We start from the raw sequence: 85,809 nt of genomic DNA on the forward strand, positions 1-85,809 counted from the left end.
AATGCGTTCAAGCTGCCGCTGGCGACGCGCGCGCTCGCCGCGGTGCTCGCCCAGGCGGGCACGCCGGCGCAGAAGAAGGGTTGAGGCCATGAAGTTCGACACCCCCGCAGGCACCAACCCGATCGACCGCGAGACGGTGATCGGCAAGCCCCACGCTAGAATCGAGGGACCGCTCAAGACCACCGGGACGGCGGTCTACTCATACGAGAACCACCAGGCTGCGCCGAATGCAGCCTATGGCTACATTGTGGGATCCGCCATCGCCAGGGGGCGCATCTCCGCGATGGACGTGAGCGAGGCGAAGGCCGCGCCCGGCGTCCTAGCGATCATCACGGCCGACAACGCCGGGCCGATCAAGACGCAGGGCTTCTACGTCGCCAAGCCACTCGCCGGGCCCGAGATCGAGCACTACCACCAGGCCGTCGCGCTGGTCGTGGCGGAGACCTTCGAGCAGGCACGCGCGGCCGCGGCTCGGATCCGCATCGACTATGTGCGCACGCGGGGCGCCTTTGATCTGGCTGCCACCCGCGAGGGTGCGAAGCCTCACCGTCGCCAGCCCGACGTTCACACCGGCGACTTCGAAAAGGCATTCGCCTCCGCCCCGGTGAAGGTGGACGCGACGTTCACGACGCCGGACCAAAGCCACATGATGTCGGAGCCGCACGCCACGATCGCGCGGTGGGACGGAGACCAGCTCACGATCTGGTCGGCGCAGCAGATCGTGGGGTGGGCGCGGCGTGACCTCGGCAACAAGCTCAGCATCCCGCAGGACAAGATCCGCGTCGTCGCCACGTACATCGGGGGCGGCTTCGGCGGGAAGGGCAGCATCTGCTCGGACGCGATCCTTGCCGCGCTTGGCGCCCGCGCGGTCGGCCGCGCGGTAAAGGTCGCGCTCCCACGTCCGCTCATGCCCAACAACACGACCCATCGGCCCGCGACGATCCAGCGCGTGCGCCTGGCGGCGGGTCGCGACGGCAGACTGGTCGCGGTCGGGCACGAGACGCTCTCGGGCAACCTCCCGGGGGGCGGCCCTGAGATCGCCGCGGCTCAGACGCAGCTGCTCTACGCCGGCGCCAACCGGCTCAACCTGACCCGACTCTCGACGCTCGATCTGCCGGAGGGCAACGCGATGCGGGCGCCCGGCGAGGCGTCGGGCCTTATGGCGCTCGAGGTCGCCATGGACGAGCTCGCCGAGAAGCTCGGGATGGATCCCGTCGAGCTGCGGATCCTCAACGACACGCAGACGGTGCCCGATGATCCCGGCCGCGGATCGCCTACCGACCCGCAGTCGGCGAGCCCCAACCAGGGCCCTCAGGACGTGCCGGGACGCCCGTTCTCCATCCGGCAGTTCGTCACATGCCTGCGCACCGGCGCCGAACGCTTCGGGTGGAAGGAGCGAAGCGCTGCGCCGGGCGCGCGGCGGGATGGTCGCTGGCTGAGTGGCGTGGGCATGGCCTCGGCTATCCGCGGCGCGCCAATTATCCCGGCCGGCGGCCGCGTCACGCTCGCTCGTGACGGGGGCGTCACCGTCGAGAGCAACATGACTGACATGGGCACCGGCAGCTACACCATCATCGGCCAGACCGTCGCCGAGATGATGGGTCTGCCGCTCGACCGCGTGGTGGTGAAGCTCGCCGACTCGAACTACCCCGAGGCGTTCGGTGGCGGCGGACAGGGTGGCGCGGCCTCCGCGACCGCTGGCGCCTACGCCGCGTGCGTGAAGCTGCGCGAGGCGGTCGCGGCCAAGCTCGGCTTCAACTCGGCCGACGCGGAGTTCGTCGACGGCGAAGTGCGCGCGGGTAACCGGCGCGTGCGGCTTGCTGAGGCGGCCAAGGACGGGCCGATCACCGCCGAGGACAAGATCGAGTACGGCGACCTGTCACGGCGCTTCGAGCAGCAGACCTTCGGCGCGCACTTCTGCGAGGTCGCGGTCGATGCGTACACGGGCGAGATCCGCATCCGCCGCATGCTCGCGGTCTGCGCGGCGGGGCGCATCCTCAACCCTGTGACCGCGCGCAGCCAGGTGATCGGAGGCATGGTCGGCGGCGCTGGTGCCGCGTTGATGGAGGAGCTCGCCGTCGACAAGCGCTTCGGCTTCTTCGTCAATCACGATCTCGCCGGATACGAGGTGCCGGTGCATGCCGACATACCGCACCAGGACGTCATCTTTCTGGACGAGGTCGACCCGACCATGTCGCCGCTCAAGGCGAAGGGAGTTGGCGAGCTCGGTATCTCCGGTGTCGCCCCCGCGATCGCCAATGCGGTCTACAACGCGACCGGAGTACGCGTCCGCGACTATCCGATCACACTCGACAAGCACTTGCGAGATTTGCCGCAGATCACGTGACGTTGCCTCACACACGGCTTAATATTTTTTAAAACCAAGACGCGGGCGCTGATCAGCGAAGGCAGCGATAAGGCGAGCTATTCGGGATTGACGATCCAGCAGCGTGGGTCGAGATCAACGAATGAACGGAATTGGGTGGCGGCTATGTTGCCCTCAATGACCGCTATTGGGTCAGCTTAAGTCCGGTCCCGGTTCAGCTGATCCGCGAGCGGTGAAGCGCTTCATCGCGGCTATAGTCGGATCGCCGACGTGATGCTCCATTCCTTCCGAGTCGATCGCCACGGTGTCTGCATCAATCCCCAAAGCTGACAACAATCCGCCACTGCTTGGTGCCGTTCGCGCGATCGAGCGGCGAGCGATCGCCCGTCTTCGGTCAGGGAGAGGGCCCGGTAGGGTCGGTTCTCAACCAAACTCAAGGTTTTTAGGCGCTGTACGATCTTGGCCGCGGTTGGTTGGGACACGCCCATGTGCGCCGCGAGATCAATCAGCCGCGCTTACGGAGCCCGAGGTGCATCGTGTAGAGACGAGTTCGCGTTAGACTGACAGCACCGTTCTGGGTCGTCGGCACGAGACGGAAGGGGCTTGGGAGCGTCTGATCGCGGACACTCACGGTCATCTTGGTTCATGATGCACCGGCCTTATGGCGGCCTTTAGCTCGCCGCCTCAACCCTTGGCGGCGACGGCTCCTAATTCCTCGAGGTCGAGGTCGTGCTCGAGATCGTGGAGCGTCTCGTCGTCGATCTGGCCCGCGCGATGCAGCCGGACCAGCTCGGCCCGGCCCGCTTCTACCGCTGCAATGATGACGTCGAAATGACTCGCGATTGCCTGGTTGCGCTCTTCCGCGGTGCCATCGAATGCCTCGCCCGCGGTGGCGCGCGTGCGATAGCGACGGAGAAGCTGAGGATGGATGACCTCTCCGCCAGCGTCATGCGCTTCGCGTTCGACCGCCGAGAGTTGCGCTCGGAACATAGCGTGCTCGGCGGCCTGAAGGTCGAGCGGCGGCGGCGCCGTCCGGTCTTCCTTCGGACCCGCGCGCTTGATGACCCAGCCCAGCGAGGTGCCCTGGACCAAGACCGTAACCAGGATCACGGAGAACGCCGTGACCAGCATCAGGTCGCGCTCCGGCATCGCCTCCGGCAACGACAAGGCGACAGCCAGCGTCACCACGCCGCGCATACCCGCCCAGCTCATGACGAGCGCAGCGCGTCCACCCAATGGGCGCGCCGGAGCCCAACCCATGCGACGCAGGAGTGCCACGACCGCGTCGGCTGCGAAGATCCACAGAAAGCGGGCGACGATCACCGCTGCGACAATGGCCGCGACCGGCATCGCCATTGTGTCGATGATGCGCGTGGGATCACCTATGCGGTCCAGGATCCCGCGCAGCGAGAGCCCGATCAGTGTAAACACCGCCGCCTCGAGAAGGAAGACGAGCACCTGCCAGAAGGCGAGCGCACGGATCCTCACGCTGGCGCTGAACACGACATGCTGGAACCAGCCACAGGTCAGGCCGGCGGTCACGACGGCGATCACCCCGGACACATGGAGCAGTTCGCCGGTTATGTAGGCGCTCCAGCACACCAGCATCGTCACGGCGATCATCAGCGTGTCGTCGCCGAGCCGGCGCAGCAATAGCACCCAGAGTGCTCCGATGCCTGCGCCGACCGCGATGCCGCCGACCACGAGCAGGAAGAAGGTGCCGGTTGCCGCGCCAAGGCTGAAGGTCCCGGCGAGCACCGCGGCCACTGCGAAGCGGAAGAGCACCAGCCCGGCGGCATCGTTGAGTAGGCTCTCGCCCTGCAGCAAGGTCGAAAGGCGGCGAGGCAAGCGCACCCGTTGGAGCACGGCTCGCGCCGAAACCGCATCGGGTGGCGACAGGATCGCGCCGAGCGCGACGCAAGCTGCCCAAGGCAGCGCCGGCAGCAGCATCTTGGTGACCACCGCGACGATCCCAGTGGTAAAGAACACTGCGCCGATCGCCAGCGACAGGATGCCGGCCATATGGCGGCGGAATGGCGCAATCGCGGTGAACCAAGCGCCGTCCATCAGCAGCGGCGGCAGGAACAGGACGAGCACCAGCTCGGGATCGATCGCGACCGCGGGCAGGCCGGGTATGAAGGCGACCGCCCCGCCGCCAACGATGAGCGCCGCCGCGGGCGGGAGCGACAGACGCCGCGCGATGTAATGGAGCCCGACGATCACCAGGAACATGGCGATGATCAGCTCGAACTGCGCCGCCGCGTGCATGTTCGCTCTCCCTTTCCCCGCTAGCGGGCGAAAGCGGAAAAAGCACGCCCGATCAACAAGAACGTACCGGCCATCTATGCGTGCGTCGCTGACCGGCAAGGACCAGCGACAAAGCGGCGCGGCATTTGGTTCAGGACAGCATCACGCTTGCTAGGAGGTTTGGTTAGCTGTTCACGGCGCTGAAACTCGATAGCCGCACCGTTGCCACCGTTTGGCCTCGGCCCTTGGTTGGCGCAATCTGAACGAGCGGCAGCTTCAGGGGAGCTTCCTTTCCGCTGCGGACGCCCGGTCATGGGTCCTCGGCACGAGGGGGGGACGGCCAGCGCCCAATGGCAGAGGCTTCTTGGTGCTCCGCCTTACAACGTCTGAGCCGTTGGCTTGCAGAGCTGCCCAAAGCTCGCGGGTGACTGCCATTCAGATCATCTAGGCGGAGCCAGCCTCCGCCGGTCACTGTGGAGCTAGCAATTGGGTGAGACGATCGGGATGGTCCGCCGCTCGTGCCAGTCGCGGGTACCGTAACGGCCCCCGATAGTGGAGGTGATACTCGGCGCGGCGGCCATCTTGCTCGGCCGTGAGCGTGATGGGCAGGGTATTCGACATGCGCACCGCGTCCAGGAGGCGCTCGGTCGTGAACGGCTCAGCGCCGACAGCCACAATCTTGACTTGCGGAGCAAGCCCAGCGGTAAAGGCGGCTCCTTGCCACGACACCGCGCCGACGCGCCCCTCAGCCGTCACCACCATCCCGAGCGAGTAGCTGAGATCCACTCCGCCCAGCTCCGTCTCATGCTGGCGAAACATTTCAGTTGGTGCATCGGCGTAGGCGAGATCCCAGCCTAGAGTCCTGAGGCCGACCAAGGTATCGAGATCGTCATGCGCCTCGAGCCACTTGGTCAGGAAGCCGGCCCATCCGGCCGGGACGACCGCCTCCAACGCGGCACACAGTGCTTCAAACGTGTAGGTCCGCGTCGGTGCACCTGGCGTCGCTCCCGCGAAGAAGGCGCGAGCGAAATCGTCGAGCCCGCTTCGGCCGCCGCTACGCTCGCGTAACCGCGCCTCGACCGCGAGCCAGAGCAGGACTCCCTCGTCGTAATAGTCTCGCCGACGCTGCCAGTCGCGCCAGGGCACGGGCTGGCGGAGCATGAAGGTGGGATAGGTGACGTCGTCGGCGAGTGGCCGCCAAGCACGTCCAGGCCGGTGTGATACCTCCGCGGCATCGAGCGCCAGCCGGTCCAACGTCTCCTGCGTGGTCCTCAGGCCAGCACGCGCGGCGAGCACGCGTCCCCAGAACTCGGTCTGTCCCTCATATACCCAAAGCAGGCTGCCGGACTGCGGGACGTTAGGCGTCGGCGCCCACAGATCGGCCGGCGTACGATACAGGCCGTTCCAAGCGTGCACGAACTCGTGCGGGAAGATGTCGTGATCGAGCAGCTGGTGCGACCAGTCGTCGAAATAGCCTGAGGGTAGCGTGATCTCGCTCGCGGTGCGATGTTCTGTGCCTCCGGTGGAAAGGTCATCGCCTAAACGCGCAATGAAGTCGTACCGGGCGAATGGCGCGGCGCCGAAGACCCACCGAGTCTGCGACACCATGCGCCGGAGCGCGGCGGTCCGCTCAGGTGGGACGAGCAGCGGCGAGGCGCCGGTGACGAGTGCAGTGAGCGTCACGGGCATGTCTCCCGTCGCGAGCGACACGCGCAACGCCGAACGCGCGGCGTAGACAGGTGAGTCGAGCAGTGTCTCCAGCGATCGCGCAGACAGAACGAGCCGCCCATCGGCCCCGCGTGCGAGGGGCGAGGGCGCGAGGTTCGTCAGATCGTCAGGCAGCGTTATCGTCGCGGCTACGGCGATGTTCCGCGCGTACCAACCGGCGGGGTAGAGGATGAGCTGCTGCCACGGTAGGAGGATCAGGTCGCGTGTGAGATCGCCCGGCGCGGCGACGATCTGATAGCGCGCGGTCACGCTCGCCGTGGTGGAGGGCACGTCGAGGTGGAAGGCGTGCGGATCGACCGGATCCCGGCGCCACGCCAGCCGGCGCTTGCCGGCAAAGACGGTTAGCCCCGTTAGCTTCGCAACGCTGAGACTGGGGCCATGGCTGGCGGCTTCCCAGCGCGGGTAAAGCAGCGTCATCGCGCCCGCCGCTTGGACCGGAATGACGACCTCCACCATATAGAGCTTGTGCGCGACGTCGGTGGCATCGACCGAGAGCGCGATCGTGCCCGCGAAGGTGCGATCGATAGGGCTCGGTACGCCTGCAGCCGGCAGGCGCTGAACCGGTCCTTCCGAGGCTTCCGCCGCAACGGGTTGCCAGAACAACGCCAACGAGATGAGACGCGCCCAGCTCGTGGCGGTCAATCCGCCCCGGCGCCAATACATCCGCCTCGTGACAGGGAGGCTCCGGTGCTCGGCATGCGGTTGAGCATTCATCCGCACGTTGGGAACGAAGGCGCCGTGTCGATAGGCGCTGGCGCTCAAGTCTGCCCGCAAGGATGTCACGCCAGGGCTCGCGGGAAGGAGAAGCCAGCGCTCGCTGCCGCTCCGTTTCGCAGGATCGGGAGGCTCGTGGTTGGCACGCCAGTGAGCGCGAACATCGCGTTGGCGATGGCTGGAGCGATTGTTGGGACACCGGGCTCCCCCATGCCCGTCGGCCGATTGGTCGATGGCAGGATGTACGTCTCCACCACGGGCATCTCATTCATGCGAATGACGGGATAGCTGTCGAAGTTGGTCTCCTGGACGATCCCGTTCTTCAGCGTCATCGCCCCATAGAGCGCGGCGGAGAGCCCGAAGCCGATACCGCCTTCCATCTGCGCCACGATCTGGTCTGGCGAGATCGCGATCCCGCAGTCGACGACCGCGACAACCCGCCGGACCACCGGCCTGCCCGCATCGACGCGAACCTCCGCGAGCTGCCCGACCACGGTGCCGAAACACTCGTGGACGGCCAGACCCCGAGCCCAGCCGTACTCGATCGCCGCGCCCCAGCCTCCTCTGCTGCAGAGCTCGTCGAGCACGGCGAGATGTCGCTTGGCGTGCGCGCGGCGGTAGAGGGCCCTGCGATATTCTGCCGGATCGCGGTCGAGCCGACGCGCGAGCTGGTCGACGATATGCTCCATCACCATGGCGTTGTGCGAGTGGCCGACAGAACGCCAGAAGGCGACCGGTACTGGGAAGGTAGGAGAGTAGACCTTCCCGTCGATGACCCTGGCGGCGGCGAGATACGGCGACTGCGCGAGGCCTTCGACTGCCTGGGCATTGGGTCCGAGCGGCAGCAGGCGTTGCGAGACGGTGCGGTGTCGCCAGCGTGCCGGGAAACCGTCCTCTCCGACGTCTACCAGCACACGGTGGTGGCTCATCGGCCGGAAGAAGCCGGACGATAGCTCGTCCTCTCGGGTCCAGATCAGCTTGATGGGCCGCCGCGGCATCCGCTTCGCGATCCGCACGCACTCGACGAGATAGTCGGCGCCCATGATCCCGCGCCGGCCGAAGGAACCGCCGGCGGGTACCACGTCGATGTCGACGCGACCGGGGATGGTAAGCGCGACGCGGGCGGCTTGCACCTGGTCGACGGTCGCGAGGTGGGAGCCGGAGATGATCTTCACGTCCCAACCATCGACCTGAGCGACGCAGTTGAGGCTCTCCATCGGTGCGTGCGCGAGATACGGAAAGTCGAAGCTGAACTCGACCGCCTGTGCGGAGAATAGCTCCTGCGGATCGTCGCCCTTGCTGTGAAAGTCGGCTGGATCGACGTCGGTGCGGCCCGCGGCGATGTCGTGGAAGTAGCGGACGAGGTCGGCCGTGGAGCGCTGCTCGGCCGCGCTGTCGTCCCACGCGAGGGTGAGAGCATCCCGCCCCTGACGCGCGGCAAAGGTGTTTGTCGCCACCACGGCGACACCCGTCTCGATCGCGAAGACGTCGACGACACCCTTCACCTTGCGTGCCGCCGTCGCATCGTATCGCGCGAGACGGCCACCGAAGCGCGGGCTGTGGGCGACCATCGCGACGAGCATGTCGGGCAGATGGACATCCTGCGTATAGACCTGCGCGCCGGTGCTTTTCGGCAGGCTGTCCTTGCGCCGTACGCGGTCCGTGCCGATCAGCCGGTAATCCTTGACCTCCTTTAGCGTCGGGCGTTGCGGCGCGATTTGGCGCGCGGCGTCCGCGAGAAGCTCCGGAAAGGTCGCCGAGCGTCCCGATGCGTCGTGAAAAACGACCCCGTTGCGCACGTCGATCAGTCGCCGGGGCACGCTCCAGCGCATCGCCGCTGCCGCGACGAACATGGCACGCGCCGCGGCGCCGGCGTTGCGCATCGGATCCCAGTTCGTCGCCACCGATCTCGAGCCTGCCGTTATCTGCGGACCGTAAGCACGGAAATTGGCATGGGCGCTGACGACCCGAACCCGGTCCCAGTCGGCATCCAGTTCCTCCGCGATCATCGCGGCCATGCCGGCATGAATGCCCTGGCCAAGTTCCTGCTGCTTGTTGACGATCGTCACCCAGCCATCGGGAGTGATCCGGATGAAGGATCCGAAGGCGCTTCCCTCGGGCGCGGGGCCACCGCCCGACAGGATCGCGCCTGCGGCCTGCATCGGATGGGTGGCCGTGTAGCCGAGGACGAGCGCCCCGCCCGCCAGTGTTCCCCCCAGGATCATCCTGCGGCGGGTCATAGGGAAACGGTGTCCGGATGCCGGGGCGTCGGTCACGAGCAATCTCCTGCTCGGCAAGGGGTCAGACGGGACATTTAGCTCCCGTTTCCAACCATGCCGTGATGAGGGCGCCGAACGCGGCCTGCGAGCCGGGAGCGGGCTCCCGGTTGCCGCCGGGGTGCCATGCCCAGCCAACCAGTTCGTCCTCGGCCATATGGTGCAGGAGTTCGGCCCGGTTCATGTGCGATCGAGCCGGGTCGAGGAGCTGTCGGCAGATCTCCCCCAACGTCTTGCCCTGCCAGGCCATCTCGATCGGCGCGAGCTTCCACTTGGGGTTGCCGGGAACGCCAGAGGCCTCGAAGTTGGTGGCGCGGTGGCAGGTCGCGCACCGCATGGTCGGCGCACCGGCATCGTCCGGTCCGCGCGTGACCCACGGCATGTGGGGCCGCATCGCCGCCGTCTGGGTCGGCCGATCGCCTCGCGGATGACAGTTCATGCAGCGCGGGTGCTCGATCACGCGTCCCGCCTCCTCGAACAGCGCGAGCGATCGCATGCTCGGGTCCGCGATCGACGCGAACGTCGACACCGGTCGCAGAGCCGAACCGGGCGATCGCGCCGGCGCAGCGACCAGCGGCTGCGATGACGGCAGCGCGTGCGGGCGGAAGGCGATGGCGACGCCGAGCACGAGGAGCGCGACGAGCGACGCCAGGATCGAGAGACAGCCGAAACGTCGGCGCCCACCGCTGGCACGTCGCCCTTTCATGATCCGCGATGCCTGAGCTGTCCTGCGGCGTCGTGGATGCCGGCGCGAACCCGGTTGTAGGTCGCGCAGCGGCAGATGTTGCCGCTCATCGCCACGTCGATGTCGGCGTCACTTGGCGCGGGGAGGGCGCGTAGGAGCGCCACCGCGCTCATGATCTGCCCCGACTGGCAGAAGCCGCACTGCGGCACGTCCCGCGCCACCCAGGCGTTCCGGATCGCCTCGACCTCGGCGCCCTCGCAGCCTTCGATGGTGACGATGTGCGATGCCGACGCTGCCTCGAGCGGAAACGAGCAGGAGCGGACCGGCTGGCCATCGACATGCACAGTGCACGCGCCGCACTGCGCGACGCCGCAGCCATATTTCGTACCGGTCAGCTTCAGCGTGTCGCGAAGCACCCACAGCAAGGGGGTCTGGCCGTCCTCGTCGACCTGATGCGTCGTGCCGTTGACCGAAAGGGAATATGGCATGACCTAGCCCGTCAAGATGTTGATCATGGCGCGATGCTAGGCCGTGCACCACGCGCCGCGAACACCCGATCCCACGGAAAACTTGCCCGATCCTCTGGCCCGATCCGGGTGCAGCCCGCAGCCCATGATCACGCCACGAAGCCCGTCCCGGCGGCGAAGGGCGGCGTACCCAAGAGGGCGATGAACGCGATACGCACCTGCGCGTAGCCACGCACGTCCCGACGCAGGAAGATCGCCCGGGCGAAGCGGAGGTCCTCGGCCAGCGTCATCGTCACACCCGCGACGACAGCGAAGATCGGCAGACACCACCATGGCGCTCCGGTCTGGCCGAGCCTGAACGGCAGAGCGCCGACGACGATCAGATGGCCGACGCACCGCATTATGACCTCCGGCGCCGTGCTATAACCGAACGCGCCGCAGACCGGTTCGTCGCTCATACTGTCATCCCCACCCGTTGCAGGCGGTAGACCGACGCAGGCGGAAGGTTGCGCAGCGTCGAACCCACTTTCCCGGCGACCAGGCCGAGCCGGTTCAGAACGTCATTCGGCACCGAGCAGCGGCCGCCGTAGGTGAACAGGAAGAAGGAGCCCGCCGGGCGCAGGACGGTGAAGCTGGCCCGAACAATGCCCTCGACCTCGCGCGACGTCATGTTGCGAAGTCCGAGCCCGCACACCACAGCACCGAACGGCTGCGCAGCCGCTCGCCTGCCCAGATGAAGGTCGGCGGCATCGATGTTGAGGACCGTCGACGATGGAAAACGGTCCTTCAGCAGCCCGGCGAAGGACGGGCTCCGTTCGACCAGAGTCAGATCGCGCTCGGCTACGCCCCGGCGGGTGAGAGCTCGGGTGAAGGCACCAGTGCCCGGGCCGAGCTCGAGCACCGGCCCCGAGGCGCCATCGATCTCGCAGGTGATCAACGAAGCCAGCACTCGTCCCGACGGGGCGATAGCGGCAATGTCATACGGGTGGCGCGACCACTCGACCAAGAACCGCGCCGCATCGGACCAGAAACCGGACGCCGGTTGGTCGCCGGATGCTGAGCCTTCCGGGCGGGAAGGCATGCCGGCGCGGCGATCCGCGCGGGCACGGGTGACTCCTGCGGTTGCCAGCAGTTCCAGGCGTGATGGTGTTCCGGCAGGGCATATCCGGCTCAGGGCCGACAGTAACGAGCTCCGGGCACGGTTCATGAGTGAGTTCCACAAACAAGGGAGATCGATGCGGCGCGCGCGGGGCCGCGCGTCGTCGCCGGCGGGCGCGGTCAGGCGGCCGCTGCCGGGGCGACTAGTTGGAAGAGGGAATGGCTCGGATCGAGCGAGGTCGAAGGAAAGCGCACGTCCGCCATCACTTCGGACATCTCCCACAGCCGAGCTGCGACGCGTTCGTCCAATGCCTGGGGTGGCACCTTGACCGCGGCCGGGGAACCCCGCAATTCACCCAGACCATCAGGTCCATAATAGCCGCCAGCCAGAGCGTTCGGTGAGGTCGCGGCGTACAGCGTCGGCAAGGCGCCTTGCGCCACCGGCTGGAAGAGGAACGGCAGGAAGGAGCGAGCCATGCCGTGCACACTCCAGCGCCCCGGGCCGTTGTGCAGCAGATCGGTCCGCGAGATCCCCGGGTGCGAGGCGATGCTGGTGATCCCCCACGCACCGGCGTCGCTGCGCCGCTGCAACTCGAAGGCGAAGATGAGACAGGCGAGCTTCGACTGACTGTAGACCGGCATCGGCCTGTAGCGCGTCACCGCGTTGAGATCGTCGAAGTTGATCGCGCCAGCCGGAGCCGCGACGCTCGACAAGGAGACGACGCGAGATTGTACACCGGCCCGCAGCAGCGGCAGCAGATGCGCGGTGAGGGCAAAATGTCCCAGATAATTGGTGCCGAACTGCAGCTCGACGCCGTCAGCCGTGGTCCGCCGCCGCGGCGGGACCATGATGCCCGCGTTGTTGATCAGGATGTCGAGGCTCTGCCGCTGTCTGCCCAGGCGATCAGCGAAGGCGGCGATCGACCCGAACTCGGCGAGGTCGAGCGGCTCGAATCGGATTTTGGCACCGGGGATGTCGCGCCGGATGCGGTCCACTGCGCTCGCCCCCTTCAAGGAATCGCGGCCGGCCAGGACGACCTCACAGCCGGCGCGCGCCAGCGCAAGCGCATCCTCAAAGCCGAGGCCACCGGTGCCGGTGACGACGGCGGAGCGACCGTTCTGCGGCGGGATGTCGGAGACTGTCCAGCGGGTCATGGAACTTGCCTTTCACGAAGCCGATGTCGGCGCCTGCTTCACAAGTTACGCTGATCCCGCTCCTCCTCCATGCCGGATGCCGCGAAAGACTTGCCCGATCCTGCGGACGCCTCCGCGTGCAGATTCGAAATGCGCCCCACAGGACCGCTGGGAGTCTACCTCGCCCCGTAGGCGACCAATGCCTTGTAGTTCATCACGTCCTGCTTCGGCGCGACACCGAAGTGGCGGGAATACTCGCGGCTGAACTGGGAGGCGCTTTCATAGCCGACCTGATAGGCAGCCTCGGACACATTGGCAGCGTCCGAGACCATCAGCCGTCGCGCTTCGAGTAGACGCAACTGCTTCTGATACTGCACGGGCGTCATCGATGTCATCGTCCGGAAGTGCTGGTGAAACGATGACAGGCTCATCCGAGCGACCTCCGCCAGCTGCTCCACCCGCAGTGTCTGGGCGAAATGATCGCGGAGGTAGTAGATGGCGTTGGCGACGCGATCGGTATGGGAATCCGGTAGCGTCAGCTTGGCGATCTCGGCGCCATAGGGCCCGGTCAGCAGCCAATAGCAGATCTCCCGCATGACCGACGGATAGAGGATGTGGGCGGCGTCAGGCGTCATCGCCATCCTGATGAGTCGCAGGACGCACTCGGTCAGCGGGGCGTCGACCTGACCGACGAACACACAGGGGCCTGACGCGGGAGCGGGGCGCGGCGGGTTCGCCAGCTGCTGCATGACCTCCTTCAGCATCGCCACGTCGAAGTCGATGCTCAACCCCAGATAGGGTGTCTCGCAACTTGCGCCGATCATGCGACCGCTCGCTGGCAGCTCGACACTGACGACGAGACATTCCATCTCTTTGTAGATCAACGTCGTTTCGCCGAACAGGATCTGCTTGGCCCCCTTCAGCACGACGCAGAGCGACGGCCGGTAGATCCTGCGCATCGGCGGGATCTCTTGAAAGGCGCGCATGACGTGCACGCCGGTCATCGGCGTCTGGAAATGCCCCTCGCCCCCGCCCCTCGATGTCAGGAATTCCCGCGCAGCATCGAGAAGCGCCGGCGGCGTGCGACCTTCTCCGCTGCTGTGCGGTCCTGGCGGGGCGGCGTTCATCGCCGCGTGGCTGCGCTCGTCCGCAGGAAAAGGCAAGATTTTCGCGGTATCGGGCATTCGGTTCACGGAACTGCTCCTGTAGCTTGATGGTGTCAGATCAAGATCAGGTGGCCCAGCTATGGCAGATAAACACAGGCGGTCAAGAGACCTAATTCGGTATTGGCTATAAAATACAAGCAAAGATCCAGATCCTGAAGTAAGCGGCGCATGCCCTTTCGGGGTGGGAGCGATGCCAGCTGCATGCTCATCTTGCGACATGTCCACTACGCGCATTTGGCTGGGTCGCCCAGCGTGCATCTTCGGTGCGCGTCACGGAACCGAACAAGGGATTATCCGATGCGCTTCATTCTTCCGTTCGTCGGCATTGGCATGACATGCCTGCCGTCGATCGTCGTCGCCCAGGGAGCGCCGCCCAGCGATGCACCTCATGGCCAGGTTGCTCTCGGCGCAGGCGTCGCGCCGGAATATGACGGCGCCAGCGACGTGCGCCTGATCCCCTTCGTGCTCGCCGACGTTCGCTGGCAGGGGATCAGTTTCGAGTTCCGCGGCCTACGCGGCCGGGCGGACCTCGCCTCTGATCCGCGCTTCGCGATCGGGCCCGTGATCGGCGCACGACTTATACGGAGCGACGCCGACGGCCCGGTTGGCCTCCTTCCCGAGATCGACACCGCGATCGAGGCGGGCGCCTTCATCGGCTATCGCTTCGGCGGCGATCGGTTTGGCCAGGGATCGCTCCAGCTCGATATTACCGCCGTCCACGACGTCTCGCGGACCCATAACGGGCTGCTCGCGACCGCCAGCGCCAGCTACGCTGCCGTCCGCAAGCCGGACACCTTCGTCACCGTGGATGTCCAGACGACCTGGGCGAACGCGGATTACTCGCGCACCTATTTCGGCATCTCGGCGGCCGACGCGGTCAGAAGCGGCCTCACGCCCTACCGGCCGGGCGCGGGCATGCGCGACGTGGGGGCAGGTCTCAGCGCCGGCCATTACTTCAATCGCCATCTCGGCGTGATCGCGCGGGCTGGTGCCACCTACCTCATCGGCGACGTCGCCGACAGCCCGGTCACCGATCAGGGCGGCCGGTGGCAACCGCTCGGTGGGGTCACGCTCTCCTATCGCTTCTGAGGTGAGATCATGCGCCGACCACCCGTCGTCCCTGCACCGCTCGCTCTACCGGTCGAGCGTTCAAAGGTCGCCTTCGCCGCGGGAGCGGGCTACCACCTGAGATCGCTGGTGGCAGCCGCCATCGCAATCGGCCGGATGCCGGGTGAACCTGCCGTCGTTCTGCGCGCCGGGCAGCGCCCTCTCCTGCTCGCCTTGCTCTTCGGCAGGAGGCGGCATGGCCCGCTCGCCGATCCGCGGCTCGAGGTCATCCGGGCGATCAGCGCAGCACTTTCAAGGGGAGTCGACACCATCCGCGCCGATCTCATCACGGATGCCGCCAGAGCAGGATGGAGCCGGAACGATCTCGTGTCGATGTTTCCGGCTTTGTCCGTGCGCTCTGCGTCATGATGGGCGGCGACCCGCTGGGCGAGGCCCTGTTGATCATCGCGCCACTCGGATTGGCTGGCATCTTCGTGGTGACGCTTCTGGAGCGGCTGGTTCCGCTCCTGCCGTCCCAAGGGATTTTCGCGGCGATCGGTGTTGCCGCAGCGAATGGCTTGTGGTGCCTGCCGACGGCCATGCTCGCCTCGGTCATCGGCGGCAGTGCCGGGGCATTCGCGACCTACAGCCTTGGCGTGAGCGTCGCCGCTCGTGACGGTGGGACCGGTCGCATCCAGCGCGTCCTTCATCGGCGCGATCCGGCGGGGCGGTATTTCAGGAAGATTCGTCGCAGCAGCACCTCGCTTCCTTTCACCGCCCAGCTCATCCCGGGTGCGCGGCTCCTCGCGCCCTTGATCGCGGGCACGATGGTCCATGATCGCCAGAGGCTCGCCGTCTCGGTTCTTGCTGGTCTCGCCGTCTGGAACATGACGTTCATGTCGCTCGGCTTCTTGATGGTGCGCCTGACAGGAGCTTCCAATACGACGCTGATCACGCTCGGCTCTGGACTTCTCCTCGGAGCCGCCCTGCTGTCGAGGCCGTTGGCGACACGCTCAATCGACGTGGTGCGGTCGGTCGCACGTCACGCCGCGACGTTCTCTCGCCAGTCTTTCAGATCGGCTGACCGGAGCCTCAAATGATGATAGAAGATGCCGTGATCGTGATAACCGGCGCCAGCAGCGGCATGGGCGAGGCCGCGGCGCGCTACCTTGCCGCGAGAGGCGCCAAGCTTGTTCTCGGCGCGCGGAACGACGGCAAGCTTCGCACCATCGTGAAGGAGATACGGGCAGCCGGCGGCGACGCCACCTGCCGCGCGACCGATGTCGTCAGCGTCCAGGACAATCAGGATCTGGCCGCCCATGCCGTCGACACCTTCGGCCGCCTCGATGTCTTCGTTGCAAATGCCGGATCGATGCCGATCGGCCCGATGGATGCGCTGAGCGTCGACGACTGGAACATGATGGTCGACGTCAACGTCAAGGGAGTGCTCTGGGGCATCGCTGCCGCCCTGCCGATCTTTCGCCGGCAGAAGGCGGGCCATTTCATCGCCGTCGCCTCCACCGCGGCGAGGAAGATCGTGCCCAACATGGCGGTGTACGCCGGCACCAAAGCGGCGGTCGTGGCGATCTGCGAGGGGCTTCGTCAGGAGACTGCCGGAGAGCTGCGGGTCACGACACTGCTGCCCGGATACACCGCGACGAATTTCGCCGACCATATCCGCGACGATCGTCTTCGCGAGCAGATCACCGCAGCAGGCGATTTTGCCATGTCTCCCGAAGCGATCGCCGCTGCGATCGCAAACGCGATCGAACAGCCGTCCGAGGTCAACATCGGGGAGCTGGTCGTCAGGCCCTCGGCTCAGGCTTGATCGTCACAGGTGAGATTGTCCGTGCTTCTCATGCGTCTGCGGCAGACCATCTTAGCTCAATATCGTATCGATCCCTTCCGCATGCTCCGCCAATCGGCCACATGATCCACTAAGGCGCGCAATTTGAGCGGCATGTGGCGGCGACCGGGATAGAACAGGAAAAAACCCGGAAGTGGTGGACAGAACGAGCCGAGCACCTCTTTGAGCTTCCCGCTGTGCAGCCACGGCGCAAAAGTCTCGGACATGCCGATGGTCAGGCCGCTTCCGGCGAGCGCCATCTTCACCATCAACGACATGTCATTGGTCGTCACTTCGGGTTCAACTGCAACGGCGAACTCGCGCCCCATGTCACTGAACTCCCAACGATAGGGTGCCGTCCCGTCGGACGAACGCCAGCCGATGCAGCGATGTCGTGTCAGCTCTCGCGGATGAAGCGGTATTCCGGCCGCTGCCAGATAGGCCGGGGAGGCAACGACGATCTGGCGCTGCTCCTCGCTGACCGGCACCGCGATCATGTCGCGCTCGATCACCTCGCCGAGCCGCACGCCGGCATCGAACCCGCCCGCCACGATATCGAACCTGGAATCGGTCACGAGGATATCGAGACGTACCTGCGGGTGGGCGGCTCGGAAGGACGCCAGCAGGTCTCCCGACAGGAAGGTCTCCGCGATGGAAGACACCGCGAGGCGCAGCAGGCCGGCAGGCTTGCCTTCATGGGCGGCCGCGGCCGCAGCGGCCGCGTCGATCTCGGCGAGCGCCGGCGCGACGCGATCCAGGAGGGCTTCGCCTGCCTCCGTCAGCGCTACACTGCGCGTTGTCCGACGCAGCACCGCCACGCCCAGCGCGTCCTCCACCTTGCGGACGGCTTGGCTGACCGCCGACCGCGTGACTCCGAGCTGATCCGCCGCGCCGCTGAAGCTGCGGGCGCGAGCGACCGCCGCGAGGGTCGTGAGGGCGTTCAGATCGAGCTTCATTGTCCAGCCATGCTTACCGGACCATGCACGATTGCGGCGATAGTCTCGACCTTTCTCGACACTTACGTTTCTGGCGGGTCAACCGAGGCAGTGCGGACCGGCCGCCCGACGAAGGAACGCCGCCCGGGGCCCCGTCGCCAAGCAGAAGTGCGCCTACGACCGGAAAGCTCAGCGACGAAGAAACTTCAAAGGAACAGGCACATGATGATCCGTCCCTTCAAGATCGCCATCTCAGATGACCGCCTGAGCCGGATTCGGCAGCAGGTCGAGGACTTCGACTGGCAGGATTTTCCCGACGCCGGCGGGTGGAGGTCGGGCGTCGGTCTCGGCGACCTTCGCCGCCTCGTCGACTATTGGCTCACGACTTTCGACTGGCGTTCTCAGGAATCGAAGCTCAATCGACGGCAGCATCACCTCGCCGACATCGATGGGCAGACGCTCCACTTCGTCAAGCAGAGCGGAGACGGCTCGCGGCCGCCGGTCCTGCTTCTTCATGGCTGGCCCGGGTCGTTTCTCGAGTTCGAGTCGCTGATCGATCCGCTGACGGGAGACGGGCACGACGTCATCGTCCCATCGCTGCCCGGCTGCGCTTTCTCGGGCCGTCCGGACGCGCCGATCGGGCCGCGACGCACGGCCGCGCTGATGGACGGGCTGATGCGCGAACTGTTCCCGGGTTCGCGCTATCTCGTCCAGGGCGGCGACTGGGGCAGCGCGATCGGCGCTTGGCTGGCTCACGACTATCCCGATCGAGTCGCCGCGCTCCACATCAACATGATGACGGCGCAGGCGGACGGCGTTGATCCCGAAACCACCGAAGAGAAGGCATGGGCGGGGCGCGTCAGCGCGCTTGCCGAGGAGGAGCGCGGCTACTTCCTCGAGCAAAGCACCCGCCCTCAGACGCTCGGGATCGCCATGTCGGACAGCCCGGTTGGGGTCGCTGCCTGGATCCTCGAGAAGTTCGGCGTCTGGGCGGACGTTCCTCGCGACGACGCCGGTCGTCCCGACCTCTGGGCTGCCTTTGACGAGGATCTACTCCTCACCAACATCATGCTCTACGTGGCGCCACGATCGTTCGTCACGTCCACCTGGCTGTATCGTGGGCGCGTCTTGGAAGGCTCTCACGTCTTCCCGGCCGGCTCGCGCGTCTCCGTTCCAACAGGGTTCGCGGTGTTCCCCGATCCGGTCTTCCCGATCCCGCCGCGCTCGCTCGCCGAACGCAGCTACAGGATCGAGTCCTGGACGCAAATGGAACGTGGCGGCCATTTCGCGGCGCTCGAACAGCCCGATCTGCTGCTGGCCGATCTTCGTGCCTTCGTGAAGAACATTCGGTAACACCGTTGCCGCCGCTCTATCATGCGACCCTGCCAAGACCTCACCAGGTGAACGGCTTTGCGGTGCGTCACGCGTGCGGCCGCGGAGATGAATGAGCGTCCGAAGTTGGGAGCCGGACTGAGCGCCGGGAACGTCCGCTCCTGGGTCGAATGCGTCACTTCTCGACATCGGTGCAGTCGCTCCTCTCAAAGGACCTTTCGGATCTTTATCGTGAACGCCCGTCCAAGCGGGTCGAGATAGCCGCGCTGGTAGGCCAGCGGCGTGGCGCCGAGCCGGTCGTGCACGTTGGCACGCCGGTCAAAAACGTTGTCAACGGCGACACTCACACGCGCCCCCGTCAGCCAATCCGGCAGTCCCCTGAGCCGCTCGGCCAGATCGATGAAGAAGCTCATATCGGCGGTGGCCAGGCTGGCGACACGCAGCGCGCCTGCGGTCGTCTGGCCCTGATCCAGCGTAAGTCCACTGCGCCAGGTCGCCTCGACGCGAGCGCCGAGGCCGCGCTGAAACGCGCCCGCCTGGACCTCGATCTGATGGCGCCGTCGCCCGCCGGCGACATCGACCGCGTCGCCCGACAGCAGGTCGAGCGTCGGCAGGCCGCGGCGCAGCAGGAGCGAGTCCTCGAGCGTCCATTCATGGTAGAGGCTAAGGAAGATACGGCTGGAGGCGCGGCTCATGTTGCGGGCCAGGTCGCTCCCTGGCATCGGCCGGAAGGTCACGGAGCCGTTCGGCTCCCGCGTCATCTGGCCCGCCTGGCCTGCCGGAATACGGATCATGCCCTCCGCCATGCCGGGCGGCGTCGGGCCGAGCGGGCGGGTCAGGTTGATCCCCCAGCGAAGCTGTCGCAGGCGCGACGCCGCAGCGTTGAGTGGTCTCACGTCGACCCCGGTCAGACGACCACTGCTGTCGCGGCGAAAGCGCTCGGGGAAGGCGGCCTCCACCTGCGGCGTTGCCAGCGGGAGGATGGTGACCGGATCGTCGGCCTGCGTGATGGTATAGTCGAGGCTCAGCGTCAGATCGGTATGCGCCAGCGGACGAAGGTTCACACCGAGCCGGGTGACATGGCGCTCGTCGGATCGTAGCAGTGGGTTGCCACCTGACAGCTGCGTCACGTCCACGACCTCGCCGCGCGCGCCGTCGAGCGTGCGTACGTTCGGGCTCAGCAGCGCCGCTCCGCCGACCGAAAGGAGGTCGGGCGCCGCTTGCTCGCTGGTGCCGGAGACGATGACGCCGAGCGCGCGCGTCGGCCACCAGCTCAGCGCAGCGCCATAGCTCCAGGTGGTGCCGGCGTCGGAGGGGCGCGCCACCCTGGCGTCGAGATTGGCCGAGAGCCGACCGACTGGGGACCCGCCTAGTGCCGCGACCCCAAGCAGCGGCACGTCCAGGTTCACTTGCAGTGCGGCGCTGTCACGGTGGAGCGAGCCCTGCGGCAAGCTGGAGCCTTGGCCGGGTGAGGTGGCGAGATCACGTGTCTCTGCTGAGCCGTGGAGGGTGGCGATGATCGCACCCGCCGGCGCAGTCGTGAGCGGGCCGGCGACGATCAGGTCGGCGCCGGCGGTCGTGTCGGCAGTCCGCACGGTGTCGCGTCGACCCACCACCTGATCGATCAGCGTTCGTCCCGACCGCCGATCGAGGTTGCCGAGCGCAGTCCAGCGCCACCCGCCCGCGCTGCCGCCGAGCGTCACGCCGACGTGCACGGCGTCCTGCCGATCGTCGCGACGCAGGACTCGGTCTGCCGACCGTCCCAGCAGGTCGCGTGAGTGGTTTCGCTCGACGCTGGCGCTGAGCGTCGCCGCGACCGCAGTCAGGACGGGCCCGCTCGCGACGCCCTCGACCCGCAGGCGCTCGGTCGCGGGCAGCAGCGTACGGTCACGGCCGAGCGCCGCTGCGCCGGATGGCTGTGTCAGCCCGCGATCGCGCTCAAGCAGGTTCGCCGCGCGCGCGTAGGTTGCGCCCAGGCCGAAGCGAGTGTCGCGGCGGATCATCAGTGCGTCGGCGTCGACGTCGCCGCGCTGCCGTCCGCCCGCGGTCGGCGCGGCGTAACCGGCCTGACCGACGACCGAGCGGAAGCGCTGAAACGTCACGACGTTCACTACCTTCTGGTCGGCGCGATAGCCGTATCGCCGCGCGACCTCCTCGGGGAAGATCTCCATGCGCTGGATCGCCTCGGCGGGGATGCGCGCGATCTCGGCGAGGCTGGAGACGCGTCGCCCGTTGAGGAGCGTCACCGGACCCTCGTCGCCGCGCCCGCCATTGCTGGCGGTCTGCGCGCCGATGGCGCCGAGCAGCGCCTCGACGTCGTCGGCTCCGAACGCCCTGATGTCGGCGGCGCGGAAGACGCGTTCGGGGCGAACGTCAGCGACGATCGACCCACGCGCCCGCCCACCCGCGACGACGATCTCGTCCTCGTTGCCGGCTGTATCCGCGGCAGAAGCTTCGAGCGCCGTGGAAGGCGCCTGCGCCATCGCGCCTCCCGCCGCGATCGTCGTCCATAGCCCGACCGCCAACCCGTTCTTCGCTCTCACCGTCACACCCCGCGTCCGCCTCGTCGGGGGTGGTTGAAGCGGCGCCGGGTAGCGCGGCGATGGCGGTGCGGTAGCGGGCGCCGATACGAGAATGCTACACGAGGCGGCTACCTACCCGGCATGGAGCAAGGGAATATCGTTCGCAGCACGATCCTCGTCATCGACGACGACGCGAGCATCCGCGACGCGATCGCTGAGTTCCTCGGCGGTCACGGCTATGAGGTGAACACCGCGGCGGACGCGGCCGCGGGCGAGCAGGCGTGGCGCAAGGCGCCCGCGGACCTGCTCGTCCTCGACGTGATGATGCCGGGCGAGGACGGCCTGTCACTGTGTCGGCGGCTCTCGCCCGGCGGCGTGCCGATCCTCATGCTCAGCGCGCTCGACGACGTCACCGACCGGATCGTCGGCCTCGAGGTGGGCGCGTGGGATTACCTCACCAAGCCATTCGAGCCGCGCGAGCTGCTCGCTCGCGTGCGCGCGCTGCTGCGTCGGCACGCGAAAGCCAGCAGTGGCGACACGGCCGGCGCGGGTGTCACGTTCGCAGGCTGGTGGCTCGACATGGATGGGCGTCGGCTGCACGACCCCGCCGGTCGCGCGGTCGCGCTGAGCGAGGGCGAACACGCCCTGCTGGCAGCCTTCGTCCGCCGTCCGGGCCGAATCCTCACACGTGACGTGCTGCTCGACCTCGCGCGCGGCCTCGACGCGGCGCCCTATGATCGAGCGATCGACATCGCGGTCAGCCGGCTGCGCCGCAAGCTGGCCGAGGCAGATCCGGCGACGATCATCGAGACCGTGAGAGGGGTAGGATATCGGCTCGTGCCGCCGGTGCGACCAGCATGAGGCGTGCGCCGAGCGCCCTGGTCTCGATCGGCGGCTTCGGCGTTGCCGTGGCGGCGCTCAGTGTCGCTACGACCGCGACGATCGTGCTGGTGTCGCCGGCGCCCCCGGCGGCGCGAATGAGCGCCGCGGAGGCGATCGGCGCCCTGCGCCACCCGACCCCGGCGCTGTCGCGCCAGCTCGCCGTCGAACCGCAGCCAGGGGCGAGAGCACCCGCGCTGGAGGCCCTGATCGCCTCTCACCTGCGTCGCCCGCCATCTACGGTCCGCGTGACGTGGCTGGACGCGGCGGGATCGCGGGAGGAACGCGAGCGCGCTCAGCCCGCGGCGCGGGCCGGCGCACGCCAGGGCGTGCCGATGATCTTCCGTGAGCGCGGTAACGGCCTCTTCGAGCGACTCGATGCGGCGCGGGACGCGGCGTCGTACCGCGCCATGCTACTCGGCGTGCCGCATGCGCCGTTTGCGCTGAGTGTGCGCGGAGGGGAGGGCCGCTGGTGGCGGGTTGCGCCGGTGCGGCCCTGGCTCACGGTCTGGCAGCGCAACGTCCTGGCGTCGCTCATCGTGACGTTACTGCTGCTCGCGCCTCTGGCTTGGCTCTTCGCGCGACGCCTGACCGACCCCTTTCGGGCGCTTGCCGGCGCGCTCGAAAGTGGTGCGGTAGCGATGCCGCAAGGTGGCCCGCGGGAACTTCGCGAGGCCGCCGCGGCGATCGCGGCGATGCGCGATCGGCTTGCCGCCGAGGCGGGCGAGCGCGCGCGCATGCTGACCGCGATCGCGCACGACCTGCGCACTCCACTTACTGGGCTGCGGCTGCGGATCGAGACAGCGCCTGAGCCACAGCGCGCGCGGATGATCGCCGACGTCGAGCGGATGCAGGCTATGATCGGTGAGGTGCTGAGCTTCGCGCGCGCCGCGGCGCAACCGCCGGAGCTGCTCGACGTTCGCCCGGTCCTCGCCGACATCGTCGCGGGGATGCCCTCGCACGACGGCGCGCTGCTGCTTCGCGACGGCGAGCCGGCGTGGATCTCGGCGCCGGCGCCCGCCTTCCGCCGCGCGGTCGAGAACCTGCTGCGCAACGCGCTCGATTACGCGGGCGGCGGCACGGTGTCGGTTGAGCGAACCGAGACTGTGGTCCGCATCAGCGTCGAGGATGGTGGGCCGGGGATCCCTGCCGTCGATCGTGACCGCCTACTGCGACCCTTCGAACGAGGCGAGAGCTCACGCAGCCGCAGTACAGGCGGCGCCGGGCTAGGGTTGAGCATCGTCCGCGATTTCGCGATCGGTCAGCGCGGTAGCTTTACGCTGACGGACGCCAGGGGAGGCGGCACGCGTGCGGTTCTCGAGCTGCCCGTCGCATGATGCGCCTTCGGCAACCGGCGAGAAGGTGAGGCCCTCACCGCGCTTGAGCACCCCTGACGGACTCGGCAGCCCTTCATGCGTGGCGGTCTCAGAGATGAACGAGCGGCGGAGTTTGGGTAGCGACTGCAACCTGCTGAGTGACTGCTTCTGGGTGCCCGCGTCTCCCGACTCAGCCCTGATCCGAGCGTGTCTTCGATCCTGTTGCGGCTGAGCCTCGCCCGGCATCAAGGATCCCGAGGCTCATCCTCATCATGCGGGACATTGAGAAAGCCCTCGTCGCTCATCCAGTCGGCAAGCCGATCCGGCCAATGCTGGATCGACAGCCTCTCGTCGTGCACGCCGACATTGAAGCCGTGGCCTACGCCGGAGAAGACGTGGAGCTCTGCCGCGCGCCCTGCCTCCTGTAGCTGTTGAAAGAGGGTCAGCGCAGGGCCGGCGCAACACGTGTCGAGCGCGCCCGCCGCGATGAATGCGGGCGGTGCGTGCGCCACGTCGGTCGCGGGGATGCCGAGCGGGCCCGGGTAGACGAGCACCTGGAAGTCCGGCCTCCCGCTGATCCGCGCCAGGCGGTCGCTCCTCACCTCATCGCCGGGCTCGGGATTGTCAGCGACCAAGGAGACGAGCTCGCCGCCCGCTGAGAAGCCCATCAGGCCGATCCGGCGAGGGCTCACGCCGAATTCAGCGGCATGCGCTCGCACCCAGCGCACTGCGCGCCGAGCGTCGCCCGCCGCGTCACGCTCGATCGTGTAGGTCGAGCCCGGCTCACGAGCGAGCCGATACCGAAGCACGAAGACGGTGATGCCATATCGGTTGAGGATCTTCGCCGGGGCCATGCCCTCGTTCTGGAACACCAACATGCGATGCCCCCCGCCCGGTGCGATGATGATCGCCGTGCCCTGCGCGTGCTCGCGCCGCGGCCGCAGGACAGTCAACGACGGGCGGTGGACGTTGTGGACGTACGCGCCGCGTTCGAGTTGCTCCGGCTCCGACGAACGCTGCTCGGAGCCGGGCGCCGACCCGCCCCAGAGGGCAATGACCTCGGCTGGCCGCGGCGCCGATGCCGCAAGCAGGGGGCCGACAAGCGCGAGAGCGGGCAGGAACAAGCGACGTATGACCAGGACTCCGCGGGCGAGCGCGACATCGCCCGGTACTCGCCTGCTCTGACACGCGTGCGGCCACCGTGTCGAGCACTGCCAGCAATTTAAAGATACATGATTGGTTATATTGACATTATAACCAAGCCCACCGATCAGATTACCAAATAACAAAATTAATCGTTTGCAGGGTGGGTTCATTCCAAACGGGGGATCTGGGCTTTGAAGACCACATTGCTGCTGCTCGCGCCCGCTTCGGCGCTACTCGCGCCGGGGGCCGCGTTCGCACAGGCTAGCAGCGTCGTCGTTCCTGCGCCTGCCAGGGAGCCGTCGGCCGCCGTGACTGATCCGGCGCCGGCTCAGGACGACGCCACCATCGCCGACATCACGGTGACCGGCTCGCGTCTCGCCTCACGCGGCTATTCGCAGCCCACGCCGACGACTACAGTGAATCGGGACGACATCGAGAAGCTGTCGCAGCCCAACCTGTTCCAAGCGATCCGCCTGTTGCCAGCGTTGCAGGGCAGTTCGGGTCGACAGACGCGCGGCAACAGCACCAGCAGCGGCCAACAGGGCCTGAGTTCCTTCGCGCTGCGCGGTCTCGGCGAGCTCCGCACGCTCACGCTGCTCGACGGTCAGCGAGTCACCCCCGCCAACTTCATCGGTGTCCCCGACATCAGCCAGTTCCCGCAGCTGCTGGTCGAGCGGGTCGACGTGGTCACCGGCGGAGCCTCGGCGTCCTACGGATCGGACGCGGTCGGCGGCGTGGTCAACTTCGTCACCAACAAGCGGTTCACCGGCGTGCGGGCGAACCTGCAGACCGGCATCACCACCTACGGCGATGATCCGAACCTGACCGCGCAGGTGGCCTGGGGCGGCTCCTCCAAGGACGGGCGGCTGCACGTTCAGGTGAGCGGCGAATATAGCTACGAGGGCGGCACGCCTGCGGGCGACTTCGGCGTCTCCGGCGGCGTCAACGGGCGCGACTGGTACAACGCGCCCGCCTTCCTCGGCCGCTCGAACGCAGCGACGGTGGACGGCCTGCCGCGCTACACGCTGATCAACCGCGCGCAGCCGTTCCAATACGCCAAATTCGGCCTGATCACGTCCGGTCCGCTGCAGGGGACCGCCTTCGGACCCGGCGGCGTGCCCTATCAGTTCGCCTATGGCTCGGGCGGTCGCCCACTCGGCAACGGTCAAGTGACCGGGTGCTTCAACCCCTTCTGCGTCGGCGGGGACCTCAGCGCGCAGATCGGCGAGTCGCCCAGCCTCGCCAGCAGGCTCGAGCGAGGGGTCGGCTACGGCCGCGTCGGCTTCGACGTCAGCGATGGCATGGAGGTGTTCGCCACCGCCACGCTGGCGCGCGTGCTGTCGCGCAACTTTCCCAATCGCGGCGCCGAGCGTATCGGGCTGACCGTCCAGTGCGACAACGCCTTCCTCCCCGCGGCCGTGCGTGACGGCTGCGCCGCCAACGGGATCACCAGCTTCCAGTTCGGCACGGTCACCGCTCAGTTCGCGGACCCGATCACCGTTCGCACACGCCGCGACCAGCAGCGCTACGTGCTCGGCGTCGACGGCAAGGTGGCGATCGCCGGCACCGAGTGGCGCGTCAACGCCTATGGCGCGCACGGCGTGAGCACGATCGCGGTCGACGTCAGCAACATCTCGCTGCAACCGCACTTCAACGCCGCGATCGACGCGGTGACCGCGTCCGACGGCAGCATCGTGTGCCGGAGCGCGGTCGCGCGCGCGGCGGGATGCGTGCCGTTCAACGCCTTCGGTGACGTCACCAACTCCACCGCGGCCTACGCCTATGTGATGCCCGAGAACGGCCCGCGGCAGCGCTCGCGCCAGGAGCAGAACGTTGCCAGCTTCAACCTGACCGGCGAGCCTTTCTCGTCCTGGGCGGGGCCGGTGGCGATCGCGTTCGGCGTCGAGGGCCGAGAGGAGATCTACCGCACCGTTGCCGACCCATATGGCAACGGTGCGAGCGCGGCGACGCCGAACTCCGCGCTGTATCCTGCCGACCCGCTGCTCAACACCGCGATCGGCAACAACTGGTACGCGGGCAACTACAAGGCCGGACGGGGCCGATACGGCGTGAAGGAGGCGTATGCTGAGATCAACGTCCCAATCCTCGACTCGGACGTCCTCGGCCAAGCCAACGTCAACGGGGCGATCCGCGTCACCGATTATACCACCTCGGGCACGGTCGAGGCGTGGAAGATCGGCGGCGTGTGGAAGACTCCGCTCGACGGCTTCCGCCTGCGCGCTGTGACCTCGCGCGACGTGCGCGCGCCCAACCTGAGCGAGCTGTTCGCGGCGCAGATCGTCACCAACTCGACCGTGCTGTACCGCGGCAACGTCATCAACATTCAGAACCGCGTCGCGGGCAACACCGGCCTGCGGCCGGAGATCGGCCGCAGCACCGAGATCGGGTTCGTCTATGCCGAGCCGAGCTGGCTGCCCGGCTTCGCGGTGTCGGTCGACTATTACGACATCAAGATCAGCGACGCGATCATCTCGCTCGGCGCGCAACAGATCGTCGACCTGTGCGAGCAGGGCGCGCAGGACCAGTGCGCCGCCACGTTGCTCGACAGCCCCACGCCGGGCGCGAACTACGTCCAGGTCACCGCTTTCAACGCCGCGAGCATCCGCACCAAGGGCTTCGACATCGAGGCGTCCTATCGTTTTCCGCTGTCGGGGATCGGCCTGCCCGGGCGCGTCACGTTGCGCGGCCTGGCGACCCACGTCATCGACCTGGTGACGACGTCGAACGTGGTCGGCTCGATCCCGATCGATACCGCCGGGGTCAACAGCGGCACCACACCAGACTGGAAGGGGCTGCTGACGCAGAGCTGGGACACCGACCGCTTCAGCCTGTCGCTGACTGAGCGCTTCATCAGCGACGGCGTCTATTCCAACGAGTGGATCGAATGCCGCAGCAGCTGCCCGGTCTCGACCAACAACAACCCGACCGTCGATGACAACAGCATGCCGGGGGCGTTCTACGTCGATCTCGGCGGCAGCTACAACCTGACCAGCGAGGTCAGCGCCTTCTTCCGCGTGGACAACCTTCTCGACAAAGACCCCGTCGCGGCGCCGTCCACCGGGGTGAGCCCCGGCGTCAACTCGCTGCTGTACGACGTGCTCGGCCGCACCTTCCGGCTGGGCGTGCGCGCCAACTTCTGAACGGGGCGTCCTAGAGCGACCCGACCACCCTTTCCTCGAAGCGGCGCGCCTACCACGCCGCCGAGGCATTCCGCGCGCTCGGCCTCGAGCCGTCGGCGTTCAAGATCGTGGTGCTCAAATGCGGCTATCTCAACCCGACCATGAAGCCGCTCGCCAATCCGCACCTGATGGCGTTGTCGCCGGGGGCGATCGACCAGGACATCCCGCACATCGCCAACCGGCACCGCGTGCCCACCTTCCCTTGGGTGGCGGACCTTCGTTATGCTCCGCGGCCGTACCGCTCGGCACGGATCGGTCGGTCGTGACTAGGACCAGCGAGGAGAAGAGAGCAGTGCGACGGGGCGACAGGACGATGCGCGCGATGCTGATTGGCGCGATGCTCTGCGCCCCGGCTGCGCGCGCGCAGGTCGCGGCGCCGTCGACGCAGGCCGCGGACGCCGCGATCGTGCACGCGTTGCGCGAGCGCGACGATTATCGCGCCGCCGTTCGGGCCTTGGAGCAAGAGCATGATCGATGGATCGAGACGATAGTGCAACTCACCGAGATACCGGCGCCGCCGTTCAAGGAGGCGGCACGCGCGCGCGCCTACGCCGCCATGTTCAAGGAGGCGGGCCTCAGCGACGTCCGGATCGACGAGGTAGGCAACGTCCTCGGGCTGCGCCGCGGTACCGGCGCGCCCGGCGGCAAGATGGTGATCATGGCGGCGCACCTCGACACCGTCTTCCCCTCCGGGACGCCCGTCACGGTGCGGCGCGACGGCACACGGCTCCATGCCGCCGGGGTCGGCGACGATTCGACCGGGCTGGCCACCCAGCTTAGCCTGATCCGCGCGATGGCATCGGCGAAGATCGCGACGCCGCTGGACATCCTATTCGTCGGCAACGTCGGCGAGGAGGGGCTGGGCGATCTGCGCGGGGTACGCCACCTCTTCTCGCAACCCGCCTATCGCGACCGTGCCGCCGCCTTCTTCTCGATCGACGGCGCCGCCGAGGACGGTTTCACCGTCGGCGGCGTGGGCTCCAAGCGCTACCGGCTCGTCTACAAGGGGCCGGGCGGGCACAGCTACGGCGCGTTCGGGCTGGTCAATCCGATGGCGGCCATGGCGGCTACCGTCACGGGCCTGTACGCGTTGCCCACGCCGACCGACCCGAAGACGACGTACAGCGCAAGCGTCGTGGGCGGGGGCACATCGGTGAATGCGATCCCGCGCGAGGTCACGCTGGAAGTCGACATGCGCTCGGAGAGTGCCGCCGCGCTCGCCCGGCTCGAGCGCGACTTCCTCGCGGTGGTCGATCGCTCGGTAGCGGCGGAAAACGCGGCGCGCTCGGTCAAGCAGGGCGCGGTGACGGTCGAGAAGGTGCCGGTCGGCGATCGGCCCGCGGGCGCCACGCCGGTGACCGATCCGCTCGTCCGGCTCGGCATCGCCGCTTACCGCGAAGAGAAGATCGCGCCGCGGCTGACCAGCAGCTCGACCGACGCGAACGTGCCGATGAGCCTTGGCATCCCAGCCGTGACGCTATCGCGCGCCGCAACCGGGGATCGCGGCCACTCGCCCGACGAGTGGATCGAGACGGCAAGGGACCCGTCCCAACGCGTCAAGCGTCTCAACCTGCTGCTGCTGCTCGCCGCCGCGGGGATGCGGTAAGGACAGACTGGTCTCGGCCAGGCGCGAGTAACCGCGCCTGATCATGCGTTCTCGATCGAGCGCGCGGGAAAAGCAGGTTCAATGATGCCCTTCCGCGATCGACGCTGATGATCCATTTCTGAACGTCGTTTGGCTGCCGAATTTCGTGTCAGGCGACCTGTGAGATCGTCCGCTCAGCGCGCCAGCCAGCCGCCATCCACGGCGAGCACATGTCCCTGCACGTAGGCGGCGGCGTCGGACGCGAGGAAGACGGCGGCGCCGCCGATGTCGCCTGGCTCACCCCAGCGCCCCGCAGGAATGCGATCGAGGATCCCGCGCTCGCGCTCCACGTCGGACCGCAGCGCGGCGGTGTTGTTGGTGGCGATGTAGCCGGGCGCGATCGCGTTGACGGTGATCCCCAGCGGTGCCCACTCGTTCGCCAGCGCCTTGGTGAGGCCGGCGAGGCCGCTCTTCGACGCAGTGTAGCTCGCCACTCGGATGCCTCCCTGGAAGCTGAGCATCGAGGCGACATTGATGATGCGGCCGCCGCACCCCGCCGCGATCATCTGGCGCGCGGCGGCCTGGGAGAGGAAGAAGGCCGTCCTGAGATTGGTGTCGACCACCGCGTCCCAGTCGTCTTCTGTCAGCTCCACCGCTGCGCCGCGGCGAATGGTGCCGGCGTTGTTGACGAGAATGTCGAGCTGGCCGAGCCGCTCGACCGTCTCGGCGACGATGCGCTCGGCCGGCGCGCTGCTCGACAGATCGGCGACGATCGCGGCGCCGCGCCGCCCGCGCGCGGCGACCTGCGCCACGATCTCCGCGGACTCGCCGCGACAGACACAGGCGATGTCGGCGCCGGCGGACGCCAAAGCGAGCGCGATCGCCTGGCCGATCCCGGTGTTCGCGCCCGTCACCGCCGCCACCTTGCCGGTGAGATCGAACGGGTGGCTCATCGCAGCTGGCATAGGTCGCACACGTCCATGTCGTTGTAATCCTGGTTCTCGCCCGCCATCGCCCAGATGAAGGTATAGTTGCTGGTGCCCGCGCCCATGTGCACCGACCAGGGCGGGCTGATCACCGCCTCGCCGTCGCCGACCACGATGTGACGCAGGTCGTCGGGCTTGCCCATGTAATGGAACACGCGCTGGTCCTCGGCCAGGTCGAAGTAAAGGTAGATCTCGCTGCGGCGCTCGTGGACGTGCGGCGGCATCGTATTCCACACCGACCCCGGCTTCAGCTGGGTGAGGCCGAGGCACAGGGAGGCGCTGGCGCACAGATGCGGCAGCACCAGTTGGTAGATCGTGCGGTCGTTCGAGCCTTCGAGGCTGCCGCGCTGCATCGGGTTGGCCTCGGCCAGCGTCACCTTGCGCAGCGGGAAGGGCGCGTGCGCGGGCACGCTGAGCAGGTAGAAGCGCGCGCCCTCGCCGGCGAAGCTGACCGCGCGCGTGCCCATGGGCACGTACAGCGCCTCATAGCGGTCGAGTTCGACGATCTCGCCGTCGACCGTGACCCAGCCCGGTCGTGGGCCGATATTGACGACGCCGAGCTCGCGCCGTTCGAGCAGCGGGTGGCCCGCCGCGCTGGCGGGCTCGGTCTGCACCGGCAGGTCGAGCGGCGTCTCGCCGGGCACGGCACCGCCGATGACGAAGCGCTCCCCGTGCGAGTAGGTGAGCACGATCTCGCCCGCGCGGAAGAGCCCGGGCACGAGGTAGCGGTCGCGCAGCTGCGCGTTGGTAGCGCCCTCCATCATGTCGGGGTGGGTGGCGTAATAGGTGCGTTCGAACATGGTCGGCCGTCCGATGAACGAGGGAAGAGAAGGCGAGCCGGGATCAGCGCGCGCGCAGGAACACCGGCTGCGTGTACGCGCCGTTCGCGGCGACGTCCCACACCTCCAGCCGCACCCAGCGACGACCGGCGACGTTCACCCGCCGCTCGATCGTGCGCTGCGCGAAGCCGCCCGCGTCGGTCAGGTCGACGCGCTCGCGGAAGACCTTCTCGCCGTCGCCGCTGACGATGAGCGCATAAGCGAGCGGGAAGGTGCCCTCCACCGTGGCGCGCAAGGTCGCGCGGCCACGTGAGGCGACCTCGTCGCCGCTGCGCGCGCCGTCGAGCGTGAAGTCGCTCACCAGCACCTCGCCCGTGGTCGTGAAGAAGTGGCCCGCGCGCAGCGCCTCGGTCACCGCGGACCAGCCGCCCGCGTGCGTCGGCAGCGCGCCGGGAAGGCGCAGGTAGTTGATGTTCATGTGGGCGTACAACTCGCTGTCGCGGGTCAGCTGGAACACGTCGACCTCGCCGGGGGCGAACTTGCGCTCGCTCGCATCGGCGGCCCAGTTGTTCATGTCATCCAGCAGACCCAGCACCCGCGCGCCGAGATAGGGCTGCGCATAGTCCGCCGGCATCGCCTTCCAGGCGCCGCCGAGGAACCGGTCGCTGCGAAAGAAGGGCTCGGCGCGATATTTGTCGGGGAAGCCGAGCGAGCCCTTGATCCGTGGATGTGCGGTCCACATCAGCCCGTTCTCGGCCTTCATCAGCGCGAGCACGTCGGCGGACGAGCCGACGTGATAGACCTTGCCGCGGACCGGATCGTCCTCGACGAAGGGCTGGCCGGGCTGACGGTCGAGCGTCCAGTTGACCGGTTTGGGGAAGAGGCTGAGCCAGTGCCCGCCGAGATGGACGTTGGGCTCCTCGCCCGGCAGCAGCAAGAGGCGATCGTCGGACAGCCGGGCGGTCTCGTCGTGGATTGTCTTCAGCAGCGTCAGGCGGTCGCCGGCGCGATCGAGGTCCTCGCGTGACAGATGCAACTCGGCGAGATGCACGATCTCGACGTTCATCTCCTTGAAGCGCGTGACGAACGCCGGCGTCTCGAGCCCGGCCGGCACGCCGCGGCTCTGCTGGAAGCGCGCCTGGTTGAGGAAATCGGCGGCGTGCTCGACGTGATAGTGGCTCGAGAAGGTGCGATGGCCGGGCAGCGACTTGAAACGGTCGCCGCGAGTCAGCGTCATCGCCGCAGCGGTGGTGCTGGCAGCGTCGCCGGGATCGGGCAGGTAGAAGATGCCCATGTCCTGCACGCTCTTCTCGGGCGCGTTGACCCAGGGCACCCAGCGGCGATCGCCCTCGAGCGTCTGGCGCACGCCCAGCCCGGTACGACCGGTGAGCACGCGATAGTCGCTGCCGTACCAGGCGGCATTGTCGTTGTTGGCATAATCGAGCGGGTAATAATATTGATGCGGCGGCGGGACGATGCCGATCGCGCCGCCGCCTGCCTGCTCGGCCACGATCATGCGCCCACGCACCTGCGGCGAGGTGGCGGCAGCACGCGCCGAGGCTCCCTGGTGGCGGACGATGCGATCCGACAGGTCGGTGTAGGCGACCGACTGCCACGGCGGGGCAGTGCCCGAGGCGACGCTCAACCCCGCGTCGAACGTATAGGCGGTGGCCGGGCGCTCGGTCGACATCACCATGGCGGCACGGATCAGCCGCGAGCCGGGATAGACGGTGAAGGTGAAGCTGCCGGCGAACGGCCCCGCGCGCGCGCCGTCGACGACGACGCGCGTGTGCGCGCCGTCGCGCTCCACCGCGACACCCTCGCGGCCGAGCGTGAGCGGGAACGCCTCGAACGGCTTCTTGCGCGGATTGTCGAAGAAGATCGTCCAGCCCTGTTTGAGGTCGCGCGTGCCGACCGTCACCACGCCGGCGGGATCCACGCCCGCCATCACCACCTTGCCGCCGACCGCGACGCTCTCGATCAGCGGGCGTGCGCGGTCGAGCGAGAGCGTCAGCGTGGTGCGCTCGCCGCGCGCGTCCGACGGCCAGTCGACGGTCACCGCCGCGGCGGTCCGCGCGACGCGGACGTCACCCGCCAGCGTCTTGCCGGACGAGCGGAAGCCGCTGGTCGCCTGCGCGGCGACCGCGGGCGGGAGCAGCGATGCCGCGGCCGCGACCAGCGCGAGCCCCATCCATCCTCGAGCGCGCCTGCTTGCCATCATCTTGCTCCCCATCTCAGAAGTTGAACCGTACGCCGAGCGGAGTAGGTCGTGTCGTCGTTGCGCACCTCGCGCACGAAGTCGGGGCGCGACTCGAACGAGCGCGTCCGCTGCCCCGTGACGTTCGTGCCCGCCACGTTGATCGTGATGTGGTCGGTCAGGTCATAGTTCAGGCCGAAGTCGAGCCGCCCGGCGGCACGGATGCCGTTGAGGCCCACGGGGATGTCGATCGGGCGCAGCGACAGGCCGTTGGTGATGTCCGCGTCGTAATATTGCGAGCGATAGGTGTAGATCACGCGGGCGGAGACGCCGTATTTCTCATAGACGAAGCCGGCGTTGTAATTGTATTTCGACACGCCCAGCAGCGACAGACCCTGGAGGCGGTCGCCGGGCGTCGTCACCTCGCTGTCGATGACGGTGAAATTGCCCAGCACGCCGATCCCGTCCAGCCCCTCGGGCAGGAAGTCGAGGAAGAGCTGGCCGCTGACCTCCACGCCCTTGATCGTGGCGGAGCCGAGGTTGCGCGGCGTGGAGATGACATATTGCAGCCCGTCGATCGTCCGCGCCTCGGTGCCGGTGACGACTCGGTCGGTGATGTCGCGGTAGAAGGTGACCGCCGACACATAGTTGCTGCGGCCGAAGTAATATTCGAGCGAGGCGTCGAAGCTGTCGGCCTTCTGCGGGCGCAGGTCGGGGTTGCCGCCCGAGCCCGAGTTCTGGATCGTGTTGACGTAGGAGACGACGTAGCTCAATCCCGGGTTGAGCTGAGAGAAGCTCGGGCGCGACAGCGTCTGCGAATAGTTGAAGCGGGACTGGAGCCCGCCGCCGAAGTCGACGCGCGCGCTGGCATTGGGCAGCAGGTCGGTGTCGCTGGTGGTGCGGTCGACCACGACCACGCGCGACGTACTGGTCGCGGGATCGATGACCCGACCCGCGCCGACGATGCGGCGGTCGGTCCGGGTCAGCCGCGCGCCGACCAGGCCGTCGATCGAGAGCGCGCCGAACAGCGACAGCGCGTAGCGCGCCTGGAGAAAGCCGGCATAGTTTCTCTCGCGCGCGTCATAGTCGCGCGTGGGATCGAAGCCGGGGCGATCGGGCGAGATCCGGTACAAGGTGCGCAGCTGGCGCTTGAAGCCCTCGTCGAGCAGATAGTCGGGATCGACCTGCAGATAGGTGGCGCCGTCGTTCATCTGCGGCACGCCCGGCGCCGAGATCAGCAGGTCGGACGGCAGGCCCGCACCGGCCACCGGCGTGGCGAACGAGCCCCCGGGCGCCGGCGGGCCACCGAGATATTGTTCGAACGAGGCGACCCGCTTGGCGACGCGGACGCCGGCCTGGACATAGTCGAGCACGCCGTCGAAGTCGTATTTGGCGTCGCTCATCACCGCCCACAGCGTCCCCTTGCTGCGGTTGATGTCCTCGGTCATGCCGTTGGTGAAGGCGAGGCCGGCAGGGTCGTTCATCGGGTTGCCCGGCGTGATGGCGCGCACCTCGTGATCGACGTCGCGCTCCTGGATCAGCTCGGCGATCCGCTTGCCGACGTCGACGCGGAAGCTGTCGTTGCGGTTCTTGGACAGCTCGTAGGAGATGTCGGTGTTCCACGTCAGTGCGCCGATCGTCTTGTTGAAGCCGGTCGCCGCAACGAAGATGTCGGTGCGCGCGCGGTTGGCCACCGTGGCGGTGTAATATTCCACGCCGCGCACGGTATAGCCCGTCGCGTTGCAGAGGTTCTGGACCGTGCCGGTGCCGCGCGGGTTCTCGGGCGTGCGCAGGTTGCCGGCATAATAGCCGTCCGGCCCGACCCCGAAGTCCTCGCACCGGTCGCCCGCCGTCGCCGTGAAGGACGTGCCGGTGAAGGCGCGGAAGGTGGGGCGGGCCTGGAGGACGTTGCCGCGATAGCCCGCGAATAGTCCCTCGACATACAACGTCGTGTCGGTGTCGGGCGCCCATTCGAGCGAGACGTTCGCCTGCGGCCGCTCATAATGGCCGAACTCGGTGCCCGCGGCGAAGCCGGTGGGAGCTTGCAGATTGGGCGTGGTCGAGGTGGGGGCAGCGTTGGTGCTGCGCGTCCAGTCGTTCCATGCGATCGGCCGCGCATATTCGTTGCGCTGGTACGACAGGCCGAGCATCGCGGCGACGTCGCCGATCCCGGTCGTCCAGCGGTCCGCGATCAGCGCGCTGACCGCCGGGTTGATCGTGTCGTCGGAGCCGGCCTCCTTCGCATAGGTGGCGCGCGCGCTGCCGGCGAGCGTGAGCTCCTTGAAGTCCAGCGCGCGACGTAGCCGCATGTTGACGCCGCCGGCGACGCCGCCCTCGATCCGGTCGGCCGAGTTGGACTTGTAGACGTCGACCCCGGCCAAGGCCTCGGCGGGAAGGTCCTGGAACGAGAAGCCGCGCCCGACGCCGGTGAAGATCTCGCGGCCGTTGAGCGTGGTGACGATGTCTTCCAGGCCGCGGATGCGCGCGCCGACGATCTCGTTGTTGCCGCCGACCACGACCTGCACGCCAGGCACGCGCTGGAGCGCCGAGGCGGTGGTCAGGTCGGGCAGCTTGCCGATGTCCTCGGCGACGATCGAGTCGACCACGTTGACCGACTGGCGCTTGATTTCGGCGGCGCGCGCGAGGCTCTGGCGGATACCGGTGACGACGATGTCGGCGACCGCGTCCTCCTGCGCGCCCGCGGCCGGCGCGGCGTCGGGGGCGACGGGAGCGGTATCGGGCACGCTGCCCGCCGGCACCTCGGGCGGAGCGACCGGCGCGCCGGTCTGCGCGCGCGCGCCGTCGCTCATCACCAACGCGATCAGGGCGGCGGAGCCGTAGCGATAGCCCTTCTTCATTTCCCTCTCCCATATGACATAGTATGACTATGCTTCCCGCGCGCGAGCGCCGGCGTCGATTCCGGTCGTCGTCGCTTATTTCTTGGCCAGGCGCTTGATCTCGCGGTGCCGCTTGAGGCTCTCGCTCATGTGCGTCCGCGCCGCGGCGTGCGCGCGCTCGGCGTCGCGCGCGGCGATGGCGTCGAGAATGGCCTCGTGCTCCTGCCCGATCACCGCGCGATAGGCATCGTCCATATAGGCGTCGCTCTGGCGCAGGTAGACCGAGCGGGGCGGCACCAGCCGCACGCCGAGGAACTCGATCAGCTTGCCGTAATAGATGTTGCCGCTCGCCTTGGCGATCGCGCGATGGAAGGTGACGTCGGCGGTGACGGAGCGATCCATGCCGACATCGGACTGGCCGAGGATGCGGAGCTGACGGCGCATGTCCATCAGATCCACCTCGCTGCGCCGTTCCGCCGCCAGCCCCGCCATCTCGGTCTCAACGCCGAGGCGCAGTTCGAGCAGCTGGATCACGTCATCGAGGTTCTCGAGCTCCTCACGGGTCACCTGGAAGGCCTGGTAGCGCGCCGTCTCGCTGACGAAGACGCCCTTGCCCTGACGCGCCTCGACGAGCCCCTCCGCCGCCAGCCGCGCGACCGCCTCGCGCACCACCGTGCGGCTCACGCCGAGCGACTCGACGTACACCGCCTCGGTCGGCAGCTGCGACCCGGGCCAATGTTCCCCGTCCCTGATGCTCGCGCGGATATGCTCGCACGCCGCGTCCACGAGCGAGGGGCGGCGTCGTGCGCGGGGCGGATCGCTGGGCGTCATATCGTTCATAAGCGGTCGCCATGCCCTGCCGGCCGGCGCGCTGGAGCGCCGACGCCGGTGATCGGTCGTCCTCCGGTACAAAGCTTCGGTGCGTCCGGCAAGATGGGTCATCATATGACCATCCCAAACGAGCGGGCCGACTGAAGCCGCGGGCTGATCACGTGGATCGCCAGCAGCGCGAGCAGATAGGCCGAACCCGCCACCGCGAAGATCGGCGCGTAGCTATCCGACAGGTCGAGCACATAGCCGACGAACTTGGCGATGAGCATGCCGCCGATCGCGCCCGCGGTGCCGCCGATGCCGACCACCGATCCGATCGCGTGGCGCGGGAACAGGTCGGAGGGCAGGGTCAGCAGGTTGGCGGAGAAGGCCTGGTGCGCGGCGGTGGCGAGCCCGATCAGCAGCACGGCGAGCCAGAGCCGGTCGACATATTGAACGGTGACGATCGGCACGGCGGCGAGCGCGCACGCCAGCATCGTCGCCTTGCGCGCGGCGTTGACCGACCAGCCGCGCTGGAGCAGCCGTGACGAGGCCCAGCCGCCCGCCACGCTGCCCGCGTCGGAGAGCAGGTAGATCACCACCAGCGGGATGCCGAAGGACGTGAGATCGAGGCCGTAGCGCTTGCCGAGGAAGTCCGGCAGCCAGAACAGGAACATCCACCAGATCGGATCGGTCAGGAACTTGGGCACGACATAGGCCCAGGTCTCACGGACCGCGAACAGGCGCAGCCAGGGCACCTTGCCGGCGACCTCGACCGGGTCGCTGCGGATCAGCGCGAGCTCGGCCGGCGCGACTTTCGCGTGCTGCTCCGGCCGGCGATAGAAGGCGAGCCACGCGACCAGCCAGAGGAGGCTGATCACGCCCGTCGCGATGAAGGCCATGCGCCAGCCATAGGCGAGCGTGATGGCGGGCACGATCAGGGGCGTGGCGATCGCCCCGACATTGGCGCCGGCGTTGAACAGGCCGATCGCGAAGGCGCGCTCGCGCTGCGGGAACCATTCCGCCACCGCCTTCAACCCGGAGGGGAAATTCCCCGCTTCGCCGAGGCCCAGCGCGAAGCGCGCCGCGGCGAACTGCGCGACCGATCCGACGAGGCCGTGCGCGATATGCGCCGCGGTCCACAATGTGAAGGCGACCGCATAGCCGAGTCGCGCGCCGACCGCGTCGACGAAGCGGCCCGCGACGAGGAAGCCGATCGCATAGGCCGCCTGGAACCACAGCACGATGTCGGCATAATGCGCCTCGCTCCAGCCGAACTCCTGCTCGAGGACGGGCTTGAGCACGCCGATCATTTGTCGGTCGACATAGTTGATCGCTGTGGCGGCGAAGAGCAGGCCGCAGACCGTCCAGCGCATACGGCTCACGATCGGCACGTCCGGCTCGGCGCGTGATGCGGCCACGTTGCTCTCCTCCACGTCGCCGTCCCACTCCACGGGGAACGGTCAACATCCTCTTGCTATCGGGTCATCGGTCATCATACAACTATGTAAATGGTGGCAGGGTGAGTGGGAGAGCTGAGATGACGACGATCACGGTCACGCGCGCTTGCTGCGTCAGCGCCGCCGCCCTGCTGGTCGCCGCGCCATCGACCGCGCCACAAGAATCTGCGGCGGAGCGGCCGCCGGTCAGTGGCGCGCTCGCTCCGCCCGAGCGGCGCGAGCCGGCTGCGGTCGTAACCGAGGCGGGCTATCGCTACGACGATCTGCTGTGGGAGAACGATCGCACCGCGCACCGCATCTACAGCAAGCGGCTCGAGCAGGCCGAGCCGCCCTCCGGATCGGGGATCGACTCCTGGGGCAAGAACGTGCGCTGGCCGTTCGCCGACCGACAGCTGCGCACCGGCGACCAGCACGGCTATCACGGCGAGGGGCTCGACTTCTACAATGTCGGGACCACGCGCGGCGCAGGCGGCCTGGGGATATGGTACGACAACAAGCTGTGGACGTCGCGCAACGCGGTGCGCCACCGCATCCTCGCCAGCGGCGGCCGGGTCGCGGACTTCACCGTGGATTACGCGCCCTGGCCCGTCGACGTCGATCGCAAGGTGTGGGAGACGCGGCGCTTCACCTTGCCGCTCGGCACCCACTTCACCCGGTTGGTCTCCACCATCTCGTCCGATCGGGAGGCGCCGCTGCTGGTCGGGATCGGCATCGGCAAACGTACCACGGGGCAGGGCGCGGGCGAGCTGACGGTAGACCGGGCGAAGGGCCTGCTGTCATGGTGGGGGCCGCAGGACGGCGACCACGGTCGAATGGCAATCGCGTTGCGCGTCGCGCCCGACATGATCGCTGAGGTGCGATCGGAGGCCGACAATCATCTCGTGCTGCTCCGGGTCACGGCCGGCCGCCCGTTCGTCTATTTTTCCGCCTCCGCCTGGACGGGGGGCGAGGGCGGCTTTCGGCGGCGGGCTGATTGGGACGCGTACGTGGCGGGCGAGCGGTTGGACTTTCGACCGCCGTCGTCATGATGGTCGACGCTGGTCTTCGTCGGTGTTGGCGGTAACTCAACCCCGCGATCGTGTTCGCTGGATGCCTTGCGACCGAATAGACCTGAGCTTCGGCCTGCTACCTCGAGGCTGACTGGACGACCGATCTGGAGAAGCGGTGAAGGCGTTCTTAATGGCCATAAACTGACGACGGGATTCAAGAGACTTTCGTGCCCGGCACCAGCATCGCTGATTACGAGCTCTCGGACGAGTGCATCACGGCGCGGGCCCGCAACGACAGCGACCGGTCGCCGCTGCCCGGAGGCACGCCGCCGACGCTGCCGCCCTCGCCGCGGACGAGTATCGCAAGGTGCAGTCGGCGACGGTCAACAACGCCGCGAGCGAGCAGAAGACGTACGCTTACGGCAACCGGACCGATGCGTGGCTGAGGGCCCTGAGCATGCGCTGCGGAGCGTGCGGCGAGTGCTCGTTGGAATGCGTACGGCGAAGCGGCTGCCTAGGTTGGCGGGTAAGCGGCCACCAGCGCGTCATATCGCTGCCGATCAATCGCGATCATCGAGCCGTGCCGAAGCCCGGCAGGCATGGTGTAGCGATCCCATGCGGGGACTCCGGAGTTGCCGGAGACCTGATACCAAGGACCGGCGAGCCGCGGCGCCTTGGAGAGGCCGTAGCTCGTGCCGGCATATTGCTCGTAAAACAGCAGCCAGTCATGCCCGTCCGGCGAGCGGATCAGGGTGGGCGCCTCGCGGAAATTGGGGCTGAGCGGTGGACCGGGCGGCGCATAGCGCCCGGTGAGCGTAGGAGCGCAGCTCATCCGCACCGTCTTGCCCGTCGTCCAGTCATAGGACGGGTAGCGCTCGTCCTTGAACACGGCGCAATATCCCGGCCCGCCGTCGTTCGGCACGACGAAGGCGTCGATCGTCGCCATCTCCCATCCGAACAGTCGCCGGGGCGCCCTGCTGAACCGGCGCAGGTCCGGCGAGCGCACGTAGAGCGTTCGCTGGCTGCCCCAGTAGCGCTCGGGATCGTCGGGCGTGCCGGCCACGGTCGGCGTGTGCCAGGTGAGCAGGAAACCGCGCGACGGCGCGTCGTAGAACAATTTCGGCGCCCCGATCCGCGGCAGCGCATGCGCCAGACCAGCGATCCCGTCGAGGCGGGGGCGGTAGGTGCCGAACCGCGTCCAGCGCACCAGATCGTCCGAAACCCAGAAGCGGATCAGCGGGTCATCGTCGCTCTGATTGCCAACGAGATAGTAGCGCCCGTCGCCGCCTCGCGCGATCGAGGCGTGACCGTGATAGTCGCTCGATACCGGCGCGCCGCGATTGAGTTGTTGCCAGTGCAGTCCGTCCAAGCTGACGGAATAATGGAGCACGCCGTAGCGCTCCCTGGTCATGTGCGCGAACAGATAGGCACGACCGGGCGCCACATAGGGCGTCTCGGGCGCGCCCGGAGGGACCGGCCTCGATTGCGCCCACGCCGGCGCAATCGTGACGGCGATCGCCGACAAGGTAAGGTGCAGGAGCGCGAGCGGGCGCCGCGATCGTACCATAGCGTCTCTCCCGGCGCAGGCCGCTGCCGCTCGCCGAGATCCGCGGCGATGCGGTGCGGCGCGCGTCATCTCAGAAGCGGAACCGCACCCCCAGCGAATAGGCGCGCTCGATGTACAGCACCTGCCGCGTGAAACTGTCACCCGTGTCGAACTGGCGATAGCGCTGCAGCGGGTTGCCGAGCAGATTGACGATGTCGAATGCCAGCGTGACGTTGGGCAGCGGGGTCACCGACGTCGACAGATCGAGTTGACCGCGCCCTTTCTCGATCACGGCATGCGCGGTCGGATCGAGCGCTTCCAGGCTGTAGAATTGCACGAACTTGGAGCGGTAATTGTACGCGAGCCGGGCGGAGAATTGCGGTCGCTCGTACAGCGCCACGACATTGTACGCCCACTTGGAAACACCGGGAAACGCCTGCTGTTCGTTGTTCAGCGTCGCCGCAAAATTAGGCTGCAGATCGCCCTTCGCGTCGATGAAGGTGCCGTTCGCCTGGACGCCGAAGGCTTTCGCCCAGTCGGGTAGCCCATCGATGTCGAGGAAAGTGGTGAATTGCACCTCGGCGCCTTGCAGGCGCGTCTGGCCGAGGTTGACGGGACGCGCGATCCGGAGCCCGGGCGCCGACCGATCGTCCACCGTCGCCAGGAAGCCCTCTGCATCATGGCGGAAGATCGCGGCGGTGAACGAGCCGGTGCGCGAGAAGTAATATTCCAAGCTCGCGTCGTAATTGTTCGACGTGAGCGGCTTCAGGTCCGGATTGCCCGCCGAGCCACCGCGACGAAGCCGCTCGACGCACACCTCGGTGGTGGGATCGGTCAGGCACGGATCGCCCGGGGCGAGCACCACCGGCTGCCCCAGCGAGGTGTTCGGGCGCAGATCGAAGAAGTTGGGGCGGGTACGCGTCTGGGTGTAGGCCAGGCGCAGCTGCAACTTGTCCGTGAAGGCGAAGCGACCGCTCACATTGGGCAAATAGTCGGTATATTCGTTGTTAGCGGCGATCGGCGGGAAGGTGACCGCACCCCCGGTATCCTCGACACGCGAAAAGCCGCTGATCCGCGTCTTGGTCTTGATCGCGCGCAGGCCGACCAGGCCGTCCACGATCATGCTCCCGAGATCGAACCCGTATTTGATCTGTCCGTAGGCCGCGTACGACTTCTCGTTGGCGCGGAAGTTGTCGGGCGGGTTGAAGGGGGGCGTGCCGGCGGGCAGGCCGTAGAAGCTGCGAAGCCCGACCAGATTGTCGCGGATGCTGTCGCGCGTGAGCGCGGCATAGGCCTTGTTGCGCTGCACGTCGTTGTAGGTGAAGCCGGGCAGGCTCGTCCGCACGTCGGCGCCGGGTAGGGCGGTGAGCGGGATCCCGGCCGGCTCGTTGTTGACGTACAGGTTGCCGAAGTCGCGCGCGGCGTCGCGATCGGCGTAGCGCACGCCGACCTGCAGCCGCTTCAAGAAGCCGAGGTCAAGGTCGTAGGAGAGGTCGGTGCGCGCCTGCCAGTCCTTGCCGCTCACCACGGTGAGCTCCTGGTAGAGGCCGCGGCTGATGAAACTGGCCGGATCAGTGATGTCGAAATCGACGAAGGTCTGCGTCGGTCCACCGTCGCGCGAGGCCTCGAACGCGACGGTGCGGACCGGCGAGCGGGTGGCGGCATAGTCGACGTTCACGAGGTTCGCGGTATAGGTGCTGTCGGTGTAAGCGACGTCCGCCGAGACCTGCAGGCGATCCTTCTTCCAGGTCGCACCGATGCCGCCCTGGTAGGTGTCGGTCTTGCCGTTGAAGGAGCCGGTATAGCCCTCGGGTCGCACGGCGCCGCTGACCGTCGCCGTCGCGACCTTGTCGGTGCCGGAGATCGTCGTCACGTCGGACAGTCTCACGCCATCACCGAAGATCGGGACGAACATCCACCGATTATAATCTTTCGAGCGGAAACCCTGGTACAGGCCGTCGGCGTAGATCTCGAGCTCGGGCGTGGGCCGCCACTGGAAGGCGGCGTTGACGGAGGGACGGTAGCGATTGCCGTAGCCGAGGAAATTGCCCTGCGCGTCGGGGTAGCGCAGGCCGGCCTGCGCGCCCGGTGCGTTGGTGCCGTCGGTCGTTGCGATCACCAGCGACTGCTCACGCGTCGAATCGAGGAAGTTGACGCCCACGTACGAGGCATTCAGCAGCAGCCCCATCTCGCCGATGCCGGTGTCCCACCGATCGCTGATCAGCAAATTGCCGTTCGGCACGATCTTCTCGGACTGCTGCGACAGCACCCCGTTGAGCGAGCCGGAGAGTTCGAAGCCGTCGAAATCGAAGGGGCGGCGACCCCGCACGTTGATCGCGCCCGCGATGCCGCCCTCCACTTGGTCCGCCAGGCCGGACTTGTAGACCTCCAGCGCGGCGACGGTGCCGGCGGGGAAGTCCTGGATCTGCACGTATCGCCCCTCGGCGGTGAAGATCTGGCGCCCGTTGTAGGTCGTGGTCAGGTCGGGCAGTCCGCGCACCGTCACGCCGGCCGACTCGCCCCCGCCGCGTGTTACCGCGACGCCCGCGACGCGCTGCAGCGCCGACGAGGCGAAGGTATCGGGGAGCTTGCCGATATCCTGCGCGACGATCGCGTCCACGATCCCATCTGAGGTGCGCTTGATGGCCTGAGCGGATTCGAGGCTGCGCCTCAGGCCGGAGACGACGATGTCATCGCCGGTCGCGCCCTCGTCGGGTTGCGCCGGGTCGGTCAGCTGCGGCTGACCCGGATCGGAGGTGCCGGCCTCGGTCGCCCCCGCGCCAGCGACCGGCGATCGCACGTCCTGCGCGTGCGCGAGCGGTGCGCCGATCAGCAACGCGGTCAACGACACTCCGGCCCTCAGAACCGTCCCCATCATTCATCCTCCCCAGGATCCGTCGTCCAGGCGCTCTTCGACACCCTCTGACGGCTGTCTCACGCGACCGACGCGAAAATGCAACGGTATTTATGTCGCATTTGTCATACTTTCAGGACCAGGATCGTGTCGGTGAGAGTGCGTGTGGGGCCGCACCGCGACTGATCAGCGTGGCGCCACATGGTTGCGGTCTTCGGCCGAGGGTGCGCGATCGCTCGTTTGTCAGTCTCTGAGTCATCGCTCTGGTCTCGCGAGCTGACGTGATAGGCCCGCCGTACGTGGAGCCCGGCGATTGGAACGTCTTACCGGGGGTTGTCGACATCACCGCGACGGGCGGGAGGCGACAACCTACTCGCGTTCTCCACCTTGCTGCGAGTAGCTGGTCCGAAAACAAACGTGCGCCATGTCGATTCGTCTTCCGCGTGTTTCGAAGGTAGTGCGTGAACATGGCCAGCGTCGCCGCTCCGATCACCTTCGTCACCGAGTCGCCGGCGGTCGACGCCGCCACGTTCGCGCGCGAGATCGTGGGAAGCTATGCCCCGATCGTGCTGCGCGGGCAGGTGAGCCATTGGGCCGCGGTGCGCGCCGGTGCGCAGGGAGATCGCGCGATGGCGTCCTATCTCGCGCGCTTCGGCGGCGGGCGGCCGCTGGACGTGATGATCGGTGCGCCAGCGATCGAGGGCCGCTTCTTCTACGACGAGACGCTGACCGGCTTCAATTTCACGCGCCAGACCGTGGCGCTGGGGCAGCTGCTCGGCGAGCTGGTCCGGTTCGCGGAGGAGGGGATAGCGGCGCCCCACGCGCTCTACGCCAATGCGGCCACCGCGCCCGACCATCTGCCCGGCTGGCAGGAGGAGAATGCGATCGGCTTGCCGACGGGCGACACGCCCGCTCGGCTGTGGATCGGCAACGCCACCCAGGTCGCGACCCACTACGACCAGTCGAACAACATAGCCTGCGTGGTGCACGGCCGGCGGCGGTTCACGCTCTTTCCGCCCGATCAGATCGCGAACCTGTACGTCGGCCCGCTCGATCACACGATGGCGGGGCCGCCGTCGAGCATGGTCGACCCGGACTCGCCCGATCTGGCGCGCTACCCGCGCTTCGCCGAGGCGAGACGCCACGCCCTGGTCGCCGAGCTCGGGCCAGGGGACGCGCTCTTCATACCGGCGATCTGGTGGCATCACGTGCGCGCGCTCGATCCGCTCAACGTCCTGGTCAATTACTGGTGGGAGCAGGAAGCGACCGCCTCGCCTTTCGGCGCGCTGATCCACGCGTTGATGAGCGTGCGCGACCTGCCGCCCGCGCAGAAAGCGGCGTGGCGCGGCTGGTTCGACCATTATGTCTTCTCGCCCGACGCGGACCAGGCCGCGGCGCACCTGCCGCCCGCCGCGCGCGGCATTCTCGGCCCGGGAAGTGCGGCAAGGACCGAGCGGCTGCGCGGCTTTCTCATCAGGCTGCTCGGCGGGCGGGTGTGAGAATCCTCCCCTTTCGGGGCGGAATCTATGAGGAGCCTACCGCCCCAGGCTGTCCACCAAGGTCGCGCGGATGCGCGCGGCGGTGCCGGGGTCGAGCGGGCCGAGCACGCCCTTGACGTCGTCGGGCAGGTGCGCCGCGGGCGCGCCATCGGGGCGGAAGACGAGATGGTCGAACACCGCGCGATAGGCCGCGCGCTGGTCCGCCGGCAGCGCGGCGATCGCCACCAGCGCGTGGAGCAGCACGTCATAGGGGTTGCCCAGCCCGACCGGCGCCGGGTTCCACCAGTAATTGACGAAGGCGTTGACCGGCTCGAGCGACTCCACCGCGTGCCACCAGTGGAACGGGATGTAGATGCCGTCGCCCGGTTCCAGCGTGGCGCTCTGCGCCGTCCGCAGGGCCGCGGCGAAGCGCGGGAAGCGCTCGAGGTCCGGTGCGTCGGGATCGACCAGGCTCACCGGCGTGCCCGCGGGTGTCAGCTCGAGCGGCCCCATGTAGAGGTTGGCGATCTGCTCGGGCGGGAACAGGGTGAAGCGCCGCCGCCCCAGCACCACAACGCCGACATTCTCCATCAGGTCATAGTGCGTGGCGACGCGGATCGCGTTGCCCAGCCACATGCGCGGGACGACGCCGTCGGGCACGAGCGCGCAGCCGTTGGCCTCGGCGAAGCCGGGGAGCAGCTCGGGCAGCGGCACCGACTGGATCGCCATCGCATAGGGTTCGGCGTGGGCGCGATCGCGCAGCAGGCGATCGAGGAAGGGATCGAGCGGGGTCTGCCCGCGCACGAAGTTGAGCGCCTTCAGATCGGGCGTGTAGAAGAAGCGCCCCGCGATCCCGGGCTCGCCGAGGATCGCGGGCACCGGCGCGGGCCGGCTGAAGCGCTTGAGATAGCCTACGCCCGCCTCGGCCGACTCGCCCGCGGCGACCACCGCCGGCCAGTCGCGCGCGATGCCGCGCAGCACCACCGGGCGCGCGGCGGGGCGCACTTCCGCCTCGAAGCGGCGGCGGTCGACGCCGGTCAGCTCGGGCAGCGGCGCGGTCACGCCGCCAGCCCCACCAGCTCGCAGCCGAGCCCGCGCAGGTGATCATCCTGCCGCGGCAGCAGCGCCGCGGTCTCCGCCACGACGCGGCGGATATGATCGAGCCGCGCCAGCGTCTCGGCATCGCTCAGCAGGTCAGCGGCGGGGTGATAGCCGCCGGCGGCGACGCCCTGGCCCACCATCACCGACAGCCAGCTCGTCTCGGTGAACAATTCATCGCCCTCGCGAAAGACGCGGCCGTTGGCGGCGAAGATCGCGAGCTTGTCGGCGAGCCCGGGGGGCGGCTCGAGCGTGCGGCAATAGTCCCAGAAGGGCGAGTCGCGCCGCTCGGTCGCCTTGTAGTGGAGCACGAGGAAGTCGCGGATGTCGCGATAGTCGGCGACATGCGCGGCGTTGAAGCGATCGATCTCGCGCTGGTCGAAGCGGCGCGTCGGCCAATAGGTCAGCAGCCGCGCGATGGCGGACTGGACGAGGTGGATGCTGGTCGACTCGAGCGGCTCGAGGAACCCGCCGGCGAGGCCGAGCGCGACCGTGTTGCCGACCCAGGCGCGGCGGCGGTGCCCCGCGGTGAAGCGCAGCGGCCGCGGGTCGCCCAGCGGCGCGCCGTCGAGGTTGGCGAGCAAGGTCGCCGCCGCCTCGTCGTCCGAGAGGTGCTGCGAGGCGTAGACATAGCCGTTGCCGATGCGGTGCTGGAGCGGGATGCGCCACTGCCAACCCGCCGCGCGCGCGGTGGAGCGCGTCAGCGGCTGGCGGTCGCCGCCGTTGGCGCAGGGGACCGCGACCGCACGGTCGCACGGCAGCCAGTGGCGCCAATCCTCGAAGCCGGCGCCTAGCGTCTCCTCGATCAGCAGCCCGCGGAACCCCGAACAGTCGAGGAACAGGTCGCCCTCCACGCGCGCGCCCGACTCGAGCACCACCGCGGCGACATGGCCGCTCTCGCCGTCGCGCTCGACGGCGACGATCCGCCCCTCGGTGCGCCGCGCGCCGTTCGCCTCGGCCAGCCGGCGCAGGAAGCGCGCGTACAGGCCGGCGTCGAACTGGAAGGCATAGCCCAGCTTGGACAAAGGCGAGCCGGGCTGATCGGGGCGCGGGTGGGCGAAGCGGCCCTGCAGCCCTGCCACCACCGCGAGCGAATAGGCGTCGAGCGGGGTGTCGTCACCCAGCTCGCGGCCCTTGAGCCAGAAGTGGTGGAACTCGATCCCCTTCATGTCGAGCCCGTAGAAGCCGAACGGGTGGACGTAGCGATGGCCGGGCCGGAGCCAGTCGACGAACTCGATCCCGAGCTTGTAGGTGGCGCGGGTCTCGCGCAGGAACTCGGCCTCGTCGATGCCGAGCATCTTGTTGAACAGCACGATCTGCGGGATCGTCGCCTCGCCGACGCCGACGGTGCCGATCGCCTCGGACTCGACCAGCTCGACCGACAGGCCGGGGATCTCGCCGAGCACGCGCGCGATCGCGGCGGCCGCCATCCATCCCGCGGTGCCGCCCCCGACGATCACGACGCGGCGGATCGAGTCCGCCCTCACAGCGGGTCGGCCGAGAAGTTGAACGGCGTCTCGGAGGCGAAGGAGAAGGTCGGCCCCGGATCGGGCGCGGCTGGCGGGGGCGCGGCGGCCGGTGCCGTGGCGGCGCCGATGTGGCGGAGGAAATCGCCGTGTCGCGGCAGCTTGTCCGCCACGGCGAGATAATCGCGCCGCATCTGCTCGATCGCCTCGGCGACGCGCTCCTCGTCGAGCGCGTCGGCGGCGGGCTCGTGCTCGTCGGGCACGATATGCTGGCCGAGGCAGACCGCGACCCAGCTCGTCGTGGCGAACAGCTCGCGCCCCTCGCGGAAGACGCGTCCCTTGGCGCGGAACAGGTCGATCTTGCGCTGGAGGCTGGCGGGCACGTCCATCGTGCGGCAGCGCTCCCAGAAGCGCGTGTCGTCGCGCCGTGTCGCCTTGTAGTGCAGGATGACGAAGTCGCGCACGTCCTCATACAGCTCGTGCATCTGCGCGTTATACTCGTCGCGCTCGACCGCGGCGAAGCGACGGTCGGGGAACAGCGCGATCAGCTTGGCGATGCCCGACTGGACGAGGTGGATCGAGGTCGACTCGAGCGGCTCGACGAACCCCGAGGCGAGCCCCAGCGCGACCACGTTGCGGTTCCACGCCAGAGCGCGCCGGCCGGTGGTGAAGGCGAGGTGGCGCGGCTGGGCGAGCGGCGCGCCTTCGAGATGGTGGAGCAGCTCGCGCTCCGCCGACTCGCGCGACTGATAGTCGCTGCAATAGACCAGGCCGTTGCCCATCCGCTCCTGCAGCGGGATGCGCCACTGCCAGCCGGCGCCGCGCGCGGTGGCGCGGGTATAGGGGTCGGGATCGCCGGCGAGCGCGCTCGGCACCGCCACCGCGCGGTCGCACGGCAGCCAGCGGCGCCAGTCCTCGTAGCCGGTGGCGAGCGTCTCCTCGATCAGCAGCCCGCGGAAGCCCGAGCAGTCGACGAACAGCTCGCCCGCGATGGTCTGGCCGTCCTCCAGCCGCAGCGCGGTGACGTAGCCGTCCTCGGGTCGCTGCGCGACCGCGGCCACCTTGCCTTCGACGCGGCGCACGCCGTTGCGCTCGGCGTAGCCGCGCAGGAAGTCGGCGTAGCGGGCGGCGTCGAAGTGATAGGCGTAGAGCAGCTCCTTCACCGCCGACTGCGCGGTGGGCGAGGGCGGCGCGAACTTGCCCGCCTGCGCCGCGACCGCGCTCATCGACCAGGCCGAGATGTCCTGCATCACCCGGCGCTGGCGCTCGCGCAGGTAGAGCTGGTGGAAGTGGACCCCGCCGAGATCGTGGCCGTGCGCGCCGAACGGGTGAAAGTAGCGCTCGCCCAGCCCGCCCCAGTCGACGAACTCGATGCCCAGCTTGAAGGTGCCGCCGGTGGCGCGGATGAAGTCCTGCTCGTCGATGCCGAGCATGCGATTGAAGGTGAGCAGCGGCGGGATCGTCGCCTCGCCGACGCCGACGGTGCCGATCTCCTCGGACTCGACCAGGGTGATCCGTGTCACGCCGTTGTTGAGGAAGCGCGACAGCGCCGCGGCGGCCATCCAGCCGGCGGTGCCGCCGCCCAGGATGACGACGTGGCGGATGGTATGTTCGTTCATCGGGCGAGCCGTCCCCGTGCGGTGGCGAGATAATCGTCGGCGGTGGGGCAGCGCGCCACCGCCTGCGCGATCGCGGCGCGATAGGCCGCCATGGCGCGGTCGCTGTCCGCCGCGGCGGTGACATCGATCAGCGGGTCCACGCGCCGCGGCAGGACGCCCTGGCCGAGCAGCAGCGCGAGCCAGTCGTCGCGCGCGAACGTCTCCTCCTCGAAGAAGGGAAGGCGGCCGCGCTCGGCGAACAGCCGCAGCGTGCGCTCGAGGCTCTCGGGCAGGCTCGCGGGCGGCTGCCAGAAGGCGCCGGGCCGCCGCGCCGTGGCATAGTGGCACAGCACGAAGTCGCGCACGCGCGCGACCTCGGCGCTCGCCTGGCGGTTGTAGTCGGCGAGCTCGAGCGGGTGGCAGGCGCGCCCGGGCATCATCGCGACGATCCGGTCGATCGCGCTCTGCGCGAGGTGGAGGTTGGTGAAGTCGAGCGGCTCGATCACCGTCGCGGCGTCCCCCACCGCGACGCAGTTGCGCGCCCAGGGCTCGTGGCGTGTGCCCTGGCGGAACGACACCGGCGCGGTGACGGTGGTGGCGCCCGCCGCGGCGAGCGCGTCGGTGGCGGCCGCGTCGCTGAGCGCGGCGGCGGCGTAGCAGAGGCCGTGCAGCGTGCGCCCCGGTGCCGCGCTGCGCCAGCGCCAGCCGCCGTCCGCCGCGGTGACCCGATCGAGGGGCGAGAGCGGCTCGGGCGCGCCCTCGCCGGTGACGAGCCGGTCGCAGCGCAGCCACGTCGACCAGTCCTCGCGTTCCTGGTCGATCGCGCCGCGGACGATGGCCCGCGGCCCGCTGGCGTCGACGTAGAGGTCGGCCTCGAGCGACGCGCCGTCGTCGAGCACGAGCCGCTCGACGAGGCCGTCGTCGCCGCCCAGCCGCACCGCGGCCACGGTGCCCTCGCGCACGTCGACGCCGAGATGGCGCGCGAAGGCGGCGAGCATGGCACGGTAGCGCTCGACGTCGAGCACCAGCCCGGGCTGGACGTCGCCGAGCAGCGGATCGTCCGCGCCAAGCGCCACCCGGTCTGCGCGCGCCAGCGCCGCGGCCGGAGCGTGCGAGTCGAACGGCGCGACGGCCCCCGCGTGCGCGGCGCGAACCCAGTGATGGTGGAAGGAGGCGGTGCCGAACGGCCGGCCGTAGCTGCCATAAGCGTGAACATAGGGGGGCAGACCGTCGACCCAGCCCTCGAACAGGGTGCCGAGCCGCCACGCCCCGCCCGCGCGTACTACCGCATCTTCCTCGCGCAGGCCGAGGTCGTCGTGGAAGCCGATCGTCGACGGCAAGGTGTGCGGCAGGCGATCGGCGAGCGCGTCGGGCGTGGGCGGGGAAGCGAGGACCGTCACCGCGAGCGCCGGCACGCGGCGGCGCAGCGCCACCGCGGCGGACCAACCGACGATGCCACCGCCCACCACGGCGACGCTGCGGATCGGCGCGTCCAGCATCGTCAGGCCGCCGCCGACATCGGGCAATAGCCCGCGAGGAAGTCGCGGTGGTCGGCCATGCCGCTGATCGCTGCCTCGATCTCGCCGCGAAGTCGCCGCATTCCTGCCGCGAGGATCTCCGCTTCCGGCCCGTCCGCACGTGGGTCGTGGCCGTCCGGCAGGACTCGCTGGCCGAGGTACACCGACACCCAGCTGGCATCGAGGAAGGCACCCTCGCGGTACTTCACCACGCGGCCGCGTCGCCGGAACAGCGCCATCTTCTCGGCCAGACTGTCCGGAATCTCCATATTGCGGACGTAGGCCCAGAAGGGCGAGTCGTCGCGCTTGGTCGCGTGATAGTGCAGGATCAGGAAGTCTCGGACGCGATCATATTCCATGTTGACGAGGCGGTTGAACTCGTCGCGATCGGCCGCCCCGATGTGCCGTTCCGGAAAGAGCTCGACCAGGGCGGTGATCGCCTGCTGGACGAGATAGAGGCTGGTCGACTCGAGCGGCTCGAGGAAGCCCGAGGCGAGCCCGATCGCGACGACATTGTTGACCCAGCTGCGCGCGCGCCGTCCCGCCTTGAAGCGCAGCACGCGCGGCTCGGCGAGCAGCGTGCCCTCCACCGCAGCCACCAGCGCGTCGGCGGCGGCGCCCTGGTCGAGGAAGTCGCTGGCGAAGACATAGCCGTTGCCGGTGCGGTGCTGGAGCGGGATGCGCCAGCGCCACCCTGAGGGCATGGCGATCGCGCTGGTATAGGGCGTCACCGCGGTGGCGGTGCGGCACGGCATCGCCACCGCGCGGTCGGCGGGAAGCCAGCGCGACCAATCGTCGAACGGCTCGCCCATCGCTTTGCCGATCAAGAGCGCGACGAACCCCGAGCAGTCGACGAACAGGTCGCCCTCGACGCGGCGGCCGTCCTCCAGCACCACCGCGGTGACGTCGCCGCCGAGCGGGTCGCGCGCGACGTCGACGATCCGGCCCTCGGTGCGGCGTACGCCCAGGCCTTCCGAGAGCCGGCGCAGATAGGGCGCGAAGGCCACCGCGTCGAACTGATAGGCATAGCCGAAGGTGGAGGCGATCTGGCGCGGGTCGGCCGACGGCGCGCCGAACCGGTTCGCGCGGGCGAGCGAGCAGGCCATGGAGAAGGCTTCGATCGGCGGCAGCACCACCCCCGCATGCAGCAGTCGCATATAATAATGGTGGAACTGCACCTCGCCGCTGCCGCGGCCGAAGGTGCCGAACGGGTGGATATAGCTGTCGCCGATCCGCGCCCAGTCGCGGAACTCGATCCCCAGCTTGAAGGTAGCGCGGGTCGCCGCCATGAACTCGGCCTCGGCGATGCCCAGCCGCTCGTTGAAGGCACGGATGTGCGGCAGCGTCGCCTCGCCCACGCCGATGATCCCGATCGCCTCCGATTCGACCAGATCGACTGTGCAGCGCCCCGGCAGGAGCTTGGCGAGCGCGGCCGCGGTCATCCAGCCGGACGTTCCCCCGCCGACCACCACCACGCGCTGTCGTTCCGCCCGCTCCATCCGCCTCCAACTCCTGTCGCGAACGTCCGTACCGGCGTCGCGATCGACTCTGTCATAGCGCAAGCGGCGGCCGCGGGAATGCCGGAAAGCCACACAGAATAAGGAAAAATGATAGCGCAAACATTTTCATTGCAGCGCGGCCGCGGCGGTCGTACCCATCGATGGAAGATGCCACGCGGTCGCCGCGGAGAGACATCGTAGTATGATTATTCAGGAGGGGGTGTGATGATCATCGAGGACAAGCCTGCCCGCGGCGGCCATACCCGACTTCGTAACCGGGTCGTTCTGACCGGGGCTTCCGTGACGGCGATGTGTGTCGTCGCGCTGGCTGCCCCGGCGTTCGCGCAGACCGGCCCGGCGACCGGACAGAACACCGCCGGTGCGGCAACCTCGCCGAACACGCCAGGATCGGATCCGGCCGCCCAGAGCGGCGGCGACACGCCGGCGACCGATGCGGCGGGTGCGGACGACATCGTCGTCACCGGTATCCGGCAGAGCCTCGCCAACGCGCAGAACATCAAGCGCAACTCCGACACCGTCGTGGACGCGATCACGGCGCAGGACATCGGCGCGCTGCCCGACCGATCGGTCACCGAGGCATTGCAGCGCGTGCCGGGCGTGTCGATCAACCGCTTCGCCGGCAACAACGACCCGGACCATTTCTCGGTCGAGGGTTCTGGTGTGAACGTTCGCGGGCTCAATTTCGTCCGCTCGGAATTCAACGGGCGCGACACCTTCTCGGCCGGCATCGGCGGGCAGGCGATCAACTTCGCCGACGTGCCGTCGGAGCTGCTCGGCTCCGTCGAGGTGTACAAGAACGCGACCGCCGACCTGATCGAGGGCGGGCTCGCCGGCACGGTCAACCTCAACACCCGCAAGCCGTTCGACAACAAGGGCTTCCACATCGGAGGCGGGATCGAGGCCAATTACGGCGACTTCGCCAAGGAATGGGCGCCGACGGGTTCGCTGCTGGTCTCGAACACCTGGGAGACGCCGATCGGTCGGTTCGGCATCCTCGCCAACGCCTCCTACTCGCGGCTGAAGAGCCGCGCCGATGGCATCCAGGTCACCAACTTCCAGACGCGCGACGGCGTGCAGGCCGCCACCGGCACCGGCACCAACACCACGGTGACGTGCCGCAACCAGCTGCCCGGCACCACCGACGGCTTCACCCTGCTGCCCGGCACGGTCAATGGTGTCGGCGGTCAGTCCTTCCCGAATCCCGCCAACGTCTGCGGCGCGCAGGGCACGGCTGGAGCGGACGGCTACGCCGACCCGACCGCCTTGGCCTATGCACCGATCGGCGGCCAGTTCCGCAGCCAGGATTACGATCGCAAGCGCGACGGTCAGGCGCTGGCGGTACAGTGGCAGAGCACCGACGAGCGCACCACCTTCACCGCACAGTTCCTGCGCACCCACTCCAGCAGCGCCTGGGGCGAGCATACCTTCGAGACCGCGCCCGATCTCTCCGAGTACAACACCTATCCGGCCGGCTGCCAGCAGAACGGCAACGGTCCGCTCAACGGCGCAGGCAACAGCACCACGCGCGCGGAGTGCCAGCTCAACGGCGCGGGCCAGTTCCAGTTCGGCGAGAACCAGCGTGGCAACGGCTACAATCCCGGCGGCGGGCCCTATCCGAACTTCGTCTACGACGACAGCGGGCTGTTCCAGAGCGGCTTCATCACGCTGCCGGGCAACGGCTGGCGCACCGCCTCGAGCGGTTCGGCGACCACGACCGTCCCGTCGGGCGGCATGCAGCAGTCGCTGTCGCGTCGCCAGGTGTACGACGAGAACCTCGTCAAGGATGCCGGCTTCAACCTGAAGATCAACCCCGATGACCGTTGGTCGATCAATCTCGACGCGGACTATACCTACGCCAAGCACGACGTCACCGACCTGAGCGTGTTCGGCTCGACCTTCGCCGACGAGGAGCTCGACCTCTCCGGCAAGATCCCCGTCGTGATCCCGCACAAGCCGCTGACGCTCGCGGCCAATTGGGCGAGCCCCAACCCGGCGATGGCGGCCGCGAGCGACTCGGACTATTTCCAGAGCCGCGACTTCCAGTTCTGGCGCGCGGCGATGGACCATATCGAGCACAGCGTCGGCTCGGAATATCAGATCAAGGGCGACTTCGCCTATAAGTTCGACGACGGTGACTTCCTGCAACGCGTGAAGTTCGGCGCGCGCTACGCCGAGCGCCAGCAGGACGTCCGTTACACGGCGTACAATTGGGGTGCGATCAGCGAAGTCTGGTCGGGTGCGCCGGTCACCTTCAACCAGGGTGACACCAGCCGTTCGTCGCTCTACTCCTTCGACAATTTCTTCCGCGGCAAGACCGCGGCGCCGCCCAGCGCCTATTTCTACAACGGCGACCTGATCGGCGACTATAATGGCGCGACCAGCTTCTTCCAGTCGCAGAACGACGTCTGGCGCAACACCAACGGTGCGACCGCGACCAACAGGTTCCTCGCCGCCGGCCAGCGCGTCGGCGCGATCCCGGGGACCGACTTCCTCCCGTCCGAGGTGTCGACCGTCAACCAGCAGGACACCGCCGCCTATGCCATGGTGCAGTTCGGCAACAACGAGCCGGTGTTCGGCGGCATCCGCCTCTCCGGCAACGTCGGCGTCCGCTATGTCCGGACCACGGTGCAGTCGCGCACCGAGACCGCGGTGCCCAACCGTACCGAGCTCGGTGTGGTCGATCCCTTCTCCACTCGCTGCGTGGCGACGACGCGACAGCTGCCGGACGGGACCACGCAGGTCACCCAGCCCGGCGGCGTGTGCAACCTCGGCGAGACCGAATATGAGCGGCTGCGCACCTTCGCCACGCCGGGCTACGCCTCGCAGCCGGCGGACTTCACGAACAGCTACAATTACTGGCTGCCGAGCGCGAACCTCAAATTCGGCGTCACCAACGACCTGATCGTTCGCGTCGCCGCATCGAAGGTGCTGACCAGGCCGGACTTCGCGAACATAAGGCCGTACGTGACCTATGCGCTCGAGCCGGGTTCAGGCACGGTGACGATCAACGCGGGCAACCCGTACCTCAAGCCCGCTACTGCCTGGCAGTTCGACGCGACGGTCGAATGGTATTTCGGCCGCGTCGGCCAGATCTCGCTCGACGCCTTCTACAAGACGGTCGACGGCTTCTTCTACCAGTCGCTGGTCAACCGCTCGATCACCAACAATGGCATCACCCAGAACATCCAGGCGCGCGGCCCCGCCAATTACGATGGCAAGGGCAAGATCAAGGGCTTCGAGGTCGCCTACCAGCAGACCTTCGACTTCCTGCCGGGCTTCCTGAGCGGCCTCGGCTTCAACGGCAACTACACCTATATCGACAGCTCGGGTCTGCCCAACTCCTTCCTCAACGGCGGCACGCCTTCGTCCGACTCGACGATCGCCAAGGGCAATCTGCCGCTGGAAGGACTGTCGAAGCACAATATCAACGCCACCGCCTTCTACGAGAAGGGGCCGGTCTCGCTGCGCGCCGCGTACAACTGGCGCTCCCGCTTCCTGCTCACCGCGGCGGACGTGATCTTCCCCTACACGTCGATCTTCAACGACGCGACCGGGCAGCTCGACGCCTCGGCCTTCATCAATCTCAACAAGTGGGTCAAGCTCGGGGTCCAGGGGGTCAATCTGACCAACACGACGACCAAGCTGCTCCAGGCCTACAAGGGCGGCTCGGACGACCTCGCACCGCGCTCCTACTTCACCAACGACCGGCGCTACTCGATCATCCTGCGCGCCAATTATTGAGGAGCACGCCCGCCGGACCTCGCTCCGGCGGGCGATCGCCGCGTCACGCGCGCGCGGGCGCCTCCGCCAGCGCGCGTGCGATCGCCGCGTGCAGCGGCTTGGGGCAATAGTCGACGTCATACGGGCAGGGTCGGCGCGGCGCCTTGTCGGGGCGCGGTTCGAACGGCCCGATCCAGCTGAAGCGGTCGCACAGCCCCCAGGCGAGCACGTCGCGCAGCCCCGGGTAGCTCAGCGTCACGTCTAGGTAGCGGCGCGCGTAATCGGCCACGCCGCGGTCGCGCGCGGCGACCTCGACCGGCAGGCCGTTGTCGCGCACGTCGAACTCGGTGATCAGCAGGCGATAACCCATCGCGGTCACCGCATCGAGGAAGCGCCGCCACTCGCCCTCGTAGGCGCGCGCACTCGGCGCGGTGTCGCTGCCGGCGGTGACGATGTGCGATTGCAGCCCGAGTGCATCGACCGGCGTGCCGCGCCGGCGGAAGCCTTCCAGCAGCCGCAGGACGCCGGCGCGGTGCGCCGCGTTGCCAGGCTCCCAGCTCATGTAATCGTTGTAGACCAGCTCGGCGTGGGGGGCGGCGGCGCGCGCGGTGCGGAAAGCGAGGTCGAGCGTGGCCTCGGTCCCGCCGAGCGCCTGGCTGAGCGCGGTCTCCTCCAGCGCGCCGGTCTCGGGCGTCACCGCCTCGTTGACGACGTCGTAGCTGGTGATGCGCGTGCCGTAGCGGCGCGTGACGGTCTCGATATGCTCGCGCAGGAGGCGCGCCGCCTCGGTCGCGGGACGCGCGCCGAAATCATGCGCCTCAAGCCAGCGCGGCATCCACTTGCGCCTCTGCCACAGCAGGTTGTGCCCGCGCAGTGCCATGTGCTCGCGGGTCGCGAAGTCGGCGATCCGGTCGAAGGCGGCGAAGTCGAAGCGATCGGGGGCCGGGCGCAGGTGCTGCCACTTCATCTCATTCTCGGCGACCAGCACGCCGCAGTCGGCGCGCAGTAGCGCGGCGTAGCGCGGATTGTCCGCCGAGGCGCCCTGCGGCCGGCTCGACAATGCCGAGCCGAAGCGAGCGCCGATCGGGCGTGCGACCGCGTCGAGCCCGGGCGGGCCGCTCGCGCCGAAGGCGGGCCTTGTCCCCAGCGCGGCGGTGAGCGCCGCCAGTCCCTCGCGTCGTGTCGGCGACCAGCCCATGCGCGGCTCCTTCGTCAGCGGCGGCGCGGAACGCGCGCGCGCGGTTCGTCCAGCGCTGAAGCGACCCAGAGCAGCGGCGCGTTCCAGTTGATCGCCACCTCGTTGAGCGCATAGGCGCGGATATCGTCGGTCCAGCAGCGCTGCGGCGCGCAGCTGCCCTTCATCTTGGCCGCGATCGGGTCCACCATCGCGGTCGAGTTGGGGCCGCCGGAGACCACGCCGGGCGGCGGGCCGGGCAGCGTGGCGTCGAGCTGGTGCGCCCAGAAGCGGTGGTGCGGGTTGGTCAGCGGTCGCGCGCCGAAACCCGAGACATAGCTCTGGTCGAGCGGGTTGCGGCCGAGCACATAGTCCATCGCGTCGACCATACCGTCGCGATAGCGCGTCGCCCCGGTGAGCCGCTGCGCCACGCCGAGGATCATCGCGCGGTTGAGGATCACCGCGTTCGACCCCCAGGAATAATCGAGCGTGGCATAAGGGATGCGATAGCCGCTGCGCGCTTTCTCGGCGAGGAAACCGTCGGCCGCGGCGATCAGCCCGGCGCGCGCGGGCGTCGCCGCGCTCGCCGGCACGCCCGCGGCGGTGGCGAGCGTGATCGTGCCGAGCGCGGCGACATGCCCCCAGTCGGGCGCGCGCACCGGCGCGGCGTGCCACGGCGAGTCCCGCAGCGCCGCGGCGAACGCCGGCTCGCGCGTGGTGGCGTACAGTTCGGCCGCGGCCCAGTAGAATTCGTCGCTCACGTCGTCGTCGCCGTAGCCGCCGCTGCCGGTGAAGCTGTTGGTGGCGAAGACCTGCGGCTGGCGCCGCGCGGCGGCATAGGCGCGGCGCGCGGCGGTGAGGCAGGTCGCGCTGAAGCCGGGATCGATGGTGCGCCAGATGCGCGCGCACTGTGCCGCCGTCGCCGCCAGGTTGAGCGTCGCCGCGGTGGTCGGCGGGTAGAGCAGCCGGTCCTCACGGTCGTCGGCGGGGCGGGTCGGCAGCGCGGTCCAGCGGCGATCGGCGACCTTCTGATGTGCCATGCCGCCCGCGTCGATCGTGCGGAAGGCGGGCGCGCCCCCGCCGACGAGGGCGCCGACCGGCACGGTCGCGCGCGCGCCGTCGGGGATCTGCATCGCCAGCAGGAAGCGCATCTCCCAGCGCGCCTCGTCGAGCAGGTCGTCGACGCCGTTGCCGCTCTCGGGCAGGTTGCCGCGGCCGTCGGCGAAGGGGAAGCGGCCAGTGCGCGCCTCGCGCTCGTACAGGTCCTGCAACGTCCACAACGCGATGCCGCCGTTCACGACATATTTGCCGTGGTCGCCCGCGTCGTACCAGCCGCCGGTGACGTCGAGGCGATAGTCGCACCCGGCCCAGCGCATGCCGCGCTCGTCCGCGCCGGAGAAGCACGGTGCGACCTCCTTGGCGTGGCCGGCGGGGCGTGCCCAGCGCGGATCGCCGGCGAAGCGCGGCTCGATCGCGATGCCCGCGCGCGTGTGGTAGAAATAGTGGAGCGCGGCCGCGGCGAGCGGCGCGTAGAGGTCGGCGCGGACGACGAACGGCCGGCTGGTCTGTCCCGCGACCGACAGCCGATAGGTGCCCGGCTCGGTGAGGCGCGCGAGATCGACGAGGTGGACGTGATCGCCCGACGCGGCGTCGTCGCCGATGAGCAGAGTGTGACCAGTCGCTGCGACGCCGCCGCGAGCGTCGCGCGCGGTCCAGCGAAGCGGCGTCGTCGACGCGGCCGCAACGATCGCGCGCTTGGCGGTATCGGGCAGGAAGCCGAGCTGGTTGAGGTGGATCGCGGCTGGTGGCGAGGCCGCACCAATCGAGGAAGCGGCGACCAACGCGATCGGGACGAGGGGGCGAAGGTTCATGCCCTCACTCTATTAGCGCGCGCGGGAAAGGGGAATGGTGACGGATCGAGCACCGGAGCGCTACTTGCAGATCACGAGCTTCTTCTTCGTTCGACGGCGCGATCGCTTCATTGGAACGGCAGGTGCGATCCCTTTCAGCCGGAGCAGTGATGCTCCCGTTTGTGCAAGCTTGAGATAACGACATGAACGCGCGGGCGGAGCTGGAGTGTTTTCCGAGGCTTCCCTGACGACCGGTAATTGGGTCGTCACTCGATGATCGGAGGTTGTATCCTCAGAGGCGTTCGCGAAGTAGCACGGTGATGGTCCCACCGAGCGGATCGATGAGGTCGGTCTGTGGGGGCCGAGGCGGCGCCGCTGCCGAACCTGATCGTGATCCTGAAAAGTATCGCGATGGCGATACAAAAAGCAGCTTTGCCCCGCGTTCTTCATTCAGATGCGCGAGCGCATCGGAGGACGGCATTCGCTTTGAAGGCACGTCGTCAGGGCGACGGTCGAGTCGGCGATCAGGTCGGTTCGTACATCGGCCCCTGATTCGATCAGCTTGCGTCCCTGTATATAGTCCTTGGTGGCGTTGACGCAGTCGAGCGCGACGACCCGGCCGTTGCGAAGGTAAATCACCGAGAAGGAGCGAGCGTCGATCGCTCCGCGCAAGACGGCGAGATCGTGTCCCGCGGCGAGCCCCACCGTCTGTAGCCGCAGATCATATTGGTTCGACCAGAACCACGGCACCGCGTAATAAGGGTGCGCGACCCCGGCGATCGAGCGCGCGACCGTGCCCGCCATATCGTTGGCGTTCTGCACCGACTCCAAGCGGATCCGCGCACCGTCGGCGAAGGCGTTGGCGTGCGTGGCGCAATCACCGATGGCGTAGACGTCGGGCAGGCTGGTCCGGCACACGGCGTCGACCTCCACGCCGTCGCTGCCGCGCGCGCCGGCGGCGAGGAGCGGTGCCACCGCCGGTACGATGCCGACCCCGACGATCACCAGGTCCGCGGGCACCAGCTCGCCCGAGGCGAGGCGCACGCCGCACGCGGTGCCGTCCCGACCCTCGATGCCGTGCACCGCGGTGCCGAGCCGCAGCGTCACCCCCCGCGCTCGATGCTCGGCCTCGAGGAAGCGCGCCAGCATCGTCCCCGACATGCGCGCGAGGACGTGCTGCTGCGCCTCGATCAGCGTCACCGCCTTGCCGGCGCCGACCAGCACCGCCGCCGCCTCCAGGCCGATGTAGCCGCCCCCGATCACGACGACCTGGCGCGCCGTAGGAAGCTCGCTCGCCAGCCGATCGGCGTCGGCGCGCGAGCGCATCGAATGCACCCCCGCGAGCGCGGCACCCGGGCAATCGAGCCGGCGCGCCGCCCCGCCGGTCGCCCAGACGAGACGGCGGTAGCCAATGCTGGTGCCGTCCGCCGCGGTGACGCGCCGCGCCGCGGGGTCCACCGCGTCGATCCGGCAGCCGGGACGGAGATCGACCGCCTTCTCCTGCCAGAAGGCGGCCGGCCGGATCAGCAGGCGCTCGAAGCTCTTCTCGCCGGCGAGGTACGCCTTGGTCAGCGGCGGTCGCTCATAGGGCAGCTCGGCCTCGTCCCCGATCAGCGCGACCGTGCCCTGGTAGCGGAGCTGGCGCAGCGCGATCGCGGTCTGGGCGCCGGCCTGGCCCGCGCCCACGATCACGACATCATAGTCGCTCACCGTCGCCCCGCTCACCGCCGCGCGCTCACGATCCGGGGGCGATCGTCACGCGCAGGCCGTCGAGCCGCCCGTCGAAGGCGATCTGGCAGCCCAGCCGCGACGTCGGCGCGACCTGGTCGAGCCCGTCGAGCAGCTCGCGCTCGGCCTCGCTGGGCGGCGGCAGGGCGAGCGCCTGCGCCGGATCGACGATGACGTGACAGGTCCCGCAGGAGAGCGAGCCACCGCACGCCGCCAGCAGCTCGTCGATACCATTGTCGCGGATCACCTCCATCACCGACAGGCCGGCGTCGGCGGGGAGTGGGCGGGTTGCGCCGTCGCGGGTGGTCACGATCAGAGAGGCCATAAGTAGTTCCAGCTGGGAGTGAGGGAGTGACCGGCCGCCGCGCTCGGCGGCCGGACGGCAGGCGATCAGTAATGGAAGCGGAAGTCGATCCCGACCCGGCGCGGGGTCAGCACGCCGCGCGCGTAATAGCGCTCCACCACGTCGGTGCGGACCTGGTTGAACGACGAGATGTCGTTGCTGATCGCGGTCACCGCATATTTGTTGGTGAGATTGTCGGCGAAGAGGCCGACCTCGAACTGCTTGCTGACATAGTTGAGCGAGGCGCTGTGGGTGACATAGCCCGGGATCGCCTCGCCGTTGCCGCGCAGCCCGACGCGCGAGTAGATGTCGCCGCGATAGACCGTCGCCCAGATCGCCTCGATCCTGCGGTCCTGGTCGAGCGGGTGGCTGTAGATGACCTGCGCGCTGCCCGAGTTCTTGGCCGAGCCCGGCAGGCGGTCCCCCTCGAAGGCGTCGTAGCGGACCCCCTGGCTGACCACGAGCCCGGTGACGTCCTGGGTGAGGTGCGCGTCGACGTAGGAATAGGTGCCGATCACGGTCAGCTCGGGGAGAGGGCGCAATGTGGCCTGCACGTCGAAGCCGCGCGAGACCGCGTCGGCGCCGTTCACCGTGATGCCGATCGCGCCGTTGACGGTCTGGCTCGGCACCTGGACCCCGCTCCAGTTGATCTCATAGCCATCGACGGTGAGCTGGAGGCGCCGGTCGAAGAGGCTGGCGCGAAGGCCGATCTCCTTGTTGCGGGTGCGGTCGGGCCCGTAGACCAGTTCGTTCGGCAGCGCGCAGAGGTTCTGCCCGGCGGGCAGCGGCTGGAGGCACGGGACGACGCGATTGACCCCGCCGACGCGATAGCCGGTCGAATAGGTGAAATAGGCGAGCAGCCCCTCGCCGAACTTGTAGGACGTGTTGGCCTTCCACACGAGGCCGTCCTTGGAGGTGTCGCCGGTGCGGATCCGGCTCGGGTCGATCGTGAACGAGGGATAGGGCATGCGGGCCAGTCCGCCGCTCAGCAGCGGCAGGTCGGATCCGCCGCTGACCTCGGCGTCATATTTGAAATAGCGCAGCCCCCCGGTCACCTGCCATGCCTCGGTGAGGTGAAGCGTGCCCTCGCCGTATGCCGCCTTCTCCACCGTCTTGCTGTTGACCTGCGAGATATATTCCAGGTTGTCCGGTCGCGGGATGTCGAAATATTCGGCGAAACCGGGGGTGTACTCCTGCCGATTGCTGTCGAATTTCAGTCGGTTGTAGAAGCCGCCGATGACCCAGTTGAACGGGCCACCATGTGTCGAGACGAGCCGGACCTCCTGGTTGAACTGCTTATAATGCTGCTCGTTGTCCGCGTAGGATGAGAACTGCGGAAAAGCCTCGTAGCCATAGTCGAGATCGAGCAGCAGGTCGGTGTTGTCGTCCACCGAGGTGATGTGCTGCTTGGTGTAGGCCGTGGTGCTGACCAGCTGCGCGACCCCGCCGATCTTGATGTCGAACTCTGCCGCGAACAGGTCGGCGTCGCGCTCGACCGGCTCGAGGTAGCGCCATGGTCCCTCGTAGCGGCCGGTGCCGAGCACGCCCGCGCCATTCGCCTGACGCCCGCCGGTCCTGGTGTTCTGGTGCGCGTAGGTCAGATATGCCTTAAGGTCGGGATTATACTCCAGCAGCAATTGGTTGCGCGTGGTGAAGGTGTGCTCATAGTTCACATCCTCCTTGCGCTTGAAGTTGGCGCCGTAATTGCCCGTGTCGAGCGAGCCGGTCGAGGTCTCGGTGGCGCGGCCGGGCTGCGGGTCGGAGACGCCGGGCTGTTGCAGCAGATAGTTGTAATCGATGAAGCCGGCATTGGCGTAATAGCCGGTCGCGGTGCGGAAGGCGACGTGATCGCGCACGATCGGCACGTTGAGCGCGATGTCGCCGACCGCGCCGAAATCATCCGAATAGGACTGCGCGTAACCGCGGCCATGGACGTCGAGGCTGAAGCGATCGGTCTCGGGCCGGTTGGGCAGATAGCGCACCGCGCCGGCGAGCGTGCCGAGCCCGTAGAGCGTGCCCTGCGGGCCTTGGAGCACCTCGACACGGTTGATGTCGATCAGCTTGAAGTCGAGGTAGAGCGGCACCTCGCCGAGGTAGACTCCTACCGCATTGCCGCTGTCGGCGCCGCCGACGCTGGTGTCCCCCGAGGAGATGCCGCGCAGGATGATCGCGCCGGTCGAGCCCGGGCCGGTGTCCGCGACGGTGACGCCGGGCGTGAACGAGGCGAGCGAGCGGATGTCGTCGAGCCGCTGCGACGCGATCGTCTCGGCCGAGACCGCGCTGATGTTGATCGGCGCATCCTGCAACGTCGTGCGCCGCCGGCTGCCGGTGACGACGATCTCATTGCCGTCGACCGATGCCGCGGCGGTGTCGCCGGGTTCGGTGGCCGCCGGGGCGACGCCGGTCGCGGCCTCCTGCGCCAGCGCCGGTCCCCCGGCGACGCCCATCAGCGCGGTCGCGCACAGCAACCCTGCGCGGGAGAAACGTCCTGCCATCAAAGCCCCCAATCGATACGTTGAACGAGCCGCCCCTCCGCGACTGCCGGCCGGCGTCGGCGCCTCGCGCGGGCCCGATCGCTGCGGTGCGAGATTGTTGGCAGCGGCGGCAAATCGATATGGGGTGTTTGACGTAAGCGCTCCCGCCGACGCTCGCGCGTACGTCAAACGGCGCATGTCGGACGCGTCGGGCCGCGGGCTATGCCGATCATATGGTCCGATCCGTCTCCCTCGCGCTGACCGGCTGCGCCGTCCTCTCGGCCGGACTGTCGGCGCCGCCGGCGGCAGCGGAGCGCGCGGCCAGCGCGCGGCTGGTCCATTGCGGCGAGGCGACCTGCCTGCGACTCTCGGGCCGGCGCGACGGTGCGGCGACGGAGCTCCGCGTGGACGGACGCGTCCTGCCCGTCGTCGGGGAGCGCTCCTGGCAGGCGACGGTGCCGCTCGCCGTGGCGCGGGGCTGGCGGCTCACCCGCGGCTATGCCGTGCCGGTCGTGCTGGTCGATCGTGCGAGCGGGGCGGAGCGCACGCTGGCGGTGCCGTTGCCGCCCGGCGCGCTCGGCGCGCGCGTGCAACTGGCGTCGCTGATCGTCAGCGCGCGCTGACCCCGCGCGGGACGCTACCTTCTCCGCCCCTCGCTTGTGCCCGCGCGGGTGCGATCCTACATGAATGCGACCCAATCGCCGGAGAGCGATGGGCAGCGATGCAGGAGATGAGGATGAAGATCGGTCTGGCCGCATGTGCCGCATTCCTGATGGCCACGTCCGCGCTCGCCGCGCCCGGCGCGGACCCGCTCTCGGCCGAGAGCAGCGTGCTCAACCTGCGCGGCATCGATCTCACCAGCGTCGAGGGGCAGCAGCGTCTCGCCATCCGCATGGACCGGGTCGCCGACACCGTCTGCGGGCAGGGGATGAGCAGCGTCCATCTCGCGCTCGCCGCGCAGGCGCGGGAGTGCCGCGCCGACGTGCTCAGCGACATGCGCAGCCGCGTCGCCGCGGCTGCGAGCGCGGCGCGCGAGTCGGGCGGCGCGACGCAGCTAGCGATGCGCTGACCCGCGGCGCGGGGCGGTCGTTCCACGATCGCTCCCGCGGCCGCGTCGAACGTGCTCCGGCGAACGCCGGAGCCCAAGCGACCGATGCCGGCACGGCGGCGCCGCACCCCCGTGTCCGCAGAGGCGCGACGCTCAAGCGCGTCACTCCCCCATGCGGAGGGGCTTCTTCCACCAAGACAGCGTGTGCGCGTCGTGCGCGCTGGTCCACAACCCGGCGCGCGTGTAGCGTAGCGCGCCGCTGCCCGCCGCCGCGCCGACGCGCGCGGTGATCGCGAGCGAGGCGGGATCGATGACGACGAAGGTCTGCCCGGCGGTGGTGCGCAGCCAGACCTTGCCGCCGCCCGCGTCGATGTCGCCATAGGCGAGCGTCGCGTCGACCTTGACCCGCCCCGTCACGTCGCCGCTCGCCGGATCGACGCGCGCGACCGTGCCGTCGCCCTGCTCCTGCACCCACACCGCGCCCTCGCCCGCGACCAGGAAGCCGGGCTCGCGCCCCAGGGCGGTGCGGTGGACGACGGTGTTGCTGGCGGGATCGATCTTCTGCAGGCTCTGCCCCGCGGCGCTGACCGCCCACAGCGCGCCCATGCCGAAGGACAGGTAGAAGGTGCCGGGATCGACCGCGATCGACGCGGTCACGCGATCGGTGGCGGGATCGATCCGTGCGACCGCCCCCGCGGCGTCGCTCGCCAACCAGATCGAGCCCGCGCCCGCGACGACGTTGAGCTCGCCCTTGGGGTTGGCGATCCCCGTGGGGATGGTCGCGGTGATCCGGGCGGTGCGCAGGTCGATCCGATGGAGGTTGAGCGCGGTGCAGTCCGCCACCCAGAGCGACCCGTAGGCGACCGTCATCGCGCCGCACGGCCGCGCCATCGCCACCTCGGCGAGCTTGCCGCGACGTGACCAGCGCTCGACGCGGCCTTTGTTGGTGGCCCACACCGAATCGCCGTCGACCGCGAGGAAGTCCGCGAAGCCGGGGACCTGGATCACCTGCTCGCGCGGCGTCGTCGTCCGGGCCGGCGCCGCGCCCGCCAGCAGCGTGAACAATCCCATCGTCGCCGCGTGCGCCGCCGCTCGCGAGGTCAAGCGGCGGCCTCCGCGCCGTCGCGCTCGCGCCGGTCGTCGGTTGCCTGGTAGCGCGCGATCAGCGGGCGCGCGGGGAAGAGGAACTGCTCGCCGATCGAGAGTCGCCGACGCTCGCCCTGACCGACGACCTCGGCCTCGCCCTCGCCGAAGGTGCCGAAGATCCGATCCAGCAGGATCAGCGAGTTGCCGTAATTGCACCGCGTCTCCGCATAGCCGGTCGAGTGGTGCAGGCTGTGATGGCGGATCGTTGTAAAGACGAAGGCGTACCAGCGCGGCGGGTCGAACCGCGTGTTGGCATGCGCGAAGGTGGAGACCACCGCCAGCACGTTGAGCGCGCAGAACATCGCCGGCTGCGGCAGATCGAACAGCGCCAGCACGCTGAGGCTGATCAGGAACAGCTCGATCGGGTTGCCGACCGCGCCCTTCATCGCATTGAGCTGGGTGAGGTGGTGGTGCGGCGCATGGGTCGACCAGAAGAACGCCTGGTTGTGCATCAGGCGGTGCATCCAATATTGCCCGAACTCGACCAGGAACACCGCCAGCGCCACCTGCGCCACGAACGGCAGATGCATTGCCCAGAGCGTCGTGATCCCGAGCCCGTGCTTCAGCGCGGTCAGCGGCTCGTCGGCGAGCGTCTTCGACGCCCAGGCGATCACCGTGTAGCTCAGCGTCACGTAGAAGACGTCGGTGAGGAACTCGCGCCAGGTGAGTCGCCAGCTGGCGTGTCGTTCGTTCACCCATTCCAGCGCCTGGATCGCCGCTGTGGTCGAGAGCGTCGCGATCACGATCGACCAGGCGCTGCCCGTCCACGCCGCCGGCGCGAGTGCCCAGAACAGCAGCACGGCCGCGACCATCACCGGCTGCACGTAGCTCATCATCGCCTGCTTCATCGTCACCTGCCCGAGCGCATCAGCGTCATGCCTGGTAGGCTAGAACAAGCGCCGCGCGGATCGCAGGTGGGCGAATGACGTAGCCGTCGCGTCAGTCGACCGGGATGCCCTGCCGGCGGAGGAAGGCGCGCGCCGGTTCCAGCGCCTCGGCGTGGCGGCGCCAGCGCCCGACCGCATCGCGGTACAACGGTCGGCGCACCTGCGCGGCGCTGGGTGTGGCCACTGGCGCGGCGTTCGCCTGAAAGTCGAGGCAGGCGTCGGACCAGCTCAGCCCGCAATGGTCCAGCAGCCGGCGCGTCTGTCCCGCCTGATCGTCGACCAGCGCCTCATAGCCGAGCTCGAGCACGCGCCCCGGCAGTGCGGCGCGCCAGATCGCCATCAGCCGGTCGAAGCGATGGTAGTAAGCGGCGGTGTCGAGCAGGTCGTAGCTATAGTCGTAGTAGCGCGAGCCGATCGCGAACAGGTTGCGGAAGTTGGCGAGCACGGTGTCGAGCGGGTCGCGGCGCAGGCACACGATCGCCGCTCCCGGCAGCGCCCGCGCGATCGGACCGAGGTAGAGGAAGTTGCCGGGAAATTTGTCGACGAACCGGGGTCGGCGGCCCGGCACGTGCGGCGCGGAGCGGGCGAGATAGTCGCGACCGATCGCGCCGGCGTCGGCGTGCGACGCGGCGCGGATCGTATCGGGGTCGAGCACCCGCCGGCCGCGCGTGCCGGCGGCGGCCTTGATCGCGAGCGGCAGTGCCTGCAGCTCCCCGGCGCTCTCCACGTCGGGGTGCGAGGACAGGATGCGGTCGACCAAAGTGGTGCCGGTGCGCGGCATGCCGACGACGAACATCGGCGCCACGCCCGGCGGGTCGGATGTCGCTCGCGCAGCGAAAGCCGCCCAGCACGCCTCGATCGCATCGAAGACCGCTTCATCGTCGGCGAAGCGATAGGGCAAGGTGGCGCGGTGCTCGGCGTTGGCCTGCGCCAGCATCGCGAAGGCGGCGTGCGGGTCGGCGAGGTCGTCCAGCTCCTTGGCCAGCGCGTAGCCGAGCAGCAGCCGGTCGCGCGGCGCGGTGGCGGCGGCGTGCGCGGCGGTGAGGCGGTCGATGTGGTGGCGCTCGGGGGTCTGCCGCCGCAGTCCGGCGAGCAGGTGATGGGCGCGCGCATCCCCCGGCGCGCGCGCGATCAGTGCCTCCAGTGCGTCCTCGGCCTCCGCCTGCCGCCCGACGAAGCTCAGCGCGGCGGCGAGATTGTAGCGGAAGGCGGCGTTCGCCGGCTCGAGCCGGACCGCCGCGGCGAAGTGCGGCAGCGAGGCGGCATGATCGCCGAGCCGCGCGTAGACGCAGCCCATCGTGTCACGCCCCAGCGCGTCGCGCGGCGGCGCGGCCTCGGCCGCCGCCAGCGCGCGCGCGGCGTCACCGTCTCGCCGCACCAGCGTGTATAGCCGCGCGAGCTGGGCCTGGTATTCGCCGCGCCCCCCGCGCGCGACCGCCTGCTCGATCAGCGCGATACCGCCGCTCACCTTGCCCAGCATCGCGGTCGCCAGGCCGGCGAGGAAGAAGGGCTCGGCCACCGCGGGAGCGGCGTGGCGCCAACGGTCGGCCGCGGCGAGCGCCGCCGTGATCTCGCCGCGCGCGAGGGCGCCGCGGATCGCGCTGGCCGTAGCGTCGGGCGGGCGGGCCATCGTCGACCTACCGTGTCAGCGTGGTGACTGCGATCGCGGTGGCCGACGCGCGATTCTCCACCCCCATCTTCTCGAAGATCTGCTCGAGATGCTTGTTCACGGTGCGCGGGCTGATCTGTAGGATCTCGCTGACCTCGCGGTTCGGCTTGCCGCGGCTGATCCACAGCAGCACCTCGGCCTCGCGCGAGGTCAGGCCGTGCTGCGCGGCGAGGATCGTCTTCTCCTCGCCCTCGTGCCGCTCCGAGAGTCGGAACACCCATTGTGCCGCCGGCGTGCAGCGCAGCAGCCCGGCCTCCAGCGTGCGCTCGCCGACGGACACGGTGACGCGCGCGCCCGGCGCGGGCGCGCTCGCTTGGAGCTGGCGCAGCGCGGCGGCGAAGGGCGCGGGCAGGGTGCCCGACGCCGCCGACCAGCCGGGGAACAGCCGCTCGAGCATCGCGCCCGCCACGGGGGTCAGCCACTGCGGCTCGCCCGCGCGATCGACCGCAAGCGCCGGCCGCCCGCTGGTGTCGAGCGCGAGCTGGCTGCCGTGCGCCACCCGCGCGGTGGCGAGATGGACGCGGATGCGCGCGAGCAGCTCGTCGAGCTCGATCGGCTTGCTGACGAAGTCGATCCCGCCGGCGTCGAGCGCGCGCACGACATGCTCGGTCTCGGTCAGGCCGGTCATGAAGATGATGGGGAGGTGCTGGAAGGCGGGGTTGGCCTTGATCTGCCGCGTCGTCTCGAATCCGTCGAGCTGCGGCATCACCGCGTCCATCAGGATCAGGTCGGGGGTGACGCGCTTCAGCAGATCGAGCGCGGCGCGCCCGTCGATCGCGATCAGCACCGTCATGCCCGCGTCCTCGAGCGTGCTGGTCAGGAAGCGCAGCGCCTCGGGCGTGTCGTCCACCACCAGGACGACAGGTCGCGGGGCGTCGGCGGGGTCAGCGCGTCGCATCGTCGATCGTGCCGAGCAGCGCGCGCAGGTCGAAGTCGCCGAGCTGCCGTCGCAGCACCGCAGCGAGCGCGTCGGCGGCGGGGATCGCGCCGGCGAAATCGTCGATCGCGCGCTCGACGCCGCGCACATGGCCGACCTCGGCGAGTTCGCGCACGCGCGCGAGCAGCGGCGCTGCCTCGGGCGGGAGGCCGTTCTCGGGCGCGGGGGCGTCCGGCGGAGCGATCGGCGCGGTCGGCGCGGCCTCCTCCCAGCGCAGGCGGAGCTGCGCGCCGATCACGGCGACGAGCGTGTCCAGCTCGACCGGCTTGGTGACGAAGGCGTCGTGGCTGCTGCGCCCGTCGCCGCCGACGCGGAAGGCGTGCGCGTCGGCCGAGACCATCACGATGCGCAGCACCGCGCCGTGCGCCGAGCGCAGCCGCTCGGCGACCTGCCAGCCGTTGAGCCCCGGCATCTGGATGTCGAGCAGGACGATGTCGGGTGTGACGTCGGCGGCGAGCGCGATGCCCTCGGCACCGTCCGCGGCGACGTGGACCACGAAGTCGAGCCCCCCGAGCAGCGCACGCAGGATATGACGCTGCGACGGGTCGTCGTCGATCACCAGCACGGTGCGACGTGGTCCCTCGTAGCCGATGATCCGCCCGCGCGCGCCGCGGCTCCGCGCCGGCGTGGCGAGCGAGGGCAGCATGGCACGGAAGCGGAACGCGCTGCCGACCCCCGGCGTGCTGGTCACCGCCACGTCGCCCCCGAGCACGCGGGCGAGCACGCGCGTGATGGCGAGGCCGAGCCCGATGCCGGGTTGGCGCTGCGCCGCCGCGAGGCTGCCGCGGTCGAACGGCTCGAAAATGCGATCCAGGTCCTCGGGCGCGATGCCGATGCCGGTGTCGATCACCTCGATGTCGGCGACCTCGCTGCGGTAGCGGACCGCGAGCGTGACGTGACCCGCGGGCGTGTATTTGATCGCGTTGGAAACGAGGTTGATGAGGATCTGGCGCAGCCTCTTCTCGTCAGCCTTGACCTGATCGGGCAGCCGGTCGCGCACCTCGAGCGTCAGCGTCAGTCCCTTGGCGCTCGCCTGCATGCGGAACATGTCGACGACGTGCTGGAGCAAAGCGCGCAGATCGACGAGGTCCTGCCGGATCGTCAGCACGCCGCTCTCGATCCGCGAGATCTCGAGCAGGCCCTCGACCAGGTTGGTGACATGCTCGGCCGAGCGGCGGATGATCGAACCCGCCTCCGCGCCCGAGAGATTATGGTCGCGCTCGAGCAACTGGGCATAGCCGTAGATGACGTTGAGCGGGGAGCGGATCTCGTGGCTGACCGCGACGAGGTAGCGCGTCTTGGCCTCGTTGGCCGCCTCGGCCGACTCCCGCGCGCGGCGCAGCTCGGCCAGCGCGCGCGCGTGCGCGGCGGGCTCGGCGCCGAGCGGCGCGCCGTCGATGGGGTCGGCCGCGGCGGTCACGCCCCGGCCGGGCGGGAGAGGCCATCGATGTACGCGCGCCAGCCGCCCAGCGCGGTGATGTCGCGCGCGCCCTCTATCGCGCGCGGCTCGGCGACGAAGCCTTTCACGACCGACCCGTCCGCCAGCGTCACCGAGCCGATCGCGAGCGGCGCGGGCACCTCCACCACGAAGCTGCCGAAGGCGGCGACGTCGAGCTCGTACACCTCGACCGCGATCGCGGCGCCGCCGGCGGCATGGATCAGCGCCGGCTTGGGCGGGGTGCTGTTCGCGATCGCGTACAGGCGGTAGCTGGGCGCGGTGGTGGTGGCCGCGACCAGCCGCGCGTCGCGCGAGGTGAGTTGCCAGTGCAGCGGCATGCCCTCGAGATGGGCGCCGACGACGGCGAGCTTCACGGTGTCCATGCGATCCTCGATGTGGAGTGGAGGGGGAGGGGGCAGCGCGGCGTCGTCGAGATAGGCCTGCCCGGCGTCGAGCAGGGCCGCGTCGCTCCACGCGGGCGCGATCAGCGTGACGCCGAAGCCGGTGTCGTTGTCGCGCCAGCCCGCCGGCACGGCCAGCGCGGCCATGTCGAGCAGGTTCACGAAATTGGTGTAGAGCCCGAGGTTGCTGTTGAGCGCGATCGGCGCGGCGCGCATCTCGGCGATGCGGTAGATCGTCGGCGCGGTCGGCAGCGCGAGCAGGTCGACACGCCGCCACATCTCCTCCGCGGCGCGCTGCAGCTCGGCGAGGCGGTACTGGCCGCGGAACACGTCCACGCCGCTGGTGTCGCGCCCATCTTCCAGGATCGCCCGGACGGTCGGGTCGAACGCCTCGGGGCGCTCGTCGAGCAGCGGTCGCGCCGCGGCGACCCGCTCCGCCACCCACGGGCCGCCGTAGAGCAGCATCGCCGCCTCGCGCAGCGGCGTCACGTCGAGCTCGACCAGCTCGGCGCCCCGCGCGGCGAGCGTCGCCAGCGCGCGCTCGTACAAGCGCTCCGACGCGGCGTCGCCGAGGAATAGTCGCTGGTCGGGCCGCGGCACGCCGATGCGGCGCGGCGCGAGCGCGCGCTCGCCACCGCGGCGCGAATAGGGGTCGGCCGGGTCGAACCCGGCGACCACCGCGTCGACGATCCGTGCGTCTTCGACCGTGTGGGTGAGCACAGTGATACAGTCGAGCGTGCGGCAGGCGGGCACCAGCCCCGCCGTGCTCCACCGCCCCTTGGTCGGCTTGAGACCGATCAACCCGTTGAAGGCGGCGGGAACGCGGCCCGACCCGGCGGTGTCGGTGCCAAGCGCGAAGGCGACCAGCCCCGCCGCGACCGCCACCGCCGAGCCCGAGCTCGACCCGCCGCTGACATAGGCGCGGTTGAACACGCAGGCGGGCGCGCCATAGGGGCTGCGCGTGCCATTGAGCCCGGTGGCGAACTGGTCGAGGTTGGTCTTGCCCAGCGGCACCGCGCCCGCGGCGATCAGGCGCTCGACCACCTCGGCCGATACCGCGGGCGTATAGGCGAATTCGGGGCAGGCCGCGGTGGTCGGCGCCCCGGCGAGATCGATGTTGTCCTTGATCGCGAAGGGCACGCCCGCGAGCGGCAGAGTCTCGCCCGCCGCCACGCGCGCGTCGACCGCGGCGGCGGCGCGCAGCACCGCCTCCTCGTCGAGCCGCGTGATCCAGACCGCGGGCTGCACCTCGGCATAGGCGACGATCCGCGCCAGCGCCTCGTGCGCGACCGCGACCGCGCTGGTCTCGCGCGCGTTGACCGCCGCGGCGAGCGGGGCGACGTGGAAAGGCGGCGCGCTCATGCCACCTCCACCGCCAGCATCGCGCGGCCGGGCGAGAGCGCCTGTTTCTCCTGCACGTAGATGCCGCGCACGACCCCGCTGACCGGGCTGATCACCGCCGATTCCATCTTCATTGCCTCGATGATCGCGATCGTGTCGCCCGCGCTCACGCGCGCGCCGTCGGCGACGAGCAGCTTCCACAGGCTGCCGCCGAACGGCGCCTCTACCATCTCGCAGCCGTCGGGCAGCACGATCTCGGCGTCGCTCGCGGCGGAGCCCGCCTCCTCGGTCAGCGCGGCGACGCGGTCGAACTCGCCGTCGCGCTCCCAGGCAGCGCGCTCCGCGTCGAAGGCGGTCTGGCGCCGCGCCTGAAAGGCGTCGATCGTGTCGGCGTTCTCGGCGAGGAAGGCGCGATAGTCGGCGAGGCGGAACACCTCCTCCTCGATCCGGATCGCGCGCCGGCCGAGCGGGAAGTCGCGCCGCCACTCGGTCAGCTCGTCGTGGCTGACCGGGAAGAAGCGGACGCGGTCGAAGAAGCGCAGCAGCCAGGGCTTGCCGTCGCGGAAGGCGTCGGTCTGCCGCCACGCGTTCCACACCTGGATGGTGCGGCCGAACAGCTGGTAGCCGCCCGGCCCCTCCATGCCGTAGATGCACATGTACGCGCCGCCGATGCCGACCACGTTGGGCGGGGTCCAGGTCCGCGCCGGATTGTATTTGGTGGTGACGAGGCGGTGGCGCGGATCGATCGGGGTCGCCACCGGCGCGCCGAGATAGACGTCGCCCAGCCCCATGACGAGATAGTCGGCGTCGAAGACGATCCGCTTGACCTCGTCGATACTGTTCAGCCCGTTGACGCGGCGAATGAACTCGATGTTGTCGGGGCACCAGGGCGCGTCGTCGCGCACCGATTCCATGTATTTGTCGATTGTCTGGTAGATCGCCGGGTCCTGCCACGACAGCGGCAGGTGGACCACGCGCGAGGGGATCTCGAAATCGTCGAGCCCGCCCAGCCGCTCCTCGGCGGCGACCAGCGCGTCGAGCAGCGCCGCCTGCGACAGCTGCCGGCTGTCATAGTGGAGCTGGAGCGAGCGGATCCCCGGCGTCACGTCGATGATGCCCGGCAGGCCGACACGCTCGACCTCGAGCATCAGCGCGTGGACGCGCAGGCGCAGCTCGAGGTCGAGCGTGATCGGGCCGTATTCGACCAGCATGTTGCGGTCGCCCTGCTGGCGATAGGTCACCGCCGGACGCACGCCCTCCGCCGCGATCCGGTGCAGCACCGGCGAGCCGAGCGCGTCTTCGCGCGGCACCGGCTCCTTTGCCGCGCCGGCAAGCGTGGCGACCAGAGCGTCCTGCGCGCGCTCGGCGGCGGCGGCGCTTGCCTCGTCGATCGGCGCGAAGCGGACGCTGTCGCCGGGGGCGAGCTGGCCGACCTTCCACAGGTCCGCCTGCGCGACGACGAACGGGCAGACGAACCCGCCGAGCGACGGTCCGTCCGGGCCGAGGATGATCGGCATGTCGCCAGTGAAGTCCACCGCGCCGATCGCATAGGCGTTGTCGTGGATGTTCGACGGGTGGAGCCCGGCCTCGCCGCCGTCGGTGCGCGCCCATTCGGGCTTGGGGCCGAGCAGGCGGACGCCGGTGCGGTTGGAGTTGTAATGCACCTTCCACGCCGTCTCGCGCAGCATCGCGATGTCGCCGGCGGTGAAGAAGTCGGGCGCGCCGTGCGGGCCGTAGAGCACGCGCAGCGTCCAGTCGCGCGTGATCGCGGGGCGGTCGGCGGGGGCGAGCGCGCCCGCGTCGGGCAGCTGGGCCGGGATGCGCGACAGGTGGAGTGTGTCGCCCGTCGTCACTGCGCGTCCGGCGTGGCCGCCGAACTCGCCCAAGGTGAAGGCGCTGCGACTACCGAGATACAGCGGCACGTCTAGCCCGCCCGCGACCAGGATATAGCCGCGCATCCCCGCACCGGTGACCCGGCCGATCTTCAGCGTCTGGCCCGCGGCGACGTCGACGGGCACGTAGCAGCCGAGCGGCACGTCATCGAGCGCCGCCCCGAAGTCGGCGCCGGTCAGGCAGATGCGCGCCGGCGCGTTGAACAACAGCGTCGGCCCGGCCGCGGTCATCTCCAGCCCGGCGGCGTCCTCGGCGTTGCCGACCAGCCGGTTGCCGAGCCGGAGGGCGAGCGGGTCCATCGGCCCTGAGGGAGGCACCCCGACGTGCCACAGGTGGAGCCGGCCGGGATAGTCCTGCACCGTGGTCGAGGCGCCCCCCGCCAGCACGCGGATCGTGCGCGGCGCGTAGGCGATGTCGGCGAGCGCGCGCGTCGACACCGCGCCGCTGGTGAAGACATCGGAGCGCACCACCGTGCGCAGCCAGTCGAGGTTGGTCTCGATCCCCGCGATGCTGGTGCGGTCGAGCGCGTCCCGGATCGCCGCGACCGCGGCGACGCGCGTCGGCGCGGTGACGATCAGCTTGGCAAGCATCGGGTCGTACCAGGCGGACACCTCGGTCCCCGCCGCGACCCAGGTGTCGACGCGTGGCCCCTCCGGGAAGGTGACGCCGACGAGCCGGCCCGAGCTCGGGCGATAATCCTGCGCGGGATCCTCGGCGTAGAGGCGGACCTGGATCGAGGCGCCCCGCGGCGCCGCGACGAAGCCATCGAGGAAGCCGAAGTCGCCCGCCGCGCCGCGCACCATCCACTCGACCAAGTCGACCCCGGTGACCTGCTCGGTGACGCCGTGCTCGACCTGGAGCCGGGTATTGACCTCGAGGAAGAAGAAGTCGTCGCGCTCGGCGTCGTAGAGGAACTCGACCGTGCCGGCCGAGCGGTACGACGCGGCGGCGGTGAGGCGCACCGCGGCGTCGATCAGCGCCTGCCGCGTCGCGGGCGGGAGCAATGGGGCGGGGGTCTCCTCCACCACCTTCTGGTTGCGGCGCTGGAGCGAGCAGTCGCGCTCGCCGAGCGCGACGACATGGCCCGCGCCGTCGCCGAACACCTGCACCTCGATGTGGCGCGCGCGCGCGACATAGCGTTCGAGGAAGACGCCGCCGTCGCCGAAATTGCCCGCGCCGAGCCGCGCCACGGTGGCGAAGCCGTCGCGCACGTCGGCGGCGTCGGCGCACACCTTCATGCCGATCCCGCCACCGCCCGCGGTCGCCTTGAGGATCACCGGGTAACCGATCCGCTCCGCCGCGGCGAGCGCGGCGGCCTCGTCGCGCAGCAGGTCTGTGCCGGGGGCGAGCGGGACGCCCTGCGCGGCGGCGAGGGCGCGCGCGGTGTGCTTGAGCCCGAAGGCGCGGATATTGTCGGAGGTCGGGCCGATGAAGACGATCCCGCGCGCGGCGCACGCCTCGGCGAAGGCGGTGTTCTCCGAGAGGAAGCCGTAGCCGGGATGGATCGCCTCGGCGCCGGTCGCCTCCGCCGCGGCGAGGATCGCCGCCACGTCGAGGTAGCTCTCGGCCGCGGGGGCGGGGCCGATGCGGACCGCCTCGTCGGCCTGCGCGACATGCGCCGAGCCGGCGTCGGCGTCGCTGAACACCGCGACCGAGCCGACACCCATCTGCTTGAGCGTGCGGATGATGCGGCAGGCGATCGCGCCGCGGTTGGCGATCAGGACCTTGGCGAACATCAGCCGATCACCTGCATGCGCACCGGCGTGGGATTGAAGCCGTTGCAGGGATTGTTGATCTGCGGGCAGTTGGAGACGACGACGATCACGTCCATCTCGGCGCGCAGCTCCACCGTGAGCCCCGGCGCGGAGATGCCGTCGACGATCCCCAGCGTCCCGTCGGCCTCGACCGGCACGTTCATGAAGAAGTTGATGTTCGACACCATGTCGCGCTTGCCGCGGCCGGCGCGAGTGTTGGCGTCGAGGAAATTGTCGACGCAGCTGTGCTGGGCCTTGGTGTGGTGGCCGTAGCGCAGCAAGTTCGACTCGCACGAGCAGGCGCCGCCGATCGTGTCGTGATAGGCGACGCTGGTGGCGGTGATCGTCATCATCGCGCGCCCCTCGTTGGACAGCAGCACCGCGCCCTCGCGCAGGAAGATGTTGCGCTGCGCGGCGATCGTGTCCTGCGCGCTGTAGCGCTCGGCGTCGTCGTCCGCGGCGTACATCAGGAAGTCGACCGCCTGGTTGCCCTCGAGATCGATGATGCGCAGCGTCTCGCCGGCGTCGACGCGGTGCATCCACGGCGCGCGCGCGGGCACCACCTCGTCGTGGCGGAGCGTGCCGGGGCGGGGAAGGTCAAGGCTCATGTCGCTCCCTTCAGCGCGCGTAGAGGTCGTCGGTGTTGAGAAAGGCGCGCTCGCCCTCGGGCGTGGCGAGGCGCATCGGATCGTCCGCGGCAGCGGGCGCGCCGCGCCACGCGGTCGCGCGCAGCGGCGTGACGGTATAGTCGGCGCGCGGGTCGAGCACGTGCGGGCAGTTGGCGAGCACGACGATCAGCTCCATCTCGGCGCGCAGCAGCAGCGTCCGCCCGGGCGCGAAGGGGCCTACCTGCGGCTCGGTGGTGCCGTCTTCCGCGACGCGGACGCCCTTGAACCAGGTGACGCAGGGGTGGACGTCCTTGCGCCCCAGCCCATGCTTGGCAACCGCGAGCATGAAGCGGTCGCGCGCGCTGGGGTGCGGGCCGTAGTTGGCGCCGTCGCCATAACGCCGCGCGTTCGACGCCGCGGTGGAGGCGCCGCAGAAGGCGTCGTGCGTGCCCGCCCCGTCCTCCAGGATCGTCATCATCACCCGCCCCAGGTCGGAGAGCAGCAGGCGGCCGGCGCCGAGATAGCCGTTCCACTGTACCTTGAGCGTGTCGGCGACGTTGAGCCGCTCGGTCGGCATGTCCGCGTTGAACAGCAGCATCGCGGCGCAGGCGTCGCCCGCGACGTCGACCAGCCGCAGCCTTGTGCCGCGCGCCAGCCGCCGCGCCGCATAGCCGCCCGGGGCGATCGTCTCCTCCCACACCACGCCCTCGGGTGCGTCGGCGGCGGCGGCGGGGAGCGTGGGCATCGCCTCGACGCGGGTGCCCGCCATGGCGCGGGCGTGGTCACGGGCGCCGGCGGGATCGGCGGTGCTGGTCGTCATGCGAGGTCTCTCTGCGGAAGGTCGGTGCCGCCGAGCGCCTCGACCAGCGCCGGCGGCGGCAGGGTCTTGCGGTCGAGCGACAGGTCGTAGGTGACGGTGGCGCCGTAGCGGTGCGGCGCGTGCGGGTCGTGGCGGCGCTTGTCGAAGGCGAGCACGCGCGTGCCGAGCTTGAACGCCTCGCCGATGTCGTGCGTGACCATCAGGATGGTCAGCCCATGCTCCTGCCACAGCCGCGTGATCAGCGCGTGCATGTCGAGCCGGATGCCGGGATCGAGCGCGCCGAACGGCTCGTCGAGCAGCAGCACGCGCGGGTGCTTCACCAGCGCCTGCGCGATCGCCAGCCGCTGCTGCATGCCGCCCGACATCTGCGCGGGATAGACGTGCAGGCTGTGCTCGAGCCCGACCGCGGCGAGCATCGCGGCGGCAGTGTCGCGCGCTTCTCGGCGACGTGCCCCGAACAGCCGCGCGATCAGCGGCGCGCCGGCGCACTCGATCCCGAACAGCACGTTCTGCAGCGCGGTGAGGTGCGGGAACACCGAATAGCGCTGGAACACCACACCGCGGTCTGGCCCGCACTCGGCGCGCATCGGGGTGCCACCGAGCAGCACCTTCCCGCGCGTCGGCGCCTCCTGGCCGAGGATCAGACGGAGGAACGTGCTCTTGCCCGCGCCGGAGGGACCGACCACCGCGACGAAGCCGCCCTCGGCGAGCTGGAGCGAGACGCGCTCGAGCACGATCTTGTCGCCGTACTCGACCCAGACGTCGCGGAGCTCGACCAGCGCGCTCACCGGCCACCCCCGTGCGCCCAGGGGAAGGCACGGCGGCTCGCGAGCAGCAGCAAAGCGTCGGCGGCGATCGCGAGCAGCGAGATCCAGGCGACATAGGGGAGGATGATGTCCATCGCGAAGTAGCGGCGAACCAGGAAGATGCGGTAGCCGAGCCCGACGTCGGCGGCGACCGCCTCGGCCGCGATCAGGAACACCCAGGCCGGCCCCAGCGACAGCCGCAGCGCCTCGATCAGCCGCGGCATCAGCTGCGGCAGCGCCACGCGCAGCGCGAGCTGCCAGCTGTTGGCGCCGAGCGTCTGCGCCTTGGCGATCTGCTCGGCCGGCAGCCCGGTGACGAAGCCGGTGAGGTCGCGCGTCATGAAGGGGGCGACGCCGATCGCGATCAGCGCGATCTTGGACGCCTCGTCCAGCCCCAGCACGATGAACAGGATCGGCAGCACCGCCACCGGCGGGATCACCGCGACGATCGCGATCACCGGGCCGAGCAGCGCGCGCGCGAGCGGCACGACGCCGAGCAGCAGCCCCAGCACCAATGCGCTGCCGGTGGCGATGGCGAGCCCGAGGCCGAGCCGGTACAAGCTCGCCAGCGTGTCGGCGACGATGACGATGCGGTCGCTAGCGGGGTCGCGGTCGGTGCTGAAGCCGTGGATCGCCTGCGCCATCGCGGAGAAGGTGGGCAGCAGCTTGTCCGCGGGGTTGGCGGCGTGGCGCGCCTGCGAGGCGACCAGATAGACAAGCAGCAGCGCCACGATCGGCACCGCCCCGAGCAGCAGGCGCGCGCCGCGGCGCGGGCGCAGGTCGACCAGACGGGTCACGCGCGGCCCGCCTCGGACGCGACGGTCTGCCGCCCACCAGCCGATCTGTCACTAAGGTCGCGTCCTACGCTCATCTCGTTCCCGGTGTGGCGCGCGCGTGACGCGCGGGCATGGTTCCTCGACCGCCGCGACCTTCTGGCCCGGCGTCCGTCGCTCGATCGTCTGCCTGCGCGGCTACAGCTTCCCGTCCGCCGCCATCTTCATGTAGCTGGGATCGAACCGCAGCTTCACGTTCTTCGGATCACCCAGAGACTTGCCGCCGGCGAAGCTGATGCCGATCGCGTCCACGGACTTCGCGCTCGGCCCGAACAGCCCGTGCGCGAAGCTGAACTGACGCACGCGGTCGGTCACGGTCACGAGGTCAGGGTTGGCGGCATAGGCCGCGGCGTCCTGCGCGCGCGCGTAGAGGTGCGTGGTCTTGAGCTGGTCGTCGAAGCTCTGCGGCGTGGTGCCCGCCGCCTTGGCCATCGCGGCGCGCGCGGCGCGGCCCGCCGCGTCGTCGCGCGTCATGATCGCCATCGTCTCGTACCAGATGCCGGCCAGCGCCTTGCCCAGGTTCGGGTTGGCGCGCAGCGTGTCGGTGCTGACGTTGAGCGTGTCGAGGATCTCGTTGGGTATCTTCGAGCTGTCGAACACCTCGGTGGCGCCCTTGGTGGCGCGGATCGTGGCGAGCTGCGGGTTCCAAGTGGCGACGGCGTCGACGCTGGGCGAGGCGAAGGCGCCGACGATGTCGGCGTCGCCGGTGTTCACCGTCTTCACGTCGGAGAGCGTCATCCCGCTCTGCTCCAGCCCGCGCGCGAGCAGGAAGTGCGAGACCGACAGCTCGACCAGCTTGACCGAGCGGCCCTTGATGTCCGCCAACGACCGTGCGTTCTTGAGCACGACGCCGTCGTTGCCGTCGGAATAGTCACCGATCAGCAGCACCGTGGTGTCGCGGCCGCCGGCGGCCGGGATGGTCAGCGCGTCCATCGTGGTCGAGACCACGCCGTCGAGCTTGCCCGCGGCATATTGGTTCACCGACTCGACGTAGTCGTTGACCTGCACCAGGCGGATGTTGATGCCGTATTTGTCGGCCCATTTCTTCACGATGCCGGCCTGCTGCGCGTAGGGCCAGGGCATCCAGCCGGTGTAGATCGACCAGCCGATGGTGAAATCCTTCTTGGCCGCCGCTGCCGCATCGCCGCCCGATCCTGCGGGCCCGCTGCCGCAGGCGGTCAGCGCGAGGGAGAGCGCGACCGCCGCTGCGCCGCTGAACCATCGTCGTGCTGCCATCCGCGAACCCCCGTCATCGCTCGCCGCCGTCGCCCGTCCGTCGATCCCGTGAGAACGAAGGAGCGGCGGCGATCCCGCGGCGGCATCGTCAGGTGCACGTTGCCGGCCGGCTGCTCATCGATGAAGATCGAAAATGGTGATGAAAGCCATCAATCCCATCTATGACCTGTGTTGCGCGCGGCGGCGCCGCAGCACCTCGTCGAGGAACAGCTGGGTCGGCGTGTCGCGCGTCCCCTCCGCGCGGGCGAGCAGGAAGATGTCGTAGAAGGGCTCCATGTCCGGGTGGAGCAGCGGCCAGAGCTGGCGCTGCTCGACCGCCTGCCGCGCCGCCATCACCGGTAGGAAGCCGATGCCGACCCCCAACGTGATCAGGCGCTTGGCCTCGTTGATGTCCTCGGCGCGGCCGGTCGCGCGCGCGCCGAGCCGGTAGCGCCGGCGCAGTCGCGTGACCGTGTCGAGCTCATCCTCGCCGGTGAGCACGAAGCCCTCGTCCTTGAGCTCGCCGAGCCGCTCGACGCGGTGGCCGAACAGCGGATGGCTGCGCGCGCAATAGAGCTGCTGCCGTTCCACGAAGAGCGGCTCATAGAGCAGGCCGCCGCGCACGTTGCTGTCATAGCCGACGCCGATCTCGGCCTCGCCCTGCTCCAGCGCGTCGAGCACCGCGCGCCACGGTGAGACGCGCAGCTCGATATGGATGTGGGGGTTGCGGCGGTGGAAGCTGGCGATCGACTCGTCGAACTCGGGCGAGGTGACCGCCGAGATCAGCTGGATCCGCACCGCGCCCTCGACCCGCCGCGTCGCCTGCGCGACCTGGTGCGGCACCATGCGCGCGGTCTCGAGCATCTCCTCGCACAGGCCGAGCAGCGCGGTGCCCGCCGCGGTGGTCTTGATGCCCGTCGGCGAACGCTCCAGCAGCTGGACGCCGACCTGCTCCTCCAGACGCTTCAGCGCGGCGCTGATGCTGGGCTGCTGCTTGTGCAACTTGCGCGCCGCGGCACCGATGCCGCCGGCACGGACGATCTCGACGAAGGTGCGCAGCAGGTTCCAATCGACACGGCTGGCGAAATGCTTGTCCAGCACCGCTCCACGATCCACCAACAGCTTGCTCCCGTTCGTCCGCGCGGCTTTATCTTACGAGCGAGCGATCGAGGCGCAACGCGGTCGCGGTGAGCAAGGCCCGAGGTAGCGGGTACCGCGCCCGGAGCGCGCGAGCGGCTGATCCACCCGAGCCGAACCGTGCTCCCGCGGGAGCTCAGGGCGGCAGGCGAGGACGTCGATCGCTTCCGGTTCCGCGTTCGCGACACCTGCGACCAACCGTATGAAGAGCCATGTACCCCGGGTCGAGCCCCTGGATGACGCGTCGGTCTGGTAGCGGTCTCGCCTTCGTCGGAGCAGGCGGCCAGTCCAGCCGCGGTGGCGCAGACCTTAGAGCGTGGACAGCCGTGCCGTGAACAGTCGCCTGACGAGGCGCGCCTGTCCGATCCGGCCGACCAGGTAGAGCACCGAGAAGATGCCCGCGAAGACATAGGCCGCCGTCGGCCGGGGTTTGTCGTCGTCGTCCTTGCTCTTCGGATCCTTCTTCTTCGGTTTCTCGGGCGCGGGCGCACCGAGGAAGGTGTCGATCGGGCTCATCGGCAGCGCCGCCTTCGCTTCTTCCCGCTTCTCCTTGGCCGCGATCTCGGCGGGGGTGGGCTTGTTATACTCGCCGACGATCACGGTGAGCCGCGCGACGACGAGGAACATCAGCGGTGCGAGGAAGCAGAACAACAGCGCACGGCTGGTCAGATGGTAACGCAGCACAGGCGCCTCGGCGCCGCGCTCGACCCGCAGCTCGCCGCCGTCGAACACCGCCATGCGGTCCTGCGCGGCCTGGTCGCGCTTGCGGAAGCGGAGCCGGCTGCCGTCGCGCTGTCGCGTCGTGCCTGTCTCGCGGAACAGCGGGTCGAGGCGGGCGAAGACCTCGTCGCTCGTCTGCCCGGGGGCGAGCGCCAGGCTTCCCTTCACGTGCCAGATCCATTGTACGAGGCGGTGGTTCATCGCCATTTCTCCGATCGCGGGCGCGGTGTCGGCGTCATTCCGCCGGCATCACCGAACGCCGCCCGAGCCGCTCCTTCAGCGTCCGCCAGCCGTCCGCGAAGGGATAGACCATGGTCTCGCGGATCGACATCGGTCGGCCACCCTCCATGCCGAGCAGCTCGGCCTCGCCGTCGACGCAGGTGCCGAACATTCGGTCGATGACCACCCAGGTGCTGGCATAGTTGCTGCGGCTCGCCTCGAAGTCGCGCGAGTGGTGGACGCTGTGGTGTTCCGTGGTGTTGAAGAGGAAACGCCACCAGCGCGGCGAGTTGAAGCGCACGTTGATATGCTGGTACGTGCCCACCGCCAGACCCAGGCTGCCGGCGAGCAGCGCGGCGCGCGGCAGGAAGTCGAACAGGCCGCCGATCCCCAGACCGATGAGGAAGAGCTCGACCGGGTTGCCGACAGCGCCCTTGTTGACGTTGAGCTGGGTGATATAGTGATGCGGCGCGTGCGTTACCCACAAAGGGTACCAATTGTGCATGCCGCGATGCATCCAATATTGGCCGAAGTCGAACACGAACGAGATAATGAACGCCTGCAGCAGCAGCGGCAGGCCGATGAACCAGGCGAGCTTCTGCCAGTCGAACGAGGTCTGCACCGCCTCGATCACCGCGTCGCTGCCGATGAAGCCCTCGATCAGGCGCAGCACTGTATAGCCCAGGCTCACGTAGAAGAGGTCGACCGTCAGCTCCTTCCACGTCAGCCGCCAGCTCTCGTGCCGCGGCGCGAGCCATTCGAGTCCGAGCAGCAGGATCTTGAAGCCGATGCCGATGCCGACCGCGGTGGAGGCCTTGGCGATCGAGTTGGGCGCGTAATACCAGAAGGCGATCAGCGCGAAGAGCATCGTCGGCTGGAACCAGGTGAAGAAGAAGAGGCGCAGCGGCCCGCCCTGGACCTTGGGAATGTTCTCCCACCCCACCGTCACGGGCGACTGCGCGCCGATCACCCTTTTGCCGACTCGAACCCCGTCCATCTCGTCCTCGCGCCGTCAACCTCCGGCAATAGTGACGAAAAAGCGGGGCCGACGTGATACGTCATCGGACGTATAAGCGGTGAGCGGCCACTATCGACACCGGCTCAGCGAGGCTGTGCGCCTGGGAATAGTGAGGCCGGTGATGACCTGCGGCCAGACACCTCGCGCGTCGGGACTCTTTTGCATAGTGTAGGGCACCCGGTAGGGCGATCGCGTGCGGAGCGATCACCGCGGAAGGAGAGCGTTGATGACGCGATGGATAGCCGCGGCGGCGTTCCCCGCCTGCTCATGGCCCGCGGCCCCATCTGAGCGGACGAATGCGCCGGCGTCGGTCGACAGGCGGCGCAGCCTCGCCTCGGCCGGGCTCGATCTGACCGTCACGGGCGAGCTCGACGGCTTCGCGCTCGCGGTGCCGCCGGCGGGGATCGTCGCGCTGGTGCGTCGACCGTGAGCGGCGCATCGCTGACAGCGACGCCGGGCATCACGTCCGGCGCGGCGGCGACGTCGACAGACGCGACCGCGCCGGGCAAGAGCCACTATGTCGTGCTCGACGGGCTGCGCGGCGTCGCGGCGCTGATGGTGGTCATGTTCCACACGTTCGAGGCCTATGCCGACGGTGACCCGACGCGGCAGATCATCAACCACGGCTACCTCGCGGTCGACTTCTTCTTCCTGCTGTCGGGCTTCGTCATCGCCTACGCCTATGACGATCGCTGGGCGCGAATGGGGCGGCGAGAGTTCTACCTGCGCCGGCTGATCCGGCTCCAGCCGATGGTGGTGCTGGGCAGCCTGTTGGGCGCGGCGCTCTTCTATCTCCAGGCGGGCGCGCTGTTCCCCCGGATCGCGGCGACGCCGGTGTGGCAGATGCTGCTGGTGATGCTGCTCGGCTGCACGCTGCTGCCGCTGCCCAAGCAACTCGACATCCGCGGCTGGGACGAGATCCACCCGCTCAACGGCCCGGCCTGGTCGCTGTTCTACGAGTATCTCGCCAACCTCGCCTATGCGCTGGTGCTGCACCGGCTGTCGTCGCGTGCGTTGACCGTGCTCGCGGCGCTCGCGGCGGCGCTGCTGCTGGAGGTCGCACTGCTCGGGCCACGCCGTGACCTGATCGGCGGCTGGTCGCTCGACGCCGCGGGCGTGCATGTCGGCCTCGCGCGGCTGTGCTACCCGTTCCTCGCCGGCATGCTGCTGATGCGCTCGGGCTGGCGACTGCCCCACCGTCACGCCTTCGCGATCAGCGCCGTGCTGCTGATCGTCGCGCTCGCCCTGCCGCGCATGGGAGAGACGCCGCATCACTGGACGAACGGCCTGTACGATGCCGGCTGCGTGCTGCTGCTGTTCCCGCTCGTGGTCGCGATCGGCGCCGGGAACAAGGCCGCGACGGGACGGAGCGTGCGCGTCGCGCGCTTCTTCGGCGATCTGTCGTTCCCGCTCTACATCACGCATTATCCGCTGATCTACGTCTACACCGCCTGGGTGGTCGACCGGAAGGTGCCCGCGCGGCTCGGCGCCCCGGTCGGTGCCGCGCTCGTGGTCGCGACGGTGGCGATCGCCTATGCCAGCCTGAAGCTCTACGACGAGCCGGTGCGGCGCTGGCTCAGCCGCCGATTGCTCGGACCGCGGTAGCGGAGGTGGTCGCGACCGCGCGCCGCGCGCTGATGACGGAGGTGGAGCGATGACCGGACCCGCGCGCGCCGAGCGCCCAGAGCGCTTCATCTCGCTCGACATGTTCCGCGGCGTGACCATCTTCCTGATGATCGTGGTCAACACCGCGGGCGCGGGTACGCCCTACACGCAGCTGGAGCACGCGCCCTGGATCGGCTTCACGCTCGCTGACCTGATCTATCCCTCCTTCCTGTTCGCGGTC

63 protein-coding genes and 2 pseudogenes are annotated in these 85,809 nt (G+C 69.1%); 20 read left to right on the forward strand and 45 right to left on the reverse strand.

What is annotated here, in order from left to right:
* The first annotated feature begins 88 nt into the window (after nt 1-88).
* On the forward strand, nt 89-2,347 hold the full coding sequence (gene paoC / locus KZ820_RS19210; RefSeq protein ID WP_219750473.1) for an aldehyde oxidoreductase molybdenum-binding subunit PaoC: 2,259 nt from the start codon (nt 89-91) through the stop codon (nt 2,345-2,347).
* 663 nt (nt 2,348-3,010) lie between these two features.
* Here the strand turns inward: paoC and KZ820_RS19225 are convergent.
* The 9 genes from KZ820_RS19225 to KZ820_RS19265 form a co-directional block, all read right to left on the reverse strand.
* Entirely contained in the window at nt 3,011-4,594 is a 1,584-nt protein-coding gene (locus KZ820_RS19225) for a Na+/H+ antiporter (RefSeq protein WP_219750476.1), read from the reverse strand.
* 447 nt (nt 4,595-5,041) lie between these two features.
* Entirely contained in the window at nt 5,042-7,063 is a 2,022-nt protein-coding gene (locus KZ820_RS19230; protein WP_219750477.1) for a M61 family metallopeptidase, read from the reverse strand.
* A gap of 17 nt (nt 7,064-7,080) precedes the next feature.
* Complete coding sequence (locus KZ820_RS19235; protein WP_308462286.1) at nt 7,081-9,291, reverse strand: xanthine dehydrogenase family protein molybdopterin-binding subunit; 2,211 nt, start codon at nt 9,289-9,291, stop codon at nt 7,081-7,083.
* A 25-nt stretch (nt 9,292-9,316) separates the two neighbouring features.
* On the reverse strand, nt 9,317-9,997 hold the full coding sequence (locus tag KZ820_RS19240; protein ID WP_219750478.1) for an Isoquinoline 1-oxidoreductase subunit: 681 nt from the start codon (nt 9,995-9,997) through the stop codon (nt 9,317-9,319).
* Nucleotides 9,994-10,464 carry a (2Fe-2S)-binding protein gene (locus KZ820_RS19245; RefSeq protein WP_219750479.1) on the reverse strand — a complete coding sequence of 157 codons (471 nt, stop codon included), beginning with the start codon at nt 10,462-10,464 and terminating at the stop codon, nt 9,994-9,996. The genes KZ820_RS19240 and KZ820_RS19245 overlap by 4 nt, the downstream gene beginning before the upstream one ends.
* Nucleotides 10,465-10,592: 128 nt before the next feature.
* Nucleotides 10,593-10,901 carry a hypothetical protein gene (locus KZ820_RS19250; RefSeq protein WP_219750480.1) on the reverse strand — a complete coding sequence of 103 codons (309 nt, stop codon included), beginning with the start codon at nt 10,899-10,901 and terminating at the stop codon, nt 10,593-10,595.
* Nucleotides 10,898-11,650 (reverse strand): class I SAM-dependent methyltransferase, encoded by a 753-nt coding sequence (locus tag KZ820_RS19255; protein WP_219750481.1) that lies wholly within the window; start codon nt 11,648-11,650, stop codon nt 10,898-10,900. Before KZ820_RS19255 ends, KZ820_RS19250 begins: the two co-directional genes overlap by 4 nt.
* Nucleotides 11,651-11,721: 71 nt before the next feature.
* Nucleotides 11,722-12,696 (reverse strand): SDR family oxidoreductase, encoded by a 975-nt coding sequence (locus KZ820_RS19260; protein ID WP_219750482.1) that lies wholly within the window; start codon nt 12,694-12,696, stop codon nt 11,722-11,724.
* 155 nt (nt 12,697-12,851) lie between these two features.
* A complete protein-coding gene (locus KZ820_RS19265) occupies nt 12,852-13,859 on the reverse strand; it encodes an AraC family transcriptional regulator (RefSeq protein WP_258048366.1) in 1,008 nt (335 codons plus the stop codon).
* Nucleotides 13,860-14,009: 150 nt separating this feature from the next.
* On the opposite strand from KZ820_RS19265, the gene KZ820_RS19270 reads away from it, so the two are divergent.
* From KZ820_RS19270 to KZ820_RS19285, 4 genes are all read left to right on the forward strand, one after another.
* Complete coding sequence (locus KZ820_RS19270; RefSeq protein ID WP_258048360.1) at nt 14,010-14,930, forward strand: MipA/OmpV family protein; 921 nt, start codon at nt 14,010-14,012, stop codon at nt 14,928-14,930.
* A gap of 108 nt (nt 14,931-15,038) precedes the next feature.
* Nucleotides 15,039-15,317, forward strand: a complete 279-nt coding sequence (locus KZ820_RS19275; RefSeq protein WP_219750483.1) for a hypothetical protein — start codon at nt 15,039-15,041, stop codon at nt 15,315-15,317.
* Nucleotides 15,314-15,988 (forward strand): DedA family protein, encoded by a 675-nt coding sequence (locus KZ820_RS19280; RefSeq protein WP_219750484.1) that lies wholly within the window; start codon nt 15,314-15,316, stop codon nt 15,986-15,988. The genes KZ820_RS19275 and KZ820_RS19280 overlap by 4 nt, the downstream gene beginning before the upstream one ends.
* Nucleotides 15,985-16,716: an SDR family oxidoreductase gene (locus KZ820_RS19285; RefSeq protein ID WP_219750485.1), complete on the forward strand. Its 732-nt coding sequence runs from the start codon at nt 15,985-15,987 to the stop codon at nt 16,714-16,716. The genes KZ820_RS19280 and KZ820_RS19285 overlap by 4 nt, the downstream gene beginning before the upstream one ends.
* 56 nt (nt 16,717-16,772) lie before the next feature.
* Here the strand turns inward: KZ820_RS19285 and KZ820_RS19290 are convergent, their stop codons facing one another.
* The gene (locus KZ820_RS19290) at nt 16,773-17,690 is read right to left on the reverse strand and encodes a LysR family transcriptional regulator (protein WP_219750486.1); all 918 of its coding nucleotides are present in this window, start codon (nt 17,688-17,690) and stop codon (nt 16,773-16,775) included.
* 201 nt (nt 17,691-17,891) lie between these two features.
* Between KZ820_RS19290 and KZ820_RS19295 the strand changes: the two genes are divergently transcribed.
* Complete coding sequence (locus KZ820_RS19295; protein WP_258048361.1) at nt 17,892-19,022, forward strand: epoxide hydrolase family protein; 1,131 nt, start codon at nt 17,892-17,894, stop codon at nt 19,020-19,022.
* Nucleotides 19,023-19,207: 185 nt separating this feature from the next.
* Here the strand turns inward: KZ820_RS19295 and KZ820_RS19300 are convergent, their stop codons facing one another.
* On the reverse strand, nt 19,208-21,172 hold the full coding sequence (locus KZ820_RS19300) for a TonB-dependent receptor (protein WP_219750487.1): 1,965 nt from the start codon (nt 21,170-21,172) through the stop codon (nt 19,208-19,210).
* Between KZ820_RS19300 and KZ820_RS19305 the strand changes: the two genes are divergently transcribed.
* The 3 genes from KZ820_RS19305 (at nt 21,171) to KZ820_RS19315 (ending at nt 23,739) form a co-directional block, all read left to right on the forward strand.
* Nucleotides 21,171-21,581 (forward strand): hypothetical protein, encoded by a 411-nt coding sequence (locus KZ820_RS19305; RefSeq protein ID WP_219750488.1) that lies wholly within the window; start codon nt 21,171-21,173, stop codon nt 21,579-21,581. The two genes, KZ820_RS19300 and KZ820_RS19305, sit on opposite strands and share 2 nt — an antisense overlap.
* Nucleotides 21,582-21,664: 83 nt before the next feature.
* Nucleotides 21,665-22,384 carry a response regulator gene (locus KZ820_RS19310; RefSeq protein WP_219750489.1) on the forward strand — a complete coding sequence of 240 codons (720 nt, stop codon included), beginning with the start codon at nt 21,665-21,667 and terminating at the stop codon, nt 22,382-22,384.
* A 116-nt stretch (nt 22,385-22,500) separates the two neighbouring features.
* A complete protein-coding gene (locus tag KZ820_RS19315; RefSeq protein ID WP_258048362.1) occupies nt 22,501-23,739 on the forward strand; it encodes a sensor histidine kinase in 1,239 nt (412 codons plus the stop codon).
* 224 nt (nt 23,740-23,963) lie between these two features.
* Here KZ820_RS19315 and KZ820_RS19320 read toward each other — a convergent pair whose 3' ends face one another.
* On the reverse strand, nt 23,964-24,842 hold the full coding sequence (locus tag KZ820_RS19320; RefSeq protein WP_258048363.1) for an alpha/beta hydrolase: 879 nt from the start codon (nt 24,840-24,842) through the stop codon (nt 23,964-23,966).
* 330 nt (nt 24,843-25,172) lie between these two features.
* On the opposite strand from KZ820_RS19320, the gene KZ820_RS19325 reads away from it, so the two are divergent.
* The 3 genes and pseudogenes from KZ820_RS19325 to KZ820_RS19335 all read left to right on the forward strand — a co-directional run bounded on the left by KZ820_RS19325 (nt 25,173) and on the right by KZ820_RS19335 (nt 29,670).
* Nucleotides 25,173-28,025 (forward strand): TonB-dependent receptor plug domain-containing protein, encoded by a 2,853-nt coding sequence (locus KZ820_RS19325; RefSeq protein ID WP_308462287.1) that lies wholly within the window; start codon nt 25,173-25,175, stop codon nt 28,023-28,025.
* Between the two features lie 41 nt (nt 28,026-28,066).
* Nucleotides 28,067-28,330 (forward strand): annotated as a pseudogene (locus KZ820_RS19330) (MlrC C-terminal domain-containing protein); the annotation flags it as partial.
* 47 nt (nt 28,331-28,377) lie between these two features.
* Entirely contained in the window at nt 28,378-29,670 is a 1,293-nt protein-coding gene (locus KZ820_RS19335) for a M20/M25/M40 family metallo-hydrolase (RefSeq protein ID WP_219750492.1), read from the forward strand.
* 173 nt (nt 29,671-29,843) lie between these two features.
* Here the strand turns inward: KZ820_RS19335 and kduD are convergent, their stop codons facing one another.
* The 6 genes from kduD to KZ820_RS19365 form a co-directional block, all read right to left on the reverse strand.
* Nucleotides 29,844-30,602, reverse strand: coding sequence for a 2-dehydro-3-deoxy-D-gluconate 5-dehydrogenase KduD (gene kduD / locus KZ820_RS19340; protein ID WP_219750493.1), 759 nt, complete (start codon nt 30,600-30,602; stop codon nt 29,844-29,846).
* Entirely contained in the window at nt 30,599-31,435 is an 837-nt protein-coding gene (kduI, locus tag KZ820_RS19345) for a 5-dehydro-4-deoxy-D-glucuronate isomerase (protein WP_219750494.1), read from the reverse strand. Before kduI ends, kduD begins: the two co-directional genes overlap by 4 nt.
* Before the next feature lie 43 nt (nt 31,436-31,478).
* The gene (locus tag KZ820_RS19350; protein ID WP_219750495.1) at nt 31,479-33,605 is read right to left on the reverse strand and encodes a CehA/McbA family metallohydrolase domain-containing protein; all 2,127 of its coding nucleotides are present in this window, start codon (nt 33,603-33,605) and stop codon (nt 31,479-31,481) included.
* A 26-nt stretch (nt 33,606-33,631) separates the two neighbouring features.
* Nucleotides 33,632-36,469, reverse strand: coding sequence for a TonB-dependent receptor (locus KZ820_RS19355; RefSeq protein WP_219750496.1), 2,838 nt, complete (start codon nt 36,467-36,469; stop codon nt 33,632-33,634).
* Between the two features lie 75 nt (nt 36,470-36,544).
* Nucleotides 36,545-37,288 (reverse strand): FadR/GntR family transcriptional regulator, encoded by a 744-nt coding sequence (locus KZ820_RS19360; protein ID WP_219750497.1) that lies wholly within the window; start codon nt 37,286-37,288, stop codon nt 36,545-36,547.
* A 101-nt stretch (nt 37,289-37,389) separates the two neighbouring features.
* The gene (locus KZ820_RS19365) at nt 37,390-38,634 is read right to left on the reverse strand and encodes an MFS transporter (protein WP_219750530.1); all 1,245 of its coding nucleotides are present in this window, start codon (nt 38,632-38,634) and stop codon (nt 37,390-37,392) included.
* A gap of 164 nt (nt 38,635-38,798) precedes the next feature.
* Between KZ820_RS19365 and KZ820_RS19370 the strand changes: the two genes are divergently transcribed.
* Nucleotides 38,799-39,746: a DUF4861 family protein gene (locus KZ820_RS19370; RefSeq protein WP_219750498.1), complete on the forward strand. Its 948-nt coding sequence runs from the start codon at nt 38,799-38,801 to the stop codon at nt 39,744-39,746.
* Between the two features lie 475 nt (nt 39,747-40,221).
* Here KZ820_RS19370 and KZ820_RS19375 read toward each other — a convergent pair whose 3' ends face one another.
* Together KZ820_RS19375 and KZ820_RS19380 are read right to left on the reverse strand one after the other, a co-directional pair.
* Nucleotides 40,222-41,274, reverse strand: coding sequence for a glycoside hydrolase family protein (locus KZ820_RS19375; RefSeq protein ID WP_258048364.1), 1,053 nt, complete (start codon nt 41,272-41,274; stop codon nt 40,222-40,224).
* Between the two features lie 70 nt (nt 41,275-41,344).
* Nucleotides 41,345-44,098 carry a TonB-dependent receptor gene (locus tag KZ820_RS19380; protein ID WP_219750499.1) on the reverse strand — a complete coding sequence of 918 codons (2,754 nt, stop codon included), beginning with the start codon at nt 44,096-44,098 and terminating at the stop codon, nt 41,345-41,347.
* A gap of 476 nt (nt 44,099-44,574) precedes the next feature.
* On the opposite strand from KZ820_RS19380, the gene KZ820_RS19385 reads away from it, so the two are divergent.
* Complete coding sequence (locus KZ820_RS19385) at nt 44,575-45,606, forward strand: cupin-like domain-containing protein (protein WP_219750500.1); 1,032 nt, start codon at nt 44,575-44,577, stop codon at nt 45,604-45,606.
* A 36-nt stretch (nt 45,607-45,642) separates the two neighbouring features.
* Here KZ820_RS19385 and KZ820_RS19390 read toward each other — a convergent pair whose 3' ends face one another.
* From KZ820_RS19390 to KZ820_RS19410, 5 genes are read right to left on the reverse strand one after another with little or no spacing between them, the layout of a single operon-like run.
* On the reverse strand, nt 45,643-46,647 hold the full coding sequence (locus tag KZ820_RS19390; protein WP_308462288.1) for a cupin-like domain-containing protein: 1,005 nt from the start codon (nt 46,645-46,647) through the stop codon (nt 45,643-45,645).
* Nucleotides 46,644-48,170 (reverse strand): tryptophan halogenase family protein, encoded by a 1,527-nt coding sequence (locus tag KZ820_RS19395; RefSeq protein ID WP_219750501.1) that lies wholly within the window; start codon nt 48,168-48,170, stop codon nt 46,644-46,646. Before KZ820_RS19395 ends, KZ820_RS19390 begins: the two co-directional genes overlap by 4 nt.
* Nucleotides 48,167-49,768, reverse strand: coding sequence for a tryptophan halogenase family protein (locus KZ820_RS19400; protein ID WP_219750502.1), 1,602 nt, complete (start codon nt 49,766-49,768; stop codon nt 48,167-48,169). The genes KZ820_RS19395 and KZ820_RS19400 overlap by 4 nt, the downstream gene beginning before the upstream one ends.
* A complete protein-coding gene (locus tag KZ820_RS19405; protein WP_219750503.1) occupies nt 49,765-51,246 on the reverse strand; it encodes a tryptophan 7-halogenase in 1,482 nt (493 codons plus the stop codon). The genes KZ820_RS19400 and KZ820_RS19405 overlap by 4 nt, the downstream gene beginning before the upstream one ends.
* Nucleotides 51,247-51,248: 2 nt before the next feature.
* Nucleotides 51,249-52,763 carry a tryptophan halogenase family protein gene (locus tag KZ820_RS19410; protein ID WP_219750504.1) on the reverse strand — a complete coding sequence of 505 codons (1,515 nt, stop codon included), beginning with the start codon at nt 52,761-52,763 and terminating at the stop codon, nt 51,249-51,251.
* A gap of 309 nt (nt 52,764-53,072) precedes the next feature.
* On the opposite strand from KZ820_RS19410, the gene KZ820_RS19415 reads away from it, so the two are divergent.
* Entirely contained in the window at nt 53,073-56,525 is a 3,453-nt protein-coding gene (locus KZ820_RS19415) for a TonB-dependent receptor (protein ID WP_219750532.1), read from the forward strand.
* Between the two features lie 43 nt (nt 56,526-56,568).
* Here the strand turns inward: KZ820_RS19415 and KZ820_RS19420 are convergent, their stop codons facing one another.
* The 5 genes from KZ820_RS19420 to KZ820_RS19440 form a co-directional block, all read right to left on the reverse strand.
* Nucleotides 56,569-57,702 carry an endo-1,4-beta-xylanase gene (locus tag KZ820_RS19420; protein ID WP_219750505.1) on the reverse strand — a complete coding sequence of 378 codons (1,134 nt, stop codon included), beginning with the start codon at nt 57,700-57,702 and terminating at the stop codon, nt 56,569-56,571.
* 14 nt (nt 57,703-57,716) lie between these two features.
* A complete protein-coding gene (locus KZ820_RS19425; RefSeq protein ID WP_219750506.1) occupies nt 57,717-59,549 on the reverse strand; it encodes a glycoside hydrolase family 9 protein in 1,833 nt (610 codons plus the stop codon).
* 429 nt (nt 59,550-59,978) lie between these two features.
* On the reverse strand, nt 59,979-61,238 hold the full coding sequence (locus KZ820_RS19430) for an NAD(P)/FAD-dependent oxidoreductase (protein ID WP_219750507.1): 1,260 nt from the start codon (nt 61,236-61,238) through the stop codon (nt 59,979-59,981).
* A 25-nt stretch (nt 61,239-61,263) separates the two neighbouring features.
* Nucleotides 61,264-61,581 carry a 2Fe-2S iron-sulfur cluster-binding protein gene (locus KZ820_RS19435; RefSeq protein ID WP_219750508.1) on the reverse strand — a complete coding sequence of 106 codons (318 nt, stop codon included), beginning with the start codon at nt 61,579-61,581 and terminating at the stop codon, nt 61,264-61,266.
* A gap of 65 nt (nt 61,582-61,646) precedes the next feature.
* A complete protein-coding gene (locus KZ820_RS19440) occupies nt 61,647-64,094 on the reverse strand; it encodes a TonB-dependent receptor (RefSeq protein WP_219750509.1) in 2,448 nt (815 codons plus the stop codon).
* 212 nt (nt 64,095-64,306) lie between these two features.
* On the opposite strand from KZ820_RS19440, the gene KZ820_RS19445 reads away from it, so the two are divergent.
* Together KZ820_RS19445 and KZ820_RS19450 are read left to right on the forward strand one after the other, a co-directional pair.
* Entirely contained in the window at nt 64,307-64,696 is a 390-nt protein-coding gene (locus tag KZ820_RS19445) for a hypothetical protein (protein WP_219750510.1), read from the forward strand.
* A 113-nt stretch (nt 64,697-64,809) separates the two neighbouring features.
* Nucleotides 64,810-65,142, forward strand: coding sequence for a UrcA family protein (locus tag KZ820_RS19450; protein WP_219750511.1), 333 nt, complete (start codon nt 64,810-64,812; stop codon nt 65,140-65,142).
* 141 nt (nt 65,143-65,283) lie between these two features.
* Here KZ820_RS19450 and KZ820_RS19455 read toward each other — a convergent pair whose 3' ends face one another.
* From KZ820_RS19455 to KZ820_RS19525, 15 genes are all read right to left on the reverse strand, one after another.
* Nucleotides 65,284-66,192: a Vgb family protein gene (locus tag KZ820_RS19455; RefSeq protein ID WP_219750533.1), complete on the reverse strand. Its 909-nt coding sequence runs from the start codon at nt 66,190-66,192 to the stop codon at nt 65,284-65,286.
* A 29-nt stretch (nt 66,193-66,221) separates the two neighbouring features.
* A complete protein-coding gene (locus KZ820_RS19460; protein WP_219750512.1) occupies nt 66,222-67,115 on the reverse strand; it encodes a sterol desaturase family protein in 894 nt (297 codons plus the stop codon).
* 91 nt (nt 67,116-67,206) lie between these two features.
* Complete coding sequence (locus tag KZ820_RS19465; RefSeq protein WP_219750513.1) at nt 67,207-68,784, reverse strand: tetratricopeptide repeat-containing sulfotransferase family protein; 1,578 nt, start codon at nt 68,782-68,784, stop codon at nt 67,207-67,209.
* Nucleotides 68,785-68,791: 7 nt separating this feature from the next.
* Nucleotides 68,792-69,721, reverse strand: a complete 930-nt coding sequence (locus tag KZ820_RS19470) for a response regulator transcription factor (protein ID WP_219750514.1) — start codon at nt 69,719-69,721, stop codon at nt 68,792-68,794.
* Nucleotides 69,708-71,180 (reverse strand): ATP-binding response regulator, encoded by a 1,473-nt coding sequence (locus tag KZ820_RS19475; RefSeq protein WP_308462289.1) that lies wholly within the window; start codon nt 71,178-71,180, stop codon nt 69,708-69,710. Before KZ820_RS19475 ends, KZ820_RS19470 begins: the two co-directional genes overlap by 14 nt.
* Nucleotides 71,177-72,961, reverse strand: coding sequence for an allophanate hydrolase (atzF, locus tag KZ820_RS19480; RefSeq protein ID WP_219750515.1), 1,785 nt, complete (start codon nt 72,959-72,961; stop codon nt 71,177-71,179). Before atzF ends, KZ820_RS19475 begins: the two co-directional genes overlap by 4 nt.
* On the reverse strand, nt 72,958-76,569 hold the full coding sequence (uca, locus tag KZ820_RS19485; protein WP_258048365.1) for an urea carboxylase: 3,612 nt from the start codon (nt 76,567-76,569) through the stop codon (nt 72,958-72,960). The genes atzF and uca overlap by 4 nt, the downstream gene beginning before the upstream one ends.
* Nucleotides 76,569-77,195 carry an urea amidolyase associated protein UAAP2 gene (locus KZ820_RS19490; RefSeq protein ID WP_219750516.1) on the reverse strand — a complete coding sequence of 209 codons (627 nt, stop codon included), beginning with the start codon at nt 77,193-77,195 and terminating at the stop codon, nt 76,569-76,571. The genes uca and KZ820_RS19490 overlap by 1 nt, the downstream gene beginning before the upstream one ends.
* A 10-nt stretch (nt 77,196-77,205) precedes the next feature.
* Nucleotides 77,206-78,015 carry an urea amidolyase associated protein UAAP1 gene (locus KZ820_RS19495; protein ID WP_219750517.1) on the reverse strand — a complete coding sequence of 270 codons (810 nt, stop codon included), beginning with the start codon at nt 78,013-78,015 and terminating at the stop codon, nt 77,206-77,208.
* Nucleotides 78,012-78,803, reverse strand: a complete 792-nt coding sequence (locus KZ820_RS19500; protein WP_219750518.1) for an ABC transporter ATP-binding protein — start codon at nt 78,801-78,803, stop codon at nt 78,012-78,014. Before KZ820_RS19500 ends, KZ820_RS19495 begins: the two co-directional genes overlap by 4 nt.
* Nucleotides 78,800-79,618: an ABC transporter permease gene (locus KZ820_RS19505; RefSeq protein WP_219750519.1), complete on the reverse strand. Its 819-nt coding sequence runs from the start codon at nt 79,616-79,618 to the stop codon at nt 78,800-78,802. Before KZ820_RS19505 ends, KZ820_RS19500 begins: the two co-directional genes overlap by 4 nt.
* 174 nt (nt 79,619-79,792) lie before the next feature.
* Nucleotides 79,793-80,890 (reverse strand): putative urea ABC transporter substrate-binding protein, encoded by a 1,098-nt coding sequence (locus KZ820_RS19510; protein ID WP_219750520.1) that lies wholly within the window; start codon nt 80,888-80,890, stop codon nt 79,793-79,795.
* 159 nt (nt 80,891-81,049) lie between these two features.
* Nucleotides 81,050-81,988, reverse strand: coding sequence for a LysR family transcriptional regulator (locus KZ820_RS19515; protein ID WP_183924893.1), 939 nt, complete (start codon nt 81,986-81,988; stop codon nt 81,050-81,052).
* Nucleotides 81,989-82,315: 327 nt separating this feature from the next.
* Nucleotides 82,316-82,927 (reverse strand): hypothetical protein, encoded by a 612-nt coding sequence (locus tag KZ820_RS19520; protein ID WP_219750521.1) that lies wholly within the window; start codon nt 82,925-82,927, stop codon nt 82,316-82,318.
* A gap of 34 nt (nt 82,928-82,961) precedes the next feature.
* The gene (locus KZ820_RS19525; RefSeq protein WP_219750522.1) at nt 82,962-83,942 is read right to left on the reverse strand and encodes a sterol desaturase family protein; all 981 of its coding nucleotides are present in this window, start codon (nt 83,940-83,942) and stop codon (nt 82,962-82,964) included.
* A 247-nt stretch (nt 83,943-84,189) separates the two neighbouring features.
* On the opposite strand from KZ820_RS19525, the gene KZ820_RS19530 reads away from it, so the two are divergent.
* The 3 genes and pseudogenes from KZ820_RS19530 to KZ820_RS19540 form a co-directional block, all read left to right on the forward strand.
* Nucleotides 84,190-84,393, forward strand: a complete 204-nt coding sequence (locus KZ820_RS19530) for a hypothetical protein (protein ID WP_219750523.1) — start codon at nt 84,190-84,192, stop codon at nt 84,391-84,393.
* On the forward strand, nt 84,390-85,568 hold the full coding sequence (locus tag KZ820_RS19535; RefSeq protein WP_219750524.1) for an acyltransferase family protein: 1,179 nt from the start codon (nt 84,390-84,392) through the stop codon (nt 85,566-85,568). Before KZ820_RS19530 ends, KZ820_RS19535 begins: the two co-directional genes overlap by 4 nt.
* 49 nt (nt 85,569-85,617) lie before the next feature.
* Nucleotides 85,618-85,809: pseudogene (locus KZ820_RS19540) on the forward strand (DUF5009 domain-containing protein); the annotation flags it as partial.

The sequence above is a fragment of the Sphingomonas citri genome, assembly GCF_019429485.1.
Taxonomy (GTDB): Bacteria; Pseudomonadota; Alphaproteobacteria; order Sphingomonadales; family Sphingomonadaceae; genus Sphingomonas; species Sphingomonas citri.

Coding starts and splice junctions, on each gene's coding strand:
- paoC (WP_219750473.1), top strand. CDS start 89: ATGAAGTTCGACACCCCCGCAGGCACCAACCCGATCGACCGCGAGACG.
- KZ820_RS19225 (WP_219750476.1), bottom strand. CDS start 4,594: ATGCACGCGGCGGCGCAGTTCGAGCTGATCATCGCCATGTTCCTGGTG.
- KZ820_RS19240 (WP_219750478.1), bottom strand. CDS start 9,997: ATGAAAGGGCGACGTGCCAGCGGTGGGCGCCGACGTTTCGGCTGTCTC.
- KZ820_RS19245 (WP_219750479.1), bottom strand. CDS start 10,464: ATGCCATATTCCCTTTCGGTCAACGGCACGACGCATCAGGTCGACGAG.
- KZ820_RS19250 (WP_219750480.1), bottom strand. CDS start 10,901: ATGAGCGACGAACCGGTCTGCGGCGCGTTCGGTTATAGCACGGCGCCG.
- KZ820_RS19255 (WP_219750481.1), bottom strand. CDS start 11,650: ATGAACCGTGCCCGGAGCTCGTTACTGTCGGCCCTGAGCCGGATATGC.
- KZ820_RS19260 (WP_219750482.1), bottom strand. CDS start 12,696: ATGACCCGCTGGACAGTCTCCGACATCCCGCCGCAGAACGGTCGCTCC.
- KZ820_RS19265 (WP_258048366.1), bottom strand. CDS start 13,859: ATGCCCGATACCGCGAAAATCTTGCCTTTTCCTGCGGACGAGCGCAGC.
- KZ820_RS19270 (WP_258048360.1), top strand. CDS start 14,010: ATGCCCTTTCGGGGTGGGAGCGATGCCAGCTGCATGCTCATCTTGCGA.
- KZ820_RS19280 (WP_219750484.1), top strand. CDS start 15,314: ATGATGGGCGGCGACCCGCTGGGCGAGGCCCTGTTGATCATCGCGCCA.
- KZ820_RS19285 (WP_219750485.1), top strand. CDS start 15,985: ATGATGATAGAAGATGCCGTGATCGTGATAACCGGCGCCAGCAGCGGC.
- KZ820_RS19290 (WP_219750486.1), bottom strand. CDS start 17,690: ATGAAGCTCGATCTGAACGCCCTCACGACCCTCGCGGCGGTCGCTCGC.
- KZ820_RS19295 (WP_258048361.1), top strand. CDS start 17,892: ATGATGATCCGTCCCTTCAAGATCGCCATCTCAGATGACCGCCTGAGC.
- KZ820_RS19305 (WP_219750488.1), top strand. CDS start 21,171: ATGCGCTGGATCGCCTCGGCGGGGATGCGCGCGATCTCGGCGAGGCTG.
- KZ820_RS19300 (WP_219750487.1), bottom strand. CDS start 21,172: ATGGAGATCTTCCCCGAGGAGGTCGCGCGGCGATACGGCTATCGCGCC.
- KZ820_RS19310 (WP_219750489.1), top strand. CDS start 21,665: ATGGAGCAAGGGAATATCGTTCGCAGCACGATCCTCGTCATCGACGAC.
- KZ820_RS19315 (WP_258048362.1), top strand. CDS start 22,501: ATGAGCGCCGCGGAGGCGATCGGCGCCCTGCGCCACCCGACCCCGGCG.
- KZ820_RS19335 (WP_219750492.1), top strand. CDS start 28,378: ATGCGCGCGATGCTGATTGGCGCGATGCTCTGCGCCCCGGCTGCGCGC.
- kduD (WP_219750493.1), bottom strand. CDS start 30,602: ATGAGCCACCCGTTCGATCTCACCGGCAAGGTGGCGGCGGTGACGGGC.
- kduI (WP_219750494.1), bottom strand. CDS start 31,435: ATGTTCGAACGCACCTATTACGCCACCCACCCCGACATGATGGAGGGC.
- KZ820_RS19350 (WP_219750495.1), bottom strand. CDS start 33,605: ATGGGGCTCGCGCTGGTCGCGGCCGCGGCATCGCTGCTCCCGCCCGCG.
- KZ820_RS19355 (WP_219750496.1), bottom strand. CDS start 36,469: ATGAAGAAGGGCTATCGCTACGGCTCCGCCGCCCTGATCGCGTTGGTG.
- KZ820_RS19360 (WP_219750497.1), bottom strand. CDS start 37,288: ATGAACGATATGACGCCCAGCGATCCGCCCCGCGCACGACGCCGCCCC.
- KZ820_RS19365 (WP_219750530.1), bottom strand. CDS start 38,634: ATGCGCTGGACGGTCTGCGGCCTGCTCTTCGCCGCCACAGCGATCAAC.
- KZ820_RS19370 (WP_219750498.1), top strand. CDS start 38,799: ATGACGACGATCACGGTCACGCGCGCTTGCTGCGTCAGCGCCGCCGCC.
- KZ820_RS19375 (WP_258048364.1), bottom strand. CDS start 41,274: ATGGTACGATCGCGGCGCCCGCTCGCGCTCCTGCACCTTACCTTGTCG.
- KZ820_RS19385 (WP_219750500.1), top strand. CDS start 44,575: ATGGCCAGCGTCGCCGCTCCGATCACCTTCGTCACCGAGTCGCCGGCG.
- KZ820_RS19400 (WP_219750502.1), bottom strand. CDS start 49,768: ATGAACGAACATACCATCCGCCACGTCGTCATCCTGGGCGGCGGCACC.
- KZ820_RS19405 (WP_219750503.1), bottom strand. CDS start 51,246: ATGCTGGACGCGCCGATCCGCAGCGTCGCCGTGGTGGGCGGTGGCATC.
- KZ820_RS19410 (WP_219750504.1), bottom strand. CDS start 52,763: ATGGAGCGGGCGGAACGACAGCGCGTGGTGGTGGTCGGCGGGGGAACG.
- KZ820_RS19415 (WP_219750532.1), top strand. CDS start 53,073: ATGTGTGTCGTCGCGCTGGCTGCCCCGGCGTTCGCGCAGACCGGCCCG.
- KZ820_RS19420 (WP_219750505.1), bottom strand. CDS start 57,702: ATGGGCTGGTCGCCGACACGACGCGAGGGACTGGCGGCGCTCACCGCC.
- KZ820_RS19425 (WP_219750506.1), bottom strand. CDS start 59,549: ATGAACCTTCGCCCCCTCGTCCCGATCGCGTTGGTCGCCGCTTCCTCG.
- KZ820_RS19435 (WP_219750508.1), bottom strand. CDS start 61,581: ATGGCCTCTCTGATCGTGACCACCCGCGACGGCGCAACCCGCCCACTC.
- KZ820_RS19440 (WP_219750509.1), bottom strand. CDS start 64,094: ATGGCAGGACGTTTCTCCCGCGCAGGGTTGCTGTGCGCGACCGCGCTG.
- KZ820_RS19445 (WP_219750510.1), top strand. CDS start 64,307: ATGGTCCGATCCGTCTCCCTCGCGCTGACCGGCTGCGCCGTCCTCTCG.
- KZ820_RS19450 (WP_219750511.1), top strand. CDS start 64,810: ATGAAGATCGGTCTGGCCGCATGTGCCGCATTCCTGATGGCCACGTCC.
- KZ820_RS19455 (WP_219750533.1), bottom strand. CDS start 66,192: ATGGGATTGTTCACGCTGCTGGCGGGCGCGGCGCCGGCCCGGACGACG.
- KZ820_RS19460 (WP_219750512.1), bottom strand. CDS start 67,115: ATGAAGCAGGCGATGATGAGCTACGTGCAGCCGGTGATGGTCGCGGCC.
- KZ820_RS19465 (WP_219750513.1), bottom strand. CDS start 68,784: ATGGCCCGCCCGCCCGACGCTACGGCCAGCGCGATCCGCGGCGCCCTC.
- KZ820_RS19470 (WP_219750514.1), bottom strand. CDS start 69,721: ATGCGACGCGCTGACCCCGCCGACGCCCCGCGACCTGTCGTCCTGGTG.
- atzF (WP_219750515.1), bottom strand. CDS start 72,961: ATGAGCGCGCCGCCTTTCCACGTCGCCCCGCTCGCCGCGGCGGTCAAC.
- uca (WP_258048365.1), bottom strand. CDS start 76,569: ATGTTCGCCAAGGTCCTGATCGCCAACCGCGGCGCGATCGCCTGCCGC.
- KZ820_RS19490 (WP_219750516.1), bottom strand. CDS start 77,195: ATGAGCCTTGACCTTCCCCGCCCCGGCACGCTCCGCCACGACGAGGTG.
- KZ820_RS19495 (WP_219750517.1), bottom strand. CDS start 78,015: ATGACGACCAGCACCGCCGATCCCGCCGGCGCCCGTGACCACGCCCGC.
- KZ820_RS19510 (WP_219750520.1), bottom strand. CDS start 80,890: ATGGCAGCACGACGATGGTTCAGCGGCGCAGCGGCGGTCGCGCTCTCC.
- KZ820_RS19520 (WP_219750521.1), bottom strand. CDS start 82,927: ATGAACCACCGCCTCGTACAATGGATCTGGCACGTGAAGGGAAGCCTG.
- KZ820_RS19525 (WP_219750522.1), bottom strand. CDS start 83,942: ATGGACGGGGTTCGAGTCGGCAAAAGGGTGATCGGCGCGCAGTCGCCC.
- KZ820_RS19530 (WP_219750523.1), top strand. CDS start 84,190: ATGACGCGATGGATAGCCGCGGCGGCGTTCCCCGCCTGCTCATGGCCC.